Source organism: Actinoallomurus oryzae (genome assembly GCF_039541955.1).
GTDB classification, from domain to species: domain Bacteria; phylum Actinomycetota; class Actinomycetes; order Streptosporangiales; family Streptosporangiaceae; genus Actinoallomurus; species Actinoallomurus oryzae.
Genome location: NZ_BAABHF010000016.1, coordinates 1 through 113,817, shown reverse-complemented (window position 1 = coordinate 113,817; position 113,817 = coordinate 1). Strand labels below are relative to the sequence as shown.

102 protein-coding genes and 1 pseudogene (1 of these 103 only partly in view) are annotated in these 113,817 nt (G+C 73.0%); 60 read left to right on the top strand and 43 right to left on the bottom strand.

Annotation, left to right across the window (positions count from 1 at the left end; all coding sequences use genetic code 11):
* The 3 genes in view from ABEA10_RS11185 to ABEA10_RS11175 are tightly spaced (at most 5 nt apart) and all read right to left on the bottom strand, a layout consistent with a single transcriptional unit that may run on beyond the window.
* Nucleotides 1-619: the 5' portion of a carbohydrate ABC transporter permease gene (locus ABEA10_RS11185; protein WP_345461317.1), read on the bottom strand. It extends 215 nt beyond the left edge of the window; only the first 619 of its 834 coding nucleotides appear in the window; the start codon lies at nt 617-619; the stop codon falls past the left edge of the window.
* Nucleotides 616-1,566 carry a carbohydrate ABC transporter permease gene (locus tag ABEA10_RS11180; RefSeq protein ID WP_345461314.1) on the bottom strand — a complete coding sequence of 317 codons (951 nt, stop codon included), beginning with the start codon at nt 1,564-1,566 and terminating at the stop codon, nt 616-618. The genes ABEA10_RS11185 and ABEA10_RS11180 overlap by 4 nt, the downstream gene beginning before the upstream one ends.
* Nucleotides 1,567-1,571: 5 nt before the next feature.
* A complete protein-coding gene (locus ABEA10_RS11175; RefSeq protein ID WP_345461312.1) occupies nt 1,572-2,885 on the bottom strand; it encodes an extracellular solute-binding protein in 1,314 nt (437 codons plus the stop codon).
* Between the two features lie 322 nt (nt 2,886-3,207).
* On the opposite strand from ABEA10_RS11175, the gene ABEA10_RS11170 reads away from it, so the two are divergent.
* Nucleotides 3,208-4,614, top strand: a complete 1,407-nt coding sequence (locus ABEA10_RS11170) for a cellulose binding domain-containing protein (protein WP_345461309.1) — start codon at nt 3,208-3,210, stop codon at nt 4,612-4,614.
* 90 nt (nt 4,615-4,704) lie between these two features.
* Nucleotides 4,705-5,457 carry a GntR family transcriptional regulator gene (locus ABEA10_RS11165; RefSeq protein WP_345461306.1) on the top strand — a complete coding sequence of 251 codons (753 nt, stop codon included), beginning with the start codon at nt 4,705-4,707 and terminating at the stop codon, nt 5,455-5,457.
* On the opposite strand, the gene ABEA10_RS11160 is transcribed toward ABEA10_RS11165, so the two are convergent.
* Both ABEA10_RS11160 and ABEA10_RS11155 read right to left on the bottom strand, forming a co-directional pair.
* On the bottom strand, nt 5,442-7,052 hold the full coding sequence (locus tag ABEA10_RS11160; protein ID WP_345461303.1) for a helix-turn-helix domain-containing protein: 1,611 nt from the start codon (nt 7,050-7,052) through the stop codon (nt 5,442-5,444). The genes ABEA10_RS11165 and ABEA10_RS11160 overlap by 16 nt on opposite strands.
* Nucleotides 7,049-8,116 (bottom strand): S-methyl thiohydantoin desulfurase family protein, encoded by a 1,068-nt coding sequence (locus tag ABEA10_RS11155; protein WP_345461300.1) that lies wholly within the window; start codon nt 8,114-8,116, stop codon nt 7,049-7,051. The genes ABEA10_RS11160 and ABEA10_RS11155 overlap by 4 nt, the downstream gene beginning before the upstream one ends.
* A 130-nt stretch (nt 8,117-8,246) precedes the next feature.
* On the opposite strand from ABEA10_RS11155, the gene ABEA10_RS11150 reads away from it, so the two are divergent.
* The 4 genes from ABEA10_RS11150 to ABEA10_RS11135 are packed head-to-tail and all read left to right on the top strand — an operon-like array spanning nt 8,247 to nt 13,379.
* Nucleotides 8,247-9,590, top strand: coding sequence for a purine-cytosine permease family protein (locus ABEA10_RS11150; protein WP_345461297.1), 1,344 nt, complete (start codon nt 8,247-8,249; stop codon nt 9,588-9,590).
* Between the two features lie 59 nt (nt 9,591-9,649).
* Nucleotides 9,650-11,212 (top strand): hydantoinase/oxoprolinase N-terminal domain-containing protein, encoded by a 1,563-nt coding sequence (locus ABEA10_RS11145; protein ID WP_345461294.1) that lies wholly within the window; start codon nt 9,650-9,652, stop codon nt 11,210-11,212.
* Nucleotides 11,209-12,291, top strand: coding sequence for an S-methyl thiohydantoin desulfurase family protein (locus ABEA10_RS11140; protein ID WP_345461291.1), 1,083 nt, complete (start codon nt 11,209-11,211; stop codon nt 12,289-12,291). The genes ABEA10_RS11145 and ABEA10_RS11140 overlap by 4 nt, the downstream gene beginning before the upstream one ends.
* Nucleotides 12,279-13,379, top strand: a complete 1,101-nt coding sequence (locus ABEA10_RS11135) for an S-methyl thiohydantoin desulfurase family protein (RefSeq protein WP_345461288.1) — start codon at nt 12,279-12,281, stop codon at nt 13,377-13,379. The genes ABEA10_RS11140 and ABEA10_RS11135 overlap by 13 nt, the downstream gene beginning before the upstream one ends.
* A gap of 84 nt (nt 13,380-13,463) precedes the next feature.
* Here ABEA10_RS11135 and ABEA10_RS11130 read toward each other — a convergent pair whose 3' ends face one another.
* Both ABEA10_RS11130 and ABEA10_RS11125 read right to left on the bottom strand, forming a co-directional pair.
* Nucleotides 13,464-14,846, bottom strand: coding sequence for a cytochrome P450 family protein (locus tag ABEA10_RS11130; RefSeq protein ID WP_345461285.1), 1,383 nt, complete (start codon nt 14,844-14,846; stop codon nt 13,464-13,466).
* 395 nt (nt 14,847-15,241) lie between these two features.
* The gene (locus ABEA10_RS11125; RefSeq protein ID WP_345461282.1) at nt 15,242-15,964 is read right to left on the bottom strand and encodes a hypothetical protein; all 723 of its coding nucleotides are present in this window, start codon (nt 15,962-15,964) and stop codon (nt 15,242-15,244) included.
* A 304-nt stretch (nt 15,965-16,268) separates the two neighbouring features.
* Here ABEA10_RS11125 and ABEA10_RS11120 point away from each other — a divergent pair, with 304 nt between their 5' ends.
* Complete coding sequence (locus ABEA10_RS11120) at nt 16,269-16,508, top strand: hypothetical protein (RefSeq protein ID WP_345461279.1); 240 nt, start codon at nt 16,269-16,271, stop codon at nt 16,506-16,508.
* A gap of 239 nt (nt 16,509-16,747) precedes the next feature.
* On the opposite strand, the gene ABEA10_RS11115 is transcribed toward ABEA10_RS11120, so the two are convergent.
* A complete protein-coding gene (locus tag ABEA10_RS11115) occupies nt 16,748-17,308 on the bottom strand; it encodes an EF-hand domain-containing protein (protein WP_345461276.1) in 561 nt (186 codons plus the stop codon).
* A gap of 132 nt (nt 17,309-17,440) precedes the next feature.
* On the opposite strand from ABEA10_RS11115, the gene ABEA10_RS11110 reads away from it, so the two are divergent.
* Nucleotides 17,441-18,559: a hypothetical protein gene (locus ABEA10_RS11110; protein ID WP_345461273.1), complete on the top strand. Its 1,119-nt coding sequence runs from the start codon at nt 17,441-17,443 to the stop codon at nt 18,557-18,559.
* Here ABEA10_RS11110 and ABEA10_RS11105 read toward each other — a convergent pair.
* Entirely contained in the window at nt 18,526-21,309 is a 2,784-nt protein-coding gene (locus ABEA10_RS11105; protein ID WP_345461270.1) for a glycosyl hydrolase family 95 catalytic domain-containing protein, read from the bottom strand. The genes ABEA10_RS11110 and ABEA10_RS11105 overlap by 34 nt on opposite strands.
* A gap of 208 nt (nt 21,310-21,517) precedes the next feature.
* Here ABEA10_RS11105 and ABEA10_RS11100 point away from each other — a divergent pair, with 208 nt between their 5' ends.
* From ABEA10_RS11100 to ABEA10_RS11055, 10 genes are all read left to right on the top strand, one after another.
* Nucleotides 21,518-22,276, top strand: coding sequence for an SDR family NAD(P)-dependent oxidoreductase (locus ABEA10_RS11100; protein WP_345461267.1), 759 nt, complete (start codon nt 21,518-21,520; stop codon nt 22,274-22,276).
* A 3-nt stretch (nt 22,277-22,279) separates the two neighbouring features.
* A complete protein-coding gene (locus tag ABEA10_RS11095; protein ID WP_345461264.1) occupies nt 22,280-23,647 on the top strand; it encodes a class-II fumarase/aspartase family protein in 1,368 nt (455 codons plus the stop codon).
* Nucleotides 23,640-24,587 (top strand): thiamine pyrophosphate-dependent dehydrogenase E1 component subunit alpha, encoded by a 948-nt coding sequence (locus ABEA10_RS11090; RefSeq protein WP_345461261.1) that lies wholly within the window; start codon nt 23,640-23,642, stop codon nt 24,585-24,587. The genes ABEA10_RS11095 and ABEA10_RS11090 overlap by 8 nt, the downstream gene beginning before the upstream one ends.
* A complete protein-coding gene (locus ABEA10_RS11085; RefSeq protein WP_345461258.1) occupies nt 24,580-25,587 on the top strand; it encodes an alpha-ketoacid dehydrogenase subunit beta in 1,008 nt (335 codons plus the stop codon). The genes ABEA10_RS11090 and ABEA10_RS11085 overlap by 8 nt, the downstream gene beginning before the upstream one ends.
* Before the next feature lie 61 nt (nt 25,588-25,648).
* Nucleotides 25,649-26,629 (top strand): sugar ABC transporter substrate-binding protein, encoded by a 981-nt coding sequence (locus ABEA10_RS11080; RefSeq protein ID WP_345461255.1) that lies wholly within the window; start codon nt 25,649-25,651, stop codon nt 26,627-26,629.
* Nucleotides 26,626-28,137, top strand: a complete 1,512-nt coding sequence (locus ABEA10_RS11075) for a sugar ABC transporter ATP-binding protein (RefSeq protein ID WP_345461252.1) — start codon at nt 26,626-26,628, stop codon at nt 28,135-28,137. Before ABEA10_RS11080 ends, ABEA10_RS11075 begins: the two co-directional genes overlap by 4 nt.
* A 91-nt stretch (nt 28,138-28,228) precedes the next feature.
* Entirely contained in the window at nt 28,229-29,422 is a 1,194-nt protein-coding gene (locus ABEA10_RS11070) for an ABC transporter permease (protein WP_345461249.1), read from the top strand.
* A complete protein-coding gene (locus ABEA10_RS11065) occupies nt 29,419-29,880 on the top strand; it encodes a VOC family protein (RefSeq protein WP_345461246.1) in 462 nt (153 codons plus the stop codon). Before ABEA10_RS11070 ends, ABEA10_RS11065 begins: the two co-directional genes overlap by 4 nt.
* Nucleotides 29,881-29,896: 16 nt before the next feature.
* Nucleotides 29,897-30,742 carry an amidohydrolase family protein gene (locus ABEA10_RS11060; RefSeq protein ID WP_345461243.1) on the top strand — a complete coding sequence of 282 codons (846 nt, stop codon included), beginning with the start codon at nt 29,897-29,899 and terminating at the stop codon, nt 30,740-30,742.
* A gap of 2 nt (nt 30,743-30,744) precedes the next feature.
* Nucleotides 30,745-31,830, top strand: a complete 1,086-nt coding sequence (locus ABEA10_RS11055) for a Gfo/Idh/MocA family protein (protein ID WP_345461240.1) — start codon at nt 30,745-30,747, stop codon at nt 31,828-31,830.
* 43 nt (nt 31,831-31,873) lie between these two features.
* On the opposite strand, the gene ABEA10_RS51070 is transcribed toward ABEA10_RS11055, so the two are convergent.
* Both ABEA10_RS51070 and ABEA10_RS11050 read right to left on the bottom strand, forming a co-directional pair.
* A complete protein-coding gene (locus ABEA10_RS51070) occupies nt 31,874-32,248 on the bottom strand; it encodes an RNA-guided endonuclease InsQ/TnpB family protein (RefSeq protein ID WP_425550889.1) in 375 nt (124 codons plus the stop codon).
* Nucleotides 32,206-33,063 carry an RNA-guided endonuclease InsQ/TnpB family protein gene (locus tag ABEA10_RS11050; protein ID WP_345461237.1) on the bottom strand — a complete coding sequence of 286 codons (858 nt, stop codon included), beginning with the start codon at nt 33,061-33,063 and terminating at the stop codon, nt 32,206-32,208. Before ABEA10_RS11050 ends, ABEA10_RS51070 begins: the two co-directional genes overlap by 43 nt.
* 107 nt (nt 33,064-33,170) lie before the next feature.
* Here ABEA10_RS11050 and ABEA10_RS11045 point away from each other — a divergent pair, with 107 nt between their 5' ends.
* The 3 genes from ABEA10_RS11045 (at nt 33,171) to ABEA10_RS11035 (ending at nt 38,595) form a co-directional block, all read left to right on the top strand.
* Nucleotides 33,171-34,163: a LacI family DNA-binding transcriptional regulator gene (locus tag ABEA10_RS11045; protein WP_345461234.1), complete on the top strand. Its 993-nt coding sequence runs from the start codon at nt 33,171-33,173 to the stop codon at nt 34,161-34,163.
* A gap of 129 nt (nt 34,164-34,292) precedes the next feature.
* Complete coding sequence (locus ABEA10_RS11040; protein ID WP_345461231.1) at nt 34,293-37,172, top strand: beta-galactosidase; 2,880 nt, start codon at nt 34,293-34,295, stop codon at nt 37,170-37,172.
* 13 nt (nt 37,173-37,185) lie between these two features.
* The gene (locus ABEA10_RS11035) at nt 37,186-38,595 is read left to right on the top strand and encodes a glycoside hydrolase family 28 protein (RefSeq protein ID WP_345461228.1); all 1,410 of its coding nucleotides are present in this window, start codon (nt 37,186-37,188) and stop codon (nt 38,593-38,595) included.
* 24 nt (nt 38,596-38,619) lie between these two features.
* Here ABEA10_RS11035 and ABEA10_RS11030 read toward each other — a convergent pair whose 3' ends face one another.
* From ABEA10_RS11030 to ABEA10_RS11020, 3 genes are read right to left on the bottom strand one after another with little or no spacing between them, the layout of a single operon-like run.
* The gene (locus ABEA10_RS11030; RefSeq protein ID WP_345461225.1) at nt 38,620-39,837 is read right to left on the bottom strand and encodes a tetratricopeptide repeat protein; all 1,218 of its coding nucleotides are present in this window, start codon (nt 39,835-39,837) and stop codon (nt 38,620-38,622) included.
* Between the two features lies 1 nt (nt 39,838).
* Entirely contained in the window at nt 39,839-42,496 is a 2,658-nt protein-coding gene (locus ABEA10_RS11025) for a trypsin-like peptidase domain-containing protein (protein WP_345461222.1), read from the bottom strand.
* Nucleotides 42,497-42,507: 11 nt separating this feature from the next.
* Nucleotides 42,508-42,885, bottom strand: coding sequence for a trypco2 family protein (locus tag ABEA10_RS11020; RefSeq protein WP_329261212.1), 378 nt, complete (start codon nt 42,883-42,885; stop codon nt 42,508-42,510).
* A gap of 307 nt (nt 42,886-43,192) precedes the next feature.
* Between ABEA10_RS11020 and ABEA10_RS11015 the strand changes: the two genes are divergently transcribed.
* Entirely contained in the window at nt 43,193-44,047 is an 855-nt protein-coding gene (locus ABEA10_RS11015) for an endo alpha-1,4 polygalactosaminidase (RefSeq protein WP_345461217.1), read from the top strand.
* Between the two features lie 110 nt (nt 44,048-44,157).
* On the opposite strand, the gene ABEA10_RS11010 is transcribed toward ABEA10_RS11015, so the two are convergent.
* The 3 genes from ABEA10_RS11010 to ABEA10_RS11000 form a co-directional block, all read right to left on the bottom strand.
* Complete coding sequence (locus ABEA10_RS11010; protein ID WP_345461214.1) at nt 44,158-44,586, bottom strand: GNAT family N-acetyltransferase; 429 nt, start codon at nt 44,584-44,586, stop codon at nt 44,158-44,160.
* Between the two features lie 40 nt (nt 44,587-44,626).
* Nucleotides 44,627-45,436: an acyl-CoA thioesterase gene (locus ABEA10_RS11005; RefSeq protein WP_345461211.1), complete on the bottom strand. Its 810-nt coding sequence runs from the start codon at nt 45,434-45,436 to the stop codon at nt 44,627-44,629.
* 96 nt (nt 45,437-45,532) lie between these two features.
* Nucleotides 45,533-46,006 (bottom strand): class I SAM-dependent methyltransferase family protein, encoded by a 474-nt coding sequence (locus ABEA10_RS11000; protein ID WP_345461208.1) that lies wholly within the window; start codon nt 46,004-46,006, stop codon nt 45,533-45,535.
* A gap of 180 nt (nt 46,007-46,186) precedes the next feature.
* Between ABEA10_RS11000 and ABEA10_RS10995 the strand changes: the two genes are divergently transcribed.
* Nucleotides 46,187-47,053, top strand: a complete 867-nt coding sequence (locus tag ABEA10_RS10995) for an alpha/beta fold hydrolase (protein WP_345461205.1) — start codon at nt 46,187-46,189, stop codon at nt 47,051-47,053.
* A gap of 28 nt (nt 47,054-47,081) precedes the next feature.
* Here the strand turns inward: ABEA10_RS10995 and ABEA10_RS10990 are convergent, their stop codons facing one another.
* Nucleotides 47,082-47,963, bottom strand: a complete 882-nt coding sequence (locus ABEA10_RS10990) for a LysR family transcriptional regulator (RefSeq protein ID WP_345461202.1) — start codon at nt 47,961-47,963, stop codon at nt 47,082-47,084.
* Nucleotides 47,964-48,075: 112 nt separating this feature from the next.
* Here ABEA10_RS10990 and ABEA10_RS10985 point away from each other — a divergent pair, with 112 nt between their 5' ends.
* Nucleotides 48,076-48,990, top strand: coding sequence for a DMT family transporter (locus ABEA10_RS10985; protein WP_345461199.1), 915 nt, complete (start codon nt 48,076-48,078; stop codon nt 48,988-48,990).
* Between the two features lie 12 nt (nt 48,991-49,002).
* Here ABEA10_RS10985 and ABEA10_RS10980 read toward each other — a convergent pair whose 3' ends face one another.
* On the bottom strand, nt 49,003-49,641 hold the full coding sequence (locus ABEA10_RS10980; protein ID WP_345461196.1) for a flavin reductase family protein: 639 nt from the start codon (nt 49,639-49,641) through the stop codon (nt 49,003-49,005).
* A 291-nt stretch (nt 49,642-49,932) separates the two neighbouring features.
* On the opposite strand from ABEA10_RS10980, the gene fes reads away from it, so the two are divergent.
* Nucleotides 49,933-51,177 (top strand): enterochelin esterase, encoded by a 1,245-nt coding sequence (gene fes, locus ABEA10_RS10975; protein WP_345461193.1) that lies wholly within the window; start codon nt 49,933-49,935, stop codon nt 51,175-51,177.
* Between the two features lie 18 nt (nt 51,178-51,195).
* On the opposite strand, the gene ABEA10_RS10970 is transcribed toward fes, so the two are convergent.
* From ABEA10_RS10970 to ABEA10_RS10945, 6 genes are read right to left on the bottom strand one after another with little or no spacing between them, the layout of a single operon-like run.
* Nucleotides 51,196-55,083, bottom strand: a complete 3,888-nt coding sequence (locus ABEA10_RS10970; RefSeq protein WP_345461190.1) for an amino acid adenylation domain-containing protein — start codon at nt 55,081-55,083, stop codon at nt 51,196-51,198.
* A complete protein-coding gene (locus tag ABEA10_RS10965) occupies nt 55,080-55,946 on the bottom strand; it encodes an isochorismatase family protein (protein WP_345461187.1) in 867 nt (288 codons plus the stop codon). Before ABEA10_RS10965 ends, ABEA10_RS10970 begins: the two co-directional genes overlap by 4 nt.
* Nucleotides 55,947-55,957: 11 nt before the next feature.
* A complete protein-coding gene (locus ABEA10_RS10960; RefSeq protein ID WP_345461185.1) occupies nt 55,958-57,673 on the bottom strand; it encodes a (2,3-dihydroxybenzoyl)adenylate synthase in 1,716 nt (571 codons plus the stop codon).
* Complete coding sequence (locus ABEA10_RS10955) at nt 57,670-58,872, bottom strand: isochorismate synthase (RefSeq protein WP_345461182.1); 1,203 nt, start codon at nt 58,870-58,872, stop codon at nt 57,670-57,672. The genes ABEA10_RS10960 and ABEA10_RS10955 overlap by 4 nt, the downstream gene beginning before the upstream one ends.
* A 50-nt stretch (nt 58,873-58,922) precedes the next feature.
* Complete coding sequence (locus ABEA10_RS10950) at nt 58,923-59,720, bottom strand: 2,3-dihydro-2,3-dihydroxybenzoate dehydrogenase (RefSeq protein ID WP_345461179.1); 798 nt, start codon at nt 59,718-59,720, stop codon at nt 58,923-58,925.
* Nucleotides 59,717-60,691 (bottom strand): ABC transporter substrate-binding protein, encoded by a 975-nt coding sequence (locus ABEA10_RS10945; protein ID WP_345461174.1) that lies wholly within the window; start codon nt 60,689-60,691, stop codon nt 59,717-59,719. Before ABEA10_RS10945 ends, ABEA10_RS10950 begins: the two co-directional genes overlap by 4 nt.
* A gap of 230 nt (nt 60,692-60,921) precedes the next feature.
* Here ABEA10_RS10945 and ABEA10_RS10940 point away from each other — a divergent pair, with 230 nt between their 5' ends.
* The 6 genes from ABEA10_RS10940 (at nt 60,922) to ABEA10_RS10915 (ending at nt 65,945) form a co-directional block, all read left to right on the top strand.
* Entirely contained in the window at nt 60,922-61,914 is a 993-nt protein-coding gene (locus ABEA10_RS10940; protein ID WP_345461171.1) for a FecCD family ABC transporter permease, read from the top strand.
* Entirely contained in the window at nt 61,911-62,960 is a 1,050-nt protein-coding gene (locus ABEA10_RS10935; RefSeq protein WP_345461168.1) for a FecCD family ABC transporter permease, read from the top strand. The genes ABEA10_RS10940 and ABEA10_RS10935 overlap by 4 nt, the downstream gene beginning before the upstream one ends.
* Complete coding sequence (locus ABEA10_RS10930; RefSeq protein ID WP_345461165.1) at nt 62,957-63,754, top strand: ABC transporter ATP-binding protein; 798 nt, start codon at nt 62,957-62,959, stop codon at nt 63,752-63,754. The genes ABEA10_RS10935 and ABEA10_RS10930 overlap by 4 nt, the downstream gene beginning before the upstream one ends.
* 150 nt (nt 63,755-63,904) lie before the next feature.
* On the top strand, nt 63,905-64,291 hold the full coding sequence (locus ABEA10_RS10925; protein WP_345461162.1) for a DUF2752 domain-containing protein: 387 nt from the start codon (nt 63,905-63,907) through the stop codon (nt 64,289-64,291).
* A gap of 11 nt (nt 64,292-64,302) precedes the next feature.
* On the top strand, nt 64,303-64,584 hold the full coding sequence (locus tag ABEA10_RS10920; protein ID WP_345461159.1) for a DUF4190 domain-containing protein: 282 nt from the start codon (nt 64,303-64,305) through the stop codon (nt 64,582-64,584).
* Between the two features lie 239 nt (nt 64,585-64,823).
* Entirely contained in the window at nt 64,824-65,945 is a 1,122-nt protein-coding gene (locus tag ABEA10_RS10915) for an NAD(P)/FAD-dependent oxidoreductase (protein ID WP_345461156.1), read from the top strand.
* Nucleotides 65,946-65,988: 43 nt separating this feature from the next.
* On the opposite strand, the gene ABEA10_RS10910 is transcribed toward ABEA10_RS10915, so the two are convergent.
* Complete coding sequence (locus ABEA10_RS10910; protein WP_345461153.1) at nt 65,989-67,227, bottom strand: serine/threonine-protein kinase; 1,239 nt, start codon at nt 67,225-67,227, stop codon at nt 65,989-65,991.
* Between the two features lie 186 nt (nt 67,228-67,413).
* Here ABEA10_RS10910 and ABEA10_RS10905 point away from each other — a divergent pair, with 186 nt between their 5' ends.
* On the top strand, nt 67,414-68,358 hold the full coding sequence (locus ABEA10_RS10905; RefSeq protein WP_345461150.1) for a DUF72 domain-containing protein: 945 nt from the start codon (nt 67,414-67,416) through the stop codon (nt 68,356-68,358).
* 153 nt (nt 68,359-68,511) lie between these two features.
* Here ABEA10_RS10905 and ABEA10_RS10900 read toward each other — a convergent pair whose 3' ends face one another.
* Nucleotides 68,512-68,778 (bottom strand): hypothetical protein, encoded by a 267-nt coding sequence (locus ABEA10_RS10900; RefSeq protein ID WP_345461147.1) that lies wholly within the window; start codon nt 68,776-68,778, stop codon nt 68,512-68,514.
* A 326-nt stretch (nt 68,779-69,104) separates the two neighbouring features.
* Here ABEA10_RS10900 and ABEA10_RS10895 point away from each other — a divergent pair, with 326 nt between their 5' ends.
* The gene (locus ABEA10_RS10895) at nt 69,105-69,431 is read left to right on the top strand and encodes a putative quinol monooxygenase (RefSeq protein WP_345461144.1); all 327 of its coding nucleotides are present in this window, start codon (nt 69,105-69,107) and stop codon (nt 69,429-69,431) included.
* 74 nt (nt 69,432-69,505) lie between these two features.
* Here the strand turns inward: ABEA10_RS10895 and ABEA10_RS10890 are convergent, their stop codons facing one another.
* The 4 genes from ABEA10_RS10890 to ABEA10_RS10875 all read right to left on the bottom strand — a co-directional run bounded on the left by ABEA10_RS10890 (nt 69,506) and on the right by ABEA10_RS10875 (nt 74,012).
* Entirely contained in the window at nt 69,506-70,399 is an 894-nt protein-coding gene (locus ABEA10_RS10890) for a diacylglycerol/lipid kinase family protein (RefSeq protein WP_345461141.1), read from the bottom strand.
* Between the two features lie 92 nt (nt 70,400-70,491).
* Nucleotides 70,492-73,017 carry an FtsX-like permease family protein gene (locus ABEA10_RS10885; protein WP_345461138.1) on the bottom strand — a complete coding sequence of 842 codons (2,526 nt, stop codon included), beginning with the start codon at nt 73,015-73,017 and terminating at the stop codon, nt 70,492-70,494.
* Between the two features lie 3 nt (nt 73,018-73,020).
* Nucleotides 73,021-73,782 (bottom strand): ABC transporter ATP-binding protein, encoded by a 762-nt coding sequence (locus ABEA10_RS10880; protein WP_345461135.1) that lies wholly within the window; start codon nt 73,780-73,782, stop codon nt 73,021-73,023.
* Complete coding sequence (locus ABEA10_RS10875; protein ID WP_345461132.1) at nt 73,779-74,012, bottom strand: hypothetical protein; 234 nt, start codon at nt 74,010-74,012, stop codon at nt 73,779-73,781. The genes ABEA10_RS10880 and ABEA10_RS10875 overlap by 4 nt, the downstream gene beginning before the upstream one ends.
* A gap of 200 nt (nt 74,013-74,212) precedes the next feature.
* Between ABEA10_RS10875 and ABEA10_RS10870 the strand changes: the two genes are divergently transcribed.
* From ABEA10_RS10870 to ABEA10_RS10860, 3 genes are all read left to right on the top strand, one after another.
* A complete protein-coding gene (locus ABEA10_RS10870; RefSeq protein ID WP_345461129.1) occupies nt 74,213-75,490 on the top strand; it encodes a sensor histidine kinase in 1,278 nt (425 codons plus the stop codon).
* Nucleotides 75,478-76,137, top strand: coding sequence for a response regulator (locus ABEA10_RS10865; RefSeq protein ID WP_345461126.1), 660 nt, complete (start codon nt 75,478-75,480; stop codon nt 76,135-76,137). The genes ABEA10_RS10870 and ABEA10_RS10865 overlap by 13 nt, the downstream gene beginning before the upstream one ends.
* A 95-nt stretch (nt 76,138-76,232) precedes the next feature.
* Nucleotides 76,233-78,161, top strand: a complete 1,929-nt coding sequence (locus tag ABEA10_RS10860) for a WD40 repeat domain-containing serine/threonine protein kinase (protein ID WP_345461123.1) — start codon at nt 76,233-76,235, stop codon at nt 78,159-78,161.
* A gap of 27 nt (nt 78,162-78,188) precedes the next feature.
* On the opposite strand, the gene ABEA10_RS10855 is transcribed toward ABEA10_RS10860, so the two are convergent.
* The 7 genes from ABEA10_RS10855 to ABEA10_RS10825 all read right to left on the bottom strand — a co-directional run bounded on the left by ABEA10_RS10855 (nt 78,189) and on the right by ABEA10_RS10825 (nt 86,092).
* The gene (locus tag ABEA10_RS10855) at nt 78,189-78,821 is read right to left on the bottom strand and encodes a GntR family transcriptional regulator (protein ID WP_345461120.1); all 633 of its coding nucleotides are present in this window, start codon (nt 78,819-78,821) and stop codon (nt 78,189-78,191) included.
* A 33-nt stretch (nt 78,822-78,854) separates the two neighbouring features.
* Nucleotides 78,855-79,634, bottom strand: coding sequence for an N-acyl homoserine lactonase family protein (locus tag ABEA10_RS10850; protein ID WP_345461117.1), 780 nt, complete (start codon nt 79,632-79,634; stop codon nt 78,855-78,857).
* On the bottom strand, nt 79,631-81,085 hold the full coding sequence (gene tcuA / locus ABEA10_RS10845) for an FAD-dependent tricarballylate dehydrogenase TcuA (RefSeq protein WP_345461114.1): 1,455 nt from the start codon (nt 81,083-81,085) through the stop codon (nt 79,631-79,633). The genes ABEA10_RS10850 and tcuA overlap by 4 nt, the downstream gene beginning before the upstream one ends.
* A gap of 80 nt (nt 81,086-81,165) precedes the next feature.
* Nucleotides 81,166-82,068, bottom strand: coding sequence for an NAD(P)-dependent oxidoreductase (locus ABEA10_RS10840; RefSeq protein WP_345461111.1), 903 nt, complete (start codon nt 82,066-82,068; stop codon nt 81,166-81,168).
* The gene (locus tag ABEA10_RS10835; RefSeq protein ID WP_345461108.1) at nt 82,065-83,396 is read right to left on the bottom strand and encodes an MFS transporter; all 1,332 of its coding nucleotides are present in this window, start codon (nt 83,394-83,396) and stop codon (nt 82,065-82,067) included. Before ABEA10_RS10835 ends, ABEA10_RS10840 begins: the two co-directional genes overlap by 4 nt.
* 21 nt (nt 83,397-83,417) lie before the next feature.
* On the bottom strand, nt 83,418-84,890 hold the full coding sequence (locus ABEA10_RS10830) for an aldehyde dehydrogenase (RefSeq protein WP_345461105.1): 1,473 nt from the start codon (nt 84,888-84,890) through the stop codon (nt 83,418-83,420).
* Nucleotides 84,887-86,092: an alpha/beta fold hydrolase gene (locus ABEA10_RS10825; protein ID WP_345461102.1), complete on the bottom strand. Its 1,206-nt coding sequence runs from the start codon at nt 86,090-86,092 to the stop codon at nt 84,887-84,889. The genes ABEA10_RS10830 and ABEA10_RS10825 overlap by 4 nt, the downstream gene beginning before the upstream one ends.
* 126 nt (nt 86,093-86,218) lie before the next feature.
* On the opposite strand from ABEA10_RS10825, the gene ABEA10_RS10820 reads away from it, so the two are divergent.
* Entirely contained in the window at nt 86,219-87,718 is a 1,500-nt protein-coding gene (locus ABEA10_RS10820) for an FAD/NAD(P)-binding protein (RefSeq protein ID WP_345461099.1), read from the top strand.
* 25 nt (nt 87,719-87,743) lie between these two features.
* Here the strand turns inward: ABEA10_RS10820 and ABEA10_RS10815 are convergent, their stop codons facing one another.
* On the bottom strand, nt 87,744-88,334 hold the full coding sequence (locus ABEA10_RS10815; protein WP_345461096.1) for a DUF6817 domain-containing protein: 591 nt from the start codon (nt 88,332-88,334) through the stop codon (nt 87,744-87,746).
* Between the two features lie 224 nt (nt 88,335-88,558).
* On the opposite strand from ABEA10_RS10815, the gene ABEA10_RS10810 reads away from it, so the two are divergent.
* Nucleotides 88,559-89,479, top strand: coding sequence for a LysR family transcriptional regulator (locus ABEA10_RS10810; RefSeq protein ID WP_345461093.1), 921 nt, complete (start codon nt 88,559-88,561; stop codon nt 89,477-89,479).
* A 46-nt stretch (nt 89,480-89,525) separates the two neighbouring features.
* Here the strand turns inward: ABEA10_RS10810 and ABEA10_RS10805 are convergent, their stop codons facing one another.
* A complete protein-coding gene (locus ABEA10_RS10805; protein ID WP_345461090.1) occupies nt 89,526-90,848 on the bottom strand; it encodes an MFS transporter in 1,323 nt (440 codons plus the stop codon).
* Nucleotides 90,849-90,985: 137 nt separating this feature from the next.
* Between ABEA10_RS10805 and ABEA10_RS10800 the strand changes: the two genes are divergently transcribed.
* The 3 genes from ABEA10_RS10800 (at nt 90,986) to ABEA10_RS10790 (ending at nt 93,713) form a co-directional block, all read left to right on the top strand.
* Nucleotides 90,986-91,579 carry a TetR/AcrR family transcriptional regulator gene (locus tag ABEA10_RS10800; RefSeq protein WP_345461087.1) on the top strand — a complete coding sequence of 198 codons (594 nt, stop codon included), beginning with the start codon at nt 90,986-90,988 and terminating at the stop codon, nt 91,577-91,579.
* A 62-nt stretch (nt 91,580-91,641) separates the two neighbouring features.
* The gene (locus ABEA10_RS10795) at nt 91,642-93,036 is read left to right on the top strand and encodes a sensor histidine kinase (protein ID WP_345461084.1); all 1,395 of its coding nucleotides are present in this window, start codon (nt 91,642-91,644) and stop codon (nt 93,034-93,036) included.
* A complete protein-coding gene (locus tag ABEA10_RS10790; RefSeq protein ID WP_345461081.1) occupies nt 93,033-93,713 on the top strand; it encodes a response regulator transcription factor in 681 nt (226 codons plus the stop codon). The genes ABEA10_RS10795 and ABEA10_RS10790 overlap by 4 nt, the downstream gene beginning before the upstream one ends.
* Nucleotides 93,714-93,794: 81 nt before the next feature.
* Here ABEA10_RS10790 and ABEA10_RS51065 read toward each other — a convergent pair.
* Nucleotides 93,795-94,010 (bottom strand): annotated as a pseudogene (locus ABEA10_RS51065) (phosphatase PAP2 family protein); the annotation flags it as partial.
* On the opposite strand from ABEA10_RS51065, the gene ABEA10_RS10785 reads away from it, so the two are divergent.
* On the top strand, nt 93,922-94,353 hold the full coding sequence (locus tag ABEA10_RS10785) for a hypothetical protein (RefSeq protein WP_345461078.1): 432 nt from the start codon (nt 93,922-93,924) through the stop codon (nt 94,351-94,353). The pseudogene ABEA10_RS51065 and the gene ABEA10_RS10785 sit on opposite strands and share 89 nt — an antisense overlap.
* 364 nt (nt 94,354-94,717) lie before the next feature.
* The gene (locus ABEA10_RS10780) at nt 94,718-95,755 is read left to right on the top strand and encodes a fatty acid desaturase family protein (RefSeq protein ID WP_345461075.1); all 1,038 of its coding nucleotides are present in this window, start codon (nt 94,718-94,720) and stop codon (nt 95,753-95,755) included.
* 310 nt (nt 95,756-96,065) lie between these two features.
* Here ABEA10_RS10780 and ABEA10_RS10775 read toward each other — a convergent pair whose 3' ends face one another.
* Nucleotides 96,066-96,800, bottom strand: a complete 735-nt coding sequence (locus ABEA10_RS10775; RefSeq protein WP_345461072.1) for an SDR family NAD(P)-dependent oxidoreductase — start codon at nt 96,798-96,800, stop codon at nt 96,066-96,068.
* Between the two features lie 62 nt (nt 96,801-96,862).
* On the opposite strand from ABEA10_RS10775, the gene ABEA10_RS10770 reads away from it, so the two are divergent.
* Together ABEA10_RS10770 and ABEA10_RS10765 are read left to right on the top strand one after the other, a co-directional pair.
* The gene (locus ABEA10_RS10770; protein ID WP_329261333.1) at nt 96,863-97,732 is read left to right on the top strand and encodes a DMT family transporter; all 870 of its coding nucleotides are present in this window, start codon (nt 96,863-96,865) and stop codon (nt 97,730-97,732) included.
* Complete coding sequence (locus tag ABEA10_RS10765; RefSeq protein WP_345461059.1) at nt 97,729-98,589, top strand: DMT family transporter; 861 nt, start codon at nt 97,729-97,731, stop codon at nt 98,587-98,589. The genes ABEA10_RS10770 and ABEA10_RS10765 overlap by 4 nt, the downstream gene beginning before the upstream one ends.
* On the opposite strand, the gene ABEA10_RS10760 is transcribed toward ABEA10_RS10765, so the two are convergent.
* Nucleotides 98,570-99,631, bottom strand: a complete 1,062-nt coding sequence (locus tag ABEA10_RS10760) for an MGDG synthase family glycosyltransferase (RefSeq protein WP_345461056.1) — start codon at nt 99,629-99,631, stop codon at nt 98,570-98,572. The two genes, ABEA10_RS10765 and ABEA10_RS10760, sit on opposite strands and share 20 nt — an antisense overlap.
* Before the next feature lie 29 nt (nt 99,632-99,660).
* On the opposite strand from ABEA10_RS10760, the gene ABEA10_RS10755 reads away from it, so the two are divergent.
* From ABEA10_RS10755 to ABEA10_RS10685, 15 genes are all read left to right on the top strand, one after another.
* Entirely contained in the window at nt 99,661-100,371 is a 711-nt protein-coding gene (locus ABEA10_RS10755; RefSeq protein WP_345461053.1) for a polysaccharide deacetylase family protein, read from the top strand.
* 198 nt (nt 100,372-100,569) lie between these two features.
* The gene (gene hpnC / locus ABEA10_RS10750) at nt 100,570-101,424 is read left to right on the top strand and encodes a squalene synthase HpnC (RefSeq protein WP_345461050.1); all 855 of its coding nucleotides are present in this window, start codon (nt 100,570-100,572) and stop codon (nt 101,422-101,424) included.
* Nucleotides 101,421-102,278: a presqualene diphosphate synthase HpnD gene (gene hpnD / locus ABEA10_RS10745; RefSeq protein WP_345461047.1), complete on the top strand. Its 858-nt coding sequence runs from the start codon at nt 101,421-101,423 to the stop codon at nt 102,276-102,278. Before hpnC ends, hpnD begins: the two co-directional genes overlap by 4 nt.
* A gap of 123 nt (nt 102,279-102,401) precedes the next feature.
* Entirely contained in the window at nt 102,402-103,727 is a 1,326-nt protein-coding gene (gene hpnE / locus ABEA10_RS10740) for a hydroxysqualene dehydroxylase HpnE (RefSeq protein ID WP_345461044.1), read from the top strand.
* Entirely contained in the window at nt 103,724-104,737 is a 1,014-nt protein-coding gene (locus ABEA10_RS10735; protein WP_345461041.1) for a polyprenyl synthetase family protein, read from the top strand. Before hpnE ends, ABEA10_RS10735 begins: the two co-directional genes overlap by 4 nt.
* Nucleotides 104,738-106,621: a squalene--hopene cyclase gene (gene shc / locus ABEA10_RS10730; protein WP_345461038.1), complete on the top strand. Its 1,884-nt coding sequence runs from the start codon at nt 104,738-104,740 to the stop codon at nt 106,619-106,621. It begins immediately after the preceding gene.
* Nucleotides 106,621-107,220 (top strand): phosphorylase family protein, encoded by a 600-nt coding sequence (locus ABEA10_RS10725; protein WP_345461035.1) that lies wholly within the window; start codon nt 106,621-106,623, stop codon nt 107,218-107,220. Before shc ends, ABEA10_RS10725 begins: the two co-directional genes overlap by 1 nt.
* Nucleotides 107,220-108,224 carry an adenosyl-hopene transferase HpnH gene (gene hpnH, locus ABEA10_RS10720; protein ID WP_345461032.1) on the top strand — a complete coding sequence of 335 codons (1,005 nt, stop codon included), beginning with the start codon at nt 107,220-107,222 and terminating at the stop codon, nt 108,222-108,224. The genes ABEA10_RS10725 and hpnH overlap by 1 nt, the downstream gene beginning before the upstream one ends.
* An 88-nt stretch (nt 108,225-108,312) precedes the next feature.
* Nucleotides 108,313-108,642, top strand: coding sequence for a YbaB/EbfC family nucleoid-associated protein (locus ABEA10_RS10715; RefSeq protein WP_345461029.1), 330 nt, complete (start codon nt 108,313-108,315; stop codon nt 108,640-108,642).
* Complete coding sequence (locus tag ABEA10_RS10710) at nt 108,639-109,562, top strand: WXG100-like domain-containing protein (RefSeq protein WP_345461026.1); 924 nt, start codon at nt 108,639-108,641, stop codon at nt 109,560-109,562. Before ABEA10_RS10715 ends, ABEA10_RS10710 begins: the two co-directional genes overlap by 4 nt.
* A 29-nt stretch (nt 109,563-109,591) precedes the next feature.
* Entirely contained in the window at nt 109,592-110,128 is a 537-nt protein-coding gene (locus ABEA10_RS10705; RefSeq protein WP_345461023.1) for a LysM peptidoglycan-binding domain-containing protein, read from the top strand.
* A gap of 171 nt (nt 110,129-110,299) precedes the next feature.
* On the top strand, nt 110,300-111,352 hold the full coding sequence (locus ABEA10_RS10700; RefSeq protein WP_345461020.1) for a Dyp-type peroxidase: 1,053 nt from the start codon (nt 110,300-110,302) through the stop codon (nt 111,350-111,352).
* Nucleotides 111,349-112,149: a family 1 encapsulin nanocompartment shell protein gene (locus ABEA10_RS10695; RefSeq protein ID WP_345461017.1), complete on the top strand. Its 801-nt coding sequence runs from the start codon at nt 111,349-111,351 to the stop codon at nt 112,147-112,149. Before ABEA10_RS10700 ends, ABEA10_RS10695 begins: the two co-directional genes overlap by 4 nt.
* Nucleotides 112,150-112,251: 102 nt before the next feature.
* On the top strand, nt 112,252-113,277 hold the full coding sequence (locus tag ABEA10_RS10690) for an MDR family NADP-dependent oxidoreductase (RefSeq protein WP_345461014.1): 1,026 nt from the start codon (nt 112,252-112,254) through the stop codon (nt 113,275-113,277).
* Nucleotides 113,277-113,654, top strand: coding sequence for a MerR family transcriptional regulator (locus ABEA10_RS10685; RefSeq protein WP_345461011.1), 378 nt, complete (start codon nt 113,277-113,279; stop codon nt 113,652-113,654). The genes ABEA10_RS10690 and ABEA10_RS10685 overlap by 1 nt, the downstream gene beginning before the upstream one ends.
* Nucleotides 113,655-113,817 lie beyond the last annotated feature (163 nt).

The following is a 113,817-nucleotide window of genomic DNA, read 5'->3' as shown; positions in this document are numbered from 1 at the left end:
CCACGATGAACGAGAAGACGCTCGCGGCGATGATGCCGGGCATGACCAGGGGCAGCAGGATGCGGCGGATCACCGTCAACCGGTCCGCCCCGTCGACCATCGCGGCCTCTTCCAGCTCCACCGGGATGCCGTGCAGGAACCCGCGCAGCACCCAGATCGTCAGCGGCAGGACGAACGCCGAGTACGTCACCATCAGCCCGAGCAGCGTGTCGAGCATGTCGAGGCTCTTCAGGCTCAGGAAGAGCGGGATCAGCAGCGCCGGGCCCGGGATCATCTGGATCACGAGGATCCCGACCAGGAAGCCGCGGCGGCCGAAGAACCGGAAGCGCGTCAGCGCCGTCGCCGCGAGGAACGCCACGACGATCGACAGCGTCACGACCACGCCGGTCACGATGATGCTGTTGAGGGCGTACGAGGCGAAGTGTGGCTTGTGCACCGCGTCGGCGAAGTTCGCCAGGGTGAGGGGGAAGGGCAGGAAGCGCGGGGTGGGCGCGACGATGTCGCCGGCCGGCTTGAACGCCGTGTTGACCATCCAGTAGACCGGGAACAGCCAGATCGCGCAGAACACCAGGGTGCCCGCGTTCAACGCGACACGGCCCGGCCGGACCCGCCGGGTCACAGGCCCTCACCCGCCCGCACGAGCCGGCGCACGTAGTAGCCGGTCAGCGCCACGAGCAGCGCCGTCGCGAGGACCGCGATCGCGGCGCCCTGGCCGTACGACTGGCCGGCGAACGCGCGGGTGAACGACCAGACCACCAGTGTCGTGGTTCCCTCGTTCGGGCCGCCGTTCGTCAGGAGCCGGATCTGGTTGAAGACGTTGAAGTCCCAGATCACCGAGAGCACCGTGACCAGCAGCAGGATCGGCCGCAGGAACGGCACGGTGACCATGCGGAAGCGTGTCAGGTAGCCGGCGCCGTCGATCGCGGCCGCCTCGTAGTAGTCGGCCGGAATCTGGGAGAGGCCGGCGTACAGGGTCAGCGCGACGAACGGCACCGACTGCCAGACGACGAGCAGCCAGACCAGCAGCAGGGCCGACGGCGTGTGCGCGGTCCAGTCGTACTGCCCGAAGCCGCCGGACACGTGGGTGAGCAGCCAGTTGACCACCCCGTACGTCGGCTGGAAGAGCCAGGTCCACAGCATCGTGGCGGCGACGTTCGGCACCGCCCAGACCGCGATCAGGCAGAACGTGACGAACGTCCGCATGCGGCGGCCCAGCTCGCGCATCGCCAGGGCGGCGCCCATACCGATCACGAGCGTGCCGGCCGCCATCGCGACGCAGAGGAGGGCGGTGCGGACCAGCATCGGCGCGATCTCGTCGCCGTGCAGGACGGCGGTGTAGTTCGCCAGGCCGATCCACCGCGTCCGGCCGGTGAACAGCGCCCGCAGCCCGTAGTCCTGAAAGGAGATCAGCACGAGCCGTACGAGCGGGTAGCCGATCACCAGAGCCAGGACGACGGCGGCGGGAGCGAGCAGCGCGTACGGGGTGAGGGCCACGCGCCGCCGTGCCGGCGGGGCGGGCGCGGCGGCCGGCGGGACGACGGGAGGCGCCGCTTCGAGGGTCTCCATGGAGGTCACTGCGCGGCGTTCAGCGCCTGGGTCAGGTGCTGGTCGAAGGACCGGGCCGCGTCGGGGATCGCGGACTTCCCCGTGGAGATGTCGCCGAAGAAGGCCTGCAGCGACTTGTCGCTCTCGATCGTCGCCCAGCCCGGGCTGGCCGGTGTCGCGACGCTGCGCTTGGCCGCGGCCGAGAACGCCTTGAGCAGATCGGAGCGCGACCCGGACGTCTGATCGATGAGCTGGGCGGAGATCGGCGTCCAGCCGTCGATGCCGGCGATCGCGCCGGTCTGCGCCGCGGTGCTCGTCGCGGTCTTCAGGTACGCGAGCGCGAGCGCCTGGTGAGGGCTCTTGGCCGCGATGGCGAGATCGGAGCCACCGAGGAAGACCGGCTGGTTCGTGCCCGCCCTGGCGCCGGGGAACGGGAAGGTGCCCAGGTGTCCCTTCAGCGACGGCTTGATCTTCAGGACCGCGTTGACGCTCGTGTTGAGGATCGCCGAGGTCTTGCCCTGGGCGAAGACCGCGTTGTAGTCCGGTGACAGGTTGAACAGGTTGCGCGAGGCGACCGTGGAGTAGGTGTTCTGGAACTGCTTCCAGGCCCGCAGACCCTGCTGTGCCTGCGGCGACTCCAGCGCGCCGGTCCAGCGGTCACCGGTCCTGGTGGCCAGCTGACCACCGGCGTCCCAGACGAACTGGACACCGCCGAACCAGTATTGGCCCGGCATGTAGAACGCCGAGAAGTCCGGGGCCGGGTGAGCCGCCTTGATCTTGTCCAGGTCGGCGGTGAACTCCGCCAGCGTCGCCGGCGGCGCCGTCACTCCCGCGTCGGACCAGATCTTCTTGTTGTAGACCACCGCCCGCTCACCCGCGAAGAGCGGCGCGGCGTACAGCCGGCCGCCGACGGTGGCCGGGCCGACGAGGCCGGGCAGCCAGCTCTGGCCCTGCGCCATGGTCTTCGCCGGCCCGGAGATGTCGGACAGGCCGCCGGTGGCGGCGAACAACGCCACGTCGGTGTTGCCGATCTCGATGACGTCCGGGGGGTCGTTCTGCGCCAGCGCGGTGGTGATCTTGGTGTTGATGTCGTCCCACTGCTGGATCTGGACGTGCACGGTGGCGCCCGTCTCCTGGGTGAACTGCCGGTCGATCGCCGCCACCGCGGCGTCGGACAGGTCACCGTTCATATACCAGACGGTGAGGGTCTTCCCGGCTCCGGTGCCCGGGCCCGCGATGTCCGTGGCCGGCGGTGACTTCGCGCCGCCGTCACCGCCTCCGCATCCCGCGACCACGAGTGTGGCGGCCGCCGCCAGCGCGGCCGGAATTCGCCTGTGCATGTCGATCCTCCCTGGACTGACGGCACGAGGCGCGTCGCCTCGGCGCCGGGTCGGCAGCGCCCCCTCGCTCGGTGCCCCGGATGGTGGCACTTGTCCATTGGTCATGTCAACGCCATGAACCTGCCACCCGGTTCTCGGCGGCCCGTCGTGTCAGAGGATCCGAGAGCGCTGGTAATCCGGGGTTGACAAGTGGAAAAGCGGAGTTCATCTTGATGCCCATCGGTCGCGGTAGAACTGACCTCTGGTCAACTGTCCACCGCTCACCGCGCGCGCTCGGGGTCCGACCACTTCACCCGCCACCCCTTGAAGGAGAGACCACCGCATGCGGCATCACCCTGCCCTCAGACGCCTCCGGTCCGGACGCGGCCGTGCCGCCCTTTCGGCCGCGCTCGGGCTGTTCGGCGCCACCGTCGCGGCCGCCGGCGTCCTCGCCGGAAACCCGGCCCAGGCGGCCTCGGGGCTGCAACTGCAGTACAGGACCACCGCGGCCGGCGCCACCGCAGGCGACATCGAGCCGTGGTTCCAGATCACCAACACCGGCTCGTCGTCCGCGTCGCTGTCCGGCGTGGCCATCCGCTACTACTTCACCGCCGACACCACCGTCCCTTACGTCTTCACCTGCGAGTGGGCGCAGATCGGCTGCGCGAAGCTGTCCGGCACGGTCGGCACGCTGGCCACCGCCTCATCGACGGCCGACCACTACCTGGAGGTGGCGTTCGGCTCGAACGCCGGCACGCTGGCGCCCGGCGCGTCCACGGGCGACATCCAGCTGCGCCTCAACCGGCAGGACTGGCAGTCGGTCGACCAGGCGAACGACTACTCGTTCACACCGAGTCGCAGCTCGTACGGCACCGTGAGCACGATCACTCTGTCCGTGAACGGCACCATCGTCTCGGGCACGGCCCCGCCCGGCGGCGGCACGACTCCGCCCACCTCACCGCCGCCCAGCGGGAACGGCGTCCTGTTCGACGACTTCCACTACACCGGACCCGGCGACTCCACGCTCGGCGCCCACGGCTGGTCGATCCGTACGGGCGGGGGCGGCCCCGGCATCCAGGGCACCTGGTCGGCGAACGCCATCACCTTCCCCTCCGACGCGACCGCCCAGGGCGGCAAGGTGATGAACCTGGCCGCCACCACCGACGGCACGACGTCGGGCACGACGCAGGCCGAGATCGATACGGTGCAGCGCAAGTTCTTCGAGGGGACGTACGCGGCACGGGTCTACTTCAACGACGCCCCGACCACCGGGCAGAACGGCGACCACGTCAACGAGACCTTCTACACGATCACCCCGGACGACTCGCTGTACAGCGAGCTGGACAACGAGTACCTGCCGAACGGCGGCTGGGGAGCTCCGGGCCCGACGCTCTACACCACGACCTGGTACAGCGCGGACGCCATGGACCGCCAGACGCACAACGTCATCTCGAGCCTCCAGGGCTGGCACACGCTGCAGATGACCGTCGCGGGCGGCACCGTCACCTACTACGTCGACGGGAACGTCTACTTCTCCACCACGGGCAAGTACTACCCGCGGGAGAAGATGACGATCGACTTCAACGAGTGGTTCATCGACCTTCCCTTCACCGGGGCGCGCACCTGGAACGAGAAGGTCAACTGGGTGTACTACAACGCGTCCGGCGCGCTCACGCCGGCGCAGGTGACCAGCGCGGTGAACGGCTACTACAGCGCGGGCACCCACTTCACCGACACCGTGCCGAACTGACCGCCTGCGCCACGGCCGGCATCCGTCCCCGGGATGCCGGCCGCGGTGCTCGCGGCCACGGCGCGGGAGTTCGCCTGAGACGATGGGGGCGTGACCAGGCCCGAGCCCGAGCAGAGAGCCACCCGTACCCCCTCGACCCCGAAGCGTGACCGGGTCCGCCGCTACATTCTCGACGTCATCGACAATGCCGGTCCGGGCACGGGTCTGGCGTCCGAGCGGGACCTCGCGAACGAGCTCGGCGTCTCCCGCCCGACCATCCGCGCGGCCATCGACGAACTGGTCCGCTCGGGCCTGCTGGTCCGCCAGCACGGCCGCGGCACGTTCACCAGCCCACGGAAGATCACCCAGGAGCTGTCGGGGGCCGGGTCGCTCGCGGTGCCGCCCGCCGAAGGCGACTGGACGAGCCACGTGGTGTCCTTCGACACGGCTCCGGCGGGGTGGCCGCGTGCGGGCCGGCTGGGCCTGTCCCCGGACGCCCCGGTGCTACGGGTGACGCGGATACGCCTGGTCGACGCCGAACCCATCGCCATCGAACGCCTGGAACTGCCCGCCGCCCTGGTGCCGGGACTGCGACCGGCCGACATGGAGACCGGCAACTTCTACCGGCTGCTCCGCGAGCGCTACGACATCCACGTCGCCGAGGCCACCCAGACCCTCGAACCCAGCGTCACCAACCCCGAGCAGGCCGACCTGCTCGACGTCCCGTCCTACTTCCCCATCATGTGCGTGGAACGCACCACGCAGGACACCGCCGGACGCGTCATCGAGCACGCCCGCTCGGTCTACCGCGGCGACCGCTACCGCATCACCTCCAAGCTCCACTTCGATCACACCTCGGGCTGAGCGGGGAGGGCACCGCTCGGGGCGGCCCGCCGACCGGCGGGGGAGGCGTCGCGGGTGAGGCGCCACATACGGCAGGCGAGCTGGAGGGCGAGGCGGTCGTCCGGGTCGGTCAACGGGACGCCGAGCAGTGTCTCGGCTCTCTGCACGCGACGGGTGACGGTGTTGCGGTGCGTGCCGAGCCGGTGCGCGGCCTCGGAGGAGGAGCACCCGCTGTCGAGATAGCAGTCGACGGTCTCCAGCAGCGCTTCGTTGCCCTCGCGCAGCAGCGGGGCCAGCATCCGCTCGGCCTCTTCGCGGACCACCGATGAGCCGTACCAGTCGAGCAGCATCCGTTTCGTGCCGAGTTCGTCGCCGCGCTGCACCGTGCCCGCGCGACCGGTCGCGGCGGCGACCAGGGCGGCTCGCCGTGCCTCGGCGAGCGTTGTCACGAGGCCGTCCGGTCCCGGGGCCGCGTGTCCGGTACCCGCCACGATCGGGGGGACGTTCGACGTCGCGTGGTAGTCCGCGAGGGCCCGGCACACGGTCGTGACGAGCGACGCGACGGCGTCCGGCGGCCGTTCTCCGGTGTGCCAGGCGGACCAGCCGTCCGCGCGTTCGACCAGTGGCACATCGATGCCGTGGGCCGTGAGCCCGGCGGAGAGGATGGGGGTGACCGTGGCGGGCGCCGGTGGAACGCTTCCGACCAACGCGAAGTGAATGCCGGTGTGCCAGCCGTCCAGCCGCCAGCCGAGGCGGGCCGCCTGTCCCGCGACGTGCGGTGGGGGAGGACCGTCCAGGCTCAGGATCTCATTCAGCAGGCCGCCTCGGATCCGGGCGTCACGTTCGGCGTTCAGGCGCTCGGTCGCGAACCAGGCGCCGACGTATGCCGCCGCCATGTCGAGCAGGCCGAGAGCCGTGTCGCGCCAGAGCGGACCGGATCGCTCGCACTGGCACACGATCCACAGCCGTGGCCCGCCCTCGGTGTGCGGCACGGGACACAACGCGGTCGACACACGGCCCGTACGGTCGACGGCCGGCACCGGTGTTCCGGCCGGTACGGCGAACGGGTGGCGGGGCCGGCTCCCGGCGAGCGACGTCCCGTCGGTGGTGGCCAGCGATGTGCGCGCGTCCAGCACCGCGTCGAGGACGGACAGGACGCGCTCCAGGGATCCGGCCGTGCGCAGCCGTGCGGCGCCCTCGGCCAGGCGCCGGCCCAGGGCCAGCTCCGGCGCGTGGACGACCGAGAGCAGGCGCGCGGCCAGCGCGTGCGGTGCGGCGTCCGGCGCCACGACGACGGGCAGCCCGAGCCGGTCGGCCAGCCGGACGGTGGACAGCGCGGCGGCGAACGTGCCGCCCGCCACGACCAGCAGCCGGCCGGCTCGGCCGTGCAGCCGGCGGCAGACGATCTCGGCCAGATGCTGGCGCCGGAGGGCGCCGGCCGCTCCGCCCAGATCGAGGATCGCGACGGTGCCGTACGGTGCGTCGTCGAGTTCGGCGCCGGTCACCACGAGGGTGACGTGATGCACCGCCGCCTCGATGCCCGCGCGTCCGCCGATGACCTCACCGTCGCGCAGGGCCTCGTCGGCCAGCAGGTCGCCCACCGTGACGGCGGTCATGACGCGGTTTCTCCGGCCATCGGGAGGTCGAGGCCGAACGCGGGCGGTCCGACGAGCCGTGCGGCGGCCGGGGTCCGCAGGGCCGGCGGCGCCGGCAGGCTGAGCACGTCCACGTGCCGGCCGGGCGCGACCCGCTCGGTGGAGATCGGGTACCAGGTGCGCGCGTGGAGCATCACGATGATCTCTGGCACATGGGCGGTCACGGCGCCGTCGTCGAGGGCGAGCAGGTACTCATCGGCCATCTCCAGCCGGAGCGTCCGCCGAGGGGAGCGGGCGTGCTCGATGGTGACCGTGCCGCTGAGCGCGGCCGTGTCGCGGCCCCGCTGGCGTACCTCCAGGACGGTGCCGGTGAACAGCCGGCGGACGGCCATGCCGGCGAGCAGCCGGTCGCGCTCGGCCGGATCACGCTGCCCGCGCCGCAGCGCCCGGCCGAGCCGCAACGCGCGGCTGATGGTGCCGGGCAGCGCGTGCCGGCGCGAGTCGGTGGCACGCATGACGCACAGCGCGCTGGCCGCCCATCCGCCCAGCGCGGGCAGCGCGGCGCGCGCCAGCCGTTCGGCCCCCGCCCCGTCCACGCCGGTGATCAGCAGCTCCGCGCCGGACGGCTCGGCGAGCGCGAGCGGTGCCGTGGGCAGACCGGCGAGCGTGAAGACGGTCTGGTCGATCCGCGGGAAGGCCCGGCCCATGCCGTCCGCGTCCACCAGCGGCAGGCCGAGCCACGCGGCGGCGGCCACCGGCAGCAGAGCGTTGACACCGGCGGACTCCAGACCGTGCAGCGCCGTCACCGCGATGCCCAGGTGCCGTTCGAGCGCCCGGACCGCCGCGGTGAACTCGGTCTCACCGGGGAGGCGTTCGATCATCACCGTGGTCGCCCCGATCGCCGCGACCGGCACGACCCACGCGCCGGGATCGAGGTCGGCGGGGCTCAGGAGCCGTACCGGTCCGTGGCGGTCCAGGACGCGCCGAAGCGTCGCGGCGGCGTTCTGAGTGTCACCTCCGCCACCGGAACCGAGGAGGGTCGCGCCCGCCGCGAGGTCGGCCACGTCACCCGGCGTGATCAGCACAATGCGGGCGATTCTACCCACGGAGGTGGTGCGACCTGCACCTCCGTCCCCTGAGGGTGGTGCAGGTCGTCCATTTCCGGCGAAGCGGCCGGTGCCTAGCCTGCTCGCCAACGGAACTTCGGGAGGACCGATGGCCCACGGCGATGTGACGATCGCGACTGCCGCGCAGGGCGAGGCCGCGATCGGCAGCGACGACTACGCTCTGCAGCGCGTCCCCCAGCACGCGCGCTACCACTGGTTCTCCATCGCGGCCCAGCGCTTCGGGCAGGTGTCGGCGCTGTCGCAGTTCCTGCTGGGCGCCACGCTCGGCGTGGGCATGTCGTTCTGGGGCGCCGTCGGTGCGATCACGCTCGGTGCGGTGATCCTGGAGATCGTGGCGATTCTTCTCGGGATCATCGGCGTCCGCGAGGGGATGTCCACGTCGGTGCTGGCCCGCTGGACCGGTTTCGGCCGCTACGGCGCCGGCCTCATCGGCCTGGTGGTCGCGGTCAGCCTGATCGGCTGGTTCGGCATCCAGAACGCCGTCTTCGCGCAGGGGCTGCACAGCCTGCTGGGCGGTCCGCCGCTGTGGGCGTGGACGCTGATCGCGGGAGCCTTCATCACGCTCATCGTGGTGTACGGCTTCGCGAGCATGCAGTGGATCGCGTACGTGACGGTCCCCCTGTTCGTCGTGCTCGCCGGCTGGTCGATCACGGTGGAACTGTCCAAGCACTCGTTCGGCTCACTGGTCACGTCTCCGGCACCGGGGCCGCACCTGAGCATGACGGCGGGGACGACGCTGGTCGCGGGCGGGTTCATCGTCGGAGCGGTGATCACGCCGGACATGACGCGGTACAACCGCAGCGTCACGGACGTCGTCAAACAGACCGTCCTGGGGATCACGCTCGGCGAGTACGTCATCGGGCTGATCGGCGTGTTGCTCGCACACGCCGTACGGACCGGCGACGTGGTCGCCATCGTGACCTCGACCAGCGGTACCGCCGGCACCGTGATCCTCATCGCCGCCACGTTGAAGATCAACGACTGGAACCTGTACTCGTCGTCGCTGGGCTTCGTGAACATCATCGACACGCTGTTCGGCCGGCGGGTGAACCGCGCGCTCGTCACGATCGGGCTGGGGGCGGCCGGCACGCTGCTGGCCGCGGCGGGGATACTCGACCGCTTCCAGGACTTCCTCACCATCCTCGGCATCGCCGTGCCACCCATCGCCGGGATCATGGTGGCCGAGTACTTCCTGGTACGGCGCTGGCGCGGCGACCTGGACGCGGCCGGTGACACCGTGCCCCGCGAGGCGCCGGCCTGGGTGCCGGCCACGCTGGTGATCTGGGTCGGCGCGTTCCTGGTCGGCAAGTACCTCGGCTGGGGCATCCCCGCGCTGAACTCCCTGATCGTCGCGTTCGTCGGCTACGTCGTGGCCGGCCGTGCCGGCCTGACCCGCGGCGTGGGGAGCACCGAGCACCGACCCGGCGGCTGACCGCCCGGACACGGCGGATCGGCGATCGGGCAAGACCGGAGAGAAGGAAGAAGAGAAACGTGCGCATCGGAATCGACGTCGGCGGCACGAACACCGATGCCGTCCTCATGGACGGGTCCGCGGTGTTGGCCGAGATCAAGACCTCCACGACCAGCGACGTGACCAGCGGCGTCGTCGCGGCGCTGCGGGGGCTGGCGAAGGGCGCGACCTTCTCTCCCGCCGACATCCAGGCCGTCATGATCGGCACCACCCATTTCACCAACGCGATCGTCGAGGCCCGCCGCCTGGCCCCGACCGCCGTGATCCGCCTCGGTCTGCCGGCCACCAAGGCGCTGCCGCCCATGGTCGACTGGCCCGATCGGCTGCGGTCGGCGATCGGCGACCACGGGTACCTGTGCCACGGCGGCAACGAGTTCGACGGTCGCGTCATCTCCGACCTCAGACCGGACGAGGTCAAGCGGGTCGCCGACGCGATCGGCGCCGCGGGGGTGCGCTCCGTCGCGATCTCCTCGGTGTTCTCGCCGGTCAGCGCCGACTTCGAGATGCAGGCGGCCGACATCGTGGCCGAGGTGCTGCCCGACGTCCACCTCAGCCTTTCCCACCAGATCGGCCGCATCGGCCTGCTGGAGCGGGAGAACGCGACGATCGTCAACGCGTGCCTGCGCGATCTCGCCGACACGATCGTGGACGCCTTCACCAGCGCGCTGACCACCGTCGGTATCAGCGCGCCGCTGTACCTCTCGCAGAACGACGGCACGTTGATGGACGTCGAGTTCACGCGCAAGTACCCGGTCGCCACGTTCGCCTCGGGGCCGACCAACTCGATGCGCGGCGCGGCCCTGCTGTCCGGCCTGTCCGACTGCGCGGTGGTCGACATCGGCGGCACCACCTCCGACGTCGGGATGCTCACCCGCGGCTTCCCCCGGGAGGCGGCGACCGAGGTCGACATCGGCGGTGTGCGGAGCAACTTCCGGATGCCGGACGTCCTGTCGGTCGGCATCGGCGGTGGAAGCCGGGTGCGCGGTGACTCGGACCCGGCCATCGGGCCGGACAGCGTCGGCCACGAGCTCACCGAGCGGGCGCTGGTGTTCGGCGGCGACACCCTGACCGCCACCGACATCGTCGTGGCGGCGGGCCACGCCGACATCGGCGACGCGTCCCTGGTCCGCCACCTGGATCCCCGGCTGGTGACCGCGGCGATCGAACGCATCGCTCACGACGTCGCCGAGATCGTCGACCGGATGCGCACGTCCGCGGACCCCGTGCCCGTGGTGATCGTCGGCGGCGGCTCGGTTCTCATCCCGGACGCGCTGCCGGGCTTCGCCGAGGTGCACCGGCCCGACCACTTCGCGGTCGCGAACGCCATCGGCGCGGCCATCGCGCAGGTCGGCGGCGAGGTCGACCGGATCTTCGCGATCGGCCGGCAGTCCCGTGACGAGGTACTCGACCAGGCCAAGGCGGAGGCCGTGGACCAGGCGGTCGCGGCCGGCGCCCGCCCGGGCAGCGTGCAGATCGTGGAGGTGGAGGAGGTCCCGATCGCGTACCTGCCGGGAAACGCCGTGCGAGTACGGGTGAAGGCCGTGGGCGACCTCGAGTTCGCCGCGACCGGAGGTGCCAGGTGAGCGTGCAGATCACGGCCGACCGGATGGCCGACATCGCCCGCGGGGCCGCGATCCTAGGCACCGGCGGCGGTGGCGACCCGTACATCGGGCGGCTGCTGGCCGAGCAGGCGATCCGGCGGCACGGCCCGGTGACCCTGGTCGGCCTCGACGAGGTGCCGGACGACGCGGTCATCGTGTCCGTGGCGATGATGGGCGCGCCCACGGTGATGGTCGAGAAGATGCCGGGCGGCACGGAGATCCAGACGGCGTTGCGGGCCATGCACGAGGTGCTCGGCGAGGAGATCACGCACCTGTCCTGCATCGAGGCGGGCGGGATCAACTCCACGATCCCGTTCGTGGCGGCCGCCGAGACGGGACTGCCGCTGCTGGACGCCGACGGCATGGGCCGCGCGTTCCCCGAGCTGCAGATGGTGCTGCCCACGTTGGCCGGGGTCTCCACCTGCCCGCTGGCGCTCGCCGATGAGAAGGGCAACAGCGCACTGCTGCGCACGGTCGACAACCGGTGGGCCGAGCGGTTCGCCCGCTCCATCGCCATCGACATGGGATGCCGGGCGATGACCCTCCAGTACGTCCTGCGCGGCGATCAGGTGCGCGAGGCGCTGGTACCGGGCACGCTGAGTCTCGTCGAGCGGCTGGGACGCGTGGTCCGCGAAGCACACGGCCGCCGCGACCCGGTGGCCGCGGCCACCGAGGTACTGGACGGGCACCTGCTGTTCACCGGCAAGATCACGGACGTGGCCCGGCGTACCACGGGCGGCTTCGCGCGCGGCACGGCACGGCTGGAGGGCACCGGCGCGTACGAGGGCCGCACGCTGGAGCTGGAATTCCAGAACGAGAACCTGGTGGCCCGCCGGGACGGCGTGGTCGTGGCCGGGGTGCCCGACCTGATCTGCGTGCTGAACAGCGACAGCGGTGAACCCGTCACCACCGAGGGACTCCGCTACGGATTCCGCGTCAGTGTCGTCGGCGCGCCGTGCGACCCGCGCTGGCGTACGCCCGCCGGCCTCGACCTCGTCGGCCCCGGCTACTTCGGGTACGACCACGGCTACGTGCCCGTGGAGACCTCATGCGCGAGCTGACGACCGTCGACCTGCGCGATCTCGCGCTGGGCGCCACCGTGCTCGGCACCGGCGGCGGCGGCGACCCGTACATCGGGCGGCTGCTCGCGGAGCGGCAGTTGCGTTCCGGCCGTCGGATCCGGGTCGTCTCCGCCGACGAGCTCGACGCCGACGCCCTGGTCATCCCCACTTCGATGATGGGCGCACCGACCGTGATCGTCGAGAAGCTGCCCAGCGGCACGGAGAACGTCACGGCCCTGCGGGCGCTCGAAGCCCGGCTGGGGCGCACCGCGGCCGCGACGATGCCGGTGGAGTGCGGCGGCGTGAACTCGATGATCCCGCTGTACATGGGGGCGCTGCTCGACATCCCGGTGGTCGACGCCGACGGGATGGGCCGGGCCTTTCCCGAACTCCAGATGGAGACGTTCCACATCTACGGCGTGTCCGGCTCCCCGATGACCGTCGCCGACGACAAGGGCGACGCGGCGCTGTTCGAGACCGGCGACAACCGGCGCATGGAGTGGCTCGCCCGGGGCGTGACGATCCGGATGGGCGGCGCGTCGTACGTGTCGATGTACCCGATGACCGCCGCGGAGGTGCGCCGCACCGCGATCCCCGGCACACTCGGCCTGGCCCAGGCCATCGGCCGTACGCTGCGGGAGGCGCGCGAGGCGCACCGCGATCCGTTCGCCGCGCTCACCGAGATGCTCGGATCGACCATCTACCGCCACGGGGCGGTGTTGTTCCGCGGCAAGGTCGTCGACGTCGAACGCCGCACCGTCGAGGGCTTCGCGCGCGGCACCGCCACGCTGGAGTCCTTCACCGGCACCGACCGGCTCCAGCTCACCTTCCAGAACGAGCACCTGGTCGCCCGGAGCGACGGAGAGGTACGCGCGATCGTGCCCGACCTCATCTGCACGCTGGACAGCGAGACGGGCATGCCGGTGACGACCGAGTCGCTGCGCTACGGCATGCGGATCACGGTGTACACGATCTCCACACCGGAACTCATGCGGACACCGTCGGCCCTGGAGACGTTCGGCCCGGCCGCCTTCGGTCTCCCCGATGCCTACATCCCGGTGGAGGACCTCGTCAACGGCGATGCCTGAGGAGAGGCGTCCAGGCCACACCGCTGGGTCGGTACGGCTCCCGTCCACCGGTCCGGACGACACCCCGGCCACTCGTGACCACCGTCAGCCCGCGTCGCCGGCCCACCAGTTCGCCAGGCGGCGCCACCAGCGGGCCGGTGCCTTGGGTGCCGATGGCTCCTCGGCGCCGGAGGCGGTCGGCGTCTCCGGGACGTCCTCGTCACCCGCTTCGGTCACCGGGTACGGCTCGGCGAGCGGTGGCGGCGCGGGTTCGGGAGTGGAGGGGAACCGTACGGGCAGCGAGGACAGGGCGCGCTGGATGAATCCGGGTCGCCACGTGAGTTCCTCGGCGGGAACGGCCAATTCCATGTCCGGCAGTCCGTCGAGGAGCTTCTCGATGGCGACCGTGGCGATGATGCGCGCCTGGCCCTGAGCCGGGCAGGCATGGGGCCCGACGCCCCACGACAGGTGGGCGCGGTTACCGGCCCGGTCCTCGGCCCGGGTCGACGGATCGTTGTTGGCGGCCGCGAAGCTGATGACGACCGGCTGGTCGGCCGGCAGCCTGACACCGTGGAAGTCGAGCGGCTCGACCGGATAGCTGATGCCGAAGTTCGCGAGCGGCGGGTCCGTCCACAGGACCTCGTCGAGGGCGTCCTCGACGGACAGGCTCCCGCCGGACAGGCCGCCCCCGAACCGCTCGTCGGACAGCAGCAGCCGCAACGTGTTGACGATCAGGTTCTGCGCGAGCTCGCTGCCCGCGCCGACGATCATCACGATCTGGTGCGCGACCTCCTCGTCCGTGAGCTCGGCCGGATGCTCCATCAGCCACGTCGTCACGTCCTGGCCCGGGTTCTCGCGTTTGAGGGCCATGAGCTCCAGGACGGCCAGGCCGAGGGTCATGTTGGCCTCTTCGGAGTTCTCCCACTTGAGGACCTCCCGTACGGCCGCGACCATCCGCTCGCCGAGCTCGGCCGGACAGCCGAACAGTTCGTTGAACACCAGCAGCGGCAGAACCAGGGCGTACTCGGTGCGCAGGTCCGCCTCTCCCAGAGGGCTCATCCGGCCGATGAGACGGCTTGCGCTGCGCTCGACGAAGGTGCGGAGCGCGTTCTGGTCGACCCGGTCCAGGGCGTCGGTCACGGCCTCGCGGAGCCGCGAGCGGAGGGGGTCGTCGGTCAGGTTGCATGTCGGCCGGTACGCCATGATCGGCAGGACCGGGCAGTCGGGCGGAATCCCCTGTTGCCACCGGCGGGCGTCGCGGGGGAATCTCACCTGGTCGCGCAGTATTTCGAGGGCGACGTCGTAGTCGGTGACCAGCATCCCGGGCACGCCGGGGGACAGTTCCACCGGCGCGATGGGGCCGTACGCGCGGAGTCGGCGGTACACGCCTTCGGGGTCGGCGGCGAACTCCGGCCCGTGCAGCGAAAGGAGCCCGTCGGTGGTCGAGCCGTCCGGCGACGGTGACGGACGGGAATCGGGCGAGGTCATGTGCGCTCCTGACCATGTGCCTGCGAACAAGGGCGGCCGAAGCCCCATGTGGGGTCAGCGGGTGATCATCGGGCCACGCATCGAAGTCGGAAAGGCTACACTCAGCGATCTTGCCGTCGCAAATAGGACTCACTTCGCCGATGGCAGTGTCGAGGAGGGACCGCTGTTCGTCGGGTCGTGGAGTTCGCGCAGGTGGAGGACGTCGCGGACAGTGGCGTGACCGCCGTCGGTGCCGTGCCGCCGAGCAGAGTTGAACCCGGGGCCGGCCGCACTGGTGGTAGTCCGAGCCCCTCCTGGGCTCCGGTGCGCTCGGCATGTGCGGTGCGGTATCTGGTCCAGACCGGCAAGGGTCGACCTTACTACGTAAAGGCGGGTGCCATGGTGTGCGACCCCGCCTATTTCAGGGCCGCTCCGGCCTTGCGATAGGCCTGCCGGGCCAGGCTCTCGGCGTCCGCTCTGCCGACATCCGTGCCGACGACATGCATCATCGCGAGATATCCGGGGCCGGTGAACAGGACCTGCCACGAGCGCAGCCGCGTACCGCCGGTCACCTGGTCGGTCCGGATGATCCGCCCGCCGTCTCCGATGTCCAGGGGATCGTCGGAGACCACGGTGGCCGTGATGGTCGTACCGGCGGCGCGTGCCTTGACGGTCCGGCACGCCTGCGGGACCGGCTGGGTGACCGCCTGTTCGGCCACCGGATCCGGGACCGCGACGAGCACTTCCGAAGGGGACCGCCCGACCTGGGCGAAGCTCACGAAGGCGCTGGGCATGGAGCCGGTGACGTCGATGCCGGTACGGCCCATCCCGTCGCACGACGGGTTACCCGTGGCCTGCGGCGCACCTCCGGAAAGCTTCTTGATCACCGTCTCGTACGGGCCGCTCCCCTTGGAGATCGCGGCTGCTCCGGCAGGTGGTTTGATCAGAGCGTCGGCGAGCTGCCGCGCCGTGTATCTCGGCGACGCGTATGCCGGCGTCGCGGACGCCGATCCGCTCCGTCCGCCGTGTGGCGACGCCGTGGCCGGCGCCGCGCTCTTCTCGCCCCCGCCGTGACAGCCCGCCGACGCCGCCACCGCGACCATCACGACGATCGCCGCCCGTGTTGCTCTGATCCCCATGCGCCACGCTCCCCACTAGCCGATTCGGCGGGGTACTGACTAGGACGCGCGAACGGCGAGCCACGTTGACGGACACTGACGCGACCGCGAGATGCGGGGCTCCGTAGGTGCATGGCCGTGCTGACGGCCCTCAAAATCCGCGTGATCGCCGGAGGGTTCCCCTGCTCGCCGGGCGCCACGAACGTACACACGCGGTAGGCCGCCGACCGTCTGAGGCGGCTTACTGAGAGGAATCGATGGGAAACTCAAGACTCATGCCGTCGCGGTCGCCACGGGCGCCGCCGCTCTGCTGCCCACCGCCGCCGTGGCCGCCACCGGCGGCTTCTACTGGAGCCCGGACGGCAGCGGCACACAGTCCGCCTCGCTGCAGAATCCGCAGGCCGGCCACTGCTACACCCTGCGAGGCGCCCGGCCACCCTTCTACGCGATCAACGCCACCGACCACACCGCGCACTACTACCGTTCAGCCGGCTGCTCCGGCGAGACCGGGTCGCTGCCCCCGAGCGCGACCGGCAACGTCACCCGGTATGTGAAGTTCGACTGATCGGCCGTACCGCAGCGTGCTGTTCAGCTGAATCGTCGTCGCCGCCCGGGTGGGCTGGGCGATTTCCGGGGCGCACAGGCCGAACTGCTCCCGGTGCGGTACGCCGACGCCCGCGTGCGGGCGAACAGGACACACGGCGGCGTCGCGGTCTGGTACAAGTAGCCGCCCGCCCGCGGATCAAGGGGGCGGCCTGCCTCTGCGCGCAAGAGGCAGGCCGCACGTTCGGTGGAGACCCCCGCTCAGCGGTCGGGAGCCGGGGTCACCAGGACGTGGCCGGGAATGTCGGTGCGTTCGGACCTGTACCAGTCCACGATCGCCGCGGCCCAATGGTCGACCGCGATCCGGCCGTCGCCCGATTCGTCCAGTTCCTCGAACACCGCCTCGCTGTTCGCACTCGCGAAGCCGCTCGCGGTCATGCAGGTGAGGAAGTCGTCGCGTTCGACGTATCCGTCGTCATCCCGGTCGACCAGCGCGGCCACCGACGTCGCGTAGTCGGTCACGGTGTGTTCGGCGTCTCCGGGGTCGCCCAGCCGGGCGAGGTACTCCTCCCGGCTGATCCGGCCGTCGCCGTCGGCGTCGAGGGTCGCGCGCAGGCCCGTCCAGAAGCGGCGATGCCCGTTCACGACCGCCTGTCCCTTCGCCGACTCGCGCGGCTCGCCCACCGCGCTGAGCACTCTGGTGGCGAGCCGATCGAAGTCGCTCTCGTCCAGGTAGCCGTTACCGTCAAGGTCGAGTATGCGGAACCGCAGCAGCAGCCGCTCGCGGGCGCCGGAACCGGCCTGCGCGGACTCGTGACCCATGGGGGACCTCCCGATCACCTTTTGTGATCGCCAACTTACATTAGGTGAGCATCGGGGGGAAGGTCCGGTTGTGGCCGTGGCGACGGATCCGCGGGCCGAGGGATCCACCTCCTGAAATGGGACAATGCGGGCATGCGTGCGATCCGGCAGAGTGGCTGGTGGAGGCGCGCGGCCCGGCCGGCCGTGGCGTTAACGCTCATCGCGGGCCTCGGAGGGGCGTGTGCACCGGGGGGCGCTCCGCAGGCGGGATGGGACGACGCGTTCCGCCACCCGGAGTTGCCCGAGCGCACGGCGCCGGCCGGTACCTACCCGTGGGTCGAGCCGGATGACCCGTCCGCGGTCAAGGTGTCGGTGGCCGGTGGGCTCATGAACGCCGTGGTGGTCGGTGACGTCATCGTCGTGGCGGACCGGGTCAAAGGCGTGCCCGCCGGCTCGACGGGCGCTCTCGGCGTCCGGGTGCGTGAGGCGGACCCGGAAGGGCACACCCTGTTCACGGGCCCGGTCCTGGCGGCCGAGTCCGGCCGGTCGGACGGGCCGGGGCTGCATCTGCTCGGCGACGGCCCCAGGCTCCGTGTCGCCTTCAGCTATCACAAGACCGGTCCCGGCGGGCGGTTGACCTATGTCGACATCTACGACCCGTCCGCACGGGGGCACGTGCGCCCCCGTACGGTGCGGTTACCCACCGACGAGCGACTGGAATGGGCCGGAGACACCGCCTTCCAGGGCGCGGTGCTCAATGACGGCGGGCCGATCACGATCCTGGACGCCGACGGCACGCTGAGCCCGTGGCATCGCCCGGGCTGGTTGCCGGTCGCGGCCACCGGCGACGCCGTCGTCGACGCCCACCGCGGCAACGACAGCCGGCACCAGGGTTTCGAGGTCGTCGACCGCCGTACCGGACGGGTGCTGTGGTCCGGGCGCGGCCAGACCGTCTACGCCGTGTCCGCCCGGGCCATCATCGCCGGGCACACGCGCCGGCTGGTGCTGTCGGATCTGCGGACCGGCAAGGTCCTCGCCCGTGGCAATGACCCCCTGTCGAGTGGCGGTACCCCCTCCGACGCCGACGGCACCCGGCAACAGGGTGATCTGATCACGACCTGGCAGGTCGCCGGCAGCACGCGTCACCGATGGGTGCACGGCGGCTGGAACGCCGGCTACTACGCCATCTGGAAGGACAACCTCTACGGCTTGCCGCTGAGCGGGCCCGCGTCCCGGAGTCAGCCGGTCCGGGCGGTGACGAACGTGACGTAGCTGGAGCCGCCCTGGCCGTCCACGCCCGAGTTCGGTCCCAGGCTTACCTTGCCGGCGGGCATGGTCTTGGCGAACACCGCCAGTGGCCGGTCGCTCGTCTGGACCGTCATGTCGGTGCGCGTGAAGCCCTGGTCGGCGAGCCAGCCCGGCCACCACGATCCCTCGCCGCGGGTGTCGAACGCGACGTACACCGTCGCCGGACGCGTCAGGTCGAGTGTCAGGTAGTCCGCGGGCTCGGTCAGCTGGGAGTCGTCGTTCGCGCCGCGGATCAGGACCGCGCCGTCGAGGGCGTCCGGGAGTCCGGTGACCGTGTAGCCGCGGTCGACGTACGCCGGCGCTCCGACCGCGGCGCGGACCAGGGCGTGCAGCTTGTCCGGCTGCTCGACGGTCACCAGGTCGCTGTTGATCTGCGGCGTGCTGTGCGCGACTCCGAGCGTGCGCTGCCCGAGCGTCTTCACCTTGTCCGCCGGCCGCCCGCCCAGTTCGCCGAATGAGAAGGACGAGTAGGGCTGTGCCGTACGTTCCAGCAGGTAGCTCGCGCCGCGCTTGACCGGCAGCGTGATCTGCGACGCGGTGGTCGCCGCCACCACGGGCCGGCCGCAGCCGCACGCGCCGTTCACGACCTGGATCCGCTGACCGGGCCACGGGTTCTGGATCTTCAGCGTGTCCGTGCTGCCGGCCTGGATGCCGACCAGCGAGGCGGAGCCGCCGCGTGTCTCCACGCTGACGCGGTGGCCGCCCGGGATCTGCACGGCGCCCGTGGCGGTCCAGTCCGCCGGCCACGCCGGGGCGATGCGGAGAGTGCCCTGGTAGGACTGCACCAGGGACTCCTGCAACGCGGACGCCACCACGGCTCCCCAGCCGTCGTAGTAACCGCCGCCGCGCGCCGGATCGGAGTTGCGGCTGTGCGAGGCGAAGCCGTTCGGGAAGATCTGGAAGTCGGAGGTGCCCTGGACCAGCAGGTTCTTCATCTCGTCGGCCCGGCCGAGCCGTGCGGCCCAGACCGAGTCCGAGGCCCATTCCCGCGTCTGCACGTAGACGCGGTTGGTGAACGTCGACTGCATGAGCGAGGAGTCGGCGCCGTACAGACCCCACGGCCACAGCGCCTCCAGGTCGGGGTCCTGGGTGTTGTGCGCCGCCTCGTCCGTGCCCGACCAGGCGAGCACCGGCTGGCCGCCCCGCGTCGTCGTGCGGAACGGCGGCAGCTTGGCGACCGCCTGACGAAGCCGCTCGGCGAGGTCGTGGTCGCCGTGCCGATCGGCGAGCCCGGCGACGACCGGGAAGATCGTCCGCATCGCGGCGAGGTCGGGGGTGGGGTCGGTGGTGTCCCACTGCACCTCGAGGGCGTTGACGTGCTGGAGATGCAGGTACCCGTCGTCTCCGGGACGCAGCACGGACAGGTAGAACCGCGCGACATCGCTCATCAGCGGATACCCGGAGTCCAGGAGCGCCTGGTCGCCGGTGTAGCGGTACTGCGACCACAGGTTGGCGACGACCTCCGGGCCGGTCGACAGGATGCGGTTGACCCAGTCCGGATCGGCGTCGCTGTCACACGATCCGGCGGTGCCGTCGAAGCGCAGGAACTCCGGCACGCACACGCCCTTCGCGCCCGGCCAGTGCTCGGCGGTCCACTTCCGCATCTTCGCGAGGCGGTCGAGGTACAGCCGGAAGTAGGGGGTGTTGAGCGCGGCGGTGCCGGCCCCGAGGTTGGTGTACACCGGCTGCCGCAGGTTGAAGTGCCACCAGTTGGCCGCCGACCAGTGGATGTCGTCGCGCCAGAGCGAGAACAGGCTGGTGACGCCGCCGTGGCTGCTCGGCACCGCCGAGCGCATCGACGCCGCGGACATGTACAGCTGCGTCGCCCGCAGGTTCTCCAGGTACTCGCCGGTGCCGTCCGGCGAGCTGATCTCGAGCGGCGCCGCGTCGTTCCAGAACCGGTGCCACCAGCGCAGATGGCTCGCGTCGGCGCCGGCGTCGAACGCTCCGCGCACCGCGGCCCGCGTCGCCTTCGCCACGTCGCCGCCCTTGTACGCCGGGACGCCGACCACGATGCGGAAGCTGCCGTCCTGGCGCGGCTTGAAGCTGAGGTGGACGGACAGGTCGCCGGTCACCGTCGCGTGCACCTGGCGCCCGTCGGCGGTCACGGCGGCGATCGCGCCCGACGTGGTGCCGGAGGGCTCGTCGTGGAAGGTCTCGGCCAGCGCGGCCACGCCGCCCGACGCGTACGTGACGGGACTGCGGCCCTGCCACAGCTTCAGGTCGGCGGTCTGGGTCCGGCCGGGGTCGGCGCCGGCGACGTCCAGCACGAACTGGTCCGTGCCCGCACGGACGTGGGCGTGCGCCGTCATGCCCCCGCCGCGCTGGTCCAGGTCGGCGTCGTAGAGGCCGAGCCGGCCGCGGTAGTCGGCGGAGCTCATCAGCGGGAACAGCCCCGGGACGACCAGCTGTCCCGCGCCCTTGAGGTCGGGGAACGTGTCACTGCGGTTGAACTGCGCGGTGAGCCCGTCCTCGGACCAGACCGCGGCGCCGAGCCGGCCGTTGCCGAGCGGCATGCTCTGGTAGTTCTGCCACGGCGGGCTCTGCAGGACGAGGTCCGAGCGCGACACCACGCCGCGCGGATCCGTCTGCAAAGCGCCGTGTCGCCAGGCCGTCGTGGGTGGTGGCGCGGCGACGGCTGGAGCGACGGGGGCCACCATCGCCGTCGTGACCGCCGCGCAGGCGATGAGAATCGAGAACCGGCCGCGCCTCATGGCAAATGCACCTCGGAGGTCAATCGATTGACTGAGGTCGAGCGTTCCGGATTGTGGCCCGTTGCCGCGGAACCGTCAAGACCTCGCCGCCTCCACCGGCGGCCGAAGGCGAGAATCGGACGAACGCCCCAACTGCCCCCTTGTTTTGGTCCTGTTGCCGCTGTTACGTTCCAGTCAATCGTTTGAACGAGCGAAGGAGGACGCCCGGATGGGGGTCGCGATCGACCTGGCGGGGCGTACGGCACTGGTCACCGGTGCGGCGGGAGGTCTCGGGTCCGCGTGCGCCAGGGCACTGGCCGAAGCAGGGGCCGACCTGGTCCTCACCGATCTGGACGAGGGCCGCGTCGCGGCGAGCGCGGCCGGCCTCGGGGCGCGCGTCCGTGCGGCCGACCTGGCCGACCTGGACCAGGCGAGGGCGCTGGTCGAGGGGATCGGCGAGCTGGACATCCTGGTGAACTGCGCGGGGATCATGCGGACCACGCCGTTCCTGGAGGTGTCACCGCAGGAGTGGCGGCGGATCGTCGACGTGAACCTCAACGCGACGTTCTGGATCACGCAGGCGGTCGGCCGCCGGATGGTCGAGCGGGGCCGCGGGTCGATCGTGACGCTGGCCTCCGTCGCCGCGCGGTCCGGACGGCCGAACGCCCCGCACTACTCGGCCACCAAGACCGCGCTGCTGTCCCTGACGAAGTCGGCCGCCGAGGCGTTCGCGCCGGTACGGGTCAACGCGGTGTGCCCCGGCGTCTTCCTCACGCCCATGTGGGAGGAGATCATCGCCGACCGGGACCGGCGGTTCGGCGACGGAGCGGGACAGGGCTATCTGAAGGAGGTCGGCGACCGGGCGCCGCTGCGCCGCCCCGGCCGAGCGGAGGAGCTCGCGTCCGTGGTGCTGTTCCTGGTCAGCGACCTCGCGTCGTACGTGACCGGGCAGGCGCTCAACGTCGATGGCGGACTGGAGATGGACTGACGGATGGCGACGCCGAGGATGACGCAGACCTTCAAGCTGCTGCCCGAGTTGTTCGGCGACGGCGGCATGGCGGATGTCTTCTCCGCCGAGAGCACCGTGTCGGCGTGGCTGCGGGTCGAGGCCGCGCTCGCGCGGGCGCAGGCCGACGCGGGGGTGCTCACCGAGAGCGACGCCGAGGCCATCGCCGGAGCGTGCGTGCTCTCCAACATCGACCTGGAGCGCCTCTGGCGTGAGGCGGTCAACGTGGGGTACCCGATCCTTCCGCTGGTCCGGATGATCGCGGCCGCGCTGCCCGAGGGCCCCAACGGCCGGGTCCACTACGGCGCCACGACCCAGGACATCATGGACAGTGCCCTGTCTCTTCAGATGGGGGAGGCGCTGGACCGCCTGCTCGTGCTGCTCGGGGAGTTCGGTGACGCGCTCGCCCGGCTGGTCGAGGAGCACGCGGACACCGTCATCGCCGCGCGTACCCATGCCCAGCAGGCGGTTCCCACGACGTTCGGGGCCAAGATCGCCGTGCTGCTCGCGGAGGTGACGCGGCAGCGCGAGCGGCTCAGGGCCGCCACGCGGACCGTGCGGATCGTCTCGCTCTTCGGCGCCGGCGGCACCTCCGCGGCGCTGGGCGCGCAGGCCGCCACGGTCCGGAAGGGCATGGCGCTGCGGCTCGGCCTGCGCACCACCGACGTGCCATGGCACGTGGCCAGGGACGGCGTCGTCGAGTTCGGCGTCGCCTGCGCGGGGGTGACGGCGACGGCCGCGCGGTTCGCGCGTGAGGTCGTCGACCTGTCCCGGACGGAGGTCGCCGAGGTCCGCGAGGCGGGCGGTCACCACCGCGGCGCCTCCTCCACGATGCCGCAGAAGGCCAACCCCATCGGCTGCGAGGCGATCATCGGCATGTCCGGCACCGCCGGAGCGCTCAGCTCGGCCCTGTTCCGCGCGATGGAGGCGGGCCATGAGCGGGCGGCGGGGGAGTGGCAGGTGGAGTGGTACGTCGTGCCGCAGCTCGCGGAGCTCGGCGCCGGCGCGCTGGCCACCGCCGCGCAGGTCGCCGGCGGACTGCGGGTCTTCCCCCAGGCCATGAGGGACAACCTCGACGCCGAGGGCGGACTGATCATGGCCGAGGCCTACATGATGCGGCTCGCTCCGGCGCTCGGCCGGGAGCGGGCCCACGACCTGGTGTACGAGGCGGCCGGCCGGGCCCGGGCCGAGCGCCGGACGCTGGCGGAGACCCTGCGAGAGCTGGCCACCCCCGGCGACGCGGCGGTCCTCGGCGAGTTGTCCATCACCCCCGACTCCTATCTCGGGGACGTCGAGGCGATCTGCACGGCCGCGCTGGCGGCATGGCGAAAGGAGGGTGTCGACGGTGAGTGAGCGGCGGCTCGCGGACCTGCTGGCCATGTGGCGGATCCGCGCTTTCGAGGAAAAGGTGCGCGACCTGCGGGCCGAGGGGTCGATCGTCGGCTCCGTGCACCTGTGCATCGGACAGGAGGCCATCCCGGTCGGCGCCTGCGACGCCCTCGAACCGGAGGACGCGCTGTTCGCGACGTACCGCGGCCACGGCTGGGCGATCGCCAGGGGCGTGCCCGTCACGCCGCTGTTCGCCGAGCTCATGGGCCGGGCCACCGGCGTGAACGGCGGGCGGGGCGGCTCGGCCTACTTCACCGCGGCCGACCACGGCTTCCACGGGGAGAACTCCATCGTCGGCGCGGGCGCGCCCATCGCGTGCGGCGCGGCGCTCGCGGGCCGGTACGACGGCTCCGGCCGCGCGGCGGTGACGGTGTTCGGTGACGGCGCGATGAACCAGGGCGCGGTGCACGAGGCGATGAACTTCGCCGCGGCCTTCGACCTGCCCGTTGTCTTCGTCTGCGAGAACAACGGCTACTCGGAGCTGACGCCGATCGCCGACATGGTCCGCAGCGACCGCCTCGCGGCTCGGGCGGCGGCGTACGGCATGCCCGGTCACCGGGTCGACGGCAACGACGCCGAGGCGGTCCGGTTCCACATGCGTGACGCGCTGGAGGTCGCGCGCGAGGGAGGCGGGCCGACGCTGCTGGAGTGCGTGACCGAACGCCTCGTGGGCCACTACATCGGCGACGCCGAGACCTACCGGCGCCCGGGGGAGATGGACCGGATCCGGCGAAGAGAGCCGATCGCCCGGCTGCGCGAGGGCCTGCTGGCCGACGGCGTTCCCGCCGCGGAGATCGACGCGGTCGAGACGCGGGCCAGGGCCGAGACGGACGCGGCCGCCCGTACCGCCCTGGCGGCGCCGCTCGCCGACCCGGCGACCGTGAAGGAGCACCTGTATGCCTGAGACCGCTGGGACCGGTGAGGTCCGCAAGCTCTCCTACGGCGAGGCGGTGAACGCCGCCCTGCACCGCCTGATGGAGGAACTCCCCGAGACCCTGGTCTACGGCGAGGACGTCGGCGAGCCCGGAGGCGTCTTCGGCGTGACCCGCGGGCTGCGCAAGCAGTACGGGGCCCGCGCGTTCGACACCCCGATCAGCGAGTCGGCGATCCTCGGCAGCGCGGTCGGGGCGGCCATGATGGGCCGGCGCCCGATCGTCGAGATCATGTGGGCGGACTTCTCGCTCGTCGCCCTCGACCAGATCGTGAACCAGGCCGCGAACGTCCGGTACGTCTCGAACGGCCGGCTCAGCGCCCCGCTGACCATCCGCACCCAGCAGGGCGGCGCGCCGGGCGCGTGCGCGCAGCACAGCCAGTGCCTCGAGGCCCTCTTCCTGCACGTCCCGGGCCTTCGGGTCTGCATGCCGTCCACGCCGCAGGACGCCTACGACCTGCTGGTGACGGCGGTGCACAGCGACGACCCGGTGCTGGTGGTGGAGAACCGGACGCTCTACTTCGGGCCGAAGGAGGAGGTGCGGGTCGGCGGCGAGCCGGGGCCGATGGGCGGGGCGCGCGTCCGCCGCTCCGGCGCCGACGCCACGGTCGTCACGTGGGGCGCGATGACCGCCCGGGTGCTCGAGGCCGCGGAGTCCCTCGCCGGTGAGGGCCTCGACGTGGAGGTGCTGGAGACGCCCTGGCTCAACCCGTTCGACACGGACGCGGTCACGGCGAGCGCCACCCGCACCGGCCGGCTCGCGGTCGTGCACGAGGCCAACGTCACCGGGGGGTTCGGCGCCGAGGTCGTGGCGCGCGTCACGGAGTCGGGGGTACCCCTGTCGGCTCCGCCGGTCCGCGTCGGAACCCCCGACACGCGGATGCCCGCCGCGCCGGCCCTGGCGCAGGCGCTCGTGCCCGACCTCGCGCGCATCACGCGAGAGCTGCGGGCGCTCGTCCGAGGGACGCCGTAACAGGCCGTCCCGCAGTCTCGGGGGCTTTCATAGTCAATCGTTTGACCACTCAGGAGAACCCGTGCGCAAGCCATTCCTCGTCGCGGTCGCCCTCGCGGCCGCCGTGACCGCCTGCAGCAGCTCGTCCGGTTCCACGCCCGCGCAAGGCGGCGGGAAGAAGCACTACACGATCGGCGTCTCGAACCTCGGCCTGAGCTTCCCCTTCCCCGCGGCGATCAGCAAGGGGATCAAGGAGGAGGCGGCCACGCTCGGCGTCAAGCTCGTCGAGCTGGACGCGCAGGGCAAGGCCGACAAGCAGAGCAACGACGTCCAGGACCTGATCGCCCAGCAGCCGGACGGCGTCCTCCTGCTGCCCGTGGACTCCGGTGTCGCCCAGGGGCTGGCGGACCGGCTCAGCGCCGCGAAGATCCCGACGGTCGCCGTGGCCTCGCAGGTCGGCGATCCCAAGCAGCGCAAGCTCAAGGACGTCTACCCGAGCCTGGTCGCGCTGGCCACCCAGGATGAGTACGCCGCCGGCGCCCAGGCGGGGCAGCTCGCGGCCAAGATCGTGCCCGGCGGCGGGAAGATGGCCGTCGTGGAGGGCCAGGCGGGCTTCGCCGAGGTCACGAACCGCTGGCAGGACTTCCCCCAGGCGGCCGCGTCCAAGGGCGGGACGTTCACCGTGGTGGCCCGGCAGCCGGGCGACTGGGTTCAGGACAAGGCCCAGTCGGCGTGCCAGAACATGCTGGCCTCCCACGGCGACATCGGTCTGTTCTACGCCGAGTCCGACGACATGTCGGTCGGCTGTGCCAAGGCCGTCGCGGCCGCCGGCTCCAAGGCGAAGGTCATCGGCATCGGCGGCAGCAAGCTCGGCATCGACGCGATCAAGTCGGGCCAGGTCGCCGGCACCGTCTGCTTCAAGCCCGAGGACCTCGGCAAACTCGCGCTGAACACGCTCTACCAGGACCTGACCGGCCAGAAGAAGCAGAAGGCCGCGTTCGTGACCTACGACACGCCGGTCATCACCAAGGACAACATCAACGACTGCACACCGCAATGGTGACCACGCTGCTGTCCCTCGACGGCGTCGGCAAGGCGTTCCCGAGCGGCACCGTCGCCCTGCGGGACGCCCGGCTGGACGTCCGGCGCGGCAGCGTCCACGGTCTCGTGGGCGCCAACGGGGCCGGCAAGTCCACGATGATCAAGGTCATCGCCGGTGCGCACGCTCCGACGGCCGGCACGCTGCGCTGGAAGGGCGAGGAGGTCCGCTGGAGGAATCCCGGCGCCGCTCGAAACGCCGGCATCGCCACGATCATGCAGCACGTGCCGCTGGCGCCGGCGCTGACGGTCCTGGAGAACGTCTTCCTCGGCAGCCCGGGCCCCTGGCGGCTCCAGCGCGGGCGGCGCGCGGAGCTGGACCGGCTGCTGGACCGCGTGGGCTACGCGATCGACCCCGACGCCGAAGTGGCCGACCTGGCCATCGGCGAGCGGCAGATGGTGGCGATCCTCCAGGCGCTGGCCACCGGCGCCGAACTCGTCGTCATGGACGAGCCGACGGCCTCGCTCGCCGACGCCGAGCGTCAGGTGGTCTTCGACGTGGTACGGCGGCTGTCCGCGCAGGGCACCGCGTTCCTGTACGTCTCGCACTTCCTCGACGAGGTGCTCGACCTGACCGACCGGGTGACGGTGCTGCGGGACGGCACCGTGGTGGAGGACGGCGAGACCGCCGCGTACGACGAGGACCGGCTCGTCCAGGCGATCGTCGGCCGGGACCTGCTCGCCGCCGAACGCCGTATGCCCGCGCCCGTCGCGGCCGACCGCCCGCCGTTGCTCACGGTCCGCGATCTCGACTCGCCGGCCGGCGTTCACCGGGTCTCCTTCGAGGTACGGCCCGGTGAGGTCGTCGGCCTCGCCGGACTCCTCGGCTCCGGCCGGTCGGAGATCCTGCACGCGGTCTACGGGGCCGACCCGCGTGCGCGTGGCGAGGTGCTCGTCGACGGGCGGCGCGTTCGCCGCGGACCCCGTGCGGCCGTCGCCGCCGGCATGGCGCTCGTCCCCGAGGACCGGAACGCGCAGGGCCTGGTGGGCGCGTTCCCGATCTGGAAGAACATCTCCCTGCCCGACCTGTGCTCGCTGGCGTCGGGCCGGGCCCTGCCGCGGGAAGGGGCCGAGCGGCGGCTCGCCGCCCGGGCCATCGAGGATCTCGGCATCGTCTGCCCGGGACCCGACGCCGCCGTCACCGAGCTGTCCGGCGGCAACGCGCAGAAGGTCGTGTTCGGCAAGTGGCTGTACGGCGGTGCCCGGGTCTTCCTGCTCGACGAGCCCACGGCCGGGGTCGACGTCGGCGCCAAGGCCGACATCCTCGACCTCATCCGCGGGTTCACCGCCGAGAACGGCGCCGTGCTCATCGTGAGCAGCGAGTTCGAGGAACTGCTCGCCGTGGCGACCCGCGTTCTCGTCGTCCGCGACGGGCGCGTCGTCGCCGAGCGCGCGGCTCATGAGACCTCCGAGGAGGAACTGCTGATGCTCGCCAATGGCTTCGACGGCGGAGGAGCTCCCGATGACGACTGAGCCGCGTAACCGCTCACTCACCCTCCTCACTCGCTTCGCGGGCCGCCTCGTACCTCGGCGCCCCACTCCGCTCGCTCGGTCGGGTTCACTCGTGGCGGCCCGCTCGCGGCTGGCCGCCGCCCTCCGGCCCGGCAACGCCGGTGTCGTCTACGCCCTCGTGCTCATCGTCGTCGTGCTGACCGTCCTGTCGGCCCAGATGGGGCGGCCGAGCTACTTGTCGGCGACCAACATCACCAACATCCTCGACCAGTCGTCGCTGGTCGCGATCCTCGCCGTCTTCACGACGGTCGTGCTGATCAGCGGGAACTTCGACCTGTCCATCGCCTCGGTCGCGGCGTTCTCCGCGGCCACCGCGCTCAGCCTGGTCAGCTCGCTCGGGCTGCCGCTGGCCATGGCCATCGCCCTGGGCGCCGGTCTCGTGTGCGGTGTCGTCAACGGCGTGATCGTCCAGCTCGTGGGCATCAACGCGTTCATCGTGACGCTCGGCACCATGACGGCCGTCCGCGGTCTGGTGCTCATCGTCACGGACGGCCGTACGATCACCGCCAAGGACCCCGACGCGCAGCGGTCGCTGATCGCGCTGCAGGCCGGCTACTGGACGCTCACGCACCTCCTGGCGATCATCGGCGCCCTCGCGCTGGTGGCGGGGGCCGTCGTCCTGGTCCGCCGGAAGGACCGGAGAGTGGGCGGCGTCGCGGTGGCGGCGGGCGTCGTGCTGATCGCGCTCGACCCGCTGCTCGGGTACCAGGTGCGGCTCAGCAAGCCGACCTACTACCTCATCGTCATCGCCGCCGTCACGTGGGCCGTGCTGCGGTACACCGTGATCGGCCGCCGCCTGTACGCGGTGGGCAGCAACGCCGAGGCCGCCCGCCTGTCGGGCATCCACGTCAACCGGTACAAGATCGGCGCGTTCGTCCTCAACGGGCTCGGGTCCGGGTTCGTCGGCGTGCTCTTCGCCGCGAAGCTGCTCGCCATCAACCCGACCGGCCTGAACGGCACCGAGCTGACCGTCCTCGCGGCGGCCATCCTCGGCGGCACGTCGCTGTTCGGCGGCGTGGGCAGCGTGCTGAAGTCCGTGGTCGGCGCGCTGATACTTTTCACTCTCGACAACGGCTTCAACGTGCTGAACCTGGGCGCCAACTACCAGGGGGTCATCGTCGGTACGGTCCTCATCGTGGCCGCCGCGATCTACACGATCGCCGGCCGGAAACGCCAGACCCGCGGGCGCGGCGCGGCGGCACGGGCCGCCGCGCCCGGCCCGAAGAAGGAGGAGGCCCTGCGATGAACGGGGTCTGGCACTTCTCCTTCACCGTCGCGGACCTCGACCGGTCGGTGGCCTTCTACCGGGATCTGCTCGGCTTCACCCTCGTGCACCGGCAGGACCAGGACAACGACTACACGCGCCGGCTCGTCGGCTATCCCGACGCGGTGCTGCGCGTGGCGCAGCTCGCCGTGCCCGGCCAGCCTCGCGGCGTCTCCACCCACGACCTGGAGCTCGTGGAGTACGTACGGCCGCGGGGCGCGCCCCGGGACCCCGCGCGGCACCTGCCGGGCGCCGCCCATCTGGCCCTCACCGTCGAGGACGCACGGGCGGAGCACGCCCGTCTGTCCTCGGCGGGGGTGCGGTTCGTGTCACCCCCGAACGAGATCACCGCGGGAGTCAACGCGGGCGGGGCGGCCTGCTACTTCCTCGATCCCGACGACATCACGCTGGAGCTCGTCCAGCCTCCGCCGGCCACCTGATGGGAGAGAGAGCCGAATGGTCGTGATCGACGCTCACCTGCATTTCTGGAACCTGGAGACGGGCTCCTACCCGTGGCTGACGCCCGCCTCCGGGTCGATCTTCCGCACCTTCGCGCCCCCGGAGGTGCTGCCACAGCTCGACGCCGCGGGCGTGGACCGCGTCGTCCTCGTGCAGGCCGCCGACACCTACGCCGACACCGACGCGATGCTCGCGCAGGCCGACGCCCACGACGACGTCATCGCCGCCGTCGTCGGCTGGGTGCCGCTGAACCGCCCGGACGAGGCCGCCGGGGCCCTGGAGCGGTACGCCGCGCATCCGAAGTTCGCCGGGGTGCGGCATCTCATCCACGACGAGAGCGACCCCGACTGGGTGGTTCAGGACGCGGTGATCGAGGGGCTCGGCCTGCTCGCGGAGGCGGGCCTGCCGTTCGACGTGGTCGCGGTGCTGCCACGGCACCTGGAGCACGTGCCGGTGCTCGCCGAACGCGTGCCGGGCCTGCGCATGGTCATCGACCATCTCGCCAAGCCGCCGATCAGGGAGAAGGGGTGGGAGCCGTGGGCCTCGCTCCTCGCCCGCGCCGCCGAGTGCCCCGGGGTGTACGCCAAGGTCTCCGGGCTGAACACCGCCGCCGACCCCGAGACCTGGACCGCCGAGGACCTGCGGCCGTACGTCGACCACGCGCTCGGGATCTTCGGCCCCGAGCGGCTGATGTTCGGCGGTGACTGGCCGGTCGCGACACTGGCCGGCGACTACGCCAAGGTATGGAGGGAGACCGGCGTGCTGCTGCGCGACCTGCCGGACACCGAGCGAGCCGCCGTCCTGGGCGGCACCGCCGCGCGCTTCTACGGCATCGGGAGCTGACCGTGCTCGACGTCTTCGCCCCCATCGCCGCCGCCGTCGACCTCACCATCCCGCCCGAGCATCGGCTGCCCGTCGCCGTCGTCGGCGCGGGCGCCATCGTCGACGTCGCCCACCTGCCGGCCTACCGCGCGGCCGGGCTCGAGATCACCGGTCTGTTCGACCTCGACGCCGGCAAGGCACGGGCCACGGCGGACCACCACGGCATCGAGCGGGTCTACGGATCGCTGGAGGAGCTGCTCGCCGACGAGCGGGTGGCCGTCGTGGACATCGCGGTCGCGCCGGACGCCCAGCCGGGCATCGCCAGGACCGCGATCGAGGCCGGCAAGCACCTGCTCTGCCAGAAACCCTTCGCGCCCGACGCCGCCACCGGCCGCGAGCTGGTCGACGCCGCCCGCGAGCGCGGCGTGAAGGTCGCGGTCAACCAGCAGCTGCGCTTCGACGAGGGCATCGCCGCCGCGCGGGCCATGGTCCGGGCCGGCTGGATCGGCGAGCCGACGGCCATGACGTTCACCGTGAACATCTTCACCGACTGGAGCGCGTGGGACTGGCTCGTCGCCTCCGACCGGCTGGAGATCGCCTACCACTCGATCCACTACCTGGACGCGATCCGTTCGATCCTCGGCGATCCGGAACGCGTGTTCTGCACGGGCAGCCGTACGCCCGGCCAGCTCGCCAAGGGCGAGACCCGGACGATGAGCACGCTGGTCTATCCGGGCGACGTACGCGCGCTGGTCCACGCCACGCACGAGAACCGGACGGGCGACTACGAGGCCGCCTTCCGCATCGACGGCTCCGAAGGGGCGATCAAGGGAACGCTCGGGCTGCTCTACGACTACCCGCACGGGCGTCCCGACACCCTGGAGGTCAACAGCCGGACCCTGCCGACCGACGGCTGGCTGCCCTACCCGGTGACCACGCGCTGGCTGCCCGACGCCGTCGCCGGCCCGATGGGGTCGCTGCTGGCCGCGATCGCCGAGGACGGCGAGCCGGAGACGACGGCGGCGGACAATCTCCGTACCCTCGATCTCATGGACGCGCTGTATCGATCCATGCGGACGGGAGAGAGTGAAAGACTCGGTTCGTTTTGACATCCTCCCCGGTCTGAAGGCGGGGGATTCCAACCCGATTCCCCTATGCAGAGGAGGAAACTGGTTGAGGTTCGCGGTTCAAAGCCCCGCCCAATGGCTGGAGGGCTCCCCGCGCAGTCACGGCACGCCCTGCCGCGATGTTCTTGGCCGCGTTCACGTCCGCATGATCGACATGCCCACAGGCGCGACAGCGAAAGACCGCTTGGCTCTCACGGTTGTCCGCTGCGCGATGCCCACAGGCATGACAGGTCTGGGACGTGTAGGCGGGATTGATCTTCTCGAGCCGGCCGGCGGCTTTGTGTTCCAGGCGCCTCGCCAGCCGGCCCCATCCGGCCGAGTGAATGGAACGGTTGAGCCCGGCCTTGGCCCGCACGTTCACCCCCGGCGCAGTGATCGTGCCGCGTGCGGAACGAACCATGGCGCCGACCTAAGGTCTTCGAGGCGGATGAAATCGAAGCGGCGGGCCAGATCGGTGGAGGTCTTTTCGGCCCAGTCTTTGCGCCGGTCGGTTTCGCGGGCTTTCAGCCGGGCGATTGCGGTCTTGACGCGCTTGCGCCGGTTCGACCTCGGCGCGGCGCGCGCCAGCCGGCGTTGCAGCCGCCCCAGGCGTTCGGTCTCGGTCTCGTGCAGGCCCGGCACCGAGGTGAGCTCACCGGTGGACAGGGCGGCCGAGACGGCCACACCACGATCCACACCGACGACCGCGCCAGTCCCCGGCCCGTCGATCGGTGGCGGGATCATCGCGAAGCAGACGTGCCAGCGGCCGGCCCGGTCCCGTTCGACCCAAAACGACTTGGCCTCGGCGGGGATGTCGCGGGACCAGCGGAACCGTACCCAGCCCACCTTCGGGATCCGAACTTCACCGACCTTGCGGGACAGCTGCCGTGCATTCCAGTGGTTACCGCGCTGTCCGACGATCCGGAACCCTTCATGGATGCCCGTCTTACGCCATGTTGGACGCCGATGGATCCCCGCGAAGAAATTCGCCATGGCCTGGGCGAAATCCCGCAACGCCTGCTGCTGCACCGTCTGGGACCCCGCCGCCAGCCACGGACACTCTTTCCTGGCCTCGGTCAGCTGCCGGGACTGCTCGGCATAACGCGGCGCATTCGCCCGCCCCGGCCGCCAATGCAGGTGCTGCTCACACGCGAGATTCCATACATATCGGGCGTGCGCGCAGTGCTCCAGCAACGCCGCCTCCTGAGCGGGCGTGGGCTGAAGCCGAAATCGCATGCCAGCACGCTAACCACCACCACCGACATTCCAAGGAGGGAGCGGCGTTTAGACCCCAGCCGCAAGGCCGGGGTCTCCACGCCACGTAGCAGATGAGAACGGCCCGTGTGACTCTGGCGGACGTCGCCGCGATGGCCAAGGTGGACCGCGCGGTCGTGTCCCGCGTGGTCAACGACGACCCGACCCTCAACATCCGGCCGGAGACCCGTCAGCGGGTCCTGGCGGCGATCAAGGAGCTGGGTTACCGGCCCAACGTGACGGCCCGCAGCCTCCGCACCGCGCGGGCGCACATGTTCGGGCTGTTCATCCCCGACTTCGCCAACCCCGTCTACGCCGAGATCATCAAGGGCGCGGAGGCCGCCGCCGCGGCCCTGGGCTGCGTGCTGGTCACCGGCAGCGCCACCGGCGCCGGGCTGGTCGGCTACATGGACCTGCTCGGCCCCGGCCGGATCGACGGGCTGCTGCTGGCGGGGTCGGGGGAGGACACCGGGCTGATCGAGCAGCTCGACCGCGCGGCCGTGCCCTGGATCATGCTCAACCGCCGCAGCCCGGCCGTCGAGCGCTACGTGATCCTGGACGACGAGCGCGCGGCCCGGCTCGCCGTCGGGCATCTCGTCGGGCTCGGCCACCGCCGTATCGCCCACCTCGCCGGTCCCTCCGGCGCGGACACGGCGCAGCGGCGGTTCGCCGGCTACTCCGCGGCGATGCGCGAGGCCGGGCTGCCCGACGGGCCGATCGCCGCCGCCGACTACACGCCGGCCGGCGGGGCCGCGGCCATGGGCTCGCTGCTCGCCGCCCCCGACCCGCCGACCGCCGTCTTCGTGGCGAACGTGGCCTCGGCCATCGGCGCGATGGAACGCCTGCGCGAGGCCGGGCTGGAGATCCCCCGCCAGATGTCCATCGTGGCGGTGCACGACCTCGACCTCGCCAGCTACCTGGCGCCGCCCCTGACCACGGTGCGGATGCCGCTGGAGGAGCTCGGCCGTCGTGGCGTCTCGCTGCTGAACGGCCTCAAGCCCGACGACAGCGTCGAGGAGATCCTCGCCGGCCCGATGGCGCTGATCACGCGGGCCTCCACCGCTCCTCCGCCCCACGACTGACGATCACGCGCCCCGGGCGCCGTGCTCGGTGCCGACGTCGGCCAATTTGGATCAAACGATTGACCGGCGCGGCACCACACGATAGGACCGGGGTTTAGGAAAACCTTTTCCCCACGAAGGGATGGGCCGATGGCGATCCGGCGGCCTCTTCTGGCCCTGGTGCTCGCGTGCCTGCTGACGACCGGGCTGCTCTCCGCGCCCGCGCACGCCGAGCGCGAGGGGCGGCACACGGTCGGCTACGACCGCTACTCGCTGACGATCGACGGCAAGCGGGTCTACCTGTGGTCCGGCGAGTTCCACTACTGGCGGCTGCCCAGCCCCGCCCTGTGGCGTGACGTGCTGGAGAAGATGAAGGCCGCCGGGTTCAACGCGGTGTCCATCTACTTCGACTGGGGTTACCACTCACCGCGCCGGGGCGTGTACGACTTCACCGGGGTCCGCGACGTCGACCGGCTGCTGGACATCGCCGACCAGCTCGGGCTGTACGTCATCGCCCGCCCGGGCCCGTACATCAACGCCGAGACCGACTCCGGCGGCTTCCCCGGCTGGCTGACGACCCTCAAGGGCAAGGCCCGCTCCACCGATCCGGCCTACCTCGCCGCCGCGAACGAGTGGCTGGGAGAAATCGACCGGATCCTGGCCCGCCACCAGGTCACCGACGGCCGCGGCCCCGTGCTCCTCTACCAGGTGGAGAACGAGCTCTACAGCGTCAAGCAGAGCGAGGAGGAGAGCCGGGCGTACCTGAGCGCGCTGGAGAAGAAGGTCCGCTCCGACGGCATCACGGTGCCGTTCACCGGCGCGAACGACGCCAGGTTCACCTCCGGCACGGGCGCCGTCGACATGGAGGGGTACACCGTCTACCCGCAGAGCTTCAACTGCGCCGAGCCCGGCCAGTGGAAGCCGGTCCCGTCCGACTACGGGCAGTACCGCGCCGGGCTCCCCGACACGCCGGTGAACTTCGCCGAGTTCCAGGGCGGGGCGTTCGACCAGTGGGGCGGCGCGGGCCATGAGAACTGCCGGACGCTGACCGGCCCCGACTTCGAGCGGGTCTTCGAGGAGGCCAACCTCGCCGCGGGCGCGACGATCCAGAACTTCTACATGACCTACGGCGGCACCAACTGGGGCTGGCTCGCCACGGACTTCGACTACACCTCCTACGACTACGGCGCCGCGATCGACGAGGCGCGCCGGCTCACCCCCAAGTACACCGAGCAGAAGCTCCTCGGCTACCTGGTCCAGTCCGTGGCCCCGCTGCGTACGACGGATCCGCTCACCACCGCGCCGCCGGACGACAGTGCGATCCGGATGGACGCGCGGGTCGACCCGAACACCGGGACGCGGTTCTACGTCGTGCGCCACGCCGACTCCACCTCCACCGCCGACGACCGGACGCACCTCGCGCTCGACCTGGGCGCGGCGGGCCGCTACCCGACCGTGCCGAGCGCGCCCGGTACCGCGCTCACCCTCGCGGGGCGTGACTCGAAGCTGCTCGTCGCCGCGTACCGGTTCGGCGGCCAGGAGCTGGTCTACTCGACCTCGGAGCTGATGACGCAGGGGACGTTCGCCCAGCCCTCGGGCTCCGGCAAGCGCGACGTCGCGGTGCTGTACGGGCGCCACGGCGAGGACGGGGAGACCGTCCTGCGCTACGCCTCCAAGCCCAAGGTCACCGTGTTGTCCGGCTCGGTGCGGTCGAGCTGGGACGCCGGCCGGCACGACCTCCGGCTCGACTACGAGCACGACGGCCTGGCCCGCGTGCTCGTCCACGGCGGCACGCGCGACCTGCTGCTGCTGATCGGCGACGACCAGGCCGCCGGGACCTTCTGGCGGGTCGACACGAGCGCCGGGCCGGTCCTGGCCCGCGGCCCCTACCTGGTGCGCGGGGCATCCGTCTCGGGCCACGGCGCGGAGGTCGCGCTGACCGGCGACACCGACCGGGCCGGGCCGCTGGAGGTCTTCGCCCCGCAGGGCGCGCGCTCGGTGCGCTGGAACGGCCGTCCGGTCCGCATGGCGCCGACGAGCTCCGGCAGCCTCAGCGGACAGCTGTCCGGGCCGCGCCCGGTGTCGCTGCCGGCGCTGACGAACTGGAAGTACCGCTACGAGACGCCGGAGGCCCAGCCGGACTTCGACGACTCCGCCTGGGCGGCCGCCGACCACACCACGACGGACAACCCGTACTGGGACAGGACGACGCCGGTCCTGTACCCGGACGACTACGGCTTCCACCACGGCGACGTGTGGTACCGCGGCCACTTCACCGCCACCGGAGGCCAGACCGGCATCACGCTGTCCGCCACGGTCACCGACCACGGCGCGTACGCGGTCTGGCTCAACGGCCACTACCTCGGCAGCGGCGGCGACGGGAACAAGAACTTCGCCTTCCCCGCCTCGGCGCTGCGCCCGGGCGCGGACAACGTCGTGTCCGTGCTGGCCGAGAACATGGGCCACGACCAGGACCGGGCCGCCGACGACTCGTACCGGGAGCCGCGCGGTCTCACCGGCGCCGCGATCACCGGCTCGTCCGCGACGATCAAGTGGCGGATCCAGGGCGACCAGGGCGGCGAGAACCCGGCCGACCGCGTGCGCGGCCCGTACAACAACGGCGGGCTGTACGGGGAGCGGGCCGGCTGGTCCCTGCCCGGCCGTCAGGACGCCGGCTGGCCGACGGTGAGCCTGCCGCACGCGGAGCCGACCCCCGGCGTGGGCTGGTACCGGACGACGTTCCGGCTGAACGTCCCCAAGGGACAGGACGTACCGATCGGGCTCAAGATCGACGACGACGCGGCACGGCACTACCGGGCACTGATCTTCGTCAACGGCTGGCAGGTCGGCCGGTACATCAACGACGTGGGTCCGCAGCACGTCTTCCAGGTACCCGCCGGAATCCTGCGGACCGACGGCGAGAACACCGTCGCGATCGCGGCCTGGGGCCTGGACGGCTCCGGCGGGCTCGGTGACGTCTCGCTCGTGCGGGAGGGCGACTACGCCGGTCCCGTCTCCTCCTCGCGATGAAAGGACTCTCCCGATGACCTCACACGACTGGTCGCGCAGGACAGTGCTCGGCACGGCCGGCGGGCTGGTGCTGGCCGGGGCCGTCGCGGCCGTGAGCGGACCCGCCGGGGCCGCGACCACCGGCGGGCACGGCCGGCCCGGATGGGGGTACGCCGAGGGCATCGCGCGGCGCGTCCGGCCGCCGAGGTTCCCGAACCGCCGCTTCCCCGTCACCCGCTTCGGCGCGGCGGGCGACGGGACGACGCTGTGCACCGAGGCGTTCGACCGGGCCGTCAAGGCCTGCCACGCCGCGGGCGGCGGGCACGTCATCGTCCCGGCCGGCACGTTCCTGACCGGGCCGATCCACCTGCTGGACAACGTCGACCTGCATCTGGAGAAGGACGCGCGGATCACCTTCAGCACGAACGCCGCCGACTATCTGCCGGCCGTCTACAGCCGGTGGCAGGGCATCGAGTGCTACAACTGTTCGCCGCTGATCTACGCCTACGGCCGCAAGAACATCGCGGTCACCGGATCGGGCACGCTCGACGGCCAGGCCACGTGGGACAACTGGTGGTCCTGGAACGGCGACGACGCGGCGGACGCGGCGTGGGCCACGCTGCAGAAGATGGCCGCCGACGGTGTTCCGGTGAAGCAGCGGGTGTTCGGCGACGGAAATCACCTGCGGCCGAACTTCATCCAGTTCTACCGGTGCCGGAACGTGCTCGTCGAGGGCGTCACGATCGTCGATTCCCCGATGTGGGAGATCCATCCGGTCCTGTCGGAGAACGTCACCGTCCAGGACGTCACGGTCGTGAGCAAGGGACCGAACAACGACGGTTGCGACCCGGAGTCCTGCCGTGGCGTCGTGATCCGCGGCTGCTCGTTCGACGTCGGCGACGACTGCATCGCGATCAAGTCCGGCCGCGACGACGACGGCCGCCGGGTCGGCGTGCCGTGCACGGACGTGCTCATCGAGAACACCGAGATGATCAACCGGTACGGGGCGATCGCCATCGGCAGTGAGACCTCGGGCGGCGTCGCGAACGTGTACGCGAGGAACTCCCGGATGGGCGGTTCCGATCTGCACTACGGCCTCTACGTGAAGACGAACTCGGTGCGCGGCGGGCTGATCGAGAACATCTACCTGAAGGACATCGCGGTCAGCGGCATCAACCACGAGTTCATCTCCATGAATCTCAACCACGGCGAGGGGGACACCGGAGAGTACGACCCGATCGTGCGCAACATCGAGGTGCGCGACCTGACCTGCGAGAGCGCGCGCGCCGTCGCGAGCATGGTCGGCTACGAACGCGACCCGATCAGGGACGTCCGGCTCCGCGACTGCGTCTTCCGGAGCATCGCGCAGGACAGCGAGATCCAGTACGTCGACGGCCTGTCCATCCGGGACGTCCTGGTCAACGGCGCGCCGATGAGCCTTTGACGTCCTCCGGCCGAGGCCGTCACCTCACACAACGAACCTCACGGCCTTGCGGATCCACCGGTCGGCGTCGGCGAACCGCCCGTCCTCGACCAGCAGGTTCACCAGGGCCCCGACGGTCCGGGTCAGCCTTGGGGGCGTCGTCCCGGCCTCGGCCTGCCGGAGGTAGAGCGTCGCCGCCTCCTCGAACAGGGGCACCGCCTGGGCGGACAGGCCGCTCGCCCGGAAGGCGGTGCCCAGGTTGTGCAGGGACTCCGCGAGCGCCGGTTCGTACCGGCGGGGGTCGGCGGCGGCCAGGTCACGGCGGATGCCGAGGGCCTCGTGGAAGGGCGGCAGCGCGTCGGCGACGCGCCCGGTCCGGGCGTACGCCCTTCCGACGCTGTTGAGGGTCTGGGCCACTTCCGCGCGGTACGCTCCGGGCGCGCCCTCGGTGATCCGCCGCATGAGCGCGAGGGCCTCGTCCACGGCCGCCCATCCCTCGGACGCCCGGCCGAGCTCCCCGTACGTCTGGCCCAACTGGCTCAGCGAGGCGGCCAGGTCGGCGACGGCGGGCTCGCCCGGGAACTCGGTGACGAGTGCGCGGCGGATCTCCACGGCCTCGCCGGCGGCGGTCACCGCCTCGTCCATGGCGCCGGCCGCCGCCCAGTGGACGGCGAGATCGTGCAGCGCCTGCGCGAGGTACGGGCGGGACTCGCCCCGGTCCGGCTCGGGCAGCTCCCGGTAGGCGGCGACGGCCTCCCGCGTGACCTCCAGCGCCCGGGACACGTCGCCGGCCTGCCAGAAGCGACGGCCGAGCATGTGGAGCGCGTCGGCGAGCGTCCGTCGATGGCGGAGCGGATCCGCCGCGGCGAGCGCCGAGCAGACCTGGGCCCGCCGATCGGCCGCCGCCACGGCGTCGTCGTACCGGCCGATCCGCTCCGCCCGATCGGCCAGCAGTTCCAGGGCGCGGGAGTACTCGGGGCCGTAGCGTTCGAGATCCACCGCGGCGAGCCGCTCGCGTATCTCGGCGGCCTGGGCGGTCGCGTCCGCGGCCTCCTCGTGCCGGTCGAGATCGGCGAGGTCCGCGCTGAGGTTGATCAGCGCGGACGCGCACTTGCGCAGGACGTCCGGGCGCAGACGCTCGGACTCGGTCGAGACCCGGTCGAGGATCGCGACGGCCTGCAGGTTGGCGGAGACGGCCGTGTCCGGGTGGCCGGAGCGGGCGTAGGCGATCGCCAACGTGCTCAGCGCGTCGGCGAACTCCACCTCATAGCGTGCGCGATCGATGCCGGCGAGCTCGGCGAAGCTCGTGACGGCCTTTCCGGCGACGGCCAGCGCCTCCTCGTGCCGCCCGGCGTCGGTGAGGTCGACGATAGCGTGCGCGATCGATGCCGGCGAGCTCGGCGAAGCTCGTGACGGCCTTTCCGGCGACGGCCAGCGCCTCCTCGTGCCGCCCGGCGTCGGTGAGGTCGACGGCGTGGTTCTTCAGGCTGCTCGCCAGATGGGGCCGGTACCGCTTCGGATCGGCGGCGCCGAGCTCCCGGTACAGGCCGGCGGCGGCCCCGGACTCCTCGGCCGCCTCGGCGAACCGGCCCGCGTTGCCGAGGGCGACGCCCAGGCTGTAGCGGGCGTACGCCAGGGTCGCCCGGTCGGGCGCGGACCCGGCCGGGCTCCGGAGGACGCCGGTGGCCTCGCGGAGGGCGTCGACCGCCTCGTCGTGCCGGCCGAGGTTCGTGACGGCGATACCGAGCCGGACCAGGGCGTCGGCCAGCTCATGCGGTGGCGGCCCGGTGCCGGCGGCGGCGCGACAGTGGCGTACGGCCAGCCGCGCATGGGTGACCGCCAGCCGTCCGAGGAGCAGGTCCGGATGCACCGCGTCCAGGCCGGCCCGAGCCGCGTCGGCGATGGCCCGCGCCGTCTCGGCCCGCGCCGGGTCCGCGTCCGAGGGCGGCTCACCGTACTCGGCGAGACAGTCGTTCAGCAGCCAGGAGAACGCCGACCACGGCGCGGTCGCCGCGGCGGTCAGCAGCTCCGGCAGCCGTGAGGCCAGCAGCGTGCCCAGGACCCGCCGTACCGAGGTGGCGCGGTCGGCGGCGAGGTGCAGGGCGTGCAGGGTGCGCGTCAGGTGGGACAGAGTGCAGGCTTCCTGGTCGACGAGCCTGGTCACGAGATCGGCGAGGTCCTGCGTGGTGGCCAGCAGCCGCTCGGTGAGCGCGTCGGGGCGCAGCGACGCGATCGCCGGGACGCCCTCGCGGTCGTCCTCGGCGGACGGGAACGCCTGGACGAGCCAGTCGGCGACCTGGCCGCGCCGCTCCGACGTCGCGTCGGCCAGGTCGGGGACCGCGCGGAGCAGCTCACGGGCCTCGTTCCGGTCCGGTGCGGTCAGCGAGGCGAGCGCGACGGCCTGCTGGGCGGGAACCTCGCCCAGCCCGAGGAGGACGCGGCCGCCGCCGCTCCACCGCGTCTGCGCGTGCCCCCATCGCCGTCTCTCCCGGTCGAGCAGGCGGTCGAGCAGCCGGGTCCGCAGGCCGCCGGGGGCGTGGCCGTCGATCCGCTCGCCGTGCACGCTCAGCAGCGCGGCGACGTGCACCAGCAACGGGCTGTCGTACTCCTCACCGCTCACGTCCGGCGCGGGGCGGGGCTCCACGCCGAGCCGGCCGGCGAAGGCGGACACCGCGGCTTCGGCCTGCTCGGCCCGGTCCGCCGGTCCGAAATCGGCCGGAGTGAGAGTCAGCCGCAGGTCGGTGACCTCGGTGAACAGGCCGCCGGTCTCGGCGTCGATCGCCCGCCACCAGCCGCCGGCCTGCCGCGCGACCAGCAGCAGCCGTACCGGCGGCCCGGAACGGCGGGAGTTCGCCGGCCGGTCGGCCAGCCGGGTCAGCGCCGGGATCATCCGTTCGGCGTAATCGAAGACCAGTAACAGCGGCCAGACCGGGTCCATCCGCGCCCAGGCCTCGTCGTCGACCAGGTCCTGATCGGCGACGTAGGCGTCCCAGCCGTCCTCCTCGCGCATCCGTACGCACAGCTCGGCGGCGAGCCTGCTCTTGCCCGCACCGCCCTCACCGGTCACCAGCGCGACGCTGAAGGACTCCGCCGAACGGCACCAGTCGCGCAGGCTCGCGAGCTCGCCGGCGCGCCCGGAGAACGGCACGACGCCGTGGCGCGGCAGGAGGAGCCGCGCCTCGGAGTGACGGTGCGGCAGCTCGTCGTACGGCTCGCGGAGCACGCGAGGGTCGAGCGGCCAGGGTTCGTCCTCGTGGACCGGCTCCGGTACCGGATGGCCGGCCAGCGCGGCGAACTCCGGGTCCGCCAGGAGCCGCTCCACGCCCACCGCCTCCAGCCGGCGGTGGGCGAAGCCCTCGAGGTCCTCGACCACGAGGCCGAGCAGGCGCCGTCCGCGAGCGGACAGCAGCGCCGCGCCGGACATGCCCGACCATGAGGCTCCCGGCGTGCCGGCGGGCGGCGGCGAGCCGACGTCGACGACCAGCCGGCCGCCCTTGGCGCGGGTGTTCGGCGACAGCCGCCCCACGGCCTCGTCGGTGTCGCGCACACGTCCGGGACGGGACTGCGAGGCGGGGAAGCCGATCGCCACGCATGGGACCCGTTCGTCGACGGCGGGACGACCCCAGCGCGGCGCGCCGCCGGGCGACCCGCGCCACGGGGCGTCGCGCACCCGGAGCAACGCCGCGTCGACCGCGCCGTCCAGCCGGCACCACACCACGGTGACCTCTCCGGTCCAGTCCGCCGCGCCGAGCGGCCGCACCTGGACGGTCCGCGGGGTTCCGTCATCGGCCCTGACCAGATGGCCGGCCGTGAGCACCAGATCGTCGCCGATCGCGTATCCCGAACCGTACCGGCCGTCGTCCTCCGCCTCGGCCCAGATCTCGACGACCCGCGCGGCCCTGCTCCTGTGTGCCGGCGACATGGCGCCTCGGATCAGGCGGGGCGCTCGGGAAGAGCGTCCGCGACGCGGACGTCGGCCGTGTCGCCGGCCAGGTCCGGGGTGAGCGTGAGCTTCACGCTGTGGGTCGCTCCCCGGCTGTGGTCGAGCTTGCCGCCGACCTTCACCACCTGCCACAGGCCGAGCTCCGCCGAGCCGCCGCCGGAGGTCGTGGCGACCACCTGGAGGTTCACCTCGATCGACTCGACCTTGAAGCGCAGCTCTTCCTGACGCGCCGCCTCGATGGCCTCGGCCAGCTCGGCACGCAGGCTCGACAGCGCTCGAGCGAGCGGAAGTCCGTCATCCGGCACCGGCGATTCCATGTCGCGCTCCGCTCTCCCGGCCACCCGCTGGCTCGCGATCGTGAATGTCATGATAATTCGCCCACGGCGGGGAGTCCGTGGGTGACGGGCGTCCCGGGGCCGGCCGGCCGACACTCGAAGCGGCGAAGCGGCAGGTCCCGCGCTTCCGCGCCGGAAGGGGTTGCGCAAGATCCACTGATGGGTGATCCTCTCTGCTGGCCGACGGAAGGAGCGATTCCTCGCGTGCTGGCGTCAGTCCTGCGGATCCATATGGGCGACGCCACCCCTGCCGCCGCGGTGAAGCCGGGGCCGGTGAGTACGGGGAGTGCGGAACAGCACGCATGCCGCCCCGTGGTGCTCAGTCTCACGAGGAGCGTTCATGCGCCATCGAGTACGCCTCATCGTCGCCGCTCTCGCGGCACTCTTCACCTGCCTGGTATCGGCCGCGCCGGTCCAGGCCGCCACACTCCCGAGCCCGGTCTCGTGTTCCGGCTGCTGGCACCCGGCCCTGAACACCAGCTGGCAGTGGCAGCTCTCGTCGGTGCCGTCCGCGCCGTACCTGGACGTGACCATGTACGACATCGACGGCTTCGACGCCACCGCCGGTGACGTGTCCCAACTGCACTCCACCAAGTCCGGCCGCAAGGTCGTCTGCTACATCAGCGCGGGCACGTACGAGGACTGGCGCCCGGACGCCGGCGACTTCCCCAGCAGCGTGCTCGGCAACGACGTCGACGGCTGGGAGGGCGAGCGCTGGCTGGACATCCGGCAGTACACCGGCACGCTCGGCACGATCCTCAAGGCGCGCATGGACATGTGCAAGTCCAAGGGGTTCGACGCGATCGAGTTCGACAACGTCGACGGCTACGGCAACGATCCCGGGTTCCCGCTCACCGCGAACGACCAGCTGAAGTTCAACGGCTGGCTGGCGAACGAGGCGCACGGCCGTGGCCTGTCGGTGGGGCTCAAGAACGACAACGCACAGCTCAAGGCCCTCCAGCCGTACTTCGACTGGGCGCTGAACGAGGAGTGCTGGACGTACGACGAGTGCACCAGCGCGCAGACCGGCGGCTACGGCTATGACAAGTACGTCGCCGCCGGCAAGGCCGTCTTCAACGTCGAGTACGACCTGGCCACCTCGAAGTTCTGCGCGAAGGCCAACGCCCAGAACTTCAACTCGTTGAAGAAGGACCTCGACCTGACCGCCTACCGGGTTCCCTGCCGCGGCGTCTGACCGCCCCGAACCGTACGGGCCCCGCCGCCTCGCCTTCCCGGCGTTCCGGCCGGGGCCCGTCTCCTCGGAGGTCTTCGCCGACGCTGGCCGTCTCGGTGCCGATGCGGGCCTCAGGTGAGAGGCTTGGTCCACCTGGTCCATTCCGCCTGGGGTGCGTAGCCGGCGGCCTTCCAAGCATGGTGGGCAAGGGCGTTGTCATCCAGCACCATCGCGTCGCCGCGGCGTCCGCCGAGTTCGAGGAACCGCCGCTCCGCCGCCGCCAGGAGCGCGGTGGCGACGCCCCTGCGGCGGCTCGCCGGTCTTACGGCCAGGCGGTAGAGATGGCAGCGCCAGCCGTCCCAGCCCGCGATGACCGTGCCGACCATCTCCCCGTCCACCTCGGCGACCAGAACGGACGCGGCGTCCCGCTCGAGGAGCCGCCGCACACCGTCCCGGTCGTCGGTGACGCTGACGCCCTCGGCGGCCTCCCGCCAGAAGGCCAGCAGCCGGTCGACATCGTCACCCCGGCCCTGGCGGATGCGCAGGTCAAAGTCAGGCATGTCGCCTGGTCTATCACAACGCTCCGTCGGGACACCGTGGTCATCGTCGGGATGAGTCGCCGGCTGCCCGCAGGAGGGCTTCCTGGGCCACGGAGGCGACGAGGGTTCCGTCGAGGGTCCGCACCGAGCCCTGAGCCAGGCCGCGGGTGCCCACGTGGGCGACGGGGTCCATGGAGTACAGCAGCCACTCGTCGACGCGCGGCGGGCGGTGGAACCAGATCGCGTGGTCGAGGCTCACTCCCAGCGCCTGAGACTCCGGCGACCGGGCCGCCCGTACGACGGCGAGGTCCGACAGGTAGGTGAGCACGCACGCGTGCCGTGCCGGATCCGCGCCGACCGGCGTCGTCGCCCGTGCCCAGAAGGGGTGGGAGATCGGGAAGGGGCCGGGATCGGGTGTGGCGACCGGCCGTATCTCCACCGGCTGGTCGTCGCCGAACAGCAGCGGCAGACGCACCGGACGGAGGCCGTCGGGCGGCGGCACGGACGGGGGAGCGGCCGCCTGCCAGTCCTCGCCGGGTTCGGGCTCGTGGAAGGAGGCGATCATCTCGAAGATCGGCTTCCCCTCCTGGCAGGCGGTGACGTCGCGGGTGGAGAAGGCGCGTCCGTCGCGCGTCCTGCTCACCTCGAACCGCAGCGGCAGACCCGGTCGGCCGGGCCGTAGGAAGTAGGCGTGGAGGGAGTGCACCCGACGCCGCGCGTCGACGGTGAGACCGGCGGCACGCAGCGCCTGCGCCGCCACCTGCCCGCCGAACGACCGCTCCAGCACACCGTCCTGCGGAGCGGCGAGGAAATGATCGCCGTCCAGTCGATCGAGTTCCAGCGAGGCCCAGAACGGCGCTGCGTCGGTCACGGGTGCCTTTCGTCCTGACGAGGGTGTCGCGGGACATTCTCCCTCGGACGGGGCATTCGGGCTCGCGCGGTATCGCGGCCGGGGCTTTGCCGGCCGCTACCCGGCGTCGGAACTTCGCTGCTTGAGCAGGCCGTATCCCACGAAAGTGAACATGGAATCGCCTGCCGCCAGTGGTTGCGGTTCGGCCGTGAAGTCGGTGATGTTGCCGAACAGCCCGCACACCAGGACCACGTCCGCCGGAACCATGCCGCGGTAATGGTCGGTGAGCGCGGCATCGCCCGTGAGCACCTCCACCTGGTCGAGCCCTGCGGCCCTGACCGCCGCCGAGGCGAGCGCGGTGTTGCGTTCGTCGAGTTCCACCAGGCGCGCGCGAACGTCGGCCCGGCGGGGATGCCCGTCGAGCACCTCCAACAGGTCCCGGCCCTGCCCGGCGCACAGACTGACGACGCGCAGCGGACCGGGCGGGCAGTCGTCCAGAGCGGCGCCGACCTGCTGCTGCACCACCTTCAGACGCCGGGCCAGCGACGAATCCGCCAGGTCGTACTGGTCGTGCCAGGCTCGCCAGTCCATGGCCATCACCCTAACCGCCGGGCAGGGCCGTGGGCGGGGGAGCGCGGCCGTGGGCCACCGGGTATCCGTCGCGCGCCGGAAACCATCGTGTCGTTCTCCGGGGCCGGACCGATGAGTTTCGCGGGCGTCGTGAGTCCGCATGGGTGAAAAATGAGAGTCATCCGCCAGGGGAGAGCAGTCGTGATCGAGACGAAGACCGGCACGCTGACCGTGCCGGGCGCCGTGCTGCACTACGACGTCCGGAGCCACGGCTCCGGCGACCATCCGGTCCTGCTGCTCATCGGCTCGCCGATGGGCGCCGCGGCGTTCGCCACCCTGGCCGGGCACTTCGCCGACCGTACGGTCGTGACCTACGACCCGCGCGGGGCGGAGCGCAGCAGGCGTACCGACGACGCCGCCGAGTCCACGCCCGAGGAGCACGCCGACGACCTGCACCGGCTGATCGCCTTGCTGGACGCCGGCCCGGTGGAGATCTTCGCCAGCAGCGGCGGAGCCGTCAACGGCCTGGCCCTGGTGGCACGGCATCCCGAGCAGGTCCGGACACTCGTGGCGCACGAGCCGCCCGTGGCACGGGAACTGCCGGACCGCGAGCCGGTACTCGCCGTGTGCGTCGACATCCACGAGACGTACCTGCGCAGCGGCATGGGGCCCGCGATGGCGAAGTTCATCGCGCTCATGAGCCACGAAGGGCCGGTCCCGGCCGGGTTCGCCGACGGGCCGGCGCCCGACCCCGCCGCCTTCGGGCTGCCGGCCGAGGACGACGGTTCACGCGACGATCCGCTGGTCGGGCAGAACATGCTGTCCTGCACCCACTACCGGCCCGACTTCGCGGCGCTGCGCGCGGCGCCGACCCGGATCGTCATCGGCGTGGGAGCCGAGTCCGGCCAGGTGCTGACCGGCCGTGCGGCCGTGGCGGTGGCCGACCGCCTCGGGACGGAGCCCGTCACCTTCCCGGGCGGGCACGACGGGTTCCTCGGCGGTGAGTACGGCCCCACCGGCAAGCCCGAGGCCTTCGCCGCCACCCTCCGCACGGTCCTCACCGGCTGACGCCCGTCCTCCGGAGCCGGGAAAACGTTCATCCGCCCGGCGGGACGTGATCCGGCCGGGCGGACGCGGCGTCCACGATCGCGGTGACGGCCGGATGCCAGGGGTGTCCAGGCGGACCGGTGAGCACCAGGCGGCGGGTGATCTCCTGGATGAGCGGGACCATGACCAGGCGCGGGACGAGCATGGCGCCGGCCAGGGCCGGGAGGATCGAGACGCCGATCCCGGCGCGGACCATCGCCATCAGCGTTCCCATGTCGCGGATGCGGTGCGTCGGGTCGAACGGAACCCCCGCCCGGCGGTACAGCTCGCGGATGTGTCGCTCGCAGCCCCCGAGCGAGAGCAGGAACGCGTCATCGGCGAGGTCGGCGACGTCGACGGCCGGTTCGCCGGCGAGCGGGTGATCCGCGGGTAGCAGGGCGTGGAAGCGGTCCCGTGCGATGGTCACGCCCGGCCCGGGCGGCGGGTCGACGAGGACGGCGAGGTCGACGGTGCCGTCGCCGAGCCAGCCGGCGATCTCCTCGTCCTCGCCCTCGAACAGGGTGACGCCGACACGGGGGAAGTCGGCTCGCCACTGGGTCATCAGGCCGGGCAGCAGACCCTGGCACACCGTGGTGGGCGCGGCCAGCCGGAGGCTGCCGCCCGGCCGGCCGTCGCGCTCGTCCGCGAGGTCGCGGATGGCGGTCGCCGCCGCGACGGCGGCACGGGCGTGGGGGAGGACACGCTCCCCGAAGGCGGTCGGCCGCGGGGGAGCCTGTCGGGTGAGCACGGCGGAACCGAGGCCACGCTCGAGCGCGGCGACGGCATGGGAGACGGCGGACTGGCTGATGTGCAACGTCTCGGCCGCAGCGCCGAAGCCGCCCTCGTCGAGCACCGCCACGAACGCCCGCAGCTGGCTGAGGTTCAGGTTCATGAGTCCTCCGGCGGCGCTCTCGCTCACCACATGCGGTCATGAGCGATCCTCATGTGAGGCGAAATGCTACTTGTTGGACTCATAATGCCGATCCGGCGCATCATCCGATGCCGTGACCGAGCTTCGTGAGACCCGACCGGCGCGCCGGTCGGCCGGCGACCGTGCGACGCTGCGCTGGATACCGGGGTTCGCGCTGCTGTCGCTGATCTGGGGTGCGAGCTTCGCGCTGATCAAGGTCGCGGTGGACGCGGGGACCGCGCCGATGTGGGTGGCCTTCTGGCGCTGTTTCTTCGGCGCCGTGGCCCTGGGCGCGGTGTGCGCCGTACGCCGGATCGCGCCGCCGCGCGACCGGGCCACGTGGGCGCACGCGCTCGTGGTGGCGGTGCTCTTCAACGCGGTGCCCTTCGCGCTGTTCTCCTACGGGGAGACGCGGGTCAGCTCGGTGCTGGCCGGCATCTGGAACGCGACCACCCCGCTGACCACGCTCGTCTTCGTCCTCGCGCTGATTCCAGGGGAGCGGCCCACCGCACGGCGCGTGCTCGGCCTGCTGACCGGGTTCGCCGGCGTCCTCGTGGTACTGGGTGTCTGGCACGGGCTCCAGGGCGGCACCGCAACGGGTGACCTGGCGTGTCTGGGGGCGACGACCTGTTACGGCGCGGCTTTCACCTACACGCGGAGGTACTTCTCCGGCCGGCGTGACGCGGCGGCGGCGCTGGCGCTGACGCAGGTCCTCTGCGCGACCGTCGAGCTGGCCGTCGTGACGCCCCTGCTCGCCGGGCCGCCGTCGTGGCCCGGCGAGCGGGCGGGTGTCGCCCTGGTGGTGCTGGGAGCCGCCGGCACCGGGCTGGCCTACATCATCAACCTGGCGGTGATCCGTGCGGCGGGGACGACGGTGGCGGCCTCGGTCACCTACGTCACGCCGCTCTGGTCGACGCTGCTGGGCGCCTGGCTCCTCGGGGAGCCGCCGGGCTGGAACACCCTGGCCGGGGGCGCGCTGGTACTGGCCGGCGTGATCGTGTCACGGTGAGGACCCGGTGCGTCAGACGGCGGACGGCCGGAGGCGGTGCGGCATCTGCCAGCCGCCGGCGAGGCGGGACGGGTGCACGTTGTGGCCGCCCCCGAAGAACTCGCAGAACTTCATGATCAGCGGGTCCCAGCCCACCGGGTCCACGTAGTGGGTTCCCGGAATGACCAGGTCCTCCTCGACGTGGGACCGTACGACCTCGACCTCGAAGGCCGTCACGTTGAGGGAGCCGACGCCGAACGGGTGCGTCGCCACGAGCCGGCACTCCAGCTGGATCGGGCACTCGGCGACGCGGGGCGGCGCCACCAGCTCCGACGCCTGCTCGGTCAGCCCGGCCGCCGCGAACTTCTCCGGCTCGTACCGGTAGCCCTGCCGTGCCTTGTGCTCGGGTACGACCGGGCGGCCCGTGGTGAGCGCGAGCCGGTCGACGGCCTCCACCATCGCCGACGACGGCAGGTTGAGGACGCACTCGCGCTCGCGCCGCAGGTTCGCGGGGGTCTGGCCGCTGTTGGCCAGGCCGAGCATGCAGTGGTCGCCCAGCCACCACGCGGACGACATCGGCGCGAGGTTCGCGGTGCCGTCCTCGTTGCGGGAGCTGATGAGGACGACCGGGGTGCCGAAGTACAGCACCTTGAGTTCGGGATCGATATGCACTCTTCCGTCTTTCACCGGGTACGGGGTTGGATCGGCCCGGAACGCGGGGCCGGTCACCACTGTGCGTGGCACCGGGCCGCGGTCGCTGGCGGGAATCCGACCTCGCGTTCGGCGCCCGGGGAGCGGCCGGAGACGTGGGCCTCCCGCACGTGTCGGCCGGGCCGTACGGGGGCGGTCCCCGGGCCGTCGGCGACGGCGTCCGGGCGGTACGCTCGGTCGTGAGGTGGCCGGGGGAGACGGCCCCTGAGCCGTTCGCACCGTCCTCCGGGAGCCAGCCGTATGTTCGCCTCCGTGCCCATCGTTGGCGCCCCCAGCCATCCGCCCCGGCTGGCGCGGCCCGACGCGGTGCCCCGGCTCGACGATCCCGTTCTCGCCCTGCCCGGCCCGGAGAACATCGCGGACTTCTGGGCGGACGTCCGCCGGCGCGGCACGCCTCTGATCGCGCCCGATCCGCGGGGCGGTCCGGACCAGGTGGCCGTGACGTTCCTGTGGCGGGGCACGCCCGCCACGCGCGCCGTCCAGGTGCTGCCCAACAAGCTCGGCGACCCGCGCGACCCCGAGCGCAACCTGATGGAGCGCGTGCCCGGGACCGACGTCTGGCACTGGACGGTCCGGCTGCGCGACGACTGGCGCGGGACGTACGACTTCTTCGTCGACGAGGGCGGCGGTCCGGAGCCGGGCGGCGCCGACTACTGGCGATGGCTGCGCACCCGCCGCCGGGCCGACCCGTTCAACACCCGTACGCTGCCGCGCCGCTGGAGCGGCGACCCCGTCTCCTACGCCGAACTGCCGGCCGCGCCACGCGCCGTGCACTGGGAGCCCCGGGCGGATGTCGCACGCGGTGCCGTGGCCGAGCACAAGGTGGCGACCGCGCACCTCGGCGGCCACCGGCGCGTCTGGCTGTACACCCCGCCGGGCGTCGAGGCCTCGGCCGAGCTGCCCGTCCTCGTGCTCCTCGACGGCGAGCACTGGCAACCGCGGCTCGGCGTCGCGCACCTTCTCGACAACCTCGTCGCGGACGGGCGGATCCCGCCGCTGGCCGCCGTCCTGCCCGACTCCGTGGACGGCGACACCCGGTGGGCGGAGCTGACGTGCCGGCCGGAGTTCGTCGCCTTCCTCACCGACGAGCTGCTTCCCTGGGCGTCCGCGCGGCTGCCGCTCACCGGCGACCCCGCCCGTACGGTGGTGGCCGGGCAGAGTCTCGGCGGGCTCAGCGCGGCCTTCGCCGCGCTGACGGCGCCGCACCGCTTCGGCAACGTCCTGGCCCAGTCGGGGTCGTTCTGGTGGCCCGACGGCCCGGAGCCGGAGTGGCTCACCGGCCGCATCGCCCACGGGCCCCGCCTTCCGGTGCGCTTCTGGCTCTCCTTCGGCGAGCAGGAATGGGTGCTGCTCCCGGCCGCCCGCCGCCTGCGCGACACCCTCGCCGCCGCCGGGTACGACGACGCGGTCTACCGCGAGTTCAACGGCGGCCACGACTACCTGTGCTGGCGTACGGAACTGGCCGACGGCCTGGCGGGCCTGTTGTCGGGCGCGTGACCGGCCGCGCCCGGTCGCTCAGGGAGCGAGCTCCTTCAGGCGCGCGGCCAGCACCGCCGCGACGTCGTCGAGCCACCGGTCCCGCACCAGTTCGGCATGGGTGCAGGGCAGGTCGTGGTTCGCGATCGAACCGGTCACGTACGGCGACCACGCCTCGCGGGTGAGCCAGTGCTCGGCCCGTGGCGCCGCCGCGGTGAAGAACAGCAGGTCACCCTCGTACGCCCGGTGCCGGTGCTCGCGCATCATGCGCGCGTGGTTGGGCACGATCTCCACGATCCTCGACAGCGTGTGGTCGGAGAGGCCGGCGAGCGGGCTGCCCGCCCGGCGCAGCGTGGCCAGCACGTCCTCGCGGTCGCGCTCGTCCGTGCGCGCGAAGCCCGCCATGCGCAGCACCGCGGTCAGCGCGTCTCCCTCCTCCGGCGCGGGCCGATCGCGCCACTGTTCGGCGGGGAACGCGTCGAGCAGCGCGAGCAGGTCGACCCGTTCACCGGCCTCCTGGACCGAGACGGCCACCTCGTGCGCGAGGACACCGCCGACCGACCAGCCCAGCAGCCGGTACGGCCCGTGCGGCCGGACCGCGCGGATGCGGCGCACGTAGCCGTCCGCCTGCTCGCGCAGCGTGCGCGGCAGCGGCTCGTCGTGGACCAGCCCCCGTGCCTGGACCCCGTACACGGGCTGTTCCGGGCCGAGGCGCGCGGCCAGGCCCGCATAGCACCAGGAGACGCCGCCCGCCGGATGGAACGCGAAGAGCGGCGGCCGGTCCCCGTCGGCGCGCAGCGGCAGCAGGACGTCCAGCGCGTCCTCGGCCACCGGCGCCGCGTCGTCGAGGCGCGCGGCGAGCGCGGCCGGGGTCGGCGCCTCGAACAGCGAGCCGATCGTCAGCTCCGTCCCGAGCTCCTCCCGTACGCGCGACACCAGCCGTACCGCCAGCAGCGACGTGCCGCCCAGGTCGAAGAACGCGTCGTCGGGACCGGCGCGCTCGACCCCGAGCACCTCGGCGAACAGCCGGGTCAGCGTCGCCTCGCGCGGGCCGGACGGCGGCCGGGCGTCCCCGCCGCCGGCGAATTCCGGGGCGGGCAGCGCGTCGCGGTCCAGCTTGCCGCTGGGGCTCAGCGGGAACGCGTCGAGGGCGACGACCGCCGCCGGGACCATGTGCTCGGGCAGCACCCGCGCCAGCTCCGCGCGTACGGACGCCGGGTCGGCGCCGCCGGTGACGTAGCCGACGAGCCACTGCCGCCCCGGCCGGTCCTCCCGCACCACGGCGCAGGCGCCGTCCACGCCGCGCCGCGCCGCCAGCGCCGCCTCGATCTCGCCGAGCTCGATGCGCTGTCCCCGCAGCTTCACCTGGTGGTCGGTGCGGCCCAGGTACTCCACCTCGCCCTGCCCGGTCCAGCGGGCGAGGTCGCCGGTGCGGTACATGCGCCCGCCCGGCGGCCCGTACGGGTCGTCGACGAACCGCGACGCCGTCAGCTCCGCGCGGCCCAGGTAACCGTCGGCGAGCTGCCGTCCCGCCAGATAGAGCTCGCCCGGCACGCCCGGCGGGCAGGGCCGCAGCGCCGCGTCGAGCACGTACAGGCGGGTGTTCCAGACCGGCCGCCCGATCGGCACCGGGCCGGAGCCGTCCGTCGCGCAGGCGTGGTAGGTGACGTCGACCGCCGCCTCCGTCGGCCCGTACAGGTTGTGCAGCTCCACCTCGGGCAGCGCGCGCCCGAAGGCGTTCGCGGTCTCGCGGGGCAGGGCCTCGCCGCTGCAGAAGACCCGCCGCAGGCCGCCGCACGCCGATACGTCGGCCTCGGCCAGGAAGACCTGGAGCATCGACGGCACGAAGTGGCAGGTGGTGACGCCCTGCTCCCGGATCAGGCGGGCCAGGTAGGCCGGGTCCCGGTGACCGCCGGGCTCGGCGACGACGAGCGTCGCGCCCTCGCGCAGCGGCCAGAAGAACTCCCACACCGACACGTCGAACGACGACGGGGTCTTCTGCAGCACCCGGTCCTCGGCGGTCAGCCCGTACTGGTGCTGCATCCAGCGCAGCCGGTTGTCGATCGCGCGGTGCGAGACGACGACGCCCTTGGGCCGTCCCGTCGAACCGGAGGTGTAGATCACGTACGCGGGGTGCGCGGGCGTGAGCGGCCGGGCGGGATCGATCGGCGGGTACGCGGACACGTCGAGGCCGTCGAGAGCGACGACCGGGGTTCCGGCGTCGTCCGGGAGGCGGCCCTCCTCGTCCGTGACGGCGCACACCGGCGCGGCGTCCCGGAGCATGAACTCCAGCCGTGGCGCCGGGTAGTCGGGATCGAGCGGCAGGTACGCCGCGCCCGCCTTGAGCACGGCGAGCAGGGCGATGACCAGCTCGGCCGAGCGCGGCATCGAGACCGCCACCACCGCCCCCGGCCGGGCGCCGAGGGCCTGCAGGTGGCGGGCCAGCCGGTTGGCGCGGGCGTTCAGCTCCGCGTAGGTGAGATGCGTGTCGCCGTACACCAGCGCGGTCGCGTGCGGCGTCCGCATCACGCGCGACTCGATGGGCCCGATGAGCGTCGTCGGCGGCACCGCGCGGTCCGTGCGGTTGAACTTCTCCACGACGCGGACGTGCTCGTCCGGCGTCGCGATGCCGTGCGCGGACAGCGGCGCCGACGGGTCGGCGCCGGCGAGCCGGTTCACGAGGTGGACGAAGCGCTCCTGGTGCGCGGTGAGCGCGGCGTCGTCGTACAGCGCCGGGTTGCCGTCGTGGTCGACGCGCAGGCCGCGGCCGTCGGCGCGGTCGTAGACGTTGACGGTCAGGTCGTCGACGGGACCGGCGGACAGGTTCCGCGCCCGCGCGGGCGCGCCGGCGAAGTCCACGCCGTAGTCGAAGGGCATGACGTTGACGAGGGGGCCGGCCAGGCCGCGGTTCCCGCCGAGGAGTCCCAGGTCGCGGCGGATGTCCTCGTAGCGGTAGCGCTGGTGGCGGCGCAGCTCCCGGACGCCGAGCACGACCTGCCGGACGAGCGCGGCGAGGGTCGCCCCGGGGGTGACGGTCAGCCGCAGCGGCAGCACGTTCATCACCATCGCCGGCACGCGCAGCGCGACCGACCCCATGCGCCCCATCATGGGCAGCCCGAGCACCACGTCGGCCCGCGCGGTGACGCGGGAGGTGTAGAGGGCCTGCGCGGCGATCAGGACGTCGGGCCAGGTCGCGCGGAGCCGGCCGGCGAGTTCGCGCACGCGTTCGGCGGACTCCGGCGGCAGGTACGCCGTGCGGCGGAGGAACGTCCGCGCGGGCGGCGCGGCGCGCCCGGCGAGCCGGGGCGCCTCCGGCCGGTCGGCCAGAGCCCCCGCCCAGTGGTCGCGGTCGGCCGCGAAGGCCTCGGAGGAGCGGTACTCCGCGTCCTGCGCGACGAGCTCGGCCAGGGAACCGAAGGTCCGCGGGCCGGGCTCCCGCCCGCGTGCGAGCGCCCCGTACACCTCGGCGGTCCGCCGTACGAGCAGGGAGTAGCCGAACCCGTCCATGACGATGTGGTGGATGCGCTGGTACCACAGCCAGCGCTCCTCGCCGACGCGGAACAGGGCGTGCCCGAACAGCGGGCCGGCCGCCAGGTCGACGGGCTCGGCGAGGTCGGCGCGCATCCACGCCTCGGCCCGCCGGCCGGCGTCGCCCGTCCCGCGCAGGTCGCGTACGGTCAGCGGCAGGCCGACCGCGGCGCGCACGCGCTGGCGCGGGCCCTCCGGCGTGTCCTCGACGCGGACCCGCAGCGCGTCGGCCTCGGCGACCACCCGTCGGAGCGCCGCGGCGAACAGCCCGGGATCCAACGGTCCGTCGATCTCCAGGCACTCCGCGGTGTTCTGCGCCGGGCTGAGCGGGTCGAGCGCCTGCGCGTACCACATGCCCGACTGCGCCGCCGTCAGCGGCAGCACGATGTCGGACGTCACGAGATCCCCAGGAGCGGGGCCCAGGCCTCGATGGCCGGTTGCTCGGCGAGGTCGGCGAAGGACGCCTCGACGCCGTGCTCGCGCCGCCAGCGTTCCAGCAGCGTCATGATGCGCACCGAGTCGATGCCGTGGTCCACGAGGTTCTCCTCGATCGGGATGTTCGCGGGGTCCTCCCCGAGGGAGTCGGCGACGTCGGCGCGGATCCGCTCCACGGTGAGGGACGTGCCGCCGAGCGGCCCGTGCAGGAGCGCGTCCGTGGTGGTCACCACGGCGCAGCGGCCGGCCGCCCAGCGCAGGGCCATGTCGTGCTCCTCGCGGGAGAAGTCGGCGACCGCGTCGGCGACGACGAACGCCTGGATGTCGCGCATCCACGCGTCGCAGGCGCTCATCAGCACCCCGATGTGCGCGTACACGCCGACGACCATCAGCTGGTCGCGGCCCGACTCGCGCAGCAGCGCCTCCAGGTCGGTGCGCACGAAGGCGCTGTACTTCCACTTGGTGATGACGGTGTCCCCGTCTTCGGGAGCGACCGGTTCGGGCATGGCGAGGGCCTGCGGGTCGTCCGCGACGCCCCGGCCCCAGAAGTCGAGCTGGAGCCCGCGCTCCTCGGGCGTCTGTCCGCCGCGCTGGGCCGAGTAGACGACCGGCACGCCGAGCCGGCGGCACCGCCGCAGCAGGCCGGCCGTGTTGGCGAGCATGCCGGAGACGGGCTGCTCGCCGGACGGGAACGCGCCGAGGAAGTGGTTCTGCAGGTCGTGGACGAGCAGGACGGCGCGCGCGGGGTCGACCGTCCAGGCGGCGCGGTTGGCGGGCAGCTCGTCCTCGGCCGGGAGCGGGTAGGAGGCGATGGCCGGAAGTGCCATGGTGGGGCCTTTCATTGCTCGTGGGTGACCGCGGTGGATCGCAACCGGTTCTTGCTGACCTTGCCGACGCCCGTGTGCGGGAAGGCGCCGACGAACTCGACGAGGTCGGGGACCTTGTAGGCGGCGACGCCGCGCTCGCGGACGAACCGCTTGATGGCGGCGGGTTTCAGCGGCTCGGCGCCCGCGCGCAGGATGACGTAGGCGAGGGAGCGCTCACCGAGGTACTCGTCGGCCACCGCGACGACCGAGACGTCGTGCACGGACGGATGGGCGAGGATGATGTTCTCGATCTCCGTCGGCGCGACCTTCTCGCCGCCCCGGTTGATCTGGTCCTTGGCCCGGCCCTCGACGACGAGGTGGCCGGTCGGGGTGCGGCGGACGATGTCCCCGGTGCGGTAGAAGCCGTCCTCGGTGAAGGCCGTCGCGTTGTGCGCGGGAGCACGCCAGTAGCCCCGGATGGTGTACGGGCCGCGGGTCAGCAGGTGCCCGAACTCGCCCTCGGCGACCGCGTTCCCCGCGTCGTCGACGATGCGGATCTCGTCGTCGGGCGAGATCGGCCGCCCCTGCGTGGTGACGACGGTCTCCTCGTCGTCGTCCAGCCGCGTGTAGTTGACCAGGCCCTCGGCCATGCCGAAGACCTGCATCAGCCGGCAGCCCAGCGCGGGCGTCAGCCGCCGTGCCGCCTCCTCGCCGTACTTGGCGCCGCCGACGAGGACGAGCTCCAGGCTCGACAGGTCCTGCCTCGCCGCCGGGCCCGCCTCCGTCCACACCAGGGCGAGCGGCGGCACCAGCCCCGTCATGGTGATCCGCTCCCGCTCGATCAGCGGGAAGGCCGTCTCCGGATCGGGCCGGGGGCACAGGACGACGGTGCCCCCGGCGTACAGCGTGCCCAGCCAGCCGGGGGAGCTCATCGGGAAGTTGTGCGCGGCCGGCAGCACGACGAGGAAACGGGTGTCCGCGCCGACGCCGCAGATCTCGTTCGAGCCCCGGAGCGAGTAGATGTAGTCGTCGTGGGTGCGGGGGATGAGCTTCGGTACGCCGGTCGTGCCGCCCGACAGCTGCAGGAACGCCGGCTCGTGCGGCTCCGGCCCGCCCTCCGGCGGGTCCGCGTCGACCGGCACGTCCGCCAGCGCGGTGTGTACGCCCGGATCGCCGGCGACGAAGACGTGCCGCAGGGTCGGTGTGCGCTCCCTGACCCGGGCCGCGAGCGCGCGGTGGTCGAAGCCCGCGTGCCGGTCCGGGATCACGTAGGCGACCGCCTCGGTGAACGAGCAGAAGTAGCCGATCTCCGTGTCGCGGTGCGCGGGCAGCGCGTACACGGGCAGCGCGCCGATGCGGAACAGCGCGAAGACGACCTCGACGAACTCACCGACGTTCGGCAGCTGCAGGACGACCCGGTCGCCCCTGCCGATCCCGCGGGCCGCGAACCCGGCGGCCAGCCGGTCGGCGCGTTCGTCCAGCTCCCGGTACGTCCAGGTGCGCCGCTCGGGCGCCGGGTCGACCAGCGCGATCCGGTCGGGATGGGCGGCGGCGCGCTCGCGCAGCATGCGGCCGAAGGTCTCCCCGCGCCAGTGGCCCGCCGCGCGGTAGCGCTCGGCGAACTCGGGCGGCCAGGTGGGCGCGTCGGCGCCCGGCGTGGTGGCGAGGGCCTCGCTCGCGGGTCCTCCTTCGCCGGACGGGGTGACCACCGGGGCGTGCTTTCCGGTTTCCTCGCCGCGTTCGCTCACAGGGCGGCCCCGACGGCGTTGAGGAACGTACGGAACTTGGCGCTCGTCTCGGCGGTCTCGGTCTCCGGCGTGGAGGCGGCCACCACCCCGGCGCCCGCGAACAGCCGCAGCGAGCGTCCCTCGGCCTCGGCGCAGCGGATCGTCACGACCCACTCGCCGTCGCCGTCGGCGTCCTGCCAGCCGACCATGCCGGTGTACGGGCCGCGGTCGAAGGGCTCTGACTCGGCGATGACGCTGTGCGCGAGCTCGGTCGGCATGCCGCACACCGCCGGGGTGGGGTGCAGGGCCGAGGCCAGGTCCAGGGCGGTGACGCCCGGGTCGGCGAGCGCGCCGGTGACGGTGGTCGACAGGTGCCACATGTCCGCGGTGCGGGCCAGCGTCGGCCGCGTGGGCACCTCCAGGCGCGAGCAGAACGGCGCGAGCGCCTCGCGTACGGCGTCCACGACGACGGCGTGCTCGTGCAGGTCCTTCGGCGACTCCAGGAGCGCGGCCGCGCGCCGGACGTCCTCGGCCAGGTCCGCGCTGCGCGGCGCGGAACCGGCGAGCGGGTTGGCGGTGAGCCGCCCGTTCCGGCGGGCGACGAGGAGTTCGGGGCTGGCGCCGATGAGGAGGCGGCCCGGGGCGGTCGGCACGGCGAAGGTGTAGCCGGCCGGGTCGCGGCGTGCCAGGCGGCGCAGCATGGCCGGCAGGTCGGGCTCGCGCGGCGCCGTCAGTTCGAGCGTGCGGGCGAGGACGACCTTGGCGAACTCCCCGGCGCGCATCCGTTCGACCGCGGCGGCGACCGCCTCGCCGTAGCGTTCGGGCGCGGGGACCTCCCGCACCCGCCAGCCGACGGGCGCCTCCTCGGGCACCGGCAGCGCGATCAGCGGGTCCTGGTGCAGCGGCGGCGCCCACCGTACGGACTCCGGCACGGCCAGCGCGGGCGGGGCGTCCGGGGCGAACGGCAGCGAGCCGGCGACGACCGGTGCCGGGTCGCCCGCGCGTCGCCGCGCGTCGAGGACGTCCTGGACGCGCCGCGTGAGCGGCCGGGCGTCATGGGGCACCTCGGCGGCGGTGCCGCGGCCCAGCAGCGTGGCGCGGGGCGAGGCGAGGAACCGGTCGGTACCGGGACGGTAGGCGTCGAGCAGGGCGGTCGCCTCGCCGGGCGACACCAGGGTGAGGCCGGGAGGCGGACCGGCGTGGTGCAGGGAAGTGGACATGGTGTCTCCAGTTGGGGGAGGGCACGTGTCGGGGCGGTCGCTCGGACGGCTCAGGCCCGGAGGGTGGCCCCGCCGTCGACGTACAGGTCGTGCATGGTGATGTGACGGGCACGGTCGGAGACGAGGAACAGGACGGCGTCGGCGACGTCTTCGGGTTCGGCGATCCGCCCGAGCGGGATGCCCGTGCGGTGGGCCGCCAGGTCGCCCTCGATGACGCGTCGCGCGGCGGCGGCCTCGTCCTCGGCGCCGGAGGCCGCCCACATCGCGCGCTGCATGCCGGTGAGGGTCGAGCCGGGCGAGACGGTGTTGCAGCGCACGCCGCGGGCGGCCACCTCCAGGCCCAGGCACTTGGTGAACATCACCGCGGCGGCCTTGGAGGCGGCGTAGGCGGACATGCCCGCCCGCGGGACGCCGGCCGCGTTCGAGGCGACGGTGACGATGCTGCCGCGACCGCGTGCGGCCATGCGGCGCGCCGCGGCTCGCGAGACGTGGAAGACGCCGCCGGTGTTGACGGCGAACGTGTGCGCCCAGTCCTCGTCCGACAGGTCGGTGACGTCCGAGCACCGCAGGACGCCCGCGACGTTGACCGCGATGTCCAGCGGGCCGAGCGTGCGCTCGGCCTCCTCCACGAGCGACTCGACGGCACCCGCGTCCGTGACGTCGAGCTCCCGGACGGTGACCTGCGCGGGGTACTGCCCGGCGAGCGTCTCGGCGCCTTCGGGGTCCACGTCGGTGGCGAGGACGCGGGCGCCGTCGCCGGCCAGCCGCGCGACCACCGCGGCGCCGATGCCCCGGCCCGCCCCGGTGACCAGGGCGAACCGTCCGGTGAGTTCCGTACCGGCGCTCACCGGACCATGGCCTTCCGGATGTCGTCCAGGACCGAGACGGCCGCCTCCGGCCCGCCCAGGCTCGTCCACTTGGAGCCGTCGATCACCGTGGCGTGCCTGTCGCGTACGGCGTTCAACTGCCGGTAGGCGGGCTTGCCGGCCAGCTTGCCGAGCAGCCCGGCGTCCGGGCCGGTGGAGGAGAGGGTTCCGATGAACAGCCAGTCGCCGTCGATCTGCTCGAGGTTCTCGTCGCTGATCGGGGTCGAGTGGCCGGCGCCCTTCTGGTTCTGGATGCCCGGACGCTTGAAGCCCAGGTCCTTCAGGACGTCGCTGATGAACACGCCCTGCTGCATGACGGCCGTGCCCTTGGCGGAGTAACGGGCCACCGACACGCCGGCGCCGGCCTCCGGGCCGAGGTCCTTCTTCAGCGCCGCGACCTTCTCGTCGTAGCCGGCGATGACCTTGTCCGCCTGGGCGGTGCGGCCGAGCACCTTGCCGGTGAGCCGGAGCGACTTCTTCCAGTCCTTGGTGGCGTCGGTCGTCAGGACGGTCGGCGCGACCTTCCGCAGCCGCCCGAGCACCTGCTTGTCGGCGAGCTGCCCGGCCAGGATGACGTCGGGCCGGGCCCGTACGACCTTCTCCAGGTCCGGGCCGGTCACCGCGCCCACGAGCGGGATGCCCTTCGCCTGGGCCGCCAGGTACTCCGGCGCGCCCTGCTGCCCGCGGCCCGCCGTGAGGCCGACCGGCTTGACGCCCAGGGCGAGTGCGGAGTCCAGGTCGAGTTCGCTGAGCACCACGACCCGTTCCGGTGCGGCGGGGACCTTCACCGTCGCGCCGGTCGCGTCGGTCACCGCGGTGGTGGCGCCCTTCGCGTCACCGGCGTCCGCGGATCCGCAGGCGGTCGCGGTCAGCGCGCAGGCGGTGAGGAACGCGGCCGCGACGGCGGGGCGGGCGCGACCGCGGGAACGGCGGCCACGGGAAGAGAAGAGCACGGTCGAATCTCCTTGTTACGAGAGTGGGAGGAACGGCGCTGGGAAGCCGGAGGCGGGCATGGCGAAAGGGGCGTTCCGGGCAGAGGCCTGCCGTGCGAATCGCCAGGTTCGAGCGGGCGAACTTAGGTTAGGCTAACCTCATGTCGATCGCGCAAGGGGTGCGGGCGAAAAGAACCGGATCCGGTCATCACGGACCCCGCCCGTCGTCACCGCGCCCCGCCCTCTGGGCCGTGGCCGCACTCGTCCTCCTGCTGGTCCTGGCGCTGTCGTCCCTGCTCATCGGCACCGGATCGAGTTCCCCGCACGACGCGTGGGACTACCTCGTCGGCGACAGCGCCGCCCGCGCCGACGCCCGGCTGCGGCTGGCCGTCGTCGGCGTACGCCTGCCGCGCACCATCGCCGCCGTGCTCGTCGGCGCGTGTCTCGGCACGGCCGGGTGCCTGCTCCAGGCCGCGACCCGCAACCCCCTGGCCGAGACCGGCCTGCTCGGCGTCAACTCCGGCGCCGCCTTCGCCGTCGTCCTCGGCCTGACCTTCTTCGGCGCGTCATCGTCGGCCGCGCTGCTGGTGTGGGCCCTGACCGGCGGGATGGCCGCGAGCGGGGTGGTCCTCCTGCTCGCCGCGTCGGGCCGCGCGGCCGGGTCGCCGCTGCGGCTGGTCCTCGCGGGCTCCGCGCTCGGCGCCACCTTCCACGGCCTCACCTCCTACGTCCTGCTCGGCACGCAGTCGACCTTCGACACGTACCGCTACTGGACGATCGGCTCGCTCGCCGGGGTGCGGACCGCCGAGCTGGTGCCGCTCCTGCCGCCGGCCGGGGTGGGCCTGCTCGCCGCGCTGTGCTGCGCCCGGCCGCTGTCGGCGCTCGGCCTCGGCGACGACGGCGCCCGCTCGCTCGGCCACCACCCCGGCCGGGTCCGGCTGGCCGTCGCCGCGACCGTGTCGCTGCTCGCCGGCTGCGCCGTCGCCGTCGCCGGGCCGATCGCCTTTCTCGGGCTGCTCGCCCCGTACGCCGCGCGGGCGCTGACCGGGGCGCGGATGGCCGCACAGCTCGTCCTGTCCGCGCTGATCGCGGCCGACGTCATGATCCTGGCCGACGTGCTCGCCCGGATCGTCATCCGGCCCTGGGAGACCCCGGTCAGCGTGCTGCTCGCCTTCGTCGGCGGCCCGCTGCTCGTCTGGATCGCCCGCTCGTCGCGGCTGTCGACCGCGGGAGCCTCGGCATGACGGACGTCACCCCGCCCGACAGCACGCCCCTGCGCACGGGGACCCTCTCGTGGCTCTTCCCCCGGCGCAGCGCGCTCGCCGCGGCGTTCCTCGTGCCCCTCGTCGTCGTCCTCGCCGTCGTCGCGGTGACGGCGAGCTCGACCGGCATGAGCCTGCCGCAGACCGTCTCGGGCCTGCTGCGCACGGGCGACCCCGGGAGCATCATGATCGTCTGGGACCTCCGGCTGCCGCGCGTCTTCGCCGGTCTCATGGTGGGCGCCGCCCTGGGCGTCTCGGGCTGCCTCACCCAGACCCTCGCCGGCAACCGGCTGGCCACTCCCGACCTCGTCGGCGTCAACGAGGGCGCCACCGCCGCCGTCGTCGCCTCCGCGGCCGGCTCGGCGACCGGCATGGTCGGCGACTGGTGGCTCGGCCCGCTCGGCGCCGTCGCCGCCGCGGCGCTGGTCGTGCTGTGCGCGGGCGGGGCCGGCGCGGCCGGCTACCGCCTCCTCGTCGTCGGCATCGGCGTCTCCACGTTCATCGGCGCCGTCGGCGACCTCGTCATGTCCCGCCAGAACGACAACACCGCGGGCGGCGTGTTCCTGTGGGCCGTCGGCAGCCTGAACGGGCGCGACTGGAGCGTCGGCGGGCCGCTGCTGGTCGCCCTGCTGTTCCTCCTCCCGCTCTCGCTCGCGGCCGGGCACCGCCTCCAGCTCCTGCGGTTCGACGACGACATGGCGGCCTCCCTCGGCGTCGACCTGCGACGGGTGCGCGCCGCGGCCCTCGCGCTCGCGGTCGCCCTCGCCGGACTCGCCGTCGGCGTCGGCGGGCCGATCGCCTTCGTCGCCCTCGCCGCGCCGATCCTCGCCCAACGGCTCGCCGGGCCCACGCGCGTCCCGGTGACCGGCTCCGCCCTGACCGGCGCCGCGCTCATCACCGCCGCCGACGCGCTGGCCCGGGTCGTCGCCCCCGTCGAACTGCCGGTGGGCGTCGTCACGAGCGTCCTCGGCGGGCCGTTCCTCCTCTGGGTTCTCTTCCGTTCGCACCGGACCACCGAAAAGGCATGACCTCCCTCATGACACCTGGCCTGCGAGTGCGCTCGCTCCACGCCGGCTACCCCGGCCGCCCCGTCGTCAAGGACGTCGACCTGACCGTCCCCGCCGGGCAGGTCGCCGCCATCGTCGGCCCCAACGGCTGCGGGAAGTCGACCCTGCTGCGCACCGTCGCCCGCCTGCACCGACCCGACTCCGGCACCGTCCACGCGGCCGGGGACGACGTCTGGCGGCTCAGCCGGCGGCAGGCCGCCCACCGCATCGCCCTGCTGCCACAGTCGCCGCGCGCCCCCGAGGCCGTGACGGTGGCCGGCCTCGTCCGCTACGGCCGCCATCCCCACCAGGGCCTGCTGCGCCAGTGGTCGCGCGAGGACGAAACGGCGGTGCGCGACGCGCTGGCGGCCACCGGCACCACCGAGCTGGCCGGCGAACGCCTCGACCGGCTCTCCGGCGGGCAGCGGCAGCGCTGCTGGCTCGCGATGGTGCTCGCCCAGCACACGCCCGTCGTCCTGCTCGACGAGCCCACCAGCGCACTCGACCTCGGCCACGTCGTCGACGTCCTCGAACTGGTCCGCGGGGTCGCGGCCGCGGGCCGCACCGTCGTCATGGTCCAGCACGACCTGGCCGCCGCCGCGCGCTACGCCGACACCGTCGTCGCCATGAAGGACGGCCGGATCGTCGCGACCGGCGCGCCCCGCGACACCGTCGACGAGGGGCTGGTGAAGGAGCTCTACTCCGTGGAGGCCGACATCCTGCGCGCGCCCGGAGACGGCTCGCCGGTCGTGGTGCCGCGGGCGCGGCCATGCTGACGGACGCGCTGACGGATCCCGTGTCCGGTGCCGACGCGCATCGGCGGTCCGCCGAGCTGTGATCTTCGTCTCCTCGCCGCGCTGCCCCGCGGTGCGGGTCCGCGTGGGATTCACCGGAGAAACCGCACGCCCGTGGTGCACACTGTGCGTATGGTGACTACGCGCCCGCTGGCGGTGGCAACGCGCTCGGCGGTGCTCGTCGCCGTCGTCGTCGCGCTGGCCGCTCTCCGCGTCCCACGCCCGCCGACGTTGTGCCTGCTCCGGCAGGTGACGGGGATCCCGTGCCCGATGTGCGGGTTCACCACGGCCGGGGTCCATCTCGGGCACGCCGACCTCGTCGGGGCGGCCGGGGCTTCTCCGCTGGCGGTCGCCGTCTGCGTCGGGTTTGTTCTCGTTCCCTTCACCCGGCGTTCCCGGCTCGCGACATTTTGGCGTGAGCTACCGAATCGATGGCGACAGTTGCTCCCTGTATTCGCTATTGTCGCGGTCCTTGCTTTCGCGGAGATCTGGCAGCTCCAGCGCTTCGGCATTCTCTAACGGGAGGAAATATGGGATACCCGCCTCAGCCGCCGCCCCCTGGTTATGGCGGCGCGGGCTACCCGCAGCAGCAGCCCGAGTCCAGCACGCCACAGGTCCTGTCGATCATCGGCATCGTGTGCTGGTTCTGCTGCTCGCCGGCGGCGATCGTCCTCGGGCTCGTCGCCCAGAGCCAGTTCCGCGGCCAGGGGAGGCCGGACACGATCGCCAAGGTGGCGTGGATCGGCGGCATCGTCGCGTTGGCGCTCGGCATCCTGGGCACGCTCGCCCGGCTCGCGGCCAACGGCAGCTGACGACGTACCGAAGCCGGGCCGGGATCGTCCCCCGGCCCGGCTTCGTCGTGCCAGGGGGCGGGCCGCCCGCTCCGTACGGTGAGCGTGCGGGTCGCTCCGTCGGGGAGGCGGCCCGCGTCGTGCTCGGAAGGCCCTCCGGAGCCATGACGAACCGTCGCTGACGGACCGTTCGTGCCGACGTGGCAGCCTGGGGATCCGGTCGCGCCGCGATCGGCGCGCCGTCGTACGGAGGGAGAGCCGTGGAGATCATCGTTGTCGGCGCGGGCATCGTCGGGGCCAGCACCGCCTACCACCTGAGCACGGCCGGAGCCCGGGTGACGCTGGTCGACCGGGCGGACGAGGGACAGGCGACGGCGGCCGGGGCCGGCATCGTCTGTCCGTGGTTGTCCCGGGGGACGGACCCGGCGCGATACCGGCTCGCGAGCGTGGGCGCGCGCTACTACCCGGAGCTGATCGGCCGGCTGAACGCGGACGGCTGGTCCGACACCGGGTACGCCCGTACCGGAGCACTGGCCGTGGCCGGCTCGGCCGAGCGGGTACGGGAGAGCGCCGAGCGGGCCCGGAGCCGCCGAGCCGGCACACCGGAGGTCGGCGAGGTCACGGTACTCGACCCCGGTGAGGCGAAACGCCTGTTCCCGCCGTTGCGCGAGGACTGGCCGGCGGTCCACGTCACCGGCGCGGCCCGCGTGGACGGCGGGCGACTGCGCGACACGCTGCTGGCCGCCGCCGAACGGCACGGGACGGTGCGCCGCAGCGGCTCCGCGCGCGTCACGCTGACCGAGGACGGCCGGTGGACGGTACGGGTCGGCGGGGACGCCGTCGCGGCCGACGCGGTGGTCCTGGCGGCGGGCGCCTGGTCCGCCGACGCCCTGGCGTCGCCCGCGGCGTCCCTGCCCGTGGTCCCGCAGCGCGGACAGATCGTGCACCTGCGGCTGCCCGGCGCCGACACCGGCGGATGGCCGATCGTGCTGCCCGAGAGCGATCACTACATGCTGGCCTTCGACGACTCACGGATCGTGGTCGGGGCGACGCGTGAGAGCGGCGCGGGGTTCGACCACCGGGTGACCGCCGCGGGACTGCGCGAGGTGCTGGACGAGGCCATCTCCGTCGCGCCCGGGCTGGCGGACGCCACGGTCGCCGACATCCGCGTCGGCTTCCGCCCGGCGAGTCTGGACGAACGCCCGCTCCTCGGCGCGGTCGCGGGAGCCTCCGGTCTCGTCGTGGCGACCGGCTTCGGCCCGAGCGGCCTGACGATGGGCCCGTACGCCGGCGCGGCAGCGGCCGAACTCGCACTCGGCCGTACGCCGGAGCTCGACCTGAGCCCGTACGACCCGTCGCGCGCCGTCGAGGGCCACGGCTGAATTTCACGCTCGGCCGTACGCCGGAGTTCGAGCGCCGGGGTGGTCACGGCTTCTTGGGCCCCTTCTTGGGCTTCTTCTGCCCGCCCTTGCCGTGCGACGCCGGTTTGTGGGCGCCGGCGGGCTTCGCGGTGGGGGCGGTGTCCTCCGGTCGGCCGACGGTGCGGGTGGAGCGCTGCCCGACGGGCTCGCGAGAGATCGCCGCGACGTCCGCCGCGGTCGGCGTGCGGTGCGCCTGCCGTACGGGGGCGCCACCACCGGCCGGCGTCCCCGGCTGCACCGCGCCCGGCAGGATCCAGGCGCCGGCGGCGACGGCGGCCACCGACGCCGCGCAGGCCGCGGCCAGCATTCTCGGCCTCCGGCGGGTGCCGCTGATCGGCGTCAGGTTCGTCGCGGTGTCGTCGGCCAGGTCGGCGGTCGCGAGAGGGTCGGCCGGATCCAGCCGGGCGAGCAGTTGCCCGGCGGTGGGCCGGTCGTCGGGATCCTTGGCGAGCGCGGCGGACACCAGCGACCGTACGGACGGGTCGAGGTCGCCCAGATCGGGCTGCTCGAAGAGGGCACGGCCGGCCATCTCCACGGCGTCGCCCTCGCCGAAGGGGTTCCGCGCGGTGCCCGCGTAGGCGATGAGACATCCCCAGCAGAAGACGTCGGAGGCGGGCGAGGCCGGCCGGCGGGAGAGGCGCTCGGGTGCGATCCAGCCGACGCTCCCGACGACCTTGCCGGTCTCGGTGGGCCCGCCGGCGGCGGAGACGCTCTGCGCGATGCCGAAGTCGATGACGCGGGGGCCGGTCCGCGCCATCAGGACGTTCGCCGGCTTCAGATCGCGGTGGACCAGGCCCGCCCGGTGGATCGCGGCCAGGGCGCGCAGGACACCCGTGGCGAGCGCGCGCAGCCGCTCCGGCGGCAGCGCGCCGTCCCGTTGGACGATCTCCTTCAGCGAGGGGCCCTCGATGTACTCGGTGACGATGTAGGGCGGGGTCTGCTCGGTGCCGTCCGCCAGCGGGCGGGCCGTGCAGTGGGAGGGCACCCGGATCAGGGACGCCACCTCCTCCCGGAACCGGGTGCGCGCCTCCTGCTCGCCGACTCTCCCCGTGTGCGCGACCTTGACCGCCGCCAGGCCGCCGTTCGCGTCGCGGCCGAGGTACACCACGCCCATGCCACCGGCGCCCAGCCGCCCGATCAGCGTGTGCCCTCCGACCGCGTCCGGATCCCCGGGTGCCAGCGGGAGTACGCCTTCCGGCAGGACCTCACTCCCGCCCCCGGCCGGTACCGGTGTTCCGTCCATCCGCGTCCCTCCTTTGGGAAGGTTCGAGTTCCCCCGTCGGAGTGTCCTAATCGTGATCAAAGGTGCGATCTGCCGCTTTTCACGGATGAATCGGCCCCGCCGTGGCCGGTCGGCCGCCCTGGCCGGGGACGCGAAGGGAACGCGGGGACCGCGCCCGGCGCCGGTGGTCCGCCTATCGTGGGGATCGTGGGTGACGTGCTGGTCGGCACGGCGTCATGGACCGACGAGACACTGCTGACGTCGGGGTGGTATCCGCCCGGGGCCCGTACGCCGGCCGAGCGCCTGCGCTACTACGCGAGCCGGTTTCCGATCGTGGAGGTCGACTCGACCTACTACGCGCTGCCGGGCGAACGCACCACGCGGCTGTGGGCGCGGCGGACGCCGGACGGCTTCATGTTCGACGTCAAGGCGTTCTCGCTGCTCACCTGCCACCCCACCCGCGCGGCGATGTTCCCCAAGGACCTGCGCGCGGCGCTGCCGCCCAAGGACGGGAACCTCTACCTGCGCGACATCGGTCCCGAGGTCGTCGAGCAGGTCTGGCGGCGCTTCGTGACCGCGCTGACGCCGCTCCGCGAGGCGGGAAGGTTCGGGGCGGTGCTGTTCTCCTTCCCCCGCTGGTTCCCTATCGGCCGGCACAACAAGGACTACGTCGTGGAGTGCGCGCGGCGTTGCGAGCCGCTGCCGATCGCGGTGGAGTTCCGCAACCACACCTGGATGAGTGAGGAGAACCGGGAGGAGACGCTCGGGTTCCTCCGCTCGCACGCCATCGCGTACGTGTGCGTCGACATGCCCCAGGGGCGTCCCTGGTCCGTCCCGCCCGTGGCGGCCGCCACCGCCGGCCTGGCGGAGGTCCGGTTCCACGGCCGCGGCCGGTGGCCCGGCGATGACCGGTACGAGCGCTACGGATACCTGTACTCCGGCCGGGAGCTGGGGGAGTGGGCGCCGCGCATCCGCGACCTCGCCCGGGAGACGTCGAGCACTCACGTGATCATGAAGAACGCCTACCGCGACTACGCCCCGCGCAGCGCACGCCGGCTCATCGAACTGCTGGAGGCGATGCCGGACTGCCCGGTCCGCTCTCCGGGCGTGCCAGAGGCGACGGTGGGCGGCGCGGACCAGGCCGGACTCTGAGGGCCGCCGGCGGAGATGGGCGACGGTGGCCCGCGCCGAGCGGCCGGTGTGAGCGTGTGCGGGCCGCCCCGTCGAGGAGGCGGCCCGCGCCGCGATCCGTGCCGTGCTCGGAAGGCCGCCCCGGAGCCACGGCGGACCGTCACCGACGGACGGTCACAAGACCTTCGTGCCGACCAGGCACCGGGCCACGACGCCTCCGGTCGGGATGGTCTCGGCCCCCAGGGCGGAACAGACGGGAGAACTCCCGCTGAGGCCCGAGACGCCGTCGTCGGAGCCGTCCCCGTCGCCCGTCATCTGCACGGATGCGATCGCCCGGCCGGACTGCGTGAGCGGAACGGCCGCGGCGAAGGCGGGCGCGGCGAATCCGATTGTCATGGTCGCCAGCGTGGTGCCGGCCAGGACCATTGTCTTGAGCCCCATATCTCCCCTTAGGTGTTAGTAGGTGCAGGCCAGTGCCTTGCTACCGGCATCGCCACGCGTTTCGCTGATTACCCGCGGATCCGGCCTTCGCCCGGGTTGTGAAGGGGTTTTGGGGAAGATCTAGGCTCGCTTCACGCCCGATGCGCCACTTCCCGCGCCATTCCGGCCTCACGCCCGACCGAGGCGAACCGCGCGAAAGCGGAATCGCCCGAATATTTCGCCGTTCCCCCGGTCCACCCACGCGGCACCGGCCCCGAACGCGATGGGACACCGGCCCCCGTCGCCGGATCGCGGCGAGGGACGGGATCCCGGTAACTTTGCCGGTCATGAACCGGATCGCACGCTATGGAAAGCTGGTCGCCCAGGAGGGCCGCGGGGCGGAGCTCGCGGAGCTGCTCCTGACGGCCGCCGCTGGTCTGGAAGATCAGCCCGGTTGTGAGCTGTACCTGGTCAACCGGCAGGCGGACGCGCCCGACACCATCTGGGTGACCGAGCTGTGGCGCGACAAGGACGCGCTGGACGCCGTACTCGAGGCGATCAAGGGCAGTCCCGAGACGGCCGCCGCGATGAAGCTCGTCGCGGCGGCGGAGATGATCGAACTGGATCTGCTCGGCGGCAAGGGGCCGATCCCCCGCGCCGGCGGATCCACCTGAGGCCCGCGAAGACCACCCACGTACGGGGCCGATGGAAGACCGTCATCCGGCTTTGAGGCGACGGGGCCGGTCCGTCAGTCGCCGTCCGGCGGGGCGATGATCCGCCACGCCTTCGGGACGACGCGCCAGGTGCGCCGCGTGTACGGCCCGGACACCTCGCCGTCGCTGTTGACGAGGAACTCCTCGCCGCTGACGGTCGCGTTCGTCGCCGCGGTGTACACGACATCGTCGTGATGCCTGTGCGCGCCGCTGCGCAGGCCAAGGGCGTACCGGATCCGGGCCAGCGGGCCGGTGGCGGCCGACACCACCAGTTCGACCCGGCCGTCACCGGGCGAGGCGTCCGGGGCGAGCAGCGCGCTGCCGCCGGCGATGCCCGGTGCGTTGCTCAGCCCCACCATGAGCAGCTTGTCCTCGGCGACGATCTCGCCGTCGGCCTCGACCGTGAGCCGCCAGCCCATCGAGCGCGTGCCCGCCAGGACGGCGCCCACGGGGAACGCCGCGGACTTGAGCCAGGGCTTGAACCGCGCGGCGAACGTCGCCGCGACGGCGCCCACGCCGACGTGGACGGCGTTGAGCACCACGCCGCCCTCGTCGTCGGCGAGGAGGTCGAGATCGCGGGTGCGGCCCTCGCGGATCACGCGCGCCGCCTCGTCCGGGTCCAGGGGGATGCGGAGGTTGCGGGCGAGGTCGTTGCCGGTGCCGAGCGGAAGCAGGCCCACCGTCCGCCGGTCCAGCTCGCCCCGTGCGTACAGCGTGGCGACGAGCCGGTGGATCGACCCGTCGCCGCCGGCCGCGACGACGGTCTCGTCGCCGGGCTCCTGCCGGTCGAGCGCCCGTTCGAGCTCATCGGCCGAGGCGCACTCGCAGAGGGTGACGGGCTCCTCGCCTCCGGCACGCAGACGCTCGCGCACACGCTCCAGCGTCCCGGAGTCGAAGCGCCCGGCACCGCCGTGCGTGATGATCAGCATCTGTTCCTCCCGTTCCGCGAACATCCCGTACGGGACGGAACACCCGTTTCCGGCCCTCGCCCCTTTCTGCCTCCGAGCAGGCGTCCTAATCCTCAGGCGCGCGTGAGCGCCTCGGCCGGCGGGGTGCGCAGGGCGCGGCGGGTGGGCACCTCCATGGTGAGGAAGGCGATCCCGGCCACGACGGCCGCGATCGCGGGGAACAGCCACAGCGGCCCGGCCGGCCACGGGCGGTGCAGGAAGCCGGTGGCCAGGAGCACGAGCGGTACGACGGACAGCAGCAGGCCGGTACCGAGGGCGACGACACAGATCAGCGCCGCCTCCCGGCGCATCATCGAGCGGATCTGCCCGGGCGTCGCGCCGATCAGCTGGAGCGCGGCGATCTCGTGGCGCCGCTGGACGGTGCTCGCGACGAGCTTGTTGGCGATGCCGAGGAGGAGGTAGCCGAGCAGCACCGCGAGGATCGCGATGTTGATCCACAGCTCCGGCGGCACCCCGTACGCGCCGTCCGGCGCGCCGTAGGCCCGGCCGAGCGCCAGCCCCGGACGCGAGGAGGCGAGGGCGGCCAGGCCGCGCCCGGCCGCGTCCGAGCCGTCGGTACGGATCAGCAGGCTCTGGTCGAGTCCCGTGGTGGTGTGCCCGGTGGCGAGGTCACGCGAGATCGCCACCGGGCCGAACCCGAGGCCGCGCGAGTAGATCGCCACGACGCGGGCCTCGACCGGGGCACCGTCCCCGAGGACCAGGCTCACCGTGCCGCCCACCGACACCTTCCGCAGCCTGGCGGCGTCGGCGTCCACGGCGACCGTCGCACCGGTGAGGTCCGCCAGGTCGCCGGACCGTACGCCGAGGTCGAGGACCGAGGACGCGGCCGGGGTCAGGATCGGCGCGGAGTGGGAGTCGGCCTCGTCGTCGCCGAACATCGTGTAGGTCCAGATGACCGTGGTCGTGGTGACCGGGGCGGTGGCCCGTACGCCGGGCGTGGCCCGTACGGCGGCGGCCAGGTCGTCGGGCAGGCCGCCCAGCCCGGGGGCGGTCATCGTGTACTGGGCCCTGGTGGCGGACTCGACGTCGTCGGACGTCGCCTTGAGCAGCGTCGTCTGGGTCAGGGCGTAGGTCAGCGTGAACACCACCGCCATGGCGAGCGTGGTGACGGCGCCCGCGACGCGCAGGGTGTACCCGCGGCTGTTCGCCACGGCCAGGCAGGTCGGCGCGGACACCCGGGCGGGCAGCCTCCGCGCGAGGGCCCCGCTGATCCGGCCGACCACCACGGGACCGGCGAGTCCGAGGCCGATCGTCGCGAGGATGCCGGCGAGGGCGGTCACGGCGGCGCCCTCCTGCGTCCGCGTCAGCAGGGGAGCGACCGACAGGACGGCGGCGCCGCCCATCAGCAGGAACCCGGCGAAGGCGCGGCGCGTGGAGGGAGTACGGGGTTCGCTGCGGGACTCGGCGACCGCCTCGGTGGCCGCCATCCGTGACGTGCGCAGCGCCGCGCACCAGGCCGAGACCCGTACGACGAGGAGCAGCAGGAGGGCGGCGGCGATCGCGGGGAGAGGGCTGTAGGTCAGCGGCAGCGAGGAGGGGAGCATGCCGGCGAAGACCAGCAGCCATCCGAGCCGGTCGGCCAGCAGGTATCCGAGGGGGATGCCGGGGACCAGGGCGGCGCCCGAGACGGCGACGGCCTGCGCGGCGGCGAGACGGCGGACCTGCTTGGGAGTCGCGCCGACGGCGCGCAGCAGGGCGAGGTCCCGACGCTGGGCGCCGATCGAGACGGCCAGCGAGCCGCCCACGATGAACCCGGCGACGAGCAGCGTCACCCCGGCGAGCGAACCGGCCAGCAGGGGCAGGACGCTGCGCCCGGCCATCGCGTCGGGGGACTCGACGTCACCCCGCGCCGCCCCGGTGGACACGACCAGCCCGGCCGGACCCGCGACGGCACGGGTCCGCTCCGCGACGGAGTCGCGGGCGCCGGGGGCGGTCCGCAGCGCGACCAGGTCGACCCGGCCCCGCCCGCCCAGGTTCGCCGCGGTGGCGTCGGTGAAGAAGACCCCGCCGCCGGCGGCGCCGATCACGGCCGAGACCCGGTACGTCGCGCGGCGGCCGGCCGCGACCACGGTCACCTGGCCGCCCGGCGCCACGCCCGCGGCGGCCGCGGTACGCGTGTCCAGGGCGACGTCGCCGGGACCGGCCGGGGCCGCGCCGGACACTCGGGGATGGTCCAGCAGCGCGGTCGAGGACCACCCGTGCCCGGCGACGGCCGGGTCGCCGGTGTCCCCGGCGGGCAGGACCGCGCCATGCCGGTCGAGGACGGCGGCCGGGAAGCTCACGTCGCCGACCGCCGCCGTCACGCCGGGCAGCCGCGCCAGCCGCGCGGTCAGCTCACGCGGCACGCGGGCGCGCTCGGGCAGCCCGATGGCCAGGCCGCCCTTCGGGTGGTACGTCTGGGCGGCCGACACGACGACGTCGGCCCGGGCGAGCCGTTCGACCGGGGCGTGCGAGCGGAAACCCGACTCGGCCAGCACACCGATGCCGGTGACGAACGCGGCGCCGCCCAGGGCGGCGCAGGCGACCGCCAGCAGCGCGGCGATCCGGTGGCGGGCCATGCGCAACGCCAGGTGCAGCATCGCTTACTCCGATTCCAGGGTGGTGATGCGGTGCGCCAGCTCGGTGGCGGTGGGCCGGTCCAGCGTTTCGCGCAGGCGCCCGTCCGCCATGACGAGGACCTGGTCGGCGCGGGCGGCGGCGGCCGGGTCGTGGGTCACCATCACGACGGTCTGACCGAGGCCCGACACCAGGTCCCGCAGCAGGCCGAGCACCTCGCGCGCGGTCTTCAGGTCCAGCGCGCCGGTCGGCTCGTCGCCGAACACGACCGCGGGCCGGGTCACCAGCGCGCGGGCGATCGCGGCGCGCTGCTGCTGTCCGCCGGACAGCTCGGCCGGCCGGTGGCCGAGCCGGCCGCTCAGCCCGACCCGCTCGACCAGCAGGCGCACCCAGTCGTGGTCGGGCGCCCGGCCCGCCAGCCGCAGCGGCAGCGTGATGTTGTCCGCGACGCTGAGCGAGGGCACCAGGTTGTAGGACTGGAACACGAACCCGACGCGCTCGCGGCGCAGCTCGGTGCGCCGCGTCTCGTTCAGCCCGTCGATGGTCACGCCGTCGATGGAGACGCTCCCGCCCGTCGGGGTGTCCAGGCCGGCGGCGCAGTGCATCAGCGTGCTCTTGCCCGACCCGGACGGGCCCATGATCGCGACGAACGCGCCGCGCTCCACGGTGACGGACACGCCGTCGAGGGCGCGCACGCCGCCCGGGTACACCTTGGTGACGTCCCGCAGCGCCACGGCCGGGGCCTGGCGGGCGGTGGGGGCGGGCCCGTACTCGGCCGCGGTCCTCATTTGCGCCGCTGCCGGTAGTGCTGGACGATCAGCGCGGTGCCGCAGGCCAGGGTGGCCACGCCGAACGCCACGCCGACGAACACGTTGAGGCCCGCGGTCGAGGTCACCATGTTGCCGGCCGCGCTGATCACCAGCAGCAGCCACAGCACCGGCCGTACGATCCCGCTCCGGTGACTCGCGGAGCCGGGCGGCACCTCCTGTGCCTCGGTGATGCGGTACGGATCGGTCACGGCGTGCTCCTCGCTTGTGTCTTCCTTCGAGAGTTGCTGCGAGCCACAACGCTAGGAGCGGCGATCCGCCGGGACGATCCAGCGAGCGGGCCGATGCGCGGTACAGGAGGCTGTACCGGTACAGCCTGCTGTACTCCTTTTCCGGGAATCTGACAGGGATCGACCCGGTGCCCTAAAGTCACTCGCCGAAGGAGGCACCGATGCCGGCGAACCAGCCAGAGACGGCCGCCCCGGCACGGACCGGCCGGCGCGGCGTGAGGACGCGCGTCCGTGACCTCGTCGACGCGCTCGAACATCTCGTCGGTGGTTTCGGCACCGCCCTGCTGGCGTTCGCGGCGCTGCTGTGGCTGACCGTCGTCGCGCTGGGGTGCCTCGCCGGCCTGGGCCGGCTGCTGGCGCCCAGCGCGCCGCGGGTCGTCCGCTCCATCGCCGACCGGGAGCGCGCCCGGCTCTCCCGGTGGGGGCCCGAGATCATCGGTCCGGCGGCGCCTCCGCCCACCCACCTGCGCGCCGCCCTCGGCGACCCGGACGGCCGGCGAGAAGTGCGCTGGCTGTTCGTCCACGGCACGCTCGGGCTGCTCCTCAGCATCACCGGGGTGGCGCTTCTGGTGTACACCGTGCAGGACATCACTTTCGTGCTGTGGTGGCGGTGGCTGCCGACCGACGAGCCCAACACACCGACCGTGGTGTCCTGGACCGTGCAGGACGACTCCGGCGCCCTGGTGGTCGCGCTCATCGGCGTGGCGCTGGGCGTCCTCTTCGTGGTCTTCGGGCCCGGCATGGTGCGGCTGCAGGCGTGGCCGGGGAGGCGGCTCCTGGCGCCGTCCGGCGAGGTCGACCTGTCGCTGCGGGTCGCGCAGCTGTCGGCGACCCGCGCGGCGGCGCTCGACGCCCACGCCACGGAGCTGCGGCGGATCGAACGCTCGCTGCACGACGGTACGCAGAACCGGCTCGTCGCGGTCACCGTGCTGCTGGGCGCGAGCCGCCGGGCCCTCGCCCGTGACCCCTCGAGCGCGGACGAGATGCTCGAACGCGCGCAGCAGGCCGCCGAACAGGCACTCGCCGAACTCCGCACGGTCGTCCGCGGCATCCTGCCGCCCGTGCTCGCCGACCGCGGGCTCGCCGGCGCGCTGGCCGGGCTCGCGGCCGACTCCGGCGTCGAGTGCGAGGTCGACGTCGACGTGCCCGGCCGGTGCGCCGCCTCCGTCGAGGCGACCACCTACTTCGTGGTCGCCGAGGCACTCACCAACATCGCCAAGCACAGCCGGGCCCACCACGCCACCGTGACCGTACGCCGGCGGGGACAGGACCTCTCCCTGCGGATCCAGGACGACGGCATCGGCGGCGCGGACGAACACGAGGGCTCCGGCATCACCGGCATACGCCGCCGGGTCGAGGCGCACGACGGCCGCCTCGCCCTGACCAGCCCTCCCGGCGGCCCGACAACCCTCCAGGTGGAACTGCCATGCGGATTGTGATCGCCGAAGACGACCCCCTTCTGCGCGAGGGGCTGGCACTGCTCCTGCGTGCCGAGTCGCTCGACGTGGTCGCGACGACGGAGAATCCGGACTCGTTCCTCGAAGCCGTCGACACGCACGCACCCGACGTCGCCATCGTCGACGTGCGGATGCCACCGACCCACACCGACGAGGGCATCAAGGCGGCCGTCGAAGCCCGGCACCGCCGGCCCGACCTGGCCGTGCTGGTGCTGTCGGCGTACGTGGAGCAGGCATTCGCCACCGACCTGCTCGCCGGCGGCGCGGTCCGCCTGGGCTACCTGCTGAAGGAACGGGTCGGCCGGGTGGAGCAGTTCCTCGACGCACTGCACCGCGTGGCCGGCGGAGGCACGGCCATCGACCCGGAGGTCGTCGCCCAGCTTCTCACCCGCACCCGCCCGGACACCGCGCTCGAACGCCTCACCGCCCGCGAGCGCGACGTACTCGCCCTGATGGCCGAGGGCCTGGGCAACACGGCGATCGCCGAACGCCTGTTCGTCACCGAGGGCGCGGTCCACAAGCACATCCGCAGCATCTTCGCCAAACTCGACCTGGCCCCGACCGACCGCGCCGACCGGCGCGTCACCGCGGTCCTGCGCTACCTGGAGAACACCCAGCGCCGCCCCTGAACGACGCTCGGCCCACGAGTTTCGCGATCGCGTGCGGCGGGCGGCACTAGCCTGATGATCGATTCTTGGATTCTGTTCGGGGTGGGGGAGCGCTCGTGAAGCCATTGCGGCCCGAGGACCCGCGTCAGATCGGTTCTTACCTGCTGCGGGGCCGGCTCGGGGCGGGCGGGATGGGCGAGGTGTACCTCGGCCGTTCGCCCGGGGGCCGGGACGTGGTGGTGAAGCTGATCCGGTCCGAGTACGCCGGCGAGCCGAAGTACCGGAGGCGGTTCGCTCGTGAGGTGAACGCGGCGCAGCGGGTCGGCGGGTTCCACACCGCGCAGGTCGTGGAGGCCGATCCCGAGGCCGATCCGCCGTGGATGGTGACCGAGTACATCCCGGGGCCGTCGCTGCTGGAGCTGGTCCGGGCCGAGGGCCCCCTTTCCGTCGACGCGGTGCTCGCGCTGGCGGCCCAGCTGAGCGAGGGCCTGGCCGCCATCCACGCCTGCGGGCTGGTGCACCGCGATCTCAAACCCGGCAACGTGGTGATGGCCGACTCCGGGCCCCGGATCATCGACTTCGGCATCGCCCGGGCGGCCGACGCCAGTGTGCTCACCGAGGACGGCGCGGTCGTGGGCACGTACGCGTTCATGTCGCCCGAGCAGGTCCACGCGCGGCAGGTCGGGCCCGCCAGCGACGTGTTCTCCCTGGGCGGGGTGCTCGTCTTCGCGGCCACCGGGCACAGCCCCTTCGCCGCCGACACTCTCGCGGCGATCGTCTACCGGATCGGCGCCGCCGAACCCGAACTCGACGGCATCGGCGGTGAACTCCGCGGCCTGCTCACCGCCTGCCTGGCCAAGAACCCCGAGGCTCGGCCGACCGCCACCGAACTGCTGGCCTGGCTCGGCGGCTCGGTCCCCGACCGCCCGTTCCCCAGCTCCACCACGGTGACCGAGCCCGGCCCGGGAACGACGCGGGTCACGACGGAAGACGGCGGCAAGGCGCCGGGCACCATCCGCCGCCGGTTCGTCATCGGCGGCCTCGCCGCCGTGGCGGCCGCGGTGGCGACGGGCGTCCCGGCCGCGGTCATCGCCTCGCAGCGGGACGAGCGGCGCGACCCCCCGGCCGCCGCGCCGGCGAGCGCCGCCGCCTCCTTCACCGGCTCGCTCACCGGCCACGGCGCCGTCGTCTCCTCCGTCGCGTTCGCCCCGGACGGCAGGTCCCTGGCCAGCGGCGGAGCCGACGGCACCATCCTGCTGTGGGACACGGCCACCGGCGGGAAGATCCGCACGTTCACCGGTCACACCTACCCGGTGGTCGCGATGGCCTTCAGCGGCGACGGCAGGACGATGACCAGTGGCGCCGAGGTGGTCCGCGTGTGGGACGTCGCCACGGCCAGGCAGACCCGGATGATCTCCACGCAGACCCGCACCGGGTTCGACACTCCGATCGGCTCGATGGCGGTGAGCCCGGACGGCCGCACTCTGGCCACCGACGGCGCCGAGGGCCACGTCCTGTTGTGGGATCTGGCCGGCGGCAAGGTCACCCGTACGCTCCCCGGCGGCTCCGCGGCCAACGCGGTGGCGTTCGGTCCCCGCGGCGGCACCCTCGTCGGCGGCGGCGAGAACATCGCGCTGTGGGACGTCTCCACCGGCGGACGCGTCCGCACTTTCGGCGGCCTGCGCGGAGCGGCGACGTCGATCGCGCTCAGCCCCGACGGCAGGACGCTGGCCGCCGGCGGCGCCTCCAGCGCCACGCTGCTGTGGGACGTGGCCACCGGCAGGAGGGTCCGCACCCTCACGGGCCAGGGCGACTCGACCGGTCCGATCGCCATCAGCCCCGACGGCAGGACCCTGGCCAACACCGTGGGCCATGAGGCCAGAGGCAGTGAGGTCATAGCGCTGTGGGACCTGACCACCGGCGAGATCCTCCGCACTCTCGCCGGCCACACCGGTGCGGTCACCTCGGTGGCCTTCAGCCCCGACGGTAAGGCCCTGGCCAGCGCCAGTGAAGACAGGACGGCACGCCTGTGGAGGCTCACTTAGAACAGGCCCCCTCGGCCGGGCGGGCCCTCAGCCGATGATCTCCTCGCGGTAGATCCGCAGACGGATGTCGCGCGCCGTGGTCATGTGCCGGCCGGCCAGCTCCGCGGCCTTCTCCCGGTCGCCATCGCCGACGGCCGCGATGATCTCCTCGTGCTCCCGCAGCGCCTCCTCCCACCGGCCGGCGCTGGCCAGGGTCGTTGCCGGGTAGCGCGTGAGGTGGTTGTTGAGCCGGGTCAGCAGGTCGACGATGGTGCCGTTGTGTCCCGCCGCCCAGATGGCCTCGTGGACGGCGCGGTTCGCCAGCGCCATCGCCACCGGGTCGTCGGTCGGCGTCGCGGCCATGGCGTCCTGGGCGGCGCGGATGCGGATCAGGTCCAGCTCGGTGTGGCGCTCGGCCGCGGCGCCGGCCGCCGTGGCCTCCAGCGCGATCCGGGCCTCGTAGATCTCCAGGATCTCCTCCGGGCTGCGTCCGCGCACGCGCATGCCGCGGTCGCCGCGTTCGACCAGGCCGTCCTGTTCGAGACGCCGCAGCGCCTCCCGCACGGGAGTACGGGAGGTGCCGTAACGATCGGCGAGTGCGACCTCGGGCAGAGCGGCGCCCGCGTCGAACACCCCGGCCACGATCTCGGCCCGCAACCGCTCGTAGACATCCGCCTGCAATGACCCTCACCTTTCGCATACACCCGTATGCAGTCAGGCTATCCGGGCGGCGATCCCGTCGAGGCCCGATACGGCCGGGAACCGGTCGAGCACCTGCGGGTCGTGGCCCGGAACGATGAGCTCCTCCGCGCCGGCCAGCGCACGCATCGCGTCGAACGCCTCGTACATCGACGGCAGGTGGTTGACCACGGCGTACGGCCGGTCGCGCCCGATGTTCTCGTAGAAGTGCGATCCGTCCGCGGCCAGCACGACGTGCCCCGCCTCGGTGGCCACGCGCAGGACCTGCAGGCCGGGGGTGTGCCCGCCGAGCCGGTGCGCGGTCACCCCCGGCGCCACCTCGTGCACGCCGTCGACCAGCCGCACCCGGCCGGTGAGGTTCTGCTCGACGAGGTAGGCGATGTCCCCGGGTTCGGCCAGGTGAGCGTGCTCACCCCGGGACGCGTGCCGGGACGTCCAGAACGCCAGCTCGCGTTCCTGCAGCACGATCCGCGCCCCCGGGAAGTCGCGGAGATGCCCGGTGTGGTCGTAGTGCAGGTGGCTGAGCACGACGTGCGGGATCGTGCCCGGGTCGACGCCCAGCGCCCGGACGGTGTCCATCGGGGACCGCAGGTACTCGCGGTTCCCCCGGCGGGCCGCGGTGTCCGGCGTGAACCCGGCGTCGAACAGCACCGCCTCGTCTCCGGACACCGCCAGCCACACGTAGTACGAGATCGGAAACCTGTCCAGGGCGCACGGATCGTGCCCGTAGAAGTGCTCGCCGCGTACCGACGCGTCGCGATGGGCGAACCGGATGGCGTAGACCTGCCAGGTCATCGGGCACCCGCCGCGTGGTGCCCGGCCAGCCGCCCGAACACCGCGCCCGAGGTGAGCCCGCTGCCGCCGGGGTAGTTGCCGGAGAACAGCCCGCCGACCATCTCCCCCGCGGCGTACAGGCCCTCGATCGGGCGGCCGTCGCCGTCGAGGACGTTCGCCGACTCGTCGATGTGCAGCCCGCCGAAGGTGAAGGTGATGCCACAGCCCACCGAATAACCGTAGTACGGCGGGGTGTCGAGCGCCTGCGCCCAGTTGGACTTGGGCGGCTCGACGTGCGCGGCGCGGCCGTCCTTCACCGCCGGGTCGAACGGCACGTCGACGATGGACTCGTTGAACTCGCGGACGGTCCGCGCCAGGCCCGCCGGGTCGATGCCGAGCTCGGCGGCCAGTTCGTCCAGGCTGCCGGCCTCCGCCCCGGTGATCGGGGTCGAGTCGTACTCCTCAGCGCGCAGCAGCGGCCGGGTCTTGGCGTCGAAGAGCTGGAACGCGCGGCCGCCCGGCTGCTTGAGGATCTCCCGGCCGTACTTGGCGTAGGTGTAGTTGCGGTAGTCGGCGCCCTCGTCCAGGAACCGCCGGCCGTCCCGGTTGACGACGATGCCGATCGGGTAGCTCTGCCGCGTCAGCTGGTTGGTCAGCACCCGATCGCCCCCGGCCGGATCCGCGCCAGCGTCCCAGGCGGTGCTGTGGCAGGAGGTCCAGTCGCCGTACGGCGCGGCGCCGGCCTCCAGCGCCAGCCGCAGGAGGTCACCGGTGTTGGTCGGGCAGCCGCGGACGTAGGCGTGCCGCCACTCCTCGCCCATGTGCCGCGCCCGCATGTCCGGGTCCGCCTCGAACCCGCCGGCCGCCAGCACGATCGCGTCCGCGGTCACCGTGTGCCGCGTGCCGTCGGCGTCGCGGTAGGCCACGCCGCGTTCGGCGCCCAGATCGAGCCGGTCCACGTGCGCGCCGTACCGGATCCGCACGCCCTCCCTGCGGGCGGCCTCGGTGTGCTGGCCGATCAGGCCCTTCCCGCCGTCGACCGAGCCGATGTACAGGCCGCCGAAGAAGACCCACTTGCCGTGCGAGACATAGGACTGCCGTTCGTACATCAGGCGCCACCGGAGCCCCTTGCCCGCCAGCCAGCGCAGGGTCTCCGCGGACCGGGTCACGAGCAGCTTGGTCAGCACGGGATCGCAGCGCCCGTCGGTGACGCGCTCCATGTCGTGCTCGAAGGCGCTGGCGGGATAGGCCGGGACGACCGTCTCGGCCATCCGGCCGGTCGTGGCCGGGTCGAGCAGGTCGGCCAGGTCCGCGATGTCGTCGAACGCGACGCGGAAGGCTCCCGCCGTGTAGAAGGAGTTCCCACCGGCCTCCTCGGCCGGCGCCTTCTCCAGCAGCAGGACCCGCGCCCCCCGCTCGGAGGCCGCGTGCGCCGCGCTGAACCCGGCGTTCCCGCCCCCGACCACGATCACGTCGAAATCGTTCGGGAGCCCTCCTTCGTCGGGGGAGTGACCGGACACGCGTGTTTTTTTGGTTCGCTCGCTACGCTCGCTCACGATTTTTCCCCTGATTCCTGCTTCGTCTCGTTCATCGGGCGGCCGGTCCACTGCTCCCACAGCGTCGCGATCGCGGCGTAGTCCAGCCGTCCGAGTCCCTGGGCCACACCGAGTTCGTAGACCGTGTGCGCGCCCTGCACGGCGAACAGCGGTACGCCGGTCTGCTGCGCCATCGCCAGCGCGAGGGTGGAGTCCTTGCGGGCGGCCTCGGTGGGCATCCCGCCCTCGTAGTCCCCGCGCAGGATCCGCTCGGCGAACCGGTGGGTCAGCGGCCGGGTCAGCCCGGCGTCCGGGCCGGTGAGCAGCTCGACCAGTTCGGTGCCGGACACGCCGGTCGCCGACGCCAGCGCTCCGGCCTCGACCAGCACGACCATGACCGCGTGCGCCACCGCGTTGTTGATCACCTTGGCGGCCATGCCGCTGCCGGGCTCGCCGAAGCGCATGATCCGTTCCGACATCGCCCGCAGCACCGGCTCCGCCTTGCGCACCTCTGGCTCGCGCCCGCCGACCAGCAGCGTGGCCTTGCCGTTCGCCATCTGGGCGACGCCGGACAGGATCGCGGCGTCGACCAGGCCGATGCCGTGCTCGTCGCACCGGCGCACCTGCTCGTGGACGTCGGCGGGGTTGACCGTGCTCGTCTCGACGATCACGCTGCCGGGGCGCATGTCCGGCGCGAGCGTGCCGATGACCTCCAATGAGATCTTCGGCGTGGGCAGCGACAGCACGACGATGTCCGAGGAGGCCAGTCCGGCGAGATCGGCGGGCGTGACGTTCGGTGTTCCGGCCGCCCGCGCGACGCGTTCGGCGTCGACGTCGTAGGCCAGCACCGTGTCGTGGACGGCGAGGCGGCCGGCGATCGCGCCGCCCATGTTCCCCAATCCGCACAGCGAGATGGTCATCGGGTTCCTCTCGTCAGGTCGGCGTGCCGGGTCTCCGGTCCCATCAGCGCCCCGGCCAGCGCGAGCAGCCCGCCGAGCACCACGAGAGGGATCTGCGTGTACTTGTAGGGCAGCAGGGCGTCCAGCCAGAGGAGGAAGAAGCTGTAGCAGGAGGGGATCAGCACGGCGAAGGTGTAGCCCACGCCGAAGCCCGACGCGCGGACCTCGGGCGGGAAGCGTTCCGGCAGGTAGGCGCTGAGGATGCACCAGGGTGCGTTCGCGATGACGACGACCACTCCGGCGAGTACGAGCGTGCCGACGGCTCCACCGTCCGGGTCGGCGTTCGCGATCATCACGACGTACACGACGGGCACCACGGTGGCGGTGAGGGCGGCGAACAGGACCAGCACCGCCCGTCGCCCGATCCGCTCGGCGAGCCGGCCCACGCCGAGGTAGACGATCGCGAGCACGGCGAACATCGTCATCGTGCCGACGGTGACCGCGGTGCTCGGCAGCTTCAGCACCTTCGTCAACAGGCCGGGCATCATCGACACCGCCGTCTGCAGCGACAGCCACATGCCCGTCATCAGCAGGAAGATCTGCGCGAGGCTGCGGCGGTTCGGGCCTTTCGCCAGCAGCGCGCGCAGCGGCGACTCCTGCGACCCGGACGCGGCGGGCTCGTCGTCCTCCACCTGGCGGAAGTACAGCAGCACCGCCACCGACAGCAGCGCGCCGACGAAGAACGGCAGGCGCCAGCCCCAGCTCAGGTACGCCCCGGACGCGGTCGGCGCGACGAACAGCATGAGCGTGGTCAGCGCACTGATCGCGATGAACGCGAACGGATAGCCCAGCATGATCCGCGCCGAGACCTCGGCACGGCGGGTCTGGGGCGCGCGCTCCATCGCCAGGGGCACCGCGGCGGTGTACTCCCCGCCGAGGAACACCCCGTCGACGAACCGCAGCAGGATCAGCGCGACGATCGCGAACCATCCCCAGGACCCGTACCCGGGCAGGAGGCCGATCAGCAGCGTCACGACGCCGAAGCCGCCGATGGCGACGACGGTGGTGCGTTTCCGGCCGATCGAGTCGGCCAGGTGACCGAAGATCGCCGCGCCGACGGGCCGGCCGATCAGGGTCACGACGAAGGTGATGTAGTAGATCGTCGTGCTCGCGACCGTGCCGAGGTCCTTGGGCTGGAAGTAGGCCAGTGCGGGCGCGAGCGCGATCGTGGGCAGGTAGATGTCGTAGAAGTCGACGAAGTAGCCGAGGAAGGCGCCCACGGTGCTCCGCCTGCTCTCGGCGGACATGCGTTCGCGTGGGGGCGCGGTGGGGATGACGGCTTCGGTCATGGTCGTCTCCGGCGTGGTGCCTCAGGTGCGAATGGAGAAGGGGTCTCCGCTGGTCCCGGAAAGGTCGATCATCACGTTCTTGGTGGTCAGGTACTCGCTCAGCGCCTCGGCGCCGCGTTCCCGGCCGTAGCCGGACTTCTTGGTGCCGCCGAACGGAGCCTGCGCGGCGCTGGACCGGTAGGTGTTGACCCAGACGGTGCCCGCGACGATCCGTTTGGCGACCCGGTGTGCGCGGGTCAGGTCGTTGGTCCACACACCGGAGGCGAGGCCGAACTCGCTGTCGTTGGCGATGGCGACGGCCTCCTCCTCGTCGCTGAAGCGGATCGCGCTCAGCACGGGACCGAAGATCTCTTCACGTGCCAGCCCCGAGGCGTTGTCCACCTCGGCGAACACGGTCGGCCGGACGAACAGGCCGGCGCCCAGCTCCGGGTCGGCCAGGGGTTCCAGCCCGGTGAGGGCCACGGCGCCGCCCTCGGCGCCGTCCGTGATCGCCCGCCGGATCCGGTCGTACTGCGGGCGGTTGGCGACCGGGCCGAGCTGGGTGGGCTCGAGCATCGGGTCGCCGAGGCGGATCGCGCGGGCCCGTTCGGCCACCGCCGCGACCACCTTGTCGTAGACGGAGTCCTGCACGAGCAGCCGGCTGCCCGCGATGCACGTCTGCCCGCCCGCGGCGAAGATCCCGGCCACCGCCCCGATCACGGCGCGGTCGAGATCGGCGTCGGCGAAGACGATGTTGGGCGACTTCCCGCCGAGCTCCAGCGTCACGGGCACGAGGTTCTTCGCCGCCGCCGTCGCGATCGCCTGCCCGGTCGGCACGCTGCCGGTGAAGCTGATCCGGTCGAGCCCGGGATGTCCGGACAGGGCCTGTCCCGCCTCGGCGCCGCCCGTGACGATGTTGACCACGCCCGGCGGGAAGCCGGCCTCCTCGACCAGGTCCGCCATCGCCAGGGTGGTCAGCGACGCGTGCTCGGAGGGCTTGATCACCACGCAGTTGCCCGCCGCCAGCGCCGGGGCGAGCTTGTTGGCCAGCAGCTGCATGGGGGAGTTCCACGCGGTGATCAGCGCGGCGACGCCGATCGGCTCGGCCGTCGTGTAGTCCAGCGTCTCCGGCGAGTCGAGCGGGATCGTACGGCCGTACAGCTTGTCGGCGTAGCCGGCGAAGAACCGGTAGTTGCGGGCGGCGAACCGCGCCTGGTTGCTCGTCTCGCGCAGCAGCTTGCCGTTGTCGCTGGTCTCCAGCCGGGCGAACTCGCCGGCGCGCTCGACCAGCAGGTCGGCCAGGCGGTGCAGGAGCTCCGCGCGGCGCACGCCCGGCGTGGTGGACCATCCGCCGTCGAAGGCCGCGCGCGCGGCGGCCACCGCGTCGGCGACGTCCGCCGGTGAGGCGTCGGGAATGCGGGCGATCTCGGTGCCCCGGAACGGGTCGGTGGCGGGCAGGGTCCGCCCGGCCGACGCGGGCACCCGTTGCCCGCCGATGAGCATCAACTGGTTCATACGAGTCGCTCCGTGCGGTCGTCGATCAGGGAAAGGGCGTCCAGCAGGTGCGGGACGAACAGCGGAGGGTTCTCGGCGTGCGGGAAGTGGGCGAGCCGTGGCATCACCGTGAACGTGGCACCGGGGATCTTCTCCGCGGTGCGACGGGACATCTCCGCCGTGCACGAGTAGTCGTACTCGCCGGTCAGCATCACGACCGGGCAGCGGCCGGTGTCGATCCCGGCCACGCGGTCGGTGGCGTCCCAGTCCCCACTGTAGAAGTGGATGTCGCCGAAGAACGTGCCGTGTCCGCCCTGGCTGTAGCCCCACCAGACCTCCGCGCGGTACTCGGCGGGGCTGTGCGGAGCCATCAGTCCGTCGACCCATTCCGGTACGAACAGCGTCTGGTCGACGCGCGGGTCGCGGGCCCAGGACACCTGGCGGCCGGTCACCTTGTCGCTGGCCTCGCAGGCGACGACCCCGCCGAACCGCACCGGGTGACGAAGCGCCAGCTCCAGGCAGATCTCTCCGGCCATCGAGGCGCCGACCACCACCGGGCGGTGCAGACCCAGCGCGTCCGCCAACGCCACGACCGTCTCGGCATAGCGGTCCGTGGTGAGCGCGTACGAGCCCGGCGCCGCGCCGGGCGGCGGCGCCGAACGGCCGTGCCACGGCAGGTCGAAGGCGACCATGTGGCGGCTCGCGCGCAGCCGGTCGTCGTTCATCAGGTGCGTGAACTGGCGGGAGTCGGCGCCGGCGGTGTGCAGCAGGAGCACGTCCGGACCCGTGCCCGACTCCTCGTAGAAGATCCGGTGCGGCACGCCGCCCAGCCGTACGGTCGTGTAGCCGCCGGTGGTGTTGTGCGCCTCCGGCAGCGGACCGGCCGCCGGCTCCGGCTCGCCGGACGCCAGCGTCCGGCCGATCTCGAGCACCCGGCGTACGAGGTGCGCGTGCTGGGCGAAGACGAGCTCGTCGCCGCGGACCTCCGTACCGGGAACGCGCATGAGCATGCCGAAGAAGCTCTGGTACCAGGGCGGCGGGACGCGCTGGAAGAAACGCCCCCAGGCGGCCTCGGGCGCCCGCAGCTCGAAGGCCGGCGCGCCGGAACCCGCCCCGAAGACGAAATCGACCCCGCAGGCCGTGAAGGACACCTCCGCGGCGGAGGCGAGGGCCAGGCGCTCGTCCGCCGCGCAGGCCTCCCGCCAGAGCTTTCCATCGATCATGTCGTCTCCTCGCACACCGTTGTATCCCTGTGTATACAAGCGCATGCCATTCCAAGTCAACGCCAGGTTCCCGCCGCGAGGGATTTACCTATATTCCTAGTCGGAATTACCGACTAAGCTGCTGCGGTGACTCTTTCACCAGCTCGGGCGGGCGCCGGTCGTGGTCTCGTGCCGGCGGTCGCCATCGTCGGCGGGGGTGCGAGCGGCTCCCTGACCGCCGTGCACCTGCTGCGCCGCGCGACCACCTCCGGCGTGCCGCTTCGGGTCGCGCTGATCGACCGCGACGGGCGGCACGGCATGGGTCAGGCGTACGCGACCGCCGATCCCCGGCACCTCCTGAACGCCGGCGCCGCCGCGATGAGCGGCCTGGCGGACGACCCCGGCCACCTGCGCCGCTGGACCCGGCGCATCGGGCTGGAGCCGGCCGGGCCGGAGTCCGCCGGGCCGGCGTTCATCCCGCGAGGGGAGTACGGGCGCTATCTGCGGGAGTTGCTCGACGACGTGGCCGGCCGCGCGCTCCCGGGCGGGCGGCTCGCGCGGCTCACCGGCACCGTCACCGCGCTGACCCGGCCGGACCCGTACGGTCCGGTGCGCGTGCACCTGGCGAACGGCGGCCGGATCGACGCCGACGCCGTCGTGCTCGCCACCGGCGACCGCCCGCCCGCCGCGGGCCGGGCCACGGCGCCCGGCCGCCGTCACATCGCCGATCCGTGGGCGCCCGGCGCGCTCGCCCCCCTCCACGACGGAGCCCCGGTTCTCATCCTGGGCACCGGCCTGACCATGGTGGACGTGGCGATCAGCGTGCTGGGCGCGCATCCGGACACGGTCGTGTACGCGGTCTCGCGACACGGCCTGCTGCCGCGGCGGCACCGATGTACGCCGGCGCCTCCGGTGGAGGCGCCCATCCCCGAGGGTGAGCTACGGCTGTCCGGACTCCTGGCCGCCGTCCGCACCGCGGTCACGGCGGCCGGCGGCGACTGGCACGGCGTGGTCGACGCCCTGCGCCCCCGGGTCCCGTCGCTGTGGGCGCGTCTCAGCGTCGAGGACCGGCGTCGTTTCCTGACGCTGGTGGCCCGCTACTGGGAGGTCCACCGGCACCGCATCCCTCCCGCCACGGCCGACCGGATCGAGGGATTCCGCGCCGCCGGCCGTCTCCGGCTGCTGCGCGGGCGGCTGCTGTCCGCCGCGCCCGGCCCGGACGAGGTGACGGTCCGGCTGGCGGAGGACGGCGGCGAACGCGAACTGCGCGTCGGCTGGTTCGTGAACGGCACGGGTCCGGCCGCCGACGTCGGCGGCGACCCGCTCCTGCGCGGCCTCGTCGCCGCGGGGCTGGCACGCTTCGATCCGCTGCGGCTCGGCCTGGACGCCGACGAGACCGGCGCGGTCCTCGACGGCGCCGGCCGGCCGCACGAGCGGATCTTCGCTCTCGGCCCGCCGCTGCGCGGCCTGCGGTACGAGACCACGGCGATCCCGGAGATCCGGGCCCAGGCGGCGGCGCTCGCGCCACGCGTGCTTCACGCGGTCGCCTCCGCGCCGGTCCCGGCCCAGGCCGGCCCGGCCGCGCGGACACCGGCGGTCCACCGCGACGGCGCGCCTGCGACGGGCGCCCGGGCGCCGGCGACCTGACGACCGGTGGCGCGCCACGCTCGGGTCAGGCCAGTGTCGCCCGGACGGCCTGCCAGGCGGGGTCGCCGAGGAGTGCCCGCCACGAGGTGAACAGGTCGAGGAGCTCGGCGCCGAACCGGGCGCGAAGGCCGGGGTTCGCCCGCATGACGTCCAGTTCGTTCGCGGCGGTGAGCTCGGCGAAGTCCCGCCGCAGGGGGAGCGGTGGCCGCAGCACGGCGCCCGTGAAGCGGTCCCGGAACGCCCCCTCGGGGTCGGCGAGACCCGGGTAGGAGAAGCGGCGGTCGCAGCCGGCGTAGAAGTGGACGAGTCGTTCGGCCTCCTCGCCGACGAGGGCGGTCAGCTCGTCCCGGCGGTCCGGGTCGCCCAGCGCGGTGGCGAAGCCGTCGGTGCCGTAGAAGGCGTGGCACAGCCCGGCGAGCCGTAGCGCCGGCCGCGCGCCCCACTCCGCGAGCAGCGCGTGGACACGCTCCAGATGGGCGAGCAGGGTGCCGCCCGGATGCGCGATCTCGGCCGCGCCGCGCGAGGCCAGCGTCTCGACCACGGTCGCGAGCCATGGCTCCTTCCCGGTCGCGTCCGGTTCGGGCTCGTCGGCGGGGCCGGTCGGGCGGTCGTGCATGGTGCGTCCTCACTGACGGGTCGGTCGGCGCCCGCTCGTGGCGCCACCGGCGCCGGTGACCGTACGCCCCGGGGTCGCCGGACGGCGCCGGGCGGCGCCACGAGCGGGTTGCCGCCACGGTCACGGGCCCTGGGGCCCGGCCGCTGCGGCCATCCTCGAAGCCGGGCACGCTCCGAGTCAATTCCTGGCTTTCCTGGGAATGACCCAAGGGATAGCTTGGGTCGGTGACCCTCGACGACCTGCGGGTGTTCATCGCCGTGTACGAGACCGGCAATCTCAGCGCCGTCGCCCGCGCCCATTCGTGCACCCAGTCGGCGGTGAGCCAGCACGTCAGACGCCTCGAGCGGGAGACCGGCGTGGCCCTGATCGAACGGAGGCCCCGCGGTGTGGCGGCGACCCCGGCGGGACGGATCCTGTACGAGGCGGCGCTCGGCGGCATCGGCGCCCTCGACGTCGCGCTCCGGCGGCTCGGCGAGCTCCGCGACGGCCACGGCGGCACCGTCAGCGTCACCACGGGCGGGGTCACCGTGCGCCACTTCATGGCCGGCGCGATCTCCGCGTTCCGCCGCCGGTACCCGCACGTGAGCCTGGAGTTCCATTCGGCCCAGTCGACGCGGCGATGCGTCGAACTGCTGCACAGCGGAGGGGCCGACCTGGCGTGGGTCACCCTCGGCCGGCCGCTGCCCCAGATCAGGCAGCGGCCGGTGGTCGACCTTCCCTGGGTACTGGCCGTCCACGCCGACGACCCGCTGGCCGCGCGGGAGTCCCTGGAACCCGCCGACCTGGCGGCCATCCGCTACATCGCTCACCCGGAGAACTCCGCCTCCCGGCGCCGCCTGGAGGAGGACTTCATCCGGCTGGGGGCCGGGCCGCCCACCCCGGTCGGCGTGGCCGACTGGGACACCGCGGTGCTGCTCGCCGAGCTCGGCGTCGGCCACGCCATCCTGCCCGCCCTGCCCCGGCTCGTCACCCCGCCCGACAGCCCGGTCCGTACCGTTCCCATCCCCGCCCTGACCCCGCTCACCGTCGGCTGGGCCGTCCGCCAGTGGAACGTCCTGAGCCCGCTCGCCACCGAGTTCGCCGAGCTCGTCGCCGCCGACAACGGACCGTGCCCTGGCGGGGATGAAGGGAGGCCGGGAGCGTGAGGAGAACACCTCTCCGGTGAACACCCGCGGACGTGTCCGCGGACGCTCAGCCGCCCGTGCGCCGGCGCAGCGCGTACACGCCCGCGGCCAGGGTGCCAGCGCACAGGGCGGCGGAGCTGAGGCCGAGCGACCAGTGCACGCCGATGGCAGAGGCGGCGAGGCCGACGGTGAAGCCGCTCCCGGCCCGCAGCCCGTTCGCGGACATGCCGTACAGGCCGATGATCCGGCCGCGGTCGGCGGCGGAGGCGCGCAGCTGCACGACGGTCTGCCCGATCGACATCGACGCGAGGTTGGCCACTCCGCCGGTCACCAGCAGCACGACGGCGAGCGGGTAGTGGGTGGTGACGGCGAAGAGCAGGCTGCTCACGCCGTAGACCAGGGTGCTGACGACGGCGGCTCTGGCGGTCGGCCGGATGCGGCCGGTGACCTCCAGCAGGATGCCGCCGATGACGCCTCCCGCGCCGCTGGCGAACAGCAGGACCCCGTACGCCGTCCCGGCGCTGCCGGTCCCGAGGTCATGGGCGAAGATCGGCATCACCGACTGCAGCGAGGCGCCGACGAAGAACGACCCGAGCCCGGCCAGGATGATCATGCTGACCATGGTGTGGTCGGAACGGACGTCGCGCAGCACACGCATCGAGCCGAGGATGCCGACACGCGGTCGGGCCACTCCCTGATCCCGGGTGTGCCCGGTGAACCGGGTGCGGAACAGGAACAGGGTCAGTGGCAGGTAGAACACCACGTTGGCGAAGATGCCGGCGGTCGGGCCGAGGCCGAGGAGCAGCGCCGAGCCGACGACCGGGCCGAACAGGATGCCGAGGCTGCGGAAGGTCGCGTTGAGCCGTACCGCGCTGGGCAGCTCGGCGCGGCCGGCGAAGTCGTGCAGCATCAGCTGTTCGGCGGGCGACCACAGCGAGCCCGCGCACCCGTGCAGCACGAGGAGCAGGCAGGCCTCCCACACCCGCAGCGACCCGGTGAGGAACAGCACCCCCCAGCTGATGGACACGAACATGAACAGCGCCTGCGCGCCCTGGATGAGACGGCGGCAGTCGTACCGGTCGGCCCAGGAGCCGAACAGGACCGACAGCAGCAGGAACGGCACCCAGTGGCTGATGACCTCGAAACCGGTCAGCGCGGGGGAGTGGAACTTCTGCCACAGCACCCAGTACGTGATGACGTGCTCGATGTTGTCGGCCATCATCGCCAGGGCGGCGCCGAACAGGTACGGGCGGCAGTCGCGGTTGCGCAGAGCCGCGAACCTCGGCACCGGCGCCGCCGCCGTGTCGCCCGGTCCGGGCGGGGGGACGACGGCCGTTCGGTCGGTGCCGGCTTCGGGCACGTGGGTGGGGATACCGCAGGCGGCGCACATGGGGATTCCTCGGGCGAACGGTCGGGGGGAGAGCGGATGGGCCGCCGCGGCACCGGGCGGCGCTCCCAGTTACGGTTCACGGTGACTCGTAAGTGAATCTACCATAACGAGACACTGTGCCTCGCTACACTCGTGGTGTGGTCCTCAACACAGACCCGGCCGCGCCCGGCGCCCGTACGGGGCGTCCCCGCAGCGAGCGCGCCCGCCGGGCGGTGCTCCACGCGGTCGATGACCTCCTCGTCGAGGTGGGCTACGCGGCGATGACGATGAAGGGCATCGCCGAGCGGGCCGGCGTCGGGCGGCAGACGGTCTACCGGTGGTGGTCGACCAAGGCCGAGATCCTGCTGGAGGCCTGCCTCACCGACGCCCGTGAGGAACTCGCCGTCCCGCCGCACCCGACCCCGGCCGGCGACCTGCTCGCCTACCTGACCGTACTGACCGAGTTCCTCACCACCTCGCCTCCCGGGCTCGCCTATCGGGCCCTGATCGGCGAGGCGCAGCACGATCCCGCCGTACGCGAGCTGGTCCACGGCGCCGACCTGTTGACTGAGAGCGCCCGGGGCGTGCTCGACCGCGTCCGCCGGAGCGCGCCGGACATGCCGGACACCGCCCTGAGCGCCGCACAGCTCACCGGCCCGGTCGTCACGCGCGTCCTCACCACGCCGGCGCCGCTGCCGGCGCCGCTCCTGGAGGCCCACGTCGCGTCGCTCCTACGCGCCTGGGGATGCTGACGAGCGGGGATGCGACTTTCGGCAGTGTCGGGCGGCTCGCGGCATTCCGTATCGTCGCGTTCGTGAGACGACCGAACATCACGCGTTTCGTCAGGTCAGGGGCCGTGCTGCCGGTGACCGCGGCGGGCGCGGCCGGCCTGAGCGTGCTCGATCTGTGGTGGGTCCCGCCGGCGATGCTGCTGTCGTTCCTGGCGGGGTGGCTGCCGGACCGGGCGCGGGAGGCGGTGGTGGTGTCGTCGGCCACGGTGGTGGCCGGCGGCGCGGCGGTGTACGCCGTGCCGTCCTGGCCGGCGCTGGGCGAGCGGTTCGTGCTCGTGCTGGCGGGCGCCGCGATGCTGCCGTGGTTCGCCGGGCGCTTCTGGCGGCAGTACCGGGCGCTGGTACGCGCCGGGTGGGAGCGGGCCGCGCACCTCGAACGCGAACAGCGGCTCGTGGCCGAGCAGGCGCGGCTGCGTGAGCGGGCCCGTATCGCACAGGACATGCACGACCTGCTCGGCCACGAGCTCAGCCTGGTGGCCCTCTCGGCCGGCGCGCTCAAACTCGCGCCCGGCCTGCCCGACGAGCACCGCCGGGCCGCCGGGGACATCCGCGCCCGTGCCGCCGCCGCGGTGGACCGCCTCGGCGAGGTGATCGGCGTCCTGCGGGAGGACGCCGACACCGGGCCGGCCGCCGTCGAGGGGCTGGTCGAGAGCGCGTCGGCGGCCGGGCTGACGGTCACGCTGCGCACCGAGGGCGAGCCTGGCGCCGTGCCGCCGGTCGCCGAACGCGCCGTGCACCGGATCGTCCAGGAGGCGCTCACCAACGCCGCCAAGCACGCGCCCGGCGCGGCCGTGACGGTGCGGATCGCCTACCGCGCGACCGGCACCGAGGTCGGAGTGGAGAACGGGGCCGCGGCGGACCGCGCCGCGGCCGCGCCGGGCGTCGGCGGCGGGTACGGGCTGGTCGGGCTGGAGGAGCGAGTCCGGCTCGCGGGCGGCTGGATCACCTACGGGCCGCAGGGGGACGGTTTCGCGGTCACCGCCGGTATCCCGCACGCTCCCGGCACCGCGCCGCCGCCGATGGACGCGGAGCCCATGGGCGACGTGCCGGGGGAGCATCGCCGTGCGCGACGCCGGCTGAGCCGCACCACGCTCGCGGCCGTCACGGTACCGCTGGCCGCCGTCGTCCTGCTGGGCGCGGGACTGCGCGGATGGGACCTGCTGCTGGTCCGCGCGGCGGTGCTGCCCGCCGGCGACTACGCCCGCATGCGGGTCGGGCAGCAGCGCGCCGAACTCGCTTCCGTCCTCCCCGAACGCCGGCTGCCCGACCGCCCGGCCGGCGACGTCCCGGCCGCTCCGGGCACCCGGTGCGTGTATTACGCGATGACCGCGAACCCCTTCGACGACCGCTCCGGTGACGCCTACCGGCTGTGCTTCCGGGCGGGACGCCTGGTGTCCAAGGAGGTGAACGCCCAGTGATCCGGGTGCTGGTGGCCGACGACGAGCCCATGGTCCGCCGGGGCGTGCGGGCCGTGCTGGCCACCGACGGCGGCATCGAGGTGGTCGCCGAGGCCGCCGACGGCCACCGGGCGGTGGAACTGGCGCAGCGTCACCGCCCGGACGTGGCCGTCCTGGACATCCGCATGCCGGGCGTGGACGGCCTGCGCGCCGCCGCCGAGATCCGCCGGACCGTCCCGGCGACCGGCGTCGTGATGCTCACGACCTTCGGCGAGGACGATTACATCCTGCGGGCGCTCGGTGACGGCGCGGCGGGCTTTCTGATCAAGTCCGGTGAGCCGGAGGAGCTGATCGCCGGCGTCCGCGCGGTCGCCGACGGCGCGGCCTACCTGTCACCCAAGGTCGCCGCCCGGGTGGTCGCCCATCTCGCGGCCGGGGGCGCGGGCGCCCGAGCCGAACGGCGCGCCTCCGCCCGCCGCCGGGCCGAGGCGCTGACGCCCCGGGAACGGCAGGTGCTGGCCTTCCTCGGCGCCGGGCTGACCAACGCCCAGATCGCCCGGCGGCTGCACGTGGTGGAGGGGACGGTCAAGGCGCACGTCAGCTCGATCCTGGCGCGGCTGGCCGTCGACAACCGCGCGGCGGCCGCCGTGGTCGCGCACGAGGCGGGCATCGTCCCGCCACCCGAGCCGTTCGGCTAGCGCGCCCAGCGGCGGGGTGAACAGCAGCACCGCCGCGGTCGCGGACGCGGCGCCGAGGGCCGCACCGGCCAGCACGTCGTGCGGATAGTGCACCCCGGCGGCCACCCGGGCCACCGCCACCGCCGCGCCCAGCGGCAACGTGACCACGGCCAGCCGGGGGCGCAGCACGGCCAGCCCGGCGGCCAGCCCGAAGGCCAGGGTGGCGTGGTTGCTCGGGAACGACCAGTCTCCCGGGGCCGGGCAGCCGGCGACCGCCTCGGCGCCGCGTACCGCCCGGCACGGCCGCTCCTCGTCCACCACGAGCTTCAGCGCCTCGCTGGCCGCGTACGCCACGGCGGTGCCGGCGACGAGCAGGAACGTCCCGGCGGCGTGGTGGGCGTCGCGACGGCGCACGGCCGTCCACCCCGTCCACACCACGGCCAGCACGAGCACGAGCAACAGCCCTTCCGCGGTCAGGTCCGGCAGTGAACCCGCCCACGAAGGGGCATCGGCGGCCGCGCCGCTCAGCGCCCGGTACACCGACACCGAGGCCCCGGCGGTCACCCGTACCGGCCCGGCCTGGCCCAGTCCGCCCGGGTACAGCAGCGCCACGGCCATCGCCCCCGCCACCAGTGCCGCCGCCGCGGCGAGCACCCGGTGACCCACGTTGTACTGAGATCGCGATTCCATGCCCGCGACGCTAGGGACGGCGGCCCGCCGGCACCCGAGCCGAACGACGACCCCGCACCCCTGACGATCGTCCGGCTTGACACTCCACCGCGCCGGGCGGTCGCTCACGTCTGGTGGAGGCGTTCGCCGCGGTCCCGGCGCGGCGGCCCTGACGTCTCGGCGTCCCGGGGGGTGGGGCCAGCACCACCCCGGATGCGGGGTTACACGAACCCCGGTACGGGGGCTGACCGGCTGGGACGCCGCTCCCGCCGTTCCTACGGTTTCAGTCAACTGATCACGGCGTCCGCGCTCCCGGAGGGGCGGGGTGCGTCCGGAGCCGTCCCGAGGAGATCTCGATGACCCTGACACCCGACGTGACCGTGGCCCGGAGCGGGTTCGCGCCACTGGTCCAGCAGATCCGCGCCCACGGGCTGCTGGAACGCCGCCGCGGCCGCTACGCGTGGCTGATCGGGCTGGACGTGCTCGCCTACGCCGCGGTCTGGGGAGCGGTCGCGTTGGTCGGCGCCTCGTGGTGGCAGGCGGTGCTGGTGCTGCCGGCCGCCCTGTTCACGACCCGCCTGTACTTCGTCGGCCACGACGCCGGGCACGGGCAGATCGCCGCCACCCGGAGGGCCAACCGGCTGCTGGGGCTCCTCGTCGGGAACCTCGGGCTCGGGCTGAGCTACGGCTGGTGGACCGACAAGCACAACCGGCACCATGCCAACCCCAACCACCAGGACAAGGACCCGGACGTCAGCCCGGGTGTCCTCGTCTGGTCCACGGACCAGGCGGCCGGCCGCCGTGGGGCGTTCGCCCGCTGGTTCACCCGCAACCAGGGCCGGCTCTTCCTCCCGCTGCTGCTCCTGGAGGGCATCAACCTCAAGGTGAGCAGCGTCCGTCACGTCGTGAGCCGCTGCCGTCGCGGCGACCGGCGCGGGCAGGCGTGCGCGGAGGCACTGCTGCTGTGCGCGCACTTCGGCGCTTACCTCGGGCTGCTGTTCACCGTGCTGTCGCCGGGCGCGGCGATCGCGTTCGTCCTCGCGCACCAGGCGCTGCTCGGCCTCCACCTCGGCTGCGCGTTCGCCCCGAACCACAAGGGCATGCCCATGCCGGGGCCGGGCGAGCGCTGGGACCACCTGCACAAGCAGGTCCTGACCTCCCGCAACGTCCGTGGGGGCGCGCTGACCGACTGGTTCCTCGGCGGGCTCAACTACCAGATCGAGCACCACCTGTTCCCGAGCATGCCGCGCCCGCACCTGCGGCGCGCGCAGCCGCTCGTGCGCGACCACTGCCGTTTCTCCGGCCTCCCCTACACCGAGGAGGGCCTCATCGAGTCCTACGCCACGGCGCTCCGCCACCTGCACGACGTCGGTAGCGGGGCGAAAGCCGTCTGACCAGGCGAGATACCATGGGATGGCCTGCGAGTCCGCCCAACGAGGGAACGTCCGCGATGGGTGCCCTCTGGCTCCTGGCGGTCGTGGCGATCGTCCTTTGGATCATGTCATCGGGGCGCTGGTCCTCCTGATCGACATCTTCGTCGGCGGCCTCCGGTTCCGCCGCCGGCGCGGTCCCCGCTCCGCGCGCTGACGGCGCGGCCCACACGTGGGGGGGCGGGGGAACGGGAGACCAGATGAGCCGCGAGCCGGCCCTGTCCCACGCTGAGGGGTGTCTCATCGGCCCGCTGTCCGGATTCGCGCACGGGATCTACGAAAGACCGCCGAGGAGCGCGGCGAGCCGCCGGAAGACGCCGGGCGCCGCGCCCCTGAGCCGGGCCGGCGCCTCCAGCCATCCCGGCACGTACACCTCGGGCCGCTCGCGCTCGACCGCGCCGACGATGGCCCGTGCCACCCGCGCGGCCGGCACGGGGACCGGGCGGGCCCGGTCGTACGGCGCGCCGCGCCGGTCGAAGAAGGGCGTGTCGACCACGCCGGGCAGCACCACGGACACGCCGACGGCGGTCTCGGCGCGCAGCGCCTCGGCGAAGGCGATCAGGCCGGCCTTGGCGGCGGAGTACACCGCCTCGCCCGGCACGCCGACGACGCCCGCGATCGAGGCCACGAAGACGACGTGGCCGCGGCCCCGCGCGACCATCCCCGGCAGCAGCAGCCGCGTGAGCCGCATCGGCGCGGCGAGGTCGACCGCCAGCAGGTCGTCGATGGTCCGTTCCGGCATGGTGGCGAACGGCCCGGCCCAGCCCGCCCCGGCGTTGGCCACGAGCACGTCGACCGGCCCCGCCTCGGACGCGAGCGCCGCGGCGCCGGTCGTCAGGTCGGCGGCGACCGCCCGCCCGCCGGTCTCGGCGGCGACGGCGTCCAGGGCCGCGCGGTTCCGCCCGGTCAGCAGCAGCCGCGCCTGGGCGCCCGCCATCGCCCGCGCGGTCGCCGCGCCGATGCCGGAGGAGGCGCCCGTGATCAGTACCAGGCGATCGTCGAGCCTCATGAGCCGATCCTGCCCACCCGCGCGACGATGCTCACGGACCGGTTGACCGGCGGGCCGGCCCGATGAAGATCTTTTTCGCACTGGCGGCGGCCTGCCTCATCGGGATCGGCTTCGTCGCCCAGCAGCACGCCGCCTACCGCGAGCCGCTCGGCGAGATGCTGCACCTGAAGCTGCTCAGTCACCTGGCGCGCAACCGGCTGTGGCTGCTGGGCATCGCCGCGATGGTCGGCGGCCAGGTGCTGGGCGCGACGGCCCTCGACGAGTCCGACCTGGCCTCGGTCGAGCCGATCCTGGCCACCAACCTGCTGTTCGCGCTGGTCTTCGCGCACGTGCTCTACCGCGAGCCGCTGAACCGCAGGGTCTGGCAGGGAGGACTCCTCGTGACGGCCGGGTCCGGCCTGTTCCTCGCCTTCGGCCGCCCTCACGCCGGGCGACCACCGGGCCCGGCGTCGACCAACTGGCTCATCGCCGCGATCGTCATCGCCCTCGTGGTGATCCTCGTGCTGCTGGCGCGGCCACGGTCGCTGCGTACGAAGGCCATGCTGCTCGCCGCGGCCGCCGGGATGCTGTGGGGCGTTCAGGACGTGCTGACGCGCGGCTCCCTGCTCGTGCTCGGGCACGGCGTGGGCGGCCTGGTGCGGAGCTGGCTGCCCTACGGGATGATCCTCGTCGCGGTCGCCGGGCTGCTGCTCGCCCAGAGCGCGTTCGACGCCGCCCCGCTGCGGATCTCGCTGCCCGCCGCGACCGCGGCCGAACCGCTGATCGGCATCGTCCTGGGCATCCTGATCTTCTACGAGCGCGTCCGGACCACTCCGGAGGCCCTCGCCGCGATGGTCATCGGCCTGCTGATGATGGTCGGCGGCATCGTGGTCCTCGGCCGGTCGCCGTACCTGGGCAAGCGGCAGACGGTCGAGAGGGAGAGGCAGCGATGATCGCCGTCGCGCTGGCCGTGCTGGCCGCCGCGAGCAACGCGCTCGCGTCCGTGCTCCAACGGCGTGCGGCGCGTACCGCCCCGCCAGGCCAGGCATTCCGGCTCGGCCTCATCGCCTACCTCATGCACCGGCCCGCCTGGCTCGGCGGCATCGCCGCGCTCATCGGCGGGTTCGCGTTCCAGGCCGCCGCACTCATGTTCGGGGGGCTCTCCCTGGTCCAGCCGATCCTCGTGGTGGAGCTCCCGCTGACGATGGTGTTCATCGGCCGGGTGTTCCGCGTCCGGCTGGACCACCGGTCGTGGCTGGCCGTCGGCGTGCTCACCGCCGGGCTGGCGATGCTCCTGCTGGGGGCCAGGCCGTCGGAGGGCCACCAGATCCCCGGCCGCGCGATGTGGGCGGTCGCCACGCTCGTCACCCTCGGGTTGGTCGCCCTCCTGCTGACGGCGGCGCGGCTGGCGACCGGCGCGGGCCGCGCCGCGATCCTCGGGGTCGCGGCCGGCCTGGGCTTCTCCTTCACCGCCGCGCTGATGAAGCAGGCCGTGCGGGAGGTGCAGCACCCGGCCACCCTGCTGACGACCTGGACGGTGTACGCCATGATCCTGGCCGGGCTGGTCAGCCTCTTCCTGCTCCAGAACGCCTTCCAGAGCGGATCACTCGTCGCCGTACAGCCGGCGCTGACCGTCGCGGACCCGGTCGCGAGCATCGGGTACGGCGTGGGCCTGTTCGGCGAGACCATCCGGCTGGGCGCCTGGTCGGTGCTCGAGATCTTCGCCATCGGACTGATCGTGTACGGCAGCACGCTGCTGGCCCAGTCGCCGCCGTTCCGCCGCCACAAGGTCATGGCAGCAGGCACCTGAGCAGGTCCTCGACCGGCCGCCGCTCGAACAGGGCGCCCGCCCGCCTGACCCGCCGGCCGCGTTCGAGGGGCGACCTCAGCCGGTCCAGCGCGGCGAGAAGCTCCGCGCCGTCCCGCGCGTGAACGCCCACCCCGGCACGCGCCATCGCCCGCGCGCCCGCCAGGCCGTGCCCGGGGATCGGCCGGTAGCAGATCACCGGAACCCCGGCGGCGACCGCCTCCTCGCAGGTCAGCCCGGACGCGTTGTCGATGACGGCGTACGAGGCGGACATCAGCTCCGGCACGTCCTCACGCCAGCCGAGGGCGACACAGCCGCCGGTACGGGCCAGGCGCCGGCGTAGCCGCCGGTTCTCTCCGCACAGGACGACGGGCAGGTAGCGTCCCGAGCCCGCCAGCACCCGAGCCGTCTCCTCGATCCGCCCCACGCCCCACGAGCCGGCGGTGACCAGGACACGCGGCCGGCCGTCGGATCCGACCACAGGCGTGGCGCGGGGCCGCCGGAACTCCGGCCGTACGACGGGCGCGTGACACCACGCCGGGCGTCCGGTCGCCGCCCGGACCTCGCGGACGGCGGCGGGCGTCAGGCACAGATGGCCGTCGTTGCCCGGATGCAGCCAGAGCCGGTGGACCGCGAAGTCGGTCACCATCACCAGGCTGGGCACCGGGAGACGGCCGTGTGCGCGCAGGTGCCCGGCGGCCTGCGCGGCCACGTGGAACGTCGAGACCAGCGCGGACGGCGCCCGCCGGCGGACCAGCTCCTCCAACCGCGCCGCGAGCAGGGCGGTGAACGGTGAGATCGCCGGCGCCCGCGGTGAGGTGAAGAAGACCCGGTAGATCCCGGCGTACAGCCACGGCGCGTGATGCACCGTCCAGCCGTACCAGCGGCGCATCCCACGCCCGGATCGCAGTGGCAGCAGGTCGAGGACGTCGGTCACCTCCGCGTCGATTCCCGTCGTGGCCAGGCGGCGCGCGAGCTCGCCCGCGACCCGGTCGTGCCCGGCGCCCATCCCCGCGCTCAGGATCAGCACGCGTCGGGTCGACACCGGCGATCTCCTTCCGCACACTGGAGACCGTGAGGCACGCGCCGATCGCGATCGCGGCGGCCGCGGTCGCCGCGGTCCACGTCGCGCCGGCCGCGACCTGGCTGCCGGCCGTACGCCGCGTCTTCCCCGGTCTGGCGGGGACCGGCGCCGCCGACCACGTCGCACTGACCTTCGACGACGGGCCCGACCCGCGCTCGACGCCGTGCTTCCTGGACGAGCTGCGGCGGCTCGGCTGCTCGGCGACCTTCTTCGTGCTGGGAGAAATGCTCGAACGCCATCCCGGCCTCGGCCGCCGCGTCGTCGAGGAGGGCCACGAGATCGCCGTCCACGGCTGGCGGCACCGCTACGCCCTCGCCACCCGGCCCGGCCGGACCGCGGCCGAGATCCGCGCGACCGCCGCGCTGGTCACCGCGGTCACCGGTGTGCCCCCCGCGTGGTATCGCCCGCCCTACGGTGTGCTCAGCGCCGAGGCGCTCGCGCAGGCCGGCCGGTGCGGCCTGCGGCCCGTGCTGTGGAGCGCGTGGGGCCGGGACTGGACGGCCGGCGCCTCCGCGCGATCGGTGCTGGAAACGCTGGAGCCGGACCTGCGCGGCGGAGCCACCGTCCTGTTGCACGACTCCGACCACACCTCCGCTCCCGGGGCGTGGCGGTCGGCGCTCGGCGCGCTCCCGGAGCTCGTGGGCCGCTGCCGCGCCGAAGGGCTTCGCGTCGGGGCGCTGCGGGACCACGGAGTGGCCTGACCGGTCGCCCGGAGGTCGCCGGACGCCACCGCGGCACCGGCGCGCGAATCGTTGGCCCGGACTTGGTGTCGCATTTACCATAAGCGTGCCATTCGCATCCGATAATGCGTTGTCTAAATTGGGTAATGTGCAGGGTGCTGGACTGCGTCTGAGTTTATTCGACGGCATGGCGGAGATCATTCCTTCATGCTGTCCAGCGTGCCCACCAGGCGAGACGTCGTGCGCAAGGCTCGGCACGAGAACTTTCCCGTCGCCTCACGCCTGCTGCCACGCCGTTATCGCGGCCACCTGATGAACGTTTATCGTTTCGCTCGTTCGGTGGACGATGCCGGGGACGAGACGGCACCCGCGTGGCGGCTTTCCTATCTCGATTCGATCGATGCCGACCTGACGCGCCTCTACACGGGATCGGCGCCGCGTCTGCCCTTCATCCGTGCGCTCGCCGGCACGGTCGAGGCCTGCGCGATCCCGCCGGAGCCGTTCCGCCGGCTCGTGGAGGCGAACCGCCGCGACCAGTCGGTGCCGCGGTACACGACCTTCGACGAACTGCTCGGCTACTGCGAGCTGTCCGCCAATCCGGTCGGGCACATCGTGCTGCACGTCTTCGGCCGGGCCGACCCGTCGCGGTTCGCCCTGTCGGACCACGTCTGCACGGCGCTCCAGATCATCGAGCACTGCCAGGACGTCGCCGAGGACCACGCGCGGGGCCGGGTCTACCTGCCGGCCGAGGACCTGCGCCGCTTCGGTGCCACCGAGGAGGACCTGGTCCGGGCGCCGACGCCCGTGCCGCTGCGCCGGGTCCTGGCGCTGCAGACCCGCCGCGCGAAGGCCCTGCTGGACTCCGGGGGACCGCTCGCGGCCTCGCTGACCGGGTTCGCGCGGCTCGCGGTGGCGGGGTACGTCGCCGGCGGGCGCGCCGCCGTCGCGGCCCTCGAACGGGCCGACCACGACGTGGTGGGCCGGGCTGTACGGCCCGCCACCCGCAGGCTGCTGGCCGAATGGCCGGTGGCTGCCGTGGGCCGGACCGGACTGGGACGAAAGGCGGCACGGTGACCACGGCCGAGGCCTACCGGCACTGCGAGCAGGTCGTCCGCGAACGGGCGCGCAACTTCGCCTACGGCATCCGCCTGCTGCCGCCCGCCAAGCGCCGCGCGCTCAGCGCGGTGTACGCCTTCGCCCGCCGCATCGACGACATCGGGGACGGCAACGGGCCGGCCGCCCAGCGGCTGACGCGCCTGTCCGAGGCCCGTATCGCGCTGCGCCGGCCCGAGCCGCACCCGGGCGACCCCGTGCTGATCGCCCTGTGCGACGCCGCGCGGCGGTTCCCGATCCCGATGCGGGCCTTCGAAGAGCTGATCGACGGCTGCGCGGCGGACGTCGAGGGCGTGTCGTACGAGCGGTTCGGCAGCCTGCTGGCCTACTGCCGGTGCGTCGCCGGGTCGGTCGGGCGGCTGTCGCTCGGCGTCTTCGGCACCTCCGACCCCGACACGGCCGAGCCGCTCGCGGACGCGCTCGGCGTCGCGCTGCAGCTCACCAACATCCTGCGCGACATCCGCGAGGACCGGCTGGCGGGCCGCATCTACGTGCCCGCGGAGGACCTGGAGCGGTTCGGGTGCACGCTCGACATGGACGGGTCCGGGGAGTTCACCGACCCGCCCGACCGGCTCGCCGCGCTCGTGCGCTTCGAGGCCGAACGCGCGCGCACGTGGTACGAGCACGGTGACCGGCTGGTGCCGATGCTCGACCGCCGCAGCGCCGCCTGCACCGCGGCGATGGCCGGGATCTACCGGCGCCTGCTGGCGCGCATCGCCGCCGACCCGGCCGGAGCGCTCAGCACCCGCCTGTCGCTGTCGCGTTGGGACAAGACGATGGTCGCCGCGCGCTCGCTCACCGGAGCGCAGCTATGACCGAGGGAATCGGGAACGCGCCCCTGTGGTCACCCCTTCCGGCGAAGGAGGGCTCATGACCGAGCGAAGCGAGGGAATCGAAGACGCGCCCCTGTGGTCACCCTCCCCGACGAAGGAGGACTCATGACCGGCCGCGTCGCCGTCATCGGCGGCGGGCTGGCGGGCATCGCCGCCACCCTCGCCGTGGCCGAGACGGGCCGGCCAGTGACGCTGTACGAGGCGCGCCCGCGGCTGGGCGGCGCGACGTACTCGTTCGAGCGGGACGGGCTCACCGTCGACAACGGCCAGCACGTCTTCCTGCGCTGCTGCACCGCGTACCGGACCCTGCTGGAGCGGATCGGCTCGGCCGGGCACGTGCGGATCCAGGACCGGTTCGACGTGCCGGTGCTCGGCCCGCACGGGCGGTCCGCGCGGCTGCGGCGCGGACGGCTGCCCGACCCCTTCCACCTGCTGCCGGCCCTGGCCCGCTACCCGCTGCTGCCGGCCGCCGCCCGGCTGCGTGCCGTACGCGCCGCCGTGGCGCTCGGCCGGGCCGACCCGGCCGATCCCGCGCTCGACGCCATCGACCTGGACACCTGGCTGGCCGCCCACGGGCAGGACGGGTCCGCACGGCGCCTGCTGTGGGAGCTGTTCGCGGTGGCCGCGCTCAACATCGGCATGGACCAGGCGGCCGTGGGCCCGGCGGCGATGGTGTTCCGCACGGCCCTGTTCGGCCGCGCGGACGCCGCCGACATCGGCGTGCCCGCCGTCCCGCTGGGCGACCTGCACGGCGTGCCCGCCCGTGCCGCCATCGAGGCCCGCGGAGGCGAGGTGCGCCTGTCCGCGAAGGTCAAGGCCATCGAACCGGGCCCGACGGTGCTCCTGGACGGCGTACGGGAGGAGGCCGCGGCCGTGGTGGTCGCCACGCCGCACCGGCAGGCCGCCGAGCTGGTCCCGCGCGAGGCGGCGCCGGACCGCGACCGGTGGAGCGGCCTGGGCGCCAGCCCGATCGTGAACGTCCACGTGGTCTACGACCGGCCGGTCACCGAGCTGGCGTTCGCCGCCGTCGTCGACTCGCCGGTGCAGTGGGTCTTCGACCGGACCACCGTCGGCGGCCCGGACCGCGGCCAGTACCTGACCGTCTCGGTGTCGGCGGCACGTGACTGGATCGACCGGCCCGCGGCGGAGGTCCGCGCGGTCTTCCTGCCGGCGCTCGAACGGGTCTTCCCGGCCGCACGCGCCGCGCGCGTCACCGACTTCTTCGTCACCCGCGAGCGTCACGCCACCTTCCGGCAGGGGCCGGGCAGCGGCGCGCTCCGCCCGTCCCCCGCCACCCGGTGGCCGGGGCTCTACCTCGCCGGCGCGTGGACCGACACCGGCTGGCCCGACACGATGGAGGGTGCCGTGCGCAGCGGCCTGACCGCCGCCGCCCTCGTCCGGCGGCACCTCGAACGGAACGGACCGTCATGACGGGCGACCTGTCGGAGTCCGTCCAGGCCGCGCGGCGGGTGGCCGAGCCGGTGCTGCGGGAGGCCGTCGCCCGGCTCGACCCGCTCACCGCGCGGGTGGCCGGCTACCACCTCGGCTGGAACGACGCGGAGGGCCGCCCGGTGCGCACGGGCGGCAAGAGCCTGCGGCTCACCCTCGCGGTACTGTCCGCGCGGGCCGCCGGGGCGGACCCGCTGCGCGGCGCGACGGCCGCGGCCGCCGTGGAGCTGGTGCACGCGTTCTCCCTGCTCCACGACGACATCATGGACGACGACCGCACGCGGCGGCACCGGCCGACGGCCTGGGTGGTCTTCGGCCGGTCGGCCGCCATCCTCACCGGTGACGCCCTGCTCATCCTGGCCATGGACCTCCTGCTCGAACAGGGCACCCGCGGCGCCGTCGGCGCGGCCCGCTGCCTGAGCGCCGCCACGCAGCGGCTCATCGCCGGGCAGGCCGCGGACCTGGACTTCGAGCGCCGGCAGGACGTCGGGGTGGAGGAGTGCCGCCGGATGGCGGCCGACAAGACCGGGGCGCTGCTGGCCTGCGCCTGCTCCATCGGCGCCCTGTTCGTCGAGGCGCCCCAGCCGCTGGTGACGGCGCTGGCGGCGTACGGCGCCGAGCTCGGCATGGCCTTCCAGCTGTCCGATGACCTGCTCGGCATCTGGGGCGACCCCCGGACCACCGGCAAACCCGCCCTGTCGGACCTGCGGGCGCGCAAGAAGACCCTTCCGGCCGTGGCCGCGCTGACCGGCGACACCGTCGCCGGCCGGCGGCTGGCCGAGCTGCTCGGCGGTTCCGGGCGCCTGTCCGAGGCGGACCTGCGCGAGGCCGCCCAGCTCATCGACCAGGCCGGCGGCCGGGCATGGGCCGAGAAACAGGCCCAGCACCACCTCGACGCCTCCGAACGCATCCTCGGCGGCACACCGATGCCCGCCGACGTACGCGCCGAGTTCTCCGACATCGCCCGCTTCATCACCTCTCGGGACCACTAGATGACCACTTCCCAGACTTCACTCCAGACCTCGCACCCGGCCGCCCGTACGCAGGCCGCCCTCGACGCGGCGACCGACCACCTTCTCGACCTGCGGTCCCCACGGGGCTGGTGGAAGGGTGAACTGCAGACGAACGTCACGATGGACGCCGAGGACCTGCTCCTGCGGGAGTTCCTCGGCGTCCGTACCCCGCGCGAGACGGCGGGGGCGGCCCGGTGGATCCGTTCGCAGCAGCGCGAGGACGGCACGTGGGCGAACTTCCACGGCGGCCCCGGCGACCTGTCCACGACGATCGAGGCGTACGCCGCGCTGCGGCTGGCCGGCGACGCGCCCGACGCCCCGCACCTGCGGGCCGCGCGCGACTTCGTCCACCGGGAGGGCGGGATCGAGGCGAGCCGGGTGTTCACCCGGATCTGGCTGGCGATGTTCGGCCAGTGGTCCTGGGACGCCCTGCCCGTTCTGCCGCCGGAGCTGATGTTCCTGCCGCCGTGGTTCCCGCTCAACGTCTACGACTGGGCGTGCTGGGCACGGCAGACCATCGTGCCGCTCACCATCGTCAGCGCGCACCGGCCGGTGCGTCCGCTGCCGTTCGACCTGGCCGAGCTGCGGACCGGCCGTCCCGCCGCCCGGCGGCCCGCGCCGGGCTGGGAGACGGCCTTCACCGCGCTGGACCGCGCGCTGCACCGCTACCAGCGGCGGCCCCTGCCGGGCCTGCGCCGGGCCGCCCTCCGGCGCGCCGCCGAGTGGATCGTGGCGCGTCAGGAGGCCGACGGGTCCTGGGGCGGGATCCAGCCGCCGTGGGTGTACTCCCTGATCGCCCTGAGCCTGGAGGGCTACGACGTCGACCACCCGGTGATGCGGAACGGGCTGCGGGGCCTGGTCCGGTTCACCATCGAGGACGAGCAGGGCCGTCGCCTGGAGGCCTGCCAGTCGCCGGTCTGGGACACCGCGCTGGCCATGAGCGCCCTGCTGGACGCCGGTACGCCCGGAGACCATCCGGCCCTCGTCCAGGCCGCCGGGTGGATGCTCGGCGAGGAGATCCGCGGCCCCGGCGACTGGTCCGTACGCCGGCCGTCGCTGCCGCCGGGCGGGTGGGCGTTCGAGTTCGACAACGACGGTTACCCCGACACCGACGACACGGCCGAGGTGATCCTGGCGCTGCGGCGCGTCGCGCACCCGGACGCGCGTCCGGCGATCGAGCGCGGCGTGCGTTGGCTGTCGGGCATGGCGAGCCGCGACGGAGGCTTCGGCGCGTTCGACGCCGACAACACCCGCACGCTCTGCACCAAGCTGCCGTTCTGCGACTTCGGCGCCGTCATCGACCCGCCGTCGGCCGACGTGACCGCCCACGTCGTCGAGGCCCTGGTCGCCGAGGGGCACGCCGGGGAGCCGGTCACGCGCCGCGCGGTCACCTGGCTGCTCAAGGCGCAGGAACCGGACGGATCCTGGTACGGCCGCTGGGGCGCCAACCACGTCTACGGCACCGGAGCGGTCGTCCCCGCCCTCGTCGCGGCGGGCATCCGGCCGGGCTCCGCGTGCGTACGGCGAGCCGTCACGTGGCTGGAGGCGCACCAGAACGACGACGGCGGCTGGGGCGAGGACCTGCGCTCCTACGACGACCCCGCATGGGTCGGGCGCGGCGCCTCCACCGCCTCACAGACCGCCTGGGCGCTGATCGCCCTGCTCGCCGCGGGGGAGCGGGGCCCGGCCGTCGAACGGGGCGTGGCCTGGCTCGTCGACCACCAGAACGACGACGGCACCTGGGACGAGCCGTACTTCACCGGCACCGGCTTCCCCGGCGACTTCTACATCAACTACCACCTGTACCGGCTGGTCTTCCCGATCAGCGCGCTCGGCCGCTACCTGCGGGCGGTCGAGTCCTGATGCGCCTCCTCGTCTGCGCGCCGCTGGCCGTGGAGGCCCGCGCGGTACGCCACGGTCTGCCCGTCGGGCCGCCGGAGGCCCTGGTGATCCGGACCGGTCTCGGGACCCGCCGCGCCCCGTACCTGCACGGCTGCGACGCCATGGCGGTCACGGGCTTCGGCGGCGCGCTGGACGCCACGCTCCGGCCGGGCGACGTCCTCGTGGCGACCGAGGTCTGGTTCGACGACCGCCGGTTGCCGTGCGCCGCACCCGAGACGCTGGCGTGCGAGCTGGCGCGGCTCGGCGTCCGCGCGCAGACCGGGCCGCTGATCACCACCGGCCACCTGGTGCGGGAGCGCGAGCGGCGGCGCCTGGCCGGTACCGGCGCGCGGGCGGTCGACATGGAGGCCGGGCCGCTCGTGGCCGCCGCGGACGGCCGTCCGGTGACGGTCGTGCGCGCGATCGTGGACACGCCCGGCCGTCCGCTGCTGAGCCCCGCCGCCGTCACCGGCGGCCTGGCCGCCCGCCGTACGTTGCGCCGCATCGGGCCGGCGCTGGTGAACTGGGCGAAGGCCGTGCACCTCACGGCGGCGGCCTCCTCGGAGAAGGGCGGTCCGTGATGGCAATGCCGCTGCGCCAGGCGGTCCGCGTCGCCGCGTACATCCTCGGTCAGAAGCTCCGGCGGCGGGCCAAGTACCCGCTGCTCGTCGAGCTGGAGCCGCTGTTCGCCTGCAACCTCAAGTGCGCCGGCTGCGGGAAGATCCAGCATCCCGCCGACGTGCTGCGCCGGCGCATGCCGGTCGAGCAGGCCGTGGCGGCGATCGAGGAGTGCGGCGCGCCGATGGTCTCCATCGCCGGCGGGGAACCCCTCATGCATCCGCAGATCGGCGAGCTGGTCCGCGAGCTCGTCGCCCGCAGGAAGTACGTGTTCCTCTGCACGAACGCCCTGCTGATCCCGAAGAAGCTCGACGAGTTCACGCCGTCGCCGTACTTCGCCTGGACCGTGCACATCGACGGGCTGCGCGAACGCCACGACGCGTCCGTCTGCAAGGAGGGCGTCTTCGACGACGCGGTCGAGGCGATCCGCGAGTGCCGGCGCCGCGGCTTCCGGGTCACCACGAACACGACGTTCTTCAACACCGACAGCCCGCAGTCGGTGATCGAGGTGCTCGACTACCTCAACGACGACCTGCGGGTGGACGAGATCATGATCTCTCCGGGCTACGCGTACGAGAAGGCGCCGGACCAGGAGCACTTCCTCGGGGTCCAGCAGACGCGCCGGCTGTTCCGCGAGGTGTTCGCCCAGGGCGACCGCCGCCGGTGGCGTTTCAACCACACGCCCCTGTTCCTGGACTTCCTCGAGGGCAAGGTGGACTTCCCCTGCACGGCGTGGGCGATCCCGTCCTACTCGCTGTACGGGTGGCAGCGTCCCTGTTACCTGATGGCGGACGGGTACGCCTCCACGTACCGGGAGCTGGTCGAGGACACCGACTGGAGCCGTTACGGCCGGGGCAACGACCCGCGGTGCGCCAACTGCATGGCCCACTGCGGATATGAACCGACCGCTGTCTTCGCTACGCTCAGCTCTTTGCGCGAGTCGCTGCGAGCCCTGAGACAGACGTGAGCCGGGACGGTGCCAGACCGCCGTTGATCAAGATGGGACGCCTGGGCTCTACTATGTCGATGGGTTTAACCGACAATGCGGGGGGCCTGTGGACGCCGACCGGGAAACGCTGGAAGCGGAGCTGCGCGCACTCCAAGAACGGTCCCGCAAGGTGCGGGACGAGCTGTCGGCCGTCGCGATCGAGGCCAAGAGCAACGACGGGCTGATCGAACTCACGGTCGGCGGCCACGGCCGTCTGCACGCGCTCATCCTCGATCCCCGGGTGAAACGCCTCGACGTGGAGGAGCTCGCCGGGCGCCTCGTCGAGATGACGAACGACGCCCTCGACCTGCTCCAGCACGAGACGGCGGCCAAGATGCGCGAGGCGTTTCCCGAGTTCACCGCCGAGTCGCCGTTCGGCGAGCAGGAGGGCCCGTGACAGCGCTGAGCGGAGTGCGCCTTGCGGGAGGATTTCACCCGGGTGAGCTCTTCGTCGGCGGGAACATCGCGCTCCTGGTCTTCTCCATGCTGGCCACCCCGTACCCCGAGGGCGACCCCGCCCGGGCGCGTCAGGCGGGCCAGGTGTGGGCCGATCTCGCCGGCGACGTCCTGGACTGGGGGCGGAACGGCGACGACGCCGCGCACGCGATCACGACGAACAACGCGGGCGAGGGCGTCGAGGCCTTCGCGAAGTTCTGGCACAAGTACGCCGCCCCGGACGCTCCGGCCAGAGGCGAGGCGACGCGGCTCGCCGACCTGTGCCGGCGCATGAGCGAGGCCTGCGAGGAGTACGCGTCGCTCGTCGAGAAGGCGCAGCACACCTTCGCCACCATGGCGTGGGCCAACTTCGCGAGCGCGATGTTCATCACCACGTTCCCCTGGCAGGCGGGCGCCGCTTACGAGATCACCCAGTTCCTCATGCGGCGAGCGGAGGCCGGGATCCTGGCCAAGCTGCTGGAGAGCGCGATCGCCCGCACGCTGCTCGCCAAGCTGACGGAGTACTCCATCGGCAGCGCGTTCTTCGCCGTCGGCGACGTCGCCGTGATGGACGGGGTCAAGGCGCTGCGGGGCGACGACGTCGGCTCGTGGGGCGACAACATCGAGGAGGTCATGAAGGAGTTCCTCGCCTCCGTCGCCTTCTACGGCGTGTTCGACGTCGCGATCAAACCGGTGAGCGCGATCACCAGCAACAAGGACGTGCAGTACTTCGTCTCCCGGCTGGCGGGCGGCTCCATCGGCTACGGGCCCACCTACGGCGCTCTCAACGGCAAGAGCGGCGACGACCTGGTCCCCACCGCCAAGGACACGACGCTGCGGGTGCTCCTCTACGGGACCATGGCGCACAAGCCGGCCGGCTGACCCGACCCGACCCTCCAGGAGGACCCGCCATGACACCGCTGCCCCCGGTGCCGCCGACCCACGTCACCGTCACCCCGTGGGACACGCCCCACAGCACGCTGACGGGCATCGCCCAGGACCTGTACGAGGACCCCTCCAAGTGGCGCGACATCTACGAGGCCAACCGCGCCGTCATCGGCGACGACCCGGGGGGTCTCCGGGTCGGCATGCGGCTCGCCCTGCCGCCCACGGAGGTCCACCCGGGCTACATTCGCTCCGTCGCGGGCGCGCTGCACGACGAAGGCGGTGAGATCGGCACGAAGCTCGCGGCGGCGCGGAGCGCGCTGGACGCCATCGGGAACTTCTGGGGCGGTGACGACCTAGGAACGAAGTTCTACAAGGGCGCCGAGGGTCGGACCGGCTATGAGACCTCGGCCGCGCGCGCCCTCGACGGCGTCACCGCGTTCGCGGACTTCTACCGCAACGTCGCCGGGGGCCTGCGCGACATGGCGGACCGCCACGCCGGCACCGAATGGGAGAACACGGTCCGCGTCCTGGAAGCCGCCCTGCGGGCCGCCGAGCAGTAGCACCCACCGCGGCCCGGCGGCGGATGACCCGGTCACCCGGCCCGTGGCCGGGCCCGCGCGGCTCGGTATCGTGGCGAGTCCCGAGCCGGTCGGCGGCCGTGTCCGTCCGGTGAGGGCAGACGACCGCCGGCGCCACGGCCCGGACCGGACGAGCACAGGAAAGAGGCGCCGATGGGGGAGCCGAACGAGCATGCCGAGCCGCAGGCGGTGCTCAGCCCGCTGACCAGGGCGGCGATATTCCTGGTGGTGACGATCGACCCGGGCGGGGAGTCCGCCGTACGCGAGCTGCTGCCCGACCTGGCCGGGCTGCGGCGCTCGATCGGCTTCCCGGCACCGGACGACCGGCTGAGCTGCGTGACGGGCATCGGCTCGGAGGCGTGGGACCGTCTGTTCGGCGGGCCGCGTCCCGCCGGGCTGCACCCCTTCCGGGAGCTGACCGGCCCGGTGCACCACGCGGTCTCCACGCCGGGCGACCTGCTGTTCCACATCCGCGCCCAGCGGCACGACCTGTGCTTCGCGCTGGCGACGCAGATCATGAAGCGGCTGCGCGGCGCGGTGACCGTGCGCGACGAGGTGTACGGCTTCAAGTACCTGGACGTCCGTGACCTGCTCGGCTTCGTCGACGGCACCGAGAACCCGGAAGGGCCGGAGGCGGAGGACGCGGTGCTGATCGGCGAGGAGGACGCCGACTTCGCCGGCGGCAGCTACGTCATCGTGCAGAAGTACCTGCACGACCTCCAGGCGTGGAACGATCTGACGGTCGAGGCGCAGGAGAAGGTCATCGGCCGTACGAAGCTCGACGACATCGAGCTGGACGACGACGTCAAGCCGGCCGACTCCCACGTCGCGCTCACCACGATCGTCGACCCCGACGGCACCGAACGCCAGATCCTGCGCGACAACATGCCCTTCGGGTCCGTGGGACGCGGCGAGTTCGGCACGTACTTCATCGGTTACGCCCGCACGCCGGACGTCACCGAGCGGATGCTCGAGCGCATGTTCCTCGGCGACGAGAACGCGAGCCACGACCGGATTCTGGACTTCTCCACCGCCGTGACCGGCACCCTGTTCTTCGTCCCGAGCGCCGACCTGCTCGACGACCCGCCCGGCCCGCCGGAATCGCCCGGGTCGCGGGCCGGCGTCGAGACCCGGCCCACGACCACCGAAGTTTCACACGACGGCTCGCTGGGGATCGGCGACCTGAAAGGAACGATCACGCGATGAACAACCTGCACCGCGAACTCGCCCCGATCTCCTCCGCCGCCTGGGCCGACCTGGAGGAGGAGGCCCGCCGGACGTTCGAGCGCCACGTGGCCGCCCGCCGGATCGTCGACGTGCCCGAGCCCGGAGGCATCGAGCTGTCGGCGGTGGCGACCGGTCACCTGGACGACGTCGCCGCGCCCGCCGAGGGCGTCATCGCCCGTACGCGCCGGGTCCAGCCCATCGTCGAACTGCGGGTGCCGTTCACGGTCGACCGCCGGCAGGTCGACGACGTCGAGCGCGGAGCCAAGGACGCCGACTGGCAGCCTGTGAAGGACGCCGCCCGCCAGATCGCCTTCGCCGAGGACCGCGCGGTCTTCGAGGGATATGCCGCGGCCGGCATCACGGGCCTGCGCGCCGGCTCGTCCAACCCGGCGATCACCCTGCCGGACGACGTCCGCGACTATACGGACGCCGTCAGCCATGCCGTGAGCACCCTCCGCCTGGCGGGCGTCGGTGGCCCGTACACCCTGGCGCTCAGCGCCGACGCCTTCACCGCGGTGAGCGAGACCTCCGACCACGGGTACCCGATCCACCAGCACATCGCCCGCCTGCTGGACGGGGAGATCGTCTGGGCTCCGGCCATCGACGGCGCGTTCCTGCTGTCGACGCGTGGTGGCGACTTCGAGCTGCGCATCGGCCAGGACGTCTCGATCGGCTACCTGTCGCACGACGCGACCAGCGTCGAGCTGTACTTCCAGGAGTCGTTCACCTTCCTCGCCTACACGAGCGAGGCCGTCGTCCCGCTCCGCGGCGCGTGAGGTCCGCCGTCCACTTCGTGAGACGGCGGGCTTGCCCCTGACGTGCGGGTCAGGAGTTAACGTGCGGCGCTTTCTGTCGCGCGTTCTCCTGAGGAGTGAACGATGTCCGAACACCCCCGTACGTCACGTGAGGTGCGTCTCGCCGCGGCGCCGTCCGGGATTCCACGGCCGGAGGACTTCACCGTCGCCGAGGTCCCGGTTCCCGAGCCCGGACCCGGCGAGGTGCTGGTCAAGAACCGCTTCTTCCACGTGTTCGCCGCGCTGCGCACGCTGATCGGCGGAAGCGTCGAAGGAGCGCCGTTCGCCGGGCTGCGCCCCGGCGACCCGCTGTTCGGCCCGGCGATCGGCGAGGTCGTCACGGCCCCGTCCGGCGCTGGCCTGCGCCCCGGTGAGCTGGTCGCGCACTGGCAGGGCTGGCGTGAGTACGCCGTCCTGGACGCGGGCGAGTGCGAGCCCCTCGGCGACACCCTGCCGGACCCGGTCGCGCACCTCGCCCAGGCCCGTACCGCCCACGGCGCGCTCACCCGCGCTCAGGTGCGGCCCGGCGACGTCGTGTTCGTCTCCGGCGGCGCCGGGTCGGTGGGGTCGATGGCCGGCCAGATCGCCCGGCTGCTCGGCGCGGGCCGGGTCGTCGGAAGCACGGGCTCCCCGGCCAAGGCGGAGCGGATGGTGACCGAGTTCGGCTACGACGCGGCCGTGGTCCGCGGCGCGCGCCCGCTGGAGGAACAGCTCGCCGAGGCCGCACCGGACGGCGTGGACGTCCTGTTCGACAACGTCGGCGGCGAGGACCTGCGTGCGGCCGTGGCGGTGGCCCGCCAAGAGGCCAGGTTCGTGCTGGTCGGAGCCTTGTCGGGGCAGATGTCCGAACGAGGCGGCGGTACGACGGCCCCGGTCGAACTCGACTCGTTCGCGCTCATCGTCAAGCGGATCTCGATGATCGGCTACAGCGACCCGGGCCGGGCGGACGCGGACGGCGAGTGGCTCGACCGGTTCGCGGGCTGGCTGAGCTCCGGTGAGATCGTCTTCCCGTACGTCCGCGTTCCGGGCATCGAGAACGCGCCCCGGGCGTTGCACGACATGATGAGCGGGCGGCACCTGGGCACGGTCGTGGTGGCACTGGAGGACTGATGCGGATCGGCGACGCGGCGGCAGCGGCGGGGACCACGCCCCGCGCTCTGCGGTTCTACGAGCAGAACGGGCTGATGCCGCCGCCGCGGCGCACCGCGACCGGACAGCGGGAGTACGGACCGCGCGACGTGGCCCGCGTCCGGATCATCCGCCAGCTGCTCTCACTCGGCCTGACGGTCGCCGACGTCCGCAGCTTCGCGGACCGCCTGGACGCCGTCGAGAGCGATGCCCTGCCGCCGTACGGGGATCCGGCCGCGTGCGCGGGCTCGGGAGTCGTCCAGCGTCGTATCGCCGCGCTGGATGAGGAGATCACCCGCCTGACCCGTATCCGCGACAACCTCGCGGCGCGCGTCACTCCGGCCGAGGCCCGCACCTGACGGACGCCGGTGCGCTTCGTGCCGGATACCGGTCATGAAGACGAGGACCGGCGGGTGTCCGGTGCGCCGCTGCGCACCGCGCCGGACACCGGCCGGTTCGAAGACGACGACTGACAGTGATGATGTAGATGAGCGCCTCCCGGCCGGGTCTGACCCAACGACT

What these genes read in the sequence shown, in the direction of transcription:
- ABEA10_RS11135 (WP_345461288.1), top strand. Translation starts at nt 12,279, where the DNA reads ATGCGCGAGCTGACGACCGTCGACCTGCGCGATCTCGCGCTGGGCGCC.
- ABEA10_RS10990 (WP_345461202.1), bottom strand. Translation starts at nt 47,963, where the DNA reads ATGAACCTGAACCTCAGCCAGCTGCGGGCGTTCGTGGCGGTGCTCGAC.
- ABEA10_RS10925 (WP_345461162.1), top strand. Translation starts at nt 63,905, where the DNA reads ATGGTGACTACGCGCCCGCTGGCGGTGGCAACGCGCTCGGCGGTGCTC.
- ABEA10_RS11015 (WP_345461217.1), top strand. Translation starts at nt 43,193, where the DNA reads ATGCGCCATCGAGTACGCCTCATCGTCGCCGCTCTCGCGGCACTCTTC.
- ABEA10_RS10830 (WP_345461105.1), bottom strand. Translation starts at nt 84,890, where the DNA reads ATGAACCAGTTGATGCTCATCGGCGGGCAACGGGTGCCCGCGTCGGCC.
- ABEA10_RS10805 (WP_345461090.1), bottom strand. Translation starts at nt 90,848, where the DNA reads ATGTGCGCCGCCTGCGGTATCCCCACCCACGTGCCCGAAGCCGGCACC.
- ABEA10_RS10865 (WP_345461126.1), top strand. Translation starts at nt 75,478, where the DNA reads ATGCGGATTGTGATCGCCGAAGACGACCCCCTTCTGCGCGAGGGGCTG.
- ABEA10_RS10815 (WP_345461096.1), bottom strand. Translation starts at nt 88,334, where the DNA reads ATGCACGACCGCCCGACCGGCCCCGCCGACGAGCCCGAACCGGACGCG.
- ABEA10_RS11125 (WP_345461282.1), bottom strand. Translation starts at nt 15,964, where the DNA reads ATGGGGATCAGAGCAACACGGGCGGCGATCGTCGTGATGGTCGCGGTG.
- ABEA10_RS11000 (WP_345461208.1), bottom strand. Translation starts at nt 46,006, where the DNA reads ATGGACTGGCGAGCCTGGCACGACCAGTACGACCTGGCGGATTCGTCG.
- ABEA10_RS11100 (WP_345461267.1), top strand. Translation starts at nt 21,518, where the DNA reads ATGGGGGTCGCGATCGACCTGGCGGGGCGTACGGCACTGGTCACCGGT.
- ABEA10_RS10965 (WP_345461187.1), bottom strand. Translation starts at nt 55,946, where the DNA reads ATGGCACTTCCGGCCATCGCCTCCTACCCGCTCCCGGCCGAGGACGAG.
- ABEA10_RS11180 (WP_345461314.1), bottom strand. Translation starts at nt 1,566, where the DNA reads ATGGAGACCCTCGAAGCGGCGCCTCCCGTCGTCCCGCCGGCCGCCGCG.
- ABEA10_RS10910 (WP_345461153.1), bottom strand. Translation starts at nt 67,227, where the DNA reads ATGGACGGAACACCGGTACCGGCCGGGGGCGGGAGTGAGGTCCTGCCG.
- ABEA10_RS10840 (WP_345461111.1), bottom strand. Translation starts at nt 82,068, where the DNA reads ATGACCATCTCGCTGTGCGGATTGGGGAACATGGGCGGCGCGATCGCC.
- ABEA10_RS11085 (WP_345461258.1), top strand. Translation starts at nt 24,580, where the DNA reads ATGCCTGAGACCGCTGGGACCGGTGAGGTCCGCAAGCTCTCCTACGGC.
- ABEA10_RS10700 (WP_345461020.1), top strand. Translation starts at nt 110,300, where the DNA reads ATGGGGGAGCCGAACGAGCATGCCGAGCCGCAGGCGGTGCTCAGCCCG.
- ABEA10_RS10885 (WP_345461138.1), bottom strand. Translation starts at nt 73,017, where the DNA reads ATGCTGCACCTGGCGTTGCGCATGGCCCGCCACCGGATCGCCGCGCTG.
- ABEA10_RS10775 (WP_345461072.1), bottom strand. Translation starts at nt 96,800, where the DNA reads ATGAGGCTCGACGATCGCCTGGTACTGATCACGGGCGCCTCCTCCGGC.
- ABEA10_RS51070 (WP_425550889.1), bottom strand. Translation starts at nt 32,248, where the DNA reads ATGGTTCGTTCCGCACGCGGCACGATCACTGCGCCGGGGGTGAACGTG.
- ABEA10_RS11010 (WP_345461214.1), bottom strand. Translation starts at nt 44,586, where the DNA reads ATGCCTGACTTTGACCTGCGCATCCGCCAGGGCCGGGGTGACGATGTC.
- ABEA10_RS11150 (WP_345461297.1), top strand. Translation starts at nt 8,247, where the DNA reads ATGGCCCACGGCGATGTGACGATCGCGACTGCCGCGCAGGGCGAGGCC.
- shc (WP_345461038.1), top strand. Translation starts at nt 104,738, where the DNA reads ATGACCACTTCCCAGACTTCACTCCAGACCTCGCACCCGGCCGCCCGT.
- ABEA10_RS11110 (WP_345461273.1), top strand. Translation starts at nt 17,441, where the DNA reads ATGCGTGCGATCCGGCAGAGTGGCTGGTGGAGGCGCGCGGCCCGGCCG.
- ABEA10_RS11175 (WP_345461312.1), bottom strand. Translation starts at nt 2,885, where the DNA reads ATGCACAGGCGAATTCCGGCCGCGCTGGCGGCGGCCGCCACACTCGTG.
- ABEA10_RS11020 (WP_329261212.1), bottom strand. Translation starts at nt 42,885, where the DNA reads ATGACATTCACGATCGCGAGCCAGCGGGTGGCCGGGAGAGCGGAGCGC.
- ABEA10_RS11170 (WP_345461309.1), top strand. Translation starts at nt 3,208, where the DNA reads ATGCGGCATCACCCTGCCCTCAGACGCCTCCGGTCCGGACGCGGCCGT.
- ABEA10_RS10735 (WP_345461041.1), top strand. Translation starts at nt 103,724, where the DNA reads ATGACGGGCGACCTGTCGGAGTCCGTCCAGGCCGCGCGGCGGGTGGCC.
- ABEA10_RS11130 (WP_345461285.1), bottom strand. Translation starts at nt 14,846, where the DNA reads ATGACCTCGCCCGATTCCCGTCCGTCACCGTCGCCGGACGGCTCGACC.
- ABEA10_RS10900 (WP_345461147.1), bottom strand. Translation starts at nt 68,778, where the DNA reads ATGGGGCTCAAGACAATGGTCCTGGCCGGCACCACGCTGGCGACCATG.
- ABEA10_RS10930 (WP_345461165.1), top strand. Translation starts at nt 62,957, where the DNA reads ATGACCTCCCTCATGACACCTGGCCTGCGAGTGCGCTCGCTCCACGCC.
- ABEA10_RS10695 (WP_345461017.1), top strand. Translation starts at nt 111,349, where the DNA reads ATGAACAACCTGCACCGCGAACTCGCCCCGATCTCCTCCGCCGCCTGG.
- ABEA10_RS10705 (WP_345461023.1), top strand. Translation starts at nt 109,592, where the DNA reads ATGACACCGCTGCCCCCGGTGCCGCCGACCCACGTCACCGTCACCCCG.
- ABEA10_RS11065 (WP_345461246.1), top strand. Translation starts at nt 29,419, where the DNA reads ATGAACGGGGTCTGGCACTTCTCCTTCACCGTCGCGGACCTCGACCGG.
- ABEA10_RS11160 (WP_345461303.1), bottom strand. Translation starts at nt 7,052, where the DNA reads ATGACCGCCGTCACGGTGGGCGACCTGCTGGCCGACGAGGCCCTGCGC.
- ABEA10_RS10880 (WP_345461135.1), bottom strand. Translation starts at nt 73,782, where the DNA reads ATGAGGACCGCGGCCGAGTACGGGCCCGCCCCCACCGCCCGCCAGGCC.
- ABEA10_RS10920 (WP_345461159.1), top strand. Translation starts at nt 64,303, where the DNA reads ATGGGATACCCGCCTCAGCCGCCGCCCCCTGGTTATGGCGGCGCGGGC.
- ABEA10_RS10890 (WP_345461141.1), bottom strand. Translation starts at nt 70,399, where the DNA reads ATGCTGATCATCACGCACGGCGGTGCCGGGCGCTTCGACTCCGGGACG.
- ABEA10_RS10765 (WP_345461059.1), top strand. Translation starts at nt 97,729, where the DNA reads ATGATCGCCGTCGCGCTGGCCGTGCTGGCCGCCGCGAGCAACGCGCTC.
- ABEA10_RS10955 (WP_345461182.1), bottom strand. Translation starts at nt 58,872, where the DNA reads ATGTCCACTTCCCTGCACCACGCCGGTCCGCCTCCCGGCCTCACCCTG.
- ABEA10_RS10690 (WP_345461014.1), top strand. Translation starts at nt 112,252, where the DNA reads ATGTCCGAACACCCCCGTACGTCACGTGAGGTGCGTCTCGCCGCGGCG.
- ABEA10_RS11115 (WP_345461276.1), bottom strand. Translation starts at nt 17,308, where the DNA reads ATGGGTCACGAGTCCGCGCAGGCCGGTTCCGGCGCCCGCGAGCGGCTG.
- ABEA10_RS11095 (WP_345461264.1), top strand. Translation starts at nt 22,280, where the DNA reads ATGGCGACGCCGAGGATGACGCAGACCTTCAAGCTGCTGCCCGAGTTG.
- ABEA10_RS11060 (WP_345461243.1), top strand. Translation starts at nt 29,897, where the DNA reads ATGGTCGTGATCGACGCTCACCTGCATTTCTGGAACCTGGAGACGGGC.
- ABEA10_RS10935 (WP_345461168.1), top strand. Translation starts at nt 61,911, where the DNA reads ATGACGGACGTCACCCCGCCCGACAGCACGCCCCTGCGCACGGGGACC.
- ABEA10_RS10725 (WP_345461035.1), top strand. Translation starts at nt 106,621, where the DNA reads ATGCGCCTCCTCGTCTGCGCGCCGCTGGCCGTGGAGGCCCGCGCGGTA.
- ABEA10_RS10870 (WP_345461129.1), top strand. Translation starts at nt 74,213, where the DNA reads ATGCCGGCGAACCAGCCAGAGACGGCCGCCCCGGCACGGACCGGCCGG.
- hpnH (WP_345461032.1), top strand. Translation starts at nt 107,220, where the DNA reads ATGGCAATGCCGCTGCGCCAGGCGGTCCGCGTCGCCGCGTACATCCTC.
- ABEA10_RS11040 (WP_345461231.1), top strand. Translation starts at nt 34,293, where the DNA reads ATGGCGATCCGGCGGCCTCTTCTGGCCCTGGTGCTCGCGTGCCTGCTG.
- ABEA10_RS11035 (WP_345461228.1), top strand. Translation starts at nt 37,186, where the DNA reads ATGACCTCACACGACTGGTCGCGCAGGACAGTGCTCGGCACGGCCGGC.
- ABEA10_RS10780 (WP_345461075.1), top strand. Translation starts at nt 94,718, where the DNA reads ATGACCCTGACACCCGACGTGACCGTGGCCCGGAGCGGGTTCGCGCCA.
- ABEA10_RS10770 (WP_329261333.1), top strand. Translation starts at nt 96,863, where the DNA reads ATGAAGATCTTTTTCGCACTGGCGGCGGCCTGCCTCATCGGGATCGGC.
- ABEA10_RS10835 (WP_345461108.1), bottom strand. Translation starts at nt 83,396, where the DNA reads ATGACCGAAGCCGTCATCCCCACCGCGCCCCCACGCGAACGCATGTCC.
- ABEA10_RS11105 (WP_345461270.1), bottom strand. Translation starts at nt 21,309, where the DNA reads ATGAGGCGCGGCCGGTTCTCGATTCTCATCGCCTGCGCGGCGGTCACG.
- ABEA10_RS11025 (WP_345461222.1), bottom strand. Translation starts at nt 42,496, where the DNA reads ATGTCGCCGGCACACAGGAGCAGGGCCGCGCGGGTCGTCGAGATCTGG.
- ABEA10_RS11050 (WP_345461237.1), bottom strand. Translation starts at nt 33,063, where the DNA reads ATGCGATTTCGGCTTCAGCCCACGCCCGCTCAGGAGGCGGCGTTGCTG.
- ABEA10_RS10825 (WP_345461102.1), bottom strand. Translation starts at nt 86,092, where the DNA reads ATGATCGATGGAAAGCTCTGGCGGGAGGCCTGCGCGGCGGACGAGCGC.
- ABEA10_RS10850 (WP_345461117.1), bottom strand. Translation starts at nt 79,634, where the DNA reads ATGACCTGGCAGGTCTACGCCATCCGGTTCGCCCATCGCGACGCGTCG.
- ABEA10_RS10685 (WP_345461011.1), top strand. Translation starts at nt 113,277, where the DNA reads ATGCGGATCGGCGACGCGGCGGCAGCGGCGGGGACCACGCCCCGCGCT.
- ABEA10_RS10895 (WP_345461144.1), top strand. Translation starts at nt 69,105, where the DNA reads ATGAACCGGATCGCACGCTATGGAAAGCTGGTCGCCCAGGAGGGCCGC.
- hpnE (WP_345461044.1), top strand. Translation starts at nt 102,402, where the DNA reads ATGACCGGCCGCGTCGCCGTCATCGGCGGCGGGCTGGCGGGCATCGCC.